73 protein-coding genes (1 of these 73 cut by a window edge) are annotated in these 85076 nt (G+C 62.8%); 52 read left to right on the top strand and 21 right to left on the bottom strand.

Going from position 1 to position 85076, the window contains the following annotated elements; genetic code table 11:
- From PPN31114_RS09155 to PPN31114_RS09145, 3 genes are all read left to right on the top strand, one after another.
- The coding region (locus PPN31114_RS09155) for an electron transfer flavoprotein subunit beta/FixA family protein (RefSeq protein ID WP_425325282.1) at positions 1 to 231 on the top strand (231 nt) is incomplete at its 5' end.
- Positions 232 to 243: 12 nt separating this feature from the next.
- Positions 244 to 1176, top strand: a complete 933-nt coding sequence (locus PPN31114_RS09150) for an electron transfer flavoprotein subunit alpha/FixB family protein (RefSeq protein WP_150679064.1) — start codon at positions 244 to 246, stop codon at positions 1174 to 1176.
- Positions 1177 to 1315: 139 nt separating this feature from the next.
- Entirely contained in the window at positions 1316 to 2419 is a 1104-nt protein-coding gene (locus tag PPN31114_RS09145; protein ID WP_150679063.1) for an NAD(P)/FAD-dependent oxidoreductase, read from the top strand.
- A gap of 190 nt (positions 2420 to 2609) precedes the next feature.
- On the opposite strand, the gene PPN31114_RS09140 is transcribed toward PPN31114_RS09145, so the two are convergent.
- Entirely contained in the window at positions 2610 to 3005 is a 396-nt protein-coding gene (locus PPN31114_RS09140; protein ID WP_039399697.1) for a transposase, read from the bottom strand.
- Between the two features lie 725 nt (positions 3006 to 3730).
- Between PPN31114_RS09140 and PPN31114_RS09135 the strand changes: the two genes are divergently transcribed.
- The 3 genes from PPN31114_RS09135 to PPN31114_RS09125 all read left to right on the top strand — a co-directional run bounded on the left by PPN31114_RS09135 (position 3731) and on the right by PPN31114_RS09125 (position 7368).
- Complete coding sequence (locus PPN31114_RS09135) at positions 3731 to 4534, top strand: IclR family transcriptional regulator (RefSeq protein ID WP_150679062.1); 804 nt, start codon at positions 3731 to 3733, stop codon at positions 4532 to 4534.
- A 374-nt stretch (positions 4535 to 4908) separates the two neighbouring features.
- Entirely contained in the window at positions 4909 to 5991 is a 1083-nt protein-coding gene (locus tag PPN31114_RS09130) for a porin (RefSeq protein WP_150679061.1), read from the top strand.
- A 15-nt stretch (positions 5992 to 6006) separates the two neighbouring features.
- Positions 6007 to 7368, top strand: a complete 1362-nt coding sequence (locus PPN31114_RS09125) for an MFS transporter (RefSeq protein ID WP_150679060.1) — start codon at positions 6007 to 6009, stop codon at positions 7366 to 7368.
- 127 nt (positions 7369 to 7495) lie between these two features.
- On the opposite strand, the gene PPN31114_RS09120 is transcribed toward PPN31114_RS09125, so the two are convergent.
- The 3 genes from PPN31114_RS09120 to PPN31114_RS09110 form a co-directional block, all read right to left on the bottom strand.
- The gene (locus PPN31114_RS09120) at positions 7496 to 8506 is read right to left on the bottom strand and encodes an AraC family transcriptional regulator (protein WP_150679059.1); all 1011 of its coding nucleotides are present in this window, start codon (positions 8504 to 8506) and stop codon (positions 7496 to 7498) included.
- A gap of 121 nt (positions 8507 to 8627) precedes the next feature.
- The gene (locus PPN31114_RS09115) at positions 8628 to 9395 is read right to left on the bottom strand and encodes an SDR family NAD(P)-dependent oxidoreductase (RefSeq protein WP_150679058.1); all 768 of its coding nucleotides are present in this window, start codon (positions 9393 to 9395) and stop codon (positions 8628 to 8630) included.
- Between the two features lie 29 nt (positions 9396 to 9424).
- Complete coding sequence (locus PPN31114_RS09110) at positions 9425 to 11086, bottom strand: acyl-CoA synthetase (protein WP_150679057.1); 1662 nt, start codon at positions 11084 to 11086, stop codon at positions 9425 to 9427.
- Between the two features lie 461 nt (positions 11087 to 11547).
- On the opposite strand from PPN31114_RS09110, the gene PPN31114_RS09105 reads away from it, so the two are divergent.
- The 3 genes from PPN31114_RS09105 (at position 11548) to PPN31114_RS09095 (ending at position 14520) form a co-directional block, all read left to right on the top strand.
- Complete coding sequence (locus PPN31114_RS09105) at positions 11548 to 12681, top strand: acyl-CoA dehydrogenase family protein (RefSeq protein WP_150679056.1); 1134 nt, start codon at positions 11548 to 11550, stop codon at positions 12679 to 12681.
- A gap of 41 nt (positions 12682 to 12722) precedes the next feature.
- The gene (locus tag PPN31114_RS09100) at positions 12723 to 13898 is read left to right on the top strand and encodes an enoyl-CoA hydratase/isomerase family protein (protein ID WP_150679055.1); all 1176 of its coding nucleotides are present in this window, start codon (positions 12723 to 12725) and stop codon (positions 13896 to 13898) included.
- A gap of 64 nt (positions 13899 to 13962) precedes the next feature.
- Positions 13963 to 14520 (top strand): YggT family protein, encoded by a 558-nt coding sequence (locus PPN31114_RS09095; protein WP_150679054.1) that lies wholly within the window; start codon positions 13963 to 13965, stop codon positions 14518 to 14520.
- A gap of 36 nt (positions 14521 to 14556) precedes the next feature.
- Here the strand turns inward: PPN31114_RS09095 and PPN31114_RS09090 are convergent, their stop codons facing one another.
- Complete coding sequence (locus tag PPN31114_RS09090; protein WP_174987817.1) at positions 14557 to 14847, bottom strand: hypothetical protein; 291 nt, start codon at positions 14845 to 14847, stop codon at positions 14557 to 14559.
- A gap of 682 nt (positions 14848 to 15529) precedes the next feature.
- On the opposite strand from PPN31114_RS09090, the gene PPN31114_RS09085 reads away from it, so the two are divergent.
- The 14 genes from PPN31114_RS09085 to PPN31114_RS09020 all read left to right on the top strand — a co-directional run bounded on the left by PPN31114_RS09085 (position 15530) and on the right by PPN31114_RS09020 (position 31933).
- Positions 15530 to 16750, top strand: a complete 1221-nt coding sequence (locus PPN31114_RS09085; RefSeq protein WP_150679053.1) for a MurR/RpiR family transcriptional regulator — start codon at positions 15530 to 15532, stop codon at positions 16748 to 16750.
- Entirely contained in the window at positions 16747 to 17727 is a 981-nt protein-coding gene (locus PPN31114_RS09080) for an isoaspartyl peptidase/L-asparaginase family protein (RefSeq protein ID WP_150679052.1), read from the top strand. Before PPN31114_RS09085 ends, PPN31114_RS09080 begins: the two co-directional genes overlap by 4 nt.
- Before the next feature lie 65 nt (positions 17728 to 17792).
- A complete protein-coding gene (locus tag PPN31114_RS09075; RefSeq protein WP_150679051.1) occupies positions 17793 to 19679 on the top strand; it encodes a dipeptide ABC transporter ATP-binding protein in 1887 nt (628 codons plus the stop codon).
- Between the two features lie 22 nt (positions 19680 to 19701).
- On the top strand, positions 19702 to 21261 hold the full coding sequence (gene gsiB, locus PPN31114_RS09070; RefSeq protein WP_150679050.1) for a glutathione ABC transporter substrate-binding protein GsiB: 1560 nt from the start codon (positions 19702 to 19704) through the stop codon (positions 21259 to 21261).
- Positions 21262 to 21399: 138 nt separating this feature from the next.
- Positions 21400 to 22320 (top strand): glutathione ABC transporter permease GsiC, encoded by a 921-nt coding sequence (gene gsiC / locus PPN31114_RS09065; protein ID WP_150679049.1) that lies wholly within the window; start codon positions 21400 to 21402, stop codon positions 22318 to 22320.
- A gap of 10 nt (positions 22321 to 22330) precedes the next feature.
- A complete protein-coding gene (gene gsiD / locus PPN31114_RS09060) occupies positions 22331 to 23236 on the top strand; it encodes a glutathione ABC transporter permease GsiD (RefSeq protein WP_150679048.1) in 906 nt (301 codons plus the stop codon).
- A 19-nt stretch (positions 23237 to 23255) separates the two neighbouring features.
- Positions 23256 to 24377 carry a DmpA family aminopeptidase gene (locus PPN31114_RS09055; RefSeq protein WP_150679047.1) on the top strand — a complete coding sequence of 374 codons (1122 nt, stop codon included), beginning with the start codon at positions 23256 to 23258 and terminating at the stop codon, positions 24375 to 24377.
- A gap of 72 nt (positions 24378 to 24449) precedes the next feature.
- On the top strand, positions 24450 to 25268 hold the full coding sequence (locus PPN31114_RS09050; RefSeq protein ID WP_150679046.1) for a M55 family metallopeptidase: 819 nt from the start codon (positions 24450 to 24452) through the stop codon (positions 25266 to 25268).
- Positions 25269 to 25439: 171 nt separating this feature from the next.
- Positions 25440 to 26321 (top strand): DUF4118 domain-containing protein, encoded by an 882-nt coding sequence (locus tag PPN31114_RS09045; protein WP_150679045.1) that lies wholly within the window; start codon positions 25440 to 25442, stop codon positions 26319 to 26321.
- 2 nt (positions 26322 to 26323) lie between these two features.
- Entirely contained in the window at positions 26324 to 27193 is an 870-nt protein-coding gene (locus PPN31114_RS09040; RefSeq protein ID WP_150679044.1) for an alpha/beta hydrolase, read from the top strand.
- Between the two features lie 187 nt (positions 27194 to 27380).
- A complete protein-coding gene (locus PPN31114_RS09035) occupies positions 27381 to 28589 on the top strand; it encodes an ABC transporter ATP-binding protein (RefSeq protein ID WP_150679043.1) in 1209 nt (402 codons plus the stop codon).
- Positions 28590 to 28706: 117 nt separating this feature from the next.
- On the top strand, positions 28707 to 30020 hold the full coding sequence (locus tag PPN31114_RS09030) for an ABC transporter substrate-binding protein (protein ID WP_150679042.1): 1314 nt from the start codon (positions 28707 to 28709) through the stop codon (positions 30018 to 30020).
- A gap of 147 nt (positions 30021 to 30167) precedes the next feature.
- On the top strand, positions 30168 to 31043 hold the full coding sequence (locus PPN31114_RS09025) for a carbohydrate ABC transporter permease (protein WP_150679041.1): 876 nt from the start codon (positions 30168 to 30170) through the stop codon (positions 31041 to 31043).
- Entirely contained in the window at positions 31040 to 31933 is an 894-nt protein-coding gene (locus PPN31114_RS09020) for a carbohydrate ABC transporter permease (protein WP_246182445.1), read from the top strand. Before PPN31114_RS09025 ends, PPN31114_RS09020 begins: the two co-directional genes overlap by 4 nt.
- A 72-nt stretch (positions 31934 to 32005) precedes the next feature.
- On the opposite strand, the gene PPN31114_RS09015 is transcribed toward PPN31114_RS09020, so the two are convergent.
- From PPN31114_RS09015 to rarD, 3 genes are all read right to left on the bottom strand, one after another.
- Positions 32006 to 32467: a universal stress protein gene (locus tag PPN31114_RS09015; RefSeq protein WP_150679040.1), complete on the bottom strand. Its 462-nt coding sequence runs from the start codon at positions 32465 to 32467 to the stop codon at positions 32006 to 32008.
- Between the two features lie 213 nt (positions 32468 to 32680).
- On the bottom strand, positions 32681 to 32935 hold the full coding sequence (locus tag PPN31114_RS09010; RefSeq protein ID WP_246182444.1) for a lipoprotein: 255 nt from the start codon (positions 32933 to 32935) through the stop codon (positions 32681 to 32683).
- Between the two features lie 46 nt (positions 32936 to 32981).
- On the bottom strand, positions 32982 to 33902 hold the full coding sequence (rarD, locus tag PPN31114_RS09005; protein WP_150679039.1) for an EamA family transporter RarD: 921 nt from the start codon (positions 33900 to 33902) through the stop codon (positions 32982 to 32984).
- Between the two features lie 232 nt (positions 33903 to 34134).
- Between rarD and hisN the strand changes: the two genes are divergently transcribed.
- The gene (gene hisN, locus PPN31114_RS09000) at positions 34135 to 34950 is read left to right on the top strand and encodes a histidinol-phosphatase (RefSeq protein WP_150679038.1); all 816 of its coding nucleotides are present in this window, start codon (positions 34135 to 34137) and stop codon (positions 34948 to 34950) included.
- On the opposite strand, the gene PPN31114_RS08995 is transcribed toward hisN, so the two are convergent.
- Positions 34938 to 36278: an MATE family efflux transporter gene (locus PPN31114_RS08995; RefSeq protein ID WP_150679037.1), complete on the bottom strand. Its 1341-nt coding sequence runs from the start codon at positions 36276 to 36278 to the stop codon at positions 34938 to 34940. The two genes, hisN and PPN31114_RS08995, sit on opposite strands and share 13 nt — an antisense overlap.
- Positions 36279 to 36424: 146 nt before the next feature.
- Between PPN31114_RS08995 and PPN31114_RS08990 the strand changes: the two genes are divergently transcribed.
- The 5 genes from PPN31114_RS08990 (at position 36425) to PPN31114_RS08970 (ending at position 44575) form a co-directional block, all read left to right on the top strand.
- Complete coding sequence (locus PPN31114_RS08990) at positions 36425 to 36793, top strand: YXWGXW repeat-containing protein (protein ID WP_174987814.1); 369 nt, start codon at positions 36425 to 36427, stop codon at positions 36791 to 36793.
- 792 nt (positions 36794 to 37585) lie between these two features.
- The gene (gene aspT / locus PPN31114_RS08985) at positions 37586 to 39274 is read left to right on the top strand and encodes an aspartate-alanine antiporter (RefSeq protein WP_150679035.1); all 1689 of its coding nucleotides are present in this window, start codon (positions 37586 to 37588) and stop codon (positions 39272 to 39274) included.
- 63 nt (positions 39275 to 39337) lie between these two features.
- Complete coding sequence (aspT, locus tag PPN31114_RS08980; RefSeq protein WP_150679034.1) at positions 39338 to 41023, top strand: aspartate-alanine antiporter; 1686 nt, start codon at positions 39338 to 39340, stop codon at positions 41021 to 41023.
- A 104-nt stretch (positions 41024 to 41127) separates the two neighbouring features.
- A complete protein-coding gene (locus tag PPN31114_RS08975) occupies positions 41128 to 42750 on the top strand; it encodes a bifunctional aspartate transaminase/aspartate 4-decarboxylase (protein WP_150679033.1) in 1623 nt (540 codons plus the stop codon).
- Positions 42751 to 43354: 604 nt separating this feature from the next.
- Complete coding sequence (locus PPN31114_RS08970; protein WP_150679032.1) at positions 43355 to 44575, top strand: ShlB/FhaC/HecB family hemolysin secretion/activation protein; 1221 nt, start codon at positions 43355 to 43357, stop codon at positions 44573 to 44575.
- On the opposite strand, the gene PPN31114_RS08965 is transcribed toward PPN31114_RS08970, so the two are convergent.
- Positions 44559 to 45152, bottom strand: coding sequence for an SLOG cluster 4 domain-containing protein (locus tag PPN31114_RS08965; RefSeq protein ID WP_370865846.1), 594 nt, complete (start codon positions 45150 to 45152; stop codon positions 44559 to 44561). The two genes, PPN31114_RS08970 and PPN31114_RS08965, sit on opposite strands and share 17 nt — an antisense overlap.
- 315 nt (positions 45153 to 45467) lie before the next feature.
- Between PPN31114_RS08965 and PPN31114_RS08960 the strand changes: the two genes are divergently transcribed.
- Both PPN31114_RS08960 and PPN31114_RS08955 read left to right on the top strand, forming a co-directional pair.
- Positions 45468 to 45953, top strand: a complete 486-nt coding sequence (locus tag PPN31114_RS08960; RefSeq protein ID WP_150679030.1) for a hypothetical protein — start codon at positions 45468 to 45470, stop codon at positions 45951 to 45953.
- Between the two features lie 399 nt (positions 45954 to 46352).
- Positions 46353 to 47201: an EamA family transporter gene (locus PPN31114_RS08955; RefSeq protein ID WP_150679029.1), complete on the top strand. Its 849-nt coding sequence runs from the start codon at positions 46353 to 46355 to the stop codon at positions 47199 to 47201.
- 30 nt (positions 47202 to 47231) lie between these two features.
- Here the strand turns inward: PPN31114_RS08955 and PPN31114_RS08950 are convergent, their stop codons facing one another.
- From PPN31114_RS08950 to PPN31114_RS08920, 7 genes are all read right to left on the bottom strand, one after another.
- A complete protein-coding gene (locus tag PPN31114_RS08950) occupies positions 47232 to 47465 on the bottom strand; it encodes a formate dehydrogenase subunit delta (protein WP_150679028.1) in 234 nt (77 codons plus the stop codon).
- Between the two features lie 201 nt (positions 47466 to 47666).
- On the bottom strand, positions 47667 to 50531 hold the full coding sequence (gene fdhF / locus PPN31114_RS08945; protein WP_150679027.1) for a formate dehydrogenase subunit alpha: 2865 nt from the start codon (positions 50529 to 50531) through the stop codon (positions 47667 to 47669).
- 13 nt (positions 50532 to 50544) lie between these two features.
- The gene (locus tag PPN31114_RS08940; protein ID WP_150679026.1) at positions 50545 to 52146 is read right to left on the bottom strand and encodes a formate dehydrogenase beta subunit; all 1602 of its coding nucleotides are present in this window, start codon (positions 52144 to 52146) and stop codon (positions 50545 to 50547) included.
- Positions 52143 to 52610 carry a formate dehydrogenase subunit gamma gene (locus PPN31114_RS08935; protein WP_150679025.1) on the bottom strand — a complete coding sequence of 156 codons (468 nt, stop codon included), beginning with the start codon at positions 52608 to 52610 and terminating at the stop codon, positions 52143 to 52145. The genes PPN31114_RS08940 and PPN31114_RS08935 overlap by 4 nt, the downstream gene beginning before the upstream one ends.
- Before the next feature lie 642 nt (positions 52611 to 53252).
- Positions 53253 to 53966, bottom strand: coding sequence for a GntR family transcriptional regulator (locus PPN31114_RS08930; protein WP_150679024.1), 714 nt, complete (start codon positions 53964 to 53966; stop codon positions 53253 to 53255).
- A gap of 29 nt (positions 53967 to 53995) precedes the next feature.
- A complete protein-coding gene (locus PPN31114_RS08925) occupies positions 53996 to 54214 on the bottom strand; it encodes a hypothetical protein (protein ID WP_150679023.1) in 219 nt (72 codons plus the stop codon).
- A gap of 536 nt (positions 54215 to 54750) precedes the next feature.
- Positions 54751 to 55764: a 2-dehydropantoate 2-reductase gene (locus PPN31114_RS08920; protein ID WP_150679022.1), complete on the bottom strand. Its 1014-nt coding sequence runs from the start codon at positions 55762 to 55764 to the stop codon at positions 54751 to 54753.
- 730 nt (positions 55765 to 56494) lie between these two features.
- Here PPN31114_RS08920 and oxlT point away from each other — a divergent pair.
- The 6 genes from oxlT to PPN31114_RS08890 all read left to right on the top strand — a co-directional run bounded on the left by oxlT (position 56495) and on the right by PPN31114_RS08890 (position 64217).
- Complete coding sequence (gene oxlT, locus PPN31114_RS08915) at positions 56495 to 57841, top strand: oxalate/formate MFS antiporter (protein ID WP_174987811.1); 1347 nt, start codon at positions 56495 to 56497, stop codon at positions 57839 to 57841.
- Positions 57842 to 57989: 148 nt separating this feature from the next.
- Entirely contained in the window at positions 57990 to 59780 is a 1791-nt protein-coding gene (oxc, locus tag PPN31114_RS08910) for an oxalyl-CoA decarboxylase (RefSeq protein WP_217426925.1), read from the top strand.
- A gap of 25 nt (positions 59781 to 59805) precedes the next feature.
- Positions 59806 to 61056 carry a formyl-CoA transferase gene (frc, locus tag PPN31114_RS08905; protein ID WP_150679020.1) on the top strand — a complete coding sequence of 417 codons (1251 nt, stop codon included), beginning with the start codon at positions 59806 to 59808 and terminating at the stop codon, positions 61054 to 61056.
- 156 nt (positions 61057 to 61212) lie between these two features.
- The gene (locus PPN31114_RS08900) at positions 61213 to 61662 is read left to right on the top strand and encodes a PAS domain-containing protein (RefSeq protein WP_150679019.1); all 450 of its coding nucleotides are present in this window, start codon (positions 61213 to 61215) and stop codon (positions 61660 to 61662) included.
- 457 nt (positions 61663 to 62119) lie between these two features.
- The gene (gene frc, locus PPN31114_RS08895; protein WP_150679018.1) at positions 62120 to 63367 is read left to right on the top strand and encodes a formyl-CoA transferase; all 1248 of its coding nucleotides are present in this window, start codon (positions 62120 to 62122) and stop codon (positions 63365 to 63367) included.
- A 79-nt stretch (positions 63368 to 63446) separates the two neighbouring features.
- A complete protein-coding gene (locus PPN31114_RS08890) occupies positions 63447 to 64217 on the top strand; it encodes a fumarylacetoacetate hydrolase family protein (RefSeq protein WP_150679017.1) in 771 nt (256 codons plus the stop codon).
- Between the two features lie 163 nt (positions 64218 to 64380).
- On the opposite strand, the gene PPN31114_RS08885 is transcribed toward PPN31114_RS08890, so the two are convergent.
- The gene (locus tag PPN31114_RS08885; RefSeq protein ID WP_150679016.1) at positions 64381 to 65358 is read right to left on the bottom strand and encodes a LysR family transcriptional regulator; all 978 of its coding nucleotides are present in this window, start codon (positions 65356 to 65358) and stop codon (positions 64381 to 64383) included.
- Between the two features lie 195 nt (positions 65359 to 65553).
- On the opposite strand from PPN31114_RS08885, the gene PPN31114_RS08880 reads away from it, so the two are divergent.
- The 5 genes from PPN31114_RS08880 (at position 65554) to PPN31114_RS08860 (ending at position 69975) form a co-directional block, all read left to right on the top strand.
- Positions 65554 to 65928, top strand: coding sequence for an HAD family hydrolase (locus PPN31114_RS08880; RefSeq protein ID WP_150679015.1), 375 nt, complete (start codon positions 65554 to 65556; stop codon positions 65926 to 65928).
- A gap of 42 nt (positions 65929 to 65970) precedes the next feature.
- Complete coding sequence (locus PPN31114_RS08875) at positions 65971 to 67101, top strand: NAD(P) transhydrogenase subunit alpha (RefSeq protein WP_150679014.1); 1131 nt, start codon at positions 65971 to 65973, stop codon at positions 67099 to 67101.
- 17 nt (positions 67102 to 67118) lie between these two features.
- The gene (locus tag PPN31114_RS08870) at positions 67119 to 67457 is read left to right on the top strand and encodes an NAD(P) transhydrogenase subunit alpha part 2 (RefSeq protein WP_150679013.1); all 339 of its coding nucleotides are present in this window, start codon (positions 67119 to 67121) and stop codon (positions 67455 to 67457) included.
- Position 67458: 1 nt separating this feature from the next.
- The gene (locus PPN31114_RS08865) at positions 67459 to 68898 is read left to right on the top strand and encodes an NAD(P)(+) transhydrogenase (Re/Si-specific) subunit beta (RefSeq protein ID WP_150679012.1); all 1440 of its coding nucleotides are present in this window, start codon (positions 67459 to 67461) and stop codon (positions 68896 to 68898) included.
- Positions 68899 to 68988: 90 nt separating this feature from the next.
- On the top strand, positions 68989 to 69975 hold the full coding sequence (locus PPN31114_RS08860; protein ID WP_246182443.1) for a LysR family transcriptional regulator: 987 nt from the start codon (positions 68989 to 68991) through the stop codon (positions 69973 to 69975).
- A gap of 146 nt (positions 69976 to 70121) precedes the next feature.
- Here the strand turns inward: PPN31114_RS08860 and PPN31114_RS08855 are convergent, their stop codons facing one another.
- Positions 70122 to 71057 (bottom strand): LysR substrate-binding domain-containing protein, encoded by a 936-nt coding sequence (locus tag PPN31114_RS08855; protein ID WP_150679011.1) that lies wholly within the window; start codon positions 71055 to 71057, stop codon positions 70122 to 70124.
- Positions 71058 to 71249: 192 nt separating this feature from the next.
- Between PPN31114_RS08855 and PPN31114_RS08850 the strand changes: the two genes are divergently transcribed.
- From PPN31114_RS08850 to PPN31114_RS08835, 4 genes are all read left to right on the top strand, one after another.
- Entirely contained in the window at positions 71250 to 72353 is a 1104-nt protein-coding gene (locus PPN31114_RS08850) for an NAD(P)/FAD-dependent oxidoreductase (protein WP_150679010.1), read from the top strand.
- The gene (locus tag PPN31114_RS08845; protein WP_150679009.1) at positions 72331 to 72639 is read left to right on the top strand and encodes a (2Fe-2S)-binding protein; all 309 of its coding nucleotides are present in this window, start codon (positions 72331 to 72333) and stop codon (positions 72637 to 72639) included. The genes PPN31114_RS08850 and PPN31114_RS08845 overlap by 23 nt, the downstream gene beginning before the upstream one ends.
- Complete coding sequence (locus PPN31114_RS08840; RefSeq protein WP_150679008.1) at positions 72636 to 74072, top strand: FAD/NAD(P)-dependent oxidoreductase; 1437 nt, start codon at positions 72636 to 72638, stop codon at positions 74070 to 74072. The genes PPN31114_RS08845 and PPN31114_RS08840 overlap by 4 nt, the downstream gene beginning before the upstream one ends.
- 371 nt (positions 74073 to 74443) lie before the next feature.
- A complete protein-coding gene (locus PPN31114_RS08835; RefSeq protein ID WP_174987808.1) occupies positions 74444 to 75628 on the top strand; it encodes an MFS transporter in 1185 nt (394 codons plus the stop codon).
- 20 nt (positions 75629 to 75648) lie between these two features.
- On the opposite strand, the gene PPN31114_RS08830 is transcribed toward PPN31114_RS08835, so the two are convergent.
- Positions 75649 to 76407, bottom strand: coding sequence for a 2-keto-4-pentenoate hydratase (locus PPN31114_RS08830; RefSeq protein ID WP_150679006.1), 759 nt, complete (start codon positions 76405 to 76407; stop codon positions 75649 to 75651).
- Between the two features lie 413 nt (positions 76408 to 76820).
- Here PPN31114_RS08830 and PPN31114_RS08825 point away from each other — a divergent pair, with 413 nt between their 5' ends.
- On the top strand, positions 76821 to 77480 hold the full coding sequence (locus PPN31114_RS08825; protein WP_281350959.1) for a GntR family transcriptional regulator: 660 nt from the start codon (positions 76821 to 76823) through the stop codon (positions 77478 to 77480).
- Between the two features lie 38 nt (positions 77481 to 77518).
- On the opposite strand, the gene PPN31114_RS08820 is transcribed toward PPN31114_RS08825, so the two are convergent.
- Positions 77519 to 78193, bottom strand: coding sequence for a GntR family transcriptional regulator (locus PPN31114_RS08820; RefSeq protein ID WP_150679004.1), 675 nt, complete (start codon positions 78191 to 78193; stop codon positions 77519 to 77521).
- Between the two features lie 206 nt (positions 78194 to 78399).
- Between PPN31114_RS08820 and PPN31114_RS08815 the strand changes: the two genes are divergently transcribed.
- From PPN31114_RS08815 to mdtD, 5 genes are all read left to right on the top strand, one after another.
- The gene (locus PPN31114_RS08815; RefSeq protein WP_370865845.1) at positions 78400 to 79179 is read left to right on the top strand and encodes an enoyl-CoA hydratase-related protein; all 780 of its coding nucleotides are present in this window, start codon (positions 78400 to 78402) and stop codon (positions 79177 to 79179) included.
- A gap of 1 nt (position 79180) precedes the next feature.
- Complete coding sequence (locus tag PPN31114_RS08810; protein WP_150679003.1) at positions 79181 to 80419, top strand: CaiB/BaiF CoA transferase family protein; 1239 nt, start codon at positions 79181 to 79183, stop codon at positions 80417 to 80419.
- Positions 80420 to 80915: 496 nt separating this feature from the next.
- On the top strand, positions 80916 to 82778 hold the full coding sequence (locus PPN31114_RS08805) for a glycoside hydrolase family 15 protein (RefSeq protein WP_150679002.1): 1863 nt from the start codon (positions 80916 to 80918) through the stop codon (positions 82776 to 82778).
- A 202-nt stretch (positions 82779 to 82980) separates the two neighbouring features.
- Positions 82981 to 83577: a FlxA-like family protein gene (locus PPN31114_RS08800; protein WP_150679001.1), complete on the top strand. Its 597-nt coding sequence runs from the start codon at positions 82981 to 82983 to the stop codon at positions 83575 to 83577.
- 126 nt (positions 83578 to 83703) lie between these two features.
- On the top strand, positions 83704 to 85076 hold the 5' portion of the coding sequence (gene mdtD, locus PPN31114_RS08795; RefSeq protein ID WP_150679000.1) for a multidrug transporter subunit MdtD. The gene runs 40 nt beyond the window's last position; only the first 1373 of its 1413 coding nucleotides appear in the window; its start codon is at positions 83704 to 83706; its stop codon lies off the right edge, out of view.

The raw sequence follows: 85076 nt of genomic DNA, 5'->3' as shown, positions 1-85076 counted from the left end.
ATCACGACGGACTTGCGCCTGAATGAGCCGCGTTACGTGACGCTGCCCAACATCATGAAGGCGAAGAAGAAGCCTCTGGAGACGGTGAAGCCTGCCGATCTGGGCGTGGATGTCACGCCGCGTCTGAAGACGCTGAAGGTGGCCGAGCCGCCTAAGCGCAGCGCAGGGGTGAAGGTGGCGGACGTGGCAACGCTCGTCGACAAACTGAAGACCGAAGCCAAGGTCCTGTAAGGAGACGACGAGATGAGCATTCTGGTAATCGCTGAACACGATAATCAATCGATCAAAGCCGCGACCCTCAACACCGTGACGGCAGCACTGCAATGCGGTGACGACGTGCATGTGCTGGTCGCTGGCAGCAATGCCAAGGCCGCTGCTGACGCCGCTGCACAAATCGCTGGCGTGAAGAAGGTGCTGCTTGCTGACGCGCCGTACTTCGCCGATGGTCTTGCCGAGAACATCGCTGACGAAGTGGTGTCGATCGCTGGCAACTATTCGCACATCCTGGCAACGGCAACCGCGTACGGCAAGAATATCGCCCCGCGCGTGGCTGCACTGCTCGACGTCGCGCAAATCTCCGATATCACGAAGGTCGACAGCGCCGACACGTTCGAGCGCCCGATCTACGCCGGTAACGCGATTGCGACGGTGCAAAGCGCCGACAAGGTGAAGGTGATCACGGTGCGCTCGACGGGCTTCGACCCGGCAGCGGCCACGGGTGGCAGCGCCGCAGTGGAAAGCGTCGCCGCGACGCCGGACGCAGGCCTGTCGCAGTTCGTGGGCCGTGAGGTGACGAAGCTGGACCGTCCGGAACTGACCTCCGCGAAGATCATCGTCTCGGGTGGTCGCGGTCTGGGCTCGGGCGAGAACTACACGAAGGTGCTGGAGCCGCTGGCCGACAAGCTGGGTGCCGCTCTCGGTGCTTCGCGCGCAGCAGTGGACGCCGGTTACGTGCCCAACGACTATCAAGTCGGTCAGACGGGCAAGATCGTGGCGCCGCAGCTGTACGTGGCGGTCGGTATCTCGGGCGCGATTCAGCACTTGGCGGGGATGAAGGATTCGAAGGTGATCGTGGCGATCAACAAGGATCCGGAAGCGCCGATCTTCTCGGTGGCGGATTACGGTCTGGTGGGCGATCTGTTCACCGTCGTGCCGGAACTGGTGAGCGCGCTGTAATCGCACGCAAGCCTGCAAGACAGTAAGAAACATCGTGCTGCGGGGCGGGTCGCGAGACTGGCCCCGCAGCCGATTCGCATGAGGAGGTGGGCAGTGCGCTGCGTCCTCATCCGAATCGGAAGGCAACCAAGGAAGATCAATGGACAAAGTCGATTGCGTCGTGATCGGCGCGGGTGTCGTGGGACTTGCCGTCGCACGCGCCATGGCCCTGGCTGGCCGCGAGGTGGTGATCCTCGAATCCGAGCGCGCGATCGGCACCGGTACGAGTTCGCGCAATAGTGAAGTCATCCACGGCGGTATCTATTACCCGCCCGGTTCGCTCAAAGCCAAACTCTGCGTCGAGGGCAAGCACAAGCTCTACGACTTCTGCGCCTCTCACGGTGTTGAACATCGCCGCTGCGGCAAGCTCATCGTGGCAACCACCGACCATCAAGTAGGCGAACTCGAAGCCATTGCCGCCAACGCGCGCGCGAGCGGCGTCGACGATCTGCAATGGCTCACCGCCGACGAAGTGGCCCAACGCGAGCCCGCATTGCACACCTTTGGTGCATTGCTGTCCCCGTCAACGGGCATCGTCGATAGTCACGGCCTGATGCTCGCCTTGCAGGGCGACGCCGAAAACGCGGGTGCGATGCTGGCCTTCGACGCGCGTGTCGTCGGTGGCCGAGTGGGTGGAGTGGACGGTATCGAACTCACCGTCGAGACCGATGGCGAGACGTCGACGCTGCTCGCCAATACTGTGATCAACAGCGCGGGGCTTTATGCGGTGGATATCGCGCGCACGTTCGAAGGGCTGGCGCCTGCGCACATCCCGCAGCGCTACTACGCGAAGGGCAGTTACTTCAGTTGCGCGCAGCGGGCACCGTTCACGCATCTGATCTATCCGGTGCCGGAGCCCGGCGGACTGGGCGTTCACCTGACACTCGATCTGGGCGGACAAGCGCGCTTCGGCCCGAACGTGCAGTGGGTCGACGACATCGATTACACGGTGAATCCGGCCGATGGCGACGGCTTCTACGCGGCGGTACGTCGCTATTGGCCAGCACTGGCCGACGGCGCATTACAGCCGGGCTATGCGGGCATTCGACCGAAGATTAGCGGGCCAGGGCAACCGGCGGCGGACTTCCGTATCGACGGTCCGGCGGTGCATGGCGTGGCGGGACTCGTGAACCTGTTCGGTATCGAGTCGCCGGGGCTGACGGCATCGCTGGCCATTGCCGACGCGGTGCACGCACTGCTCTGACGCGAGATCGCGGCCAGACGGTCGCAATCTCGCGCGATCTCGCGTTTTTCTCGCGCATTCTCAGCGCAAGGCCCTCAGCCTGAACAAGCGCTTAGGCTAACCCCGTGATGCCTGCTAGACGGTGCCGCGAGCATGGCGCGGCATTCCTGTCGAATCGAATTCGTGGCTTACAGGGGCGTAATCCGTGGGATTAACGCACAGCCACCGGGGGCTTCCACGAGGCCGGGTTCGTCCAGAACACGCCACGCAGACGATCGGTGTCGCCGCACGGCGTGCTGCGTGCCGGCTTGCTGATCTGACCTGCACAGGCGCTGATATCGCGTCCCGATTGTTGCAGGCGTTTCAAAATCGTATCGAGCATCCCCGATTCGCGCCATTCGTTGAGCTTGCGGCGGCAAGTCGGCACGGAGGGATACTGCATCGGCAGCTTGGACCAGCTCTCGCCAGTGAACAGCACCCACAAGACAGCATTGGTCAGCGTGCGCTGCTCGACTTGAGGGCGACCACGTCGTTCCGTACGGACCGGCCGGTCGCAAATCAGATCACGCAGGGCGTGCCATTCAACGTCGCTCAGTTCATTAAACATAACACCTCGACCCAAAACAAACGGAGGCGCCGCAGGGGGCGAGTCCGGACTTCGCGATCTGGCACTACCGGATGCAATCTGGTGCGTGCTTATCGTCGAAACCTCGGCCAAGGCGGCGTCGATCCCCGATGCTGGAAATACAAGCAACAAGCATGCCAGATCATCGGGTTCTCTCGTGAAGAACGCCGCGGGCGGGTCGGACCACACTGCGAAGGGAGCGTTTGACCAGCAAAAAAACGCCCACTTGGCAGGTGGGCGCAGCTCCTGGTGGCTATTGGGATAGGCAATCGCAAAAGCGTCAGGAGAAAAGGGATACGTGCGTTTGGTCGGCCCGGATCGTTTGTTGTTCTCGGTGCCGCCCAGATTGTCTCGCTCCACATGCGCCAGCTTGTCAAGCTTGCAGGCGCAATGATGACAAAAACTGAGCGTCGACGCGCTTCGGAATTACCCCCATTGCGGTGCATGGACCCGAGACGAGGCGAATCGCCCAAGAAGGGTGCCCGCCTGCGCCGTCAAAGGGCAACTTGCTGCGAGAACGGGCGCAACCCGGGGTGTGCAGGCGCAACCGGTCGTCTCGCCGTGTGAGAACTGGCCTGGCGCTCGCTCGGCACACCGTCATGGCCGGTGCTGCAAACCGTGGCCTATAATGTGCGCCTTCCCTGAATATCGTCTATCGGCTGCGCGAGAAGTTTGCATGCCGGTCGGCGCCAGTGTGCGCAAACGGCATGAGCAACGACAGCGATAACAAATACTCCGTCCCTGGCCTCGAGCGTGGCCTGCGCATCCTCATGACCTTCTCCGCGCGAGAGCCGGTGTTGGGCGGGGCTGATCTGGCGCGACGTCTCGACATTCCGCGCTCGACCGTCTTCCGTCTGCTCCAGACGCTGGAGGCCGAAGGCTTCATCGAGAAAGCGGGCGACGACAGGCACTACCGGCTTGGCGTCGCCGTGCTGCGGCTCGGCTTCGAATATCTCAACTCGCTGGAACTGACCGATCTGGGCACGCCCGTGATCGAGAAGCTGCGCGATGCCACGGGCTTCTCGAGCCACATCCTGATCCTCGATCAACGCGATGCGGTGTTTGTTGCGAAGGCCGCCAGCCGCGAACTGGTGTTCGGCACCGTGCGCGTGGGCACGCGGCTGCCTGCGCATGCGACGGCGGTGGGGCATATTCTGCTCGGCGACTATTCACTGCCATCGCTCAAGCAGTTGTATCCCGAGCGCAAGCTCGAGGCTTACACGGCGCACACGCCGACGACCGTCGATGCGCTGTACCGAGTGGTTCAGGAGGACATCACACGCGGCTACAGCATGAGTCAGGCATTTTTCGAGCAGAACATTTCGACGATTGCCGCGCCGGTGCGCAACCATCGTGGGCAGATTGCCGCCGTCATCAGCGTGACGATTCCGCAGGCCCGCGTCGAAGCCGACTTGCTGGAAAACGGCATTGTCGAAAAGGTGGTGTCGGCCGCCGACGAACTTTCGCACAAGCTCAATTACCGAGGCGAATCGGTCGCGGCCGTTCGATAAGCGCGGCGCCGCACGCTAGCGGCGATCGTTTCGGCAAAACAGCAGGGGCCCTTCGGGGCCCCTTTGTTTTGGTCGCGCCTGCGCGTGCCGCAGCGCCCGCACGCAATTTTTTCCCCGCTGACGCGCGAGCGCTTAGTCATTAGCATTTGCGCAACATCAATAAGTGCTTACCTATTTTCTGCTTGTCTCACTTTATCCTCTTCGCCATAATTGTCTCACCTATTAACCATTGTTTCATAGGTAAGACAATATAACGATGCCAGCCGTGACGTCCCGCAGCGTCCTTGTTGACGGTGATGAGATCGGCGCGGGGCCAAAGGTCTAGCCAGCCCCGACAGCTTGGACAGCATCAGGAAGCAGAACAGGAGTAGAAGGTGAAGAGACGCAGTATCGGCGCAGCGTGCCTGTTGGCATGCGTCGGAGCGGCCCATGCCGCCGGCAATTCGTTGCAGATTTACGGGACCGTCGACGATGGCCTCACGTACGTGAGCAATTCGGGTGGCGGTCGTTTGTTCAAGATGGATGCGGGTATCGGCCAGCCCGATCGCTTCGGCATCAAGGGTCGCGAGGATCTCGGCGGCGGCCTCGCCGCCGTGTTCCAGTTGGAGCAAGGCTTCAACACCAGCACCGGCGCGCTGATCAACAGCGGCGTGGAGTGGAACCGTCAAGCGTGGGTCGGTCTGGCGAGCGATCGTTACGGCACGGTCTCGATCGGCCATCAAACCGATTTCATGCAGGACGTGTCGATCCGTTATTCGAACGGCTTCTGGCAACACAACCTGTACGCCTACCACCCGGGCAACCTCGATAACCTGGCCAATTCGTCGCAGATCGATAATGCCGTGAAGTGGAACAGCGCGAGCTATCTCGGCGTGACCGGCGGCCTGATGTACGGCTTTGCGGGCGGCAATGCGTTGGGCCGCACGATGGGCGGTTACCTGAAGTACGACAACGGTCCGCTGTCCGTCGCGGCCACGTACGTGAGCATCAACAAGCGCACGTTCGACTTCTCGTCGCGACTGGGCATCACATCACTGTTCGGCCAATCGGGACTCTCGGCAACCAACTTGTTCAAGTCCGACGCCGTGAACAACACCGGTATCGGCGCCTCGTATCGCATCTCGTCGCGCTGGAACGTCCACGCGCTCTACACGCGCAGCGAAGTGCGCGCGCCGGGTGGCTCGGGGAACATGTTCAATTACGACGTGGGCACCGAGTACCGCGCGACCGATGCCAACACGCTCACCCTTGGCTATTCGTATTCGTCGTTCAACCACACGCACTACAACCAAGTGGAAGCCGGCGATATGTACTCGTTCTCGAAGCGCACGCAGTTGCAAGCGCAGGTGACGTACATCGGTGCCAACGGCAACGATCGCGCCGCCTCGTACCCGATCGGGGCGTCGAGCAACCACGATCAGGTGCTGGTGCGCCTGGGCATGTATCACAGCTTCTGATTGCCGGAAATTCACATGTCAGTTTCCCCCTCCCCGTCATCCGCGCAGCGCCCGTCGCGCGTGCGCTACTGGATGCTATTTCTGGTGTTTGTCGGCACGGTCATCAACTATGTCGACCGCGCCAACTTGTCGGTGGCGGCACCGATGCTCAAGCAGGAGTTCGGCTTGGGCCCGGTCGAGTTGGGCTTCATCTTCTCGGCGTATGCCTGGACGTATGTGATCGCCAACATTCCGGGCGGCTGGGTCATCGACCGCTTCGGCACGCGTGCCATTTATGGCGTGGCCATTCTGAGCTGGTCGGTACTCACGTTTATGCAGGGCTTCGCGACGCGTTTTGTCACGCTGTTCGGCATGCGCTTGGGCGTGGGCATTGCCGAAGCGCCGACGTTCCCCGTCAACAACCGGGTGGTGTCGATTTGGTTTGCCCAGCGTGAGCGGGGTGTGGCCACCAGCGTCTATTTGGTGGGCCAATACATCGGCATGGCGGCACTCACGCCGTTGCTGTTCTGGATTGCGCACACCTGGGGCTGGCGCGAGATCTTCTACGCGACCGGGTTGCTCGGCATTGTCTGGGCCGGTGTCTGGTTCGTGGGCTATCGCGATCCGGACAAGTGCTCGTGGGTCAACGCGGCCGAATTGCAGCACATTCGCAGCGGCGGCGCATTGGTCGAGGTGAAGTCTGAGAATCGCGCAGCGTCGCAGAAATTCCCGTGGAAGAAGCTGCTGGTGTTGTTCCGCAATCGTCAGATCATCGCGATTTGCGTGGGCAAGTTTGCCTCGCTCTCGTCGCTGTACTTCTTCTTGACGTGGTTTCCGACGTACCTGATCACCGAGCGCAAGATGACGGTGCTCAAGGCGGGGGGCATGACATCGGTGCCGTTCGTCGCCGCGTCGATTGGCGTGGTGTGCGGGGGCTTGCTCTCCGATTGGCTGCTGCGTCGCGGTGTGGCCGTCGGCACGGCGCGCAAGACACCGATCGTGACCGGGTTGCTGCTCGTGCCGACGATGTCGCTCACGGTGCTGACCGATGCCAACTGGCTCGTTATCGCCATCATGTCGTTCGCGTTCTTCGCACAGGGCGTGGCATCGGCATCGTGGTCGCTGGTGGCGGACATCGCCCCGAAGGGCATGGTCGGTATCACCGGCGGCGCGGTCAACTTCGCAGGCAACTTGTCGGGCATCGTCACCCCGATCGCCATCGGCTTTATCGTGAAGGCGACCGGCTCGTTCGGCTGGGCGCTGGGCCTGATCAGCCTTTTCGCCATCGCCGGCGTGCTGTGCTACCTGCTGTTGCTGGGCGAGGTGAAGCGCATCGAGTTGGATGACGATGACGACGGCGCACAGACTCACGTTGATGCGAAGGCGAAGGCGGCCTGAATGAAGTCGCGATGAGCGGTCTTCATCGCGAAGTCTCGAACATCAGCGGTACGGAAGCGGTACGACAAGCAGCGGTATGAAAGGCGGCGGTACGAAAGGCAGCCATCCTGCCGGTCGTACCTTTTTTTTATGCCTCGACGGCTTGACGCCGGTAGTCGCCCGGACGCACGCCAGTCCACTTGCGGAATGCGCGGAAGAAGGCGCTCGGGTCGGCAAAACCCAACGACAGCGCAATATCGAGCATCGGCTTCGACGTATTGCATAGCGCATGGATCGCAAGGTCGCGTCGCAACTGATCTTTGATCGATTGATACGACTGGCCCTCGTCTTCGAGACGTCGGCGCAGCGTTGACGGCGTGGTGTGAAACTCGCCTGCGAGGGTTTCGAATGCTGGCCAGCTATCGGTCGGCATGGTCTTGAGTTTGCGCCGGACTCGCGCAACCATGCCCTTCGTGTTCTTGTACTTGAGAATGATGTTGCCCGGCGCCGCACGAAGGAAATCCTTAACGGTGACTTCGTCCTGCACCACGGGCAGATCGAGACACGCCGCATCGAATTCGATACCGGTGTGATCGGCATTGAAGACAAGCCGCGGGGAATACATCGTGCGGTATTCGTCGCTATAGACGGGCTCGTCGAATGCGAAGTACGCAGTGCTCAGCGAGACCCGGCGCGCAATCAGCCAGCAGGTGAGGGCGTAAAACAGGATGAGCAGCGTCTCATGTCCGAAGATGCGCGGTGCCTGCTTATCGTCGCGCTCGTGGACTTCCAGCCGGGCGAGCGTGCCATCGCGCACCAGATGCATTTCGAGGTCATCGAGCAACAACCCCATGAAGCGCGCAGCCCGCAGCAGGGCTTGCTCCAGCGTGCGGCAAGCAATCACGCTATGGCACAGCATGGCAAAACTGCCGACCTTCATGCGGCGTGAATCTTGGCCGAAAAATTCGTCGTCGAGCGCAATGCTGATGAGTCGCCAAAGCCGGGCGTAACGGTCGGCGGGCACGCGTGCCTGTGGATACGCGAGCAACGAAGGGGCAATATCGGCGGAGAGCAACAGCGCGTGGGAATTGCCGCCGAGACGCTCGACGTGAGCCAGCGCGTTGATGACGAAGTGAATCGAGATGCTGCCTTTTTCCATGCGTGGCGAACCGGGATGTCGGAGCAGGGGGACGCAAGGATTCTAGCAGTGCGGCCCCCGCCATCGCTTCGACAGCCGTCCGAAAGTCGGATCGGCGTAGTCCTAATTCGCCAAACGGCGCTTACTTCGGTGCCATGCGCAGCGCACCGTCAAGACGAATCACTTCGCCGTTGAGCATGGTGTTCTCAACGATATGACGCACGAGCCCGGCGTATTCCGACGGGCGGCCCAGTCGCGGCGGGAACGGCACCGACGCGCCGAGCGCGGCCTGCACCTCCGGTGTCATCCCGGCCATCATCGGCGTTTCGAAGATGCCCGGCGCAACGGTGACCACACGCACGCCCACGCGTGCCAGTTCGCGTGCGGCGGGCAGCGTGAGCGCCGCGACGCCGCCTTTGGACGCGGCATACGCCGCTTGGCCGATCTGGCCGTCGAACGCAGCGACCGAGGCGGTGTTCACGATCACACCACGCTCACCTTCGGCGTCCGCCTTGCCTTCGGCCATTGCCGATGCCGCGATACGCAGCACATTGAAGGTGCCGATCAGATTGACGTTGACGATGCGGGCGAAGGTGTCGAGCCGGTGCGGCCCTTGTTTGCCGAGAATGCGCTCGCCGATCACCAAGCCGGCGCAGTTGACGACACCGTTCAAACCGCCGAAGGCGGACGTTGCCGTATCGACCAGTCGTTGCACGTCGTCTTCGCGCGTGATGTCGGTGGCCACAAAGCGGGCGGCGTCTCCGAGTGCTTCAGCCTGTTTGGCACCAGCCTCGGCATTGATGTCGCCCAGCACGACTTTGGCACCGGCATCGACGAACATGCGTGCGGTGGCGGCGCCCAGGCCCGACGATGCGCCGGTGACGAGAAAAACGTGATCCTTGATTTGCATTGACGGCGATTCCTAGAGAGTAATGAGTGTCAGGCTGCGCCGGCCGCTGCCTGCTGCGCCTTGGCGACTTCCTGATTGCGCAAGATGAAGCGTTGCAACTTGCCGCTTGGCGTCTTGGGCAACTCGCTGACGAATTCGACTTCGCGCGGGTACGCGTGGGTGGACAGGCGATGGCGCACGTGTTCCTGCAACTCGCAGGCGAGCGCCTCGCTCGGCGCGAACTGCGGGTGCAGTACGACGAACGCCTTCACCAGCTCCGTACGTTCCGGATCGGGCTTGCCGACCACGGCGGTTTCGACTACGGCCGGGTGTTCGATGAGGGCGCTCTCCACGTCAAACGGGCCGATGCGATAACCGGCGGAGGTAATCACGTCGTCGTTGCGGCCGACGAAGCTGATGCTGCCGTCGTCGTTGCGCTCGACCGTGTCGCCGGAGAGGTAATAGTCGCCGACGAACGAGGGCGTTTCGCGTTCCCAGTAGCCACCGAACCACATGAGCGGCGAGCGCTTGCGATCGAGGGCAAGCACGCCGGGCTGACCGACCGGGCATTCATGGCCGTCGTCATCGAGCACCACGACTCGATGCCCCGGCGAGGCAAAACCTGCCGCGCCCGCTTGCACCGGATGATTCAGCGCGTGATGGTTGCAAACGACCATGCCCAGTTCCGTCTGGCCGTAGTGATCGTGGATCGTCACACCGAGATGCTCGCCAAACCAGCGAATGACTTCCGGATTCAGCGGTTCTCCGGCACTGGACACTGCCCGCAACTGGCCTTTGACGGGGGCGGCGGCTTTGTCGCCGCCCGCGATGAGCAGACGGAATGCCGTGGGCGACCCAGCGAGGTTGGTGATGCCGAGCTTGCGGATCACTCGATAAGTGCTCTCGACGTTGAAGGGGCCGTCGTAGAACGTTGTCGGAATGCCCATCGCCAACGGGCCCGTCACCGCGTAGTAAAGGCCATAAGCCCAGCCCGGGTCGGCGATATTCCAGAAGGTGTCGGTCGGGCGCAGGTCGACAGCGTCTCGCATATAACCGACGAACGCCATGATGGCGCGCAGTGGCACCATGACAGGCTTGGCGGCGCCGGTCGTGCCCGACGTGAACATCATCAGGAATGGATCGTCGCCGCGTCGCATGACGGGCGCGAACGTCTCTGGCTGCTGTTCGACCTCGTGCCAGAAACTGAAGTCGCCGCGCCGCACGCCTTGCCCGCGCGGCCCGCTCACGGTGGCCACCGCCGGGCACTGGGCGACCTCGTCGAGCTTGGCTCGATTGGCCGCGTCGGTAACGACGAGCTTGCTTTGTGCACTTTGCAGACGATGCTCGATGGCCTTCGGTCCGAATGCGGTGAAAAGCGGCTGATAAACCGCCCCGGCGCGCCACGTGCCGAGAATCGTCACGAGCAGTTCGGGCGTGCGCGGCAGCAGCCCGCTCACGCGGTCGCCGGGTTGCACGCCTTGTTCACGTAGAAAGTTGGCGAAACGCGCCGAGAGCGTCTGAAGCTGGCGGAACGTCCACGTCTGGCTCGTGCCGTCGCGACCCTCCCAGAACAACGCAATGCGCCCGGGCAAGGCATGCCGGTCGCAGCATTCGATGCACGCGTTCATCGCATCGAGATTGCCGTCGAGCGTGGCCTTTACGGTCGCGTCGAGATCGAATGCCGCGTAGGCATTGGCGTAATCCGCAGTCATGGCTTGTCTCCTGTAGTCGGATGCTGGCCGGTCGCAACGCGCCTATGATGAGGTCGCTGGTGCCCCTAAAACGGGCCCAGCGCACGGCGGCGTGGCGTATCGGCCTCCCTCGGCACCGTCTGGATAGGCGTATCGGGATGGGGGTGCGGTGCTCGCGGGGCAATGGCGGAATTCATCGTAATGCGCGCTGTCGGCAACAGGCAATGTCCAATCGGTTCAGATTCGGTGAGGGATTTATCCACTGCATGAGCAGGGCAGCGGCGTGGCGCCTGAGGTTTGCAATGCCGCGCGGGGCAAGGCCTAGGGGTTTATCCGAGGTCCGGGCCGGACGCCTCCGATGGCAATTCCGCTCAGCCAATTTGCCGTTTTTGGCTATGGTGCCGCGACACCGTCATCCCTAAACTTAGTTCATCGACATTGCAAAAAGCGCCAGTTACCAAACCGGGTGCGGGAGACAGAGCATGGATTTCTATACTGAAGACCAACGCATGATTCGCGATATGGCGCGCAGTTTTTCGAGCGAGCAACTCGCGCCGAATGCCGCGCAGTGGGATCGCGACTGCGCACTGCCCGACGCTATGGTGGCGCAGATGGGCGAGCTGGGTCTGCTCGGCATGATGGTGCCTGAGGAGTTCGGCGGCTCGTACACCGACTACACAGCCTATGCGCTGGCGATGGAAGAGATCGCGGCGGGATGCGCGTCGACTGCCACGATGATGTCCGTCCACAACTCGGTGGGCTGCGCACCGATTCTGAAATTTGGTAACGAGGCGCAACGCCAGCGTTGGCTGCCGGAACTGGCGGCGGGGCGCAAGATCGGTGCCTTCTGCCTGACTGAGCCGCAGGCGGGGTCCGAAGCGAACAACCTGCGCACACGCGCCGAGCGCCGCGATGGCAAATGGGTGCTCAACGGCAACAAGCAGTTCGTGACGAACGGCAAGCGTGCGGCGATGGCGATTGTCTTTGCCGTGACGGACCCTGCGGCTGGCAAACGGGGCATTTCCGCGTTTATCGTGCCGACGAATACGCCCGGTTTCGAAGTGGGGCCACCCGAACACAAACTCGGCATCCGGGCATCGGACACCTGCCCGATCACGCTGGTCGACTGCGCTGTCGACGACGATGCGTTGCTCGGTGAGCCGGGGCAGGGCTTGAAGATTGCACTGTCGAATCTCGAGGGCGGCCGTATCGGTATTGCGGCACTGGCATTGGGGGTTGCCCGTGCGGCGTTCGAAGCGGCGCTGCGCTATTCCGGCGAGCGGCAGCAATTCGGCAAGCCGATTCGGGAGCATCAGAGCATCGCCAACATGCTGGCGGATATGACAACGCGCATCAATGCCGCGCGATTCCTGATTCTTCACGCTGCCGCCCTTCGTACGCAAGGGTTGCCGTGTCTGTCGGAAGCGTCTCAGGCAAAGCTCTTTGCCTCGGAACTGGCGGAGTGGGTGTGCACCCATGCCATTCAGATTCACGGCGGCTATGGCTACCTTCAGGACTATCCGGTCGAGCGCCTGTATCGAGACGCCCGCATCACCCAGATTTACGAAGGGACGAGCGAGATTCAGCGGCAAGTGATCGCCCGCAATCTGGATTGAGTGGGCTGAGTGGACTGAGTGCACGACAGCGAGGAGGGCACGTGAATCTGCATGACGGCGCCATTGAGGCGCAAGACGAAGTCTTGTTCGAGGTGATCAACGGATTTGGCGTGATTACGCTGAATCGGCCGCGCGCACTGAATGCCATCACGCACGGCATGGTGCGTTCGATGTGGACGCAGCTGACGGCGTGGGCCGACGATCCAGCGGTTCGCGCTGTGCTGATCGAAGGGGCGGGGGAGAAGGCCTTCTGCGCAGGCGGCGACGTGCGGGCCTTATACGACAGCCGACTGAGCAATGCGACGCATCATCGCGACTTCTTTGTCGACGAATACCGGCTCGACTATCTGATCCATCGGTACCCGAAGCCATACCTCGCGCTGCTCGACGGCATTGTGATGGGCGGTGGCATGGGCGTGGCGCAAGGGGCTGCGCTGCGGATCGTGACCGACAAGACACGCCTTGCCATGCCGGAGACCGGCATCGGTCTCTTCCCTGATGTTGGGGCCAGTTGGTTCCTTGGGCATCTCGCGCCAACGCTTGCCCGGTATCTGGGACTGGTCGGTGCGACGATCGGGGCGGCGGACGCGCTTTATTGCGGGCTGGCGGATGTCTGGCTTGAAGGGGACGCACCGTTACGACTGCGCGAGACGCTTTGGCAACTCGACTGGTCGCAGGGCGATACGGCCGACCCGCTTGGCCAGTTGCGCGCTGCAATTCTTCCGCTGGGTCGAACTTGGACCGATGCCGCGCGGTTGATGCCGGTGCGCGCTACGCTCGACCGGCATTTCAGCGCTATCGACGTCCCGGCAATCGTCGCGTCGTTACAGGCTGACGCCGATCGTGCCAACGGCGCCAACGATGCAGACAGCACCGACAGTGCCGACAACGTCAGCACGTCGTGGGCCGTCGAGACACTTGCGCTGCTCAAGCAACGCTCCCCGCTGAGCCTGTGTGTGACCGACCGGCAGTTGCAGAAGGGGCGTCGGTTGGATCTGGCTGACGCCTTTCGTATGGAGTTGGTACTCGGCTATCACGCTTTCGAATCGGGCGACTTCGTGGAAGGGGTGCGCGCCTTGCTGATCGACAAGGACAAAAATCCGCGCTGGCGTTATGCGTCGATTGCCGACGTGCCGGTGGCGCAGGTCGATGCGTTCTTCACGTCGCCGTGGGCGGCGGATGCGCATCCGTTGAGGACGTTGGGCGAAGACGCTTGAACTCGGGCAAACGCGTGCGACAATGCCGGTTTTGCGGGGCACCGCTCAACCCGTTGGAGTCCAGATGCTCGTCGAAATCGCCCGTCTGCTGCTAGATCTCGTTTTCTCGCTGTTCGGCGCCTTGTTGTTGCTTCGCGTGTGGATGCAAGCCACACGTCTGCCCCCGGGTAATCCGCTGTCTCAGGGCATTTTCCAATTCACGAACTGGCTCGTGTTGCCGTTGCGGCGCATCGTGCCGGGGGTGGGCGGTATCGATTGGGCATGCGTGATCGGCGCGTGGCTGAGCGCCATCGTCTATCTCGTGCTGATCACTGCTGTGGTGGGAGTGTCGCCGCTCGCGGTGTTTCCGCGTGGCTTGTTGGTGGCGCTGGTGCTCGTCGCCAAGTGGGGCGCCAACCTGGTGATGTGGATGACGCTGTTGATGGCCGTGCTGTCGTGGGTGAACCCGCGCGCGATGGCCATGCCCATCCTGCAACACCTGCTTGATCCGCTGCTGCGCCCGCTGCGTCGTGTGATTCCGCAACTGGGCGGTTTCGATCTGTCGCCGCTGGCGCTGTTCCTGCTGATGCAGATTCTGCTGATCGTGCTCGCGCGCCTGAGCCTGCTCTTCGCAACGCTCTGATATCCGTTCCGGCATCGGGCCGATATCAGATCGGCATCATGCCGGGCGGGGTTCACCCGCCACGTCGCCATCCTTCATCTCGCGCCGCGCTGCCATGCGCGGCGCATCAGAACGCTCGCCAACCGAGGGCTCGATGCCCAGGCGACGCAACACACGGTGACCATCTTCGGTCACAGTCACTTTGGTTTGTCCCTGATCGACGGCAACGTGGACGAGGCGCGCTTGCTCCAGCGCGGCGAGTTCGGGCGGTTCGAGCGCATCGGCATCGATAGGTCCCAGGGATGCGGCCGCCAATATCAACGTGGCGATTTCATGCGGGCTCAGCATGGTCGTACTCCTTGAGGCGATTTTTCACGTCAGCGTACGGGGCAGATGTAAGCCCACGGCTACGCCATGATTACTACGTGTTACGACGTTACGACTCGCCTCAACTTAGGATGAACAGACCCTAGCCTCCCCAGGCGGTCATGCGACTGTCCTGTGAATCTGCTGCCTGATACTCAATCGAGTTCAACTCAATCAAGTTCAATCAATAAGCGCCGCTTCGCGGCGCCTACCCCCTGATGCCTGTGCTCTCGTGCCGGATGCCGCGCGACATTGTCACGGTGCTAACACCGCCTTGGCGCAACTCCCACACATTGAGATGTCGGATCGCAAAGCGTCCGGCGAGTTCGTGTGTTCGGGTTTCCCCTAGTATGCCCGCTTTTTGCGTAGCTTGACGAGCTTCCCCCTTGTTTTGACAGGGTTTGCGGGCCATCGCCCTGCATTTGGCGAGCAACGACACCCCATTTGAGTAATTTTTTTTCTTTTGACGGGGGCGTGATGAAAATATACTTTCCTCCACTTCGTGAATGCTGTCCCTCGTCAACGCGTGGTCATCGGTAAGACCGATGTCCGGATCGATTCGTTGCCGGTGAGTGGGCTCGCAAAACTTTCACGTGCTTTTTGTTACACCCCTTACACCCGTAACACCCTTTACATCGATTACACGGACTCACCGCTGCTTGTCATGATCGACGCCGATTCGTTGCCTGCCGATTTGCCGCTCACCGAGCGCATCGTGCGTGCCATGCCTGAACTGACGCCTGCGCAACAACGCATGGCGGCGTTCGTGCTGGACAACACGTTCCGGGCGGCGACCATGCGTATCGACGAATTCGCCGATGCCGTTGGGGTGTCGCTGGCCACCGTGAACCGTTTCGCCCGCGCGTTGGGTTTCGACGGATACCCGCAATGTCGCGCGGCGATGGTGCGTGGCTTCGAGGCGACGCTGGCTCCCATCGAAAGCCTGCGCACGAGCAAAGCGCAGATGACCGCCAGCGCCGATGTGATGGCCGCCTCGCTCGCGCAAGCGATGGAAAACCTCGACTGGACCCGCCGCACGCTCGATGCTGGCACCTGCGAGCGCGCCGTCGAGACGATCTTGCAGGCGCGCCGCATTCACGTGCTGGGCCTGGGCGCCAGCGGTTACCTCGCGGGTCTGTTGCACCACGGTCTCGACCCTTACTGCGAGAACGTGCAGGCTGTGGTCGGTGTGGGTGGCTCCACGCATGCTGCGCGTCAACTCTTCAAGCTGCGCGAAGGCGATCTCGTGATCGCGCTGGGCTTTCCCCGGTATGTGACGGACACGATTACGCTGTGCCGCCGCCTGCGTGGCCGGGGTGCGCAGATACTCGTGCTGACCGATAGCCCGACGTCGCCGCTTGCGCCGCTGGGCGACATCGTCCTCTTCGTACGTAGCAAGCCGCGTCTGTCGAGCAACTCCGAAGCGAGCGTGCTCGCCATGATCGACGCCCTGTGCGACGCCGTTGCGCAGCGTGCCAAACATGCCGTCGACCGCGCGACGGAACTGACCGATTTCTTGTTGCCGTGGCTCGACTCGGCCTCGGTGGCGTCCGCTGCGGCGTCGGCCAATGCCCCGGCGAACGCGCCAGCCAACGCCCCGTTGGTGCGCCGTGTCGCGACGACTCAGGGCGCGACGCTGGCCGCCAATGCGACAACCTCGGCAACCGCCCCGGCGACGAGCCCGGTGACCCCCTCGACGGCGAACCCGGCCCCAGTGCCAACGTCAACGCCGAAGTCATCGCCGAGTTCATCGCCGAGTTCATCGCTGAGTTCATCGCCATTAGCGAGCGCCGCAACCACTGCCGCGCACGCCAACACGACCCCATCGGCTGCGCTGGCCAAAACGACGCCGAGCGCCCAGGACAGAAAGGACAAAGCCTCATGAGCACCCCACAACGCGCAGTCATCGCCATTCACGGCGGTGCAGGCACCATTAGCCGCGACACGTCGCCCGAAGAACTCAAGGCCTATCACGAAGCGCTTGCCGACGTGCTGCGCGCCGGGCAGGCCGTACTCGCGGCTGGCGGCTCGGCACTCGACGCCGTGACGGAAGCGGTGCGCAAACTGGAAGATTGCCCGCGCTTCAATGCTGGACGCGGGGCTGTATTCACGCATGAAGGCACCCACGAACTCGATGCCGCGATCATGGACGGCACAACGCTCGACGCGGGCGCCATCGCCTGCGTGCACCGTGTGCGCAACCCGATCCTCGCGGCCCGTTCGGTGCTGGAACATAGCCCGCACGTGTTGCTGGTGGGCGAGGGTGCTGAAGCGTTTGTCGCTGAACATGGCGCAGAGTTGGTCGAACCGGCGTACTTCCATACCGACGCGCGTTACGCCCAATGGCAACGCGCACTTGCCGACGCCGCCGTGGCACTCGATCACGACATGCCGCTCAAGCGCAACGATGCCTCGGGCGGTTCAAATGAACCCATCGACCCCGATACCAAATTCGGCACGGTCGGCGCTGTCGCTTGCGACATCCACGGCCACGTGGCCGCCGCGACATCGACCGGTGGCATGACCAACAAGGCCGTGGGCCGCGTCGGCGATTCGCCGCTCATCGGCGCGGGCTGCTATGCCAACGACGCCACCGCGGCCGTGTCGGCAACGGGTACGGGCGAAGCGTTTATCCGCGCCGTGGCTTGCTATGAAGTGGGCGCATTGATGGCCTACGCCGGGCTGTCGCTTGCCGACGCCGCCGAGCGCGTCATTCACGAGCGCTTGCCGCGCGTGCAAGGGCGCGGCGGTCTGATCGCCGTCGATGCACAGGGCAACGTGGCGTTGCCGTTCAACACCGAAGGCATGTATCGCGGCGTCGCTCGCGTGGGCGAGACGCCCGTGACGGCGATCCACGAGTAATCCCCGATTCCCTATCGATTCACCTTCAGTACCGTATTAGCAAGCGTAGATTAGCGAGGACAGGCGTGGCAGAGCGTAAGACAACCCCTACGATTTCGTTGCCCGACGAGCGCGTGCTCGCCGTGGACAACCTCACCGTGCAGTTCGCCACGTCGGAACGTGTGGTGACGGCGGTGCGCGACCTGTCCTTCCACGTCGATCGCGGCGAGACCCTCGCCATCGTCGGCGAGTCCGGTTCCGGCAAATCGGTGACCTCGCTCGCAGCCATGCGATTGGTGGAAAACGGCGGCGGCAAGATTACCCAAGGCTCGATGATCATGCGCCGCCGCAACGGCAAGCTGGTCGATCTGACGAAAGCCAGCGGCCACACCATGCGCACCATTCGCGGTGCCGACATGGCGATGATCTTCCAAGAGCCGATGACCTCGCTCAACCCGGTGTTCCCGGTGGGCGAGCAAATTGCCGAGTCGATTCGACTGCACCAGCGCAAAGACCATGCCGCCGCGCGTGCCGAGGCGCTGCGCATGCTCGAACTCGTGCGCATTCCCGAAGCCCGCCGCGTGCTGGCCCGCTTCCCGCACCAACTCTCGGGCGGCATGCGCCAGCGGGTGATGATCGCCATGGCGCTGTCGTGCAAGCCGGGCATTCTGATCGCCGACGAGCCGACGACGGCCCTCGACGTGACGATTCAGGCGCAGATTCTGCAACTGATTCGCGCGTTGCAAGACGAGATGCATATGGGCGTGGTGTTCATCACGCACGACATGGGGGTGGTGGCCGAAGTGGCCGACCGTGTGCTCGTGATGCACCGTGGCGACAAGGTGGAAGCCGGTCCGTCGCAAGAAATCTTCTCTGCACCGCGCGAGCGTTACACGCAAGCGCTGCTCTCGGCGGTGCCGCGGCTGGGCTCGATGCAAGGCACCGATTTGCCCGCACGCTTTCCGCTGCTGCGCTACGACGCCCCTGCCGATGCCAAACCGGCCGCAGAGACCCCGCAGCCGACGGTCAAGACCGAAGACGGCCCGATTCTGCGCGTGAAAGATCTGGTCGCGCGCTTCGACGTGCCGTCGGGTTTCTTTGGCCGCGTGACGCAGCGCGTGCATGCCGTCGAGCGCGTGAGCTTCGATCTGTATCCCGGCGAAACGCTGGGTCTCGTGGGCGAGTCGGGCTGCGGCAAATCCACCACCGGCCGTGCGTTGCTGCGTCTGGTGGCGAGCCAGGGCGGCTCGATCGAATTTGGCGGTAAGCCGATTCACGATCTCGCAGGACGCGCCTTGCAGACGCTGCGCCGCGACATCCAGTTCATTTTTCAAGACCCGTTCGCGTCGCTCGATCCGCGCTTGACCGTCGGCTTCTCGATCATGGAGCCGCTGCTCGTGCACGGCGTCGCCAGCGGCGCAGAAGCCGAAAAGCGCGTGGCCGAATTGCTCGAACGCGTGGGGCTGCCGGCCGACTATGCGCAGCGTTATCCGCATGAATTCTCGGGCGGTCAGCGTCAGCGTATCGCGATCGCTCGCGCACTCGCGCTCAAACCGAAGGTCGTGATCGCCGACGAATCCGTCTCGGCGCTCGACGTCTCGGTTCAGGCGCAGATCATCAACTTGATGCTCGATCTGCAAAAAGAGTTCGGCATCGCATTCCTTTTCATCTCGCACGATATGGCCGTGGTCGAGCGCATCAGCCACCGGGTGGCGGTGATGTTCCTCGGTCAGATCGTTGAGATCGGCCCGCGTCGGGCGATCTTCGAGAATCCGCAACACCCGTACACGAAGAAGCTCATGTCGGCGGTGCCGATTGCCGATCCGGCGCGGCGTCACGCCAAGCGCGAATTGCTCACGGAAGAAATTCCGAGCCCGATTCGCGCCGTGGGCGACGAGCCGCAAGTGCAGCCGCTCGTGGAAGTGGGCGCAGGGCATTACGTGGCGCGTCATCGCGTCGCGGGGGCGTATTAATTAACCAGAAGGAGAAAGCCAGATGTCGAAAACCGCTTTGCTGGGCGCTCGTTGGAAAACCGCGCTCGCGTCCGTCGCCGTGGCGTCCGCCGTACTCGGCGCAGCTCCGGCGTTTGCCGCCAAGGATGTCGTGATGGCCGTGCAATCGACCTTCACGACGATGGATCCTTACGACGCCAACGACACGCTGTCGCAGGCCGTCGCCAAGTCGTTCTACGAAGGCATGTTCGGCTTCGATAAGGACATGAAGCTCATCAACGTGCTGGCCGATAGCTACACGGTCTCGCCCGATGGCCTCGTCTACACGATCAAGCTCAAGTCGGGCGTGAAGTTCCAAGACGGCACGACCTTCGATGCCGCCGCTGTGAAGGCGAACTTCGACCGCGTGACGAACCCGGACAACAAGCTCAAGCGCTACAACCTGTACAAGGAAATCGCCAAGACGGAAGCGGTCGATGCCCATACGGTGAAGTTCACGCTCAAAGAGCCGTTCTCGCCGTTCATCAACACGCTGGCTCACCCGTCGGCCGTGATCATCTCGCCCGAAGCGCTCAAGAAGTACGGCAAGGACATCGCCTCGCACCCGGTCGGCACCGGCCCGTTCGAGTTCGTCGAATGGAACCGCACCGATTACGTGAAGGTGAAGAAGTTCGACGGCTACTGGAAGAAGGGCTATCCGAAGGTCGACACGATCACCTTCAAGCCGGTGGTCGACAACAACACGCGCGCTGCCGTGATGCAGACCGGCGAAGCTGGCTTTGCTTTCCCGGTGCCCTACGAACAGGCTGACGGCCTGAAGGCAAGCGGCAAGGTCGACGTGATCGCCGGCCCGTCGATCATTCAGCGCTACGTGAGCTTCAACACGAAGCAAAAGCCGTTCGACGACGTGCGTGTGCGTCAGGCCATCAACTACGCCATCAACAAAGAAGCACTGGTGAAGGTGGCCTTCTCGGGCTACGCCACGCCGGCAGAAGGTGTGGTGCCGCAAGGCGTGGACTACGCGACGAAGACCGGCCCGTGGCCGTACAACCCGGCCAAGGCGAAGGAACTGCTCAAGGAAGCCGGTTACCCGAACGGTTTCGAGACCACCCTGTGGTCGGCGTACACGTTCACCACCGCGCAGAAGGTGATCCAGTTCGTGCAGCAGCAATTGGCGCAGGTCGGCATCAAGGCGCAAGTGCGCGCGCTCGAAGCCGGTCAGCGTGTCGAGCTGGTCGAGTCGGCCCCGGACGCCGACAAGGCCCCGGTGCGTATGTACTACGTGGGCTGGTCGTCGTCGACGGGTGAAGCCGACTGGGCGCTGCGTCCGCTGCTGTCCTCGGAATCGTTCCCGCCGAAGCTGTTCAACACGGCGTACTACAAGAACGATGCGGTGGATGCCGACTTCAACAAGGCGCTGCTCACGACGGACCGCGCCGAGAAGGCCAAGCTGTACACCGATGCACAACAGAAGATCTGGAACGATGCGCCGTGGGCGTTCCTCGTGACGGAAAAGCTGCTGTACTCACGTAACAAGAACCTGAGCGGTGTGTACACCATGCCCGACGGCTCGTTCAACTTCACCGATATCTCGATGAAGTAAGCCTGCCTTGCAGGTTTGAAGTACCCCGCGCCGCCGCGCATGTCGCGGCGGCGCGGCATAACCGGCGAACCGGTGCGCGCAAGCCCACCGAGAGCCGCGAGACAGACATGGTTTGGTAAGACGTTCGGCAAGACTGCGATGCTCAATTACTTTTTCAAACGCCTGCTCGGCCTGATCCCCACGCTACTGATCGTGGCGGTGCTGGTGTTCGGCTTCGTGCATATGTTGCCGGGCGATCCGGCGCGTCTGGCGGCCGGTCCACAGGCAGACGAGGCGACCGTGGCGCTGGTGCGTCAGGATCTCGGCCTCGACAAGCCGCTGCTGTATCAATTCACTCACTTCATCTCGCACGCCGTGCGGGGCGATTTCGGCGTGTCGATGCGCAGCAAGCAACCGGTATCGGAAGAGATCGGCAGTCGCTTCATGCCCACGCTGTGGCTCACGCTGATCAGCATGATCTGGTCGGTGGTGATCGGCATGGGCATTGGCGTGGCGTCGGCGGTATGGCGCAATCGCTGGCCCGACCGGCTGGGCATGACGCTGGCGGTCTCGGGCATCTCGTTCCCGGCGTTCGCCATGGGCATGCTGCTCATGCAAGTGTTCTCGGTGCAACTCGGCTGGCTGCCCACCATGGGCGCCGATTCGTGGAAGAGCTACATCCTGCCCTCGATCACGCTGGGCGCGGCCGTGGCCGCCGTGATGGCGCGCTTTACCCGTTCGGCATTCGTCGAAGTGCTGCATGAAGACTTCGTGCGCACGGCGCGCGCGAAGGGCCTGAACGAAATGCGCGTGGTGTTCAAGCATGCGCTGCGTAACGCCATGATTCCCGTCGTCACGATGATGGGGCTGCAATTCGGTTTTCTGCTCGGCGGCTCGATCGTCGTCGAGGTGGTATTCAACTGGCCGGGCCTTGGGCGCCTGCTGGTCGATTCGGTCGAGATGCGGGACTACCCCGTGATTCAGGCGCTGGTGCTGCTGTTCTCGCTCGAGTTCATTCTGATCAACCTCGTGGTCGACGTGCTGTACGCCGTCATCAACCCGACCATTCGCTACAAGTGAGGCACGCACAATGAACGCGGGTCAACCTACGACTGCAACCCCGGCCGCTGCGGCCAACGCCAATCGCGTGCGCACTCCGTGGCGCGAGTTCTGGCGCAAGTTCAAGAAGCAGCACATCGCGCTCGTCGCCGGTGGTTTCGTGCTGCTGCTCGTCATCATCGCGATTCTCGCGCCGCACCTGGTGCCGTTCGATCCGGAGAACTTCTTCGATTACGACGCGCTGAACGCCGGCCCGTCGTCGAAACACTGGTTCGGCGTCGATTCGCTGGGCCGCGACATCTTCAGCCGCGTACTGGTCGGCACACGCATCTCGCTGGCGGCGGGCTTCGGCTCGGTGGCCATCGGGGCGATCATCGGCACGGTGCTTGGGCTGCTTGCCGGGTATTACGAAGGCTGGTGGGACCGCATCGTGATGCGTATCTCCGACGTGCTGTTCGCATTCCCGGGCATCTTGCTGGCCATCGGCGTGGTGGCGGTGCTGGGTAACGGCATGGTCAACGTGATTGTCGCCGTGGCCATCTTCTCGATTCCGGCATTCGCGCGGCTCGTGCGCGGCAACACGCTCGTGCTCAAGCACATGACGTACATCGAAGCGGCACGCTCGATCGGCGCGTCGGACTGGACGATCATCATGCGGCACATTCTGCCGGGCACGGTGTCGTCGATTGTGGTGTACTTCTCGATGCGTATCGGCACGTCGATCATCACCGCTGCGAGTCTGTCGTTCCTCGGTTTGGGCGCACAGCCGCCTACGCCGGAGTGGGGCGCCATGCTCAACGAGGCGCGTGCCGACATGGTCAACGCACCGCACATCGCAATCTTCCCGAGCTTGGCCATCTTCTTGACCGTGCTCGCGTTCAACCTGCTCGGCGACGGCCTGCGCGACGCGCTCGACCCGAAACTCGACCGACACTGAGCATTCGACAGGGCTTGTCATGACGCAGACGCCAGACTCGCGCGAAACCTCGTTCGGCGCGCCGTACGTCGGGCTTCTGCCGGCCGGCCCGCGCGATGCGATTACCGATGTGCCCGGCGTGTTCGTCGGGCATGCCACGCTCGCCGAGGGCGCGATTCAGACCGGTGTGACGGTGGTCTGCCCGACGCCCGCCGAGGGGATCGCAGGCGTCGCCCCCGGTGCTGCGCCCGACATCGCGTGGGACCCGTTCCGCGCCAAGATTCCCGCCGCGGCGGCCGTCATCAACGGCTTCGGCAAGAGCGTCGGTCTGATGCAGATCGACGAACTGGGGGTGATCGAAGCCCCCATTGCCCTGACCAACACCTTTTCCGTGAGCCACGTCGTCCTCGGGCAGTTACGTGCTGCCATCGAGGCGAACCCGACGATCGGGCGCGGCGCGCCGTCGCTCAATCCGGCGGTGTTCGAGTGCAACGACGGCTATCTGAACGATATGCAGGCGTTCGCGGTGACCGAAGACCACTATGCGCAGGCGCTGGCCAGTGCCTCGGCCGAGTTCGCACAAGGGGCGGTCGGCGCCGGGCGCGGCATGTCGAGCTTCGGCCTGAAGGGCGGGATCGGCTCGGCGTCGCGCGTTGTCGAGACGGCCGGTGCCACCTTTACCGTCGGCGTGATGGTGCTGTCCAACTTCGGCCGCCCGTCGCAGTTGACCATTGCCGGGCGCCACGTCGGCGCGGTACTAGACGAACGTCTGGCGCAGCCGGAGCAGAGCGTGGCTCCCGAGCGCGGCTCGATCATCATGCTGGTCGCCACCGATGCGCCGCTCGACGCGCGCCAGTTGCGCCGCGTCGCGACGCGCACGGGCGCCGGACTGGCGCGTACCGGGTCCGTCTACGGGCACGGCAGCGGCGATGTCGCACTGGCCTTTACCACCGGGTACACCGTGGCGCACGACGCGCTTGGGCGGGTCGCGCCCGCAGCGTTGGTGCCCGACCATTTACTCGATCCCATTTTTCAAGCGACAGCCGACGCCACCGAGCAGGCCATCCTGCATGCGCTCTTTGCTGCGGAATCGGTGCTTGGGCGCAACGGCCACGTGCGTCGCGCCCTCGCTGACGTGCTGCCCGACTGGGCGGCGCTCTGAGGCGCGGCTTCTGTCTACCGCTGCCCGAAGCCTCAATTAGCCACGGCTCGCGAAATCAACCTTTCTGACATCATGCGAATCCTCATTTCCACCGATATCGAGGGCGTCGCCGGCGTCTTCCATCCCGAACAGACCCGCGCCGGGAATGGCGAGTACGAGCGTGCGCGCCGTTGGATGACCCAAGAGGCGAATGCCGCCGTCCTGGGGGCGTTCGAAGGCGGCGCGACCGAAGTGATGGTCAACGACTCGCATGGCGGGTTTCGAAATCTGCTGCCAGACGAACTCGACCCGCGCGCCCGTCTGGTGCTCGGTAAGCCGCGTTATCTGGGCATGGTGGCGGGGGTGGAAGCGGGCTGCGACGCCATTTTCATGGTCGGCTATCACGGCAAAGCCCAGAGCGCGGGCATTCTCGCGCACACGATCAACAGCTTTGCGTTCGCCCGCGTCTGGCTGGCAGGCGAGGAAGCGAGCGAGGCCCGGCTGTACGGGGCACTGGCGGGCGAGCGCGGCGTGCCGGTGGTGATGGCCAGCGGCGACGATGTGTTCTGCGACGAGACGCAACTGATCTTCCCGCACGTGCGCTTCGTGCAGACCAAGGCCGCATGGGGGCAGGGCAGCGGTATGACCCTCAACCCGCGCGAGTCGTGCGACCTGATCCGGCAGGCGGCCAAAGAGGCGCTGGCCGACCCGCGCAAATGGCATCCGTACCAGGTCGAAGTGCCGGTGGAAGTGCGCGTGCAAGCGCAAACCACGGCGCTGGCCGACCTGTTCTGCCAATGGCCTACGCTGGAGCGGGTTGACGGGGTGACGCTGCAATTTACGGCCCCCACCGTCGAAGCCGCCGTGCGCATGCTCAATTGCCTGTCCGCGATGTCGTCGATGCTGCGGTAGCGCACCTGCCATCGGGGGCGCCCCACTGTTGTTAAGAAGCGACTGACTTAGGGTTTGGGACAGCCGACGCGTTTTGGGTGACGTGCGATAATCCGTAATATTTTGTAACAGGTGAGCCCGCCGCGTTACACCTGTGGATTGTTGAGCGTCGGCCATGACCGACGGGGAATCATGGATATCAGAAACGCCCGACGTTGGGCGGAGCCCGGCGCCAAGCGCTATGTCGGGGCATTGATGGTGGTATTTGCTGCGTTTCTCTTTCGCAGCCTGCTGCACCCGGTGCTCGATCACTCGATGCCGGGTATCTTCTTCGCTTGTGCGGTCATCATCGTCGAATTCGTGTGGGGCCTGGGCCCGGCGCTCATGGCGATGGTCATCAGCATCCCGATCTTCGATTTCTTCTTCGTGCCGCCGTTTCGCGATATCGCGATGGTCGATCGCCGTGACGTGATGATCGTCACCGGCTTTCTCACGGTCACGCCGCTGGCCGTCGTGCTCATCGAGCGTCTGCGCCGCGCGCAATACCGCGCCGAACTCATTGCCGAAGTCGCCCAGACGCGCTACGAAATGCTGCTGCGTGCCGAGAACGAGCGCATGGTGCTGTCCGACTCGGTGCAGTTGGGCAACGCGCTGATGACGTATCTGACCAAGCATCTCGATACGATCTTTTATCTGGCGAACCCGACCACGCATTACGAATTCATCGACGAGCATTTCCGCCGGGCAACGGGCGTCACGCCCGAAATCGTGAAGCGCGACGGTCTGCGCGCCTTGCTGCATCCGGAAGACGCGCAGCGTTTGGCGGGGCTCTTCAATCCCGAAGCGCCACGCCCGCAACACGGCGCACACAATCTGCGCATGCTGAGCCGCGATGGCGGCTACGAAATGTTCGCCTGCGAGTTGCAGTATTTCCAGGCGCACCTCGGCACCTACGTCATCCTGCGTCTGCATTCGGGGCCGGCCGTGCGTCCGGTCACCCCGTTGCATACGCTCACACCCGCCGCTAACGCACGCGAAGTCATCGAGACGCCGGTCGTCTCGGGCGGAGTCTGACCATGTTTCAAGAAAATATCTTCTACAAAGGCGGCGAACACGCAGTGTTGCTGTTGCCGGGCTTGTCGAGCACGCCGCTCGAAATGCGACCCGTCGCGCGGGCGTTGCACCGCGAGGGCTATACCGTCTCGGTGCCGCATATCGAGGGATACGGACTCGGCGCGCCGTGCAGCGACTGGCGCTCGTGGGTGGCCGCTGCACGGGCCAAGTATCGCGAATTGCGCGAGACGCACGAGACCGTGTCGCTGTGCGGGCTGTGCATCGGTGCCACGCTGAGCCTCGCTGTGGCGCAGGAAGAACCGGATGTGACGGCGTTGTCGTTGCTGGCCGTGACGCTGGTGTACGACGGCTGGACGATTCCTTGGTACTACCCGCTCATCGATCTGGTCTTCCATACGCCGTTTCGCAATCGCTATCGCTATCACGAGAAGGCCCCGTACGGGCTGAAGAACGAAGCGCTGCGGGCGCGCGTGGCCAAGTCGATGTCGCAGCACGACGCGTCGGAAATTGGCGCGGCCTCGTTGCCGCTCGCGCACCTGTATCACGCGCGTCGTCTCGCGGCGCATGTGCGTGAGCGGCTCGATCGCGTGACAGCCGACTGCCTGATCATTCACGCCGTCGACGACGATACGTCGAGCCCGCACAACGCGCGCATCGTCTACAACGGTGTGTCGTCCGAAGTGAAACAGAAGTGCCTGCTCGGCGAGAGCTATCACATCCTCACGATGGACAACGAGCGCGAGACCGTCGCCGACGAGACGCGCCGCTTCTTCCGCGAAGCCGTCGCACGTCGCACCGGTGCGGCGTCGTCCGAGACGCGCATCATCTCCAAGGCGCTGCTGCGCGCAAAGCGCCGTCAAGCGGCCGCTTAGCACGCCCCTTTCTTCCCATTGTTTATGACAGGGTATCCGGTCACCTGACCGGTTCCCTGATATCTCGGCGCGTCTAATCCTTCGCAATACTAGGGTTGTGACATGTCATCAAACTGCCATCGATGGCCGGTTATGGTCGGGGTTTTACGATTCCCCGGCGCCCGTTTGGGCTGCGGCATATCTGGCCATGTCTTCGCTCGTCATCGAATCCGTTAGTAAGCAGTGGGGCGATGCATATGCCCTGCGCGATGTGAGTTTTTCGGCCGAGGCCGGCTCGCTGGTGGTGCTGCTCGGCCCGTCCGGATGCGGTAAATCGACGCTGCTGCGTATGATCGCCGGACTCGAGACACCGAGCACCGGGCGCATCTTGCTCGGCGGCACCGATGTGACGGGCTTGCCGCCCGCACGCCGCAAGCTCTCGATGGTGTTCCAGTCGTATGCGCTGTTCCCGCATCTGTCGGTGCGCGAGAACCTGCTCTTCGGCCTGCGCGTACGTGGCGAACCTGCCCGCGACTATCCGCAACGCCTTGCACGTGTGGCCGATCTGCTCGGGCTCGCGCCTTATCTCGATCGCAAGCCGTCGCAACTCTCGGGTGGTCAGCAACAACGTGTGGCGCTGGGCCGCGCGGTGATTGCCGAGACGTCGGTGTGTCTGATGGACGAGCCGCTCTCGAATCTCGACGCGCAACTGCGTCAGGAAATGCGCCGCGAGATTCGCGCGCTGCAACAGAAACTCGGCATGACGTTGGTCTACGTCACGCACGATCAAACAGAAGCAATGAGCATGGCCGATCAGGTCGTGCTGCTGCGCGACGGCCGCATCGAGCAAGCGGGTGCGCCGCAAACCCTCTATACCGCGCCTGCCACTCGCTTTGCCGCGAGCTTTATCGGCACGCCGCCGATGCAACTGCTGCAACTGGTACGTCATGGCGAGGCGTTGGTCCCCGCCGGACAAACCGGCCCGGCGCTCGCCTCGGCCGGTATGCGCGACAGCGCACTGCTGGGTCTGCGCCCGGAACATGTTTGCGCCGTGCCGCCGACGGCGGTGGGCGCGGTACTCGCCACGGTGAGCGCGGTCGAATATCTCGGGGCCGATACGCTGGTCGCCTGCACGTTGGGCGCGGCCGGTGAGATCGCGACGCGCGTGCCCGGACACCGTCCGTTCGCGCCGGGTGACGCCATCGGCCTGCAATGGGACGCTGCCGAGCAACATCTGTTCGATGCCGAGACGGGCTTGCGCGCAGACGTGTCGACAGGGCAGGGGCTTGAACTGGGCCATGCGGCCAACGCAGCCCATGCGGTGAATGGAGCGGACGCCGCGACGTCGCTGGATACGAGCGTGCCGCCGCCGATGCCGCAGGCCGCTGTGACCGCCAACGCCGTACAGCACGCCTGAGTGCGCCCCGCGAGGCCATAACGGGTAGCGGTCACAGCGGCCCGACAAGCACTCGATTTCACGATCACCACAAAACAACGAGTCTTACCACCACGCTTTCATGGGGAACCAAGCGACATGCGACGCACGATTCTGAAAACGTTTGCGGCAAGTCTGGCCGCGATGGCAATGGGCACAATGGGCACCATGGCCAACCCGGCCATGGCGCAACAAAAGCCGGTCGAACTGACGTTCTACTACCCGGTGGCCGTCGGCGGCCCGGTGACCAAGATCATTAACGATCTGGTCGCCGACTTCGAGAAAGATCATCCGAACATCAAGGTCAAGCCGGTCTACGCCGGGACCTATCAAGATTCCGTGGTGAAGGCCCTGACCGCCGCCAAGGCAGGCACGCCGCCGCAACTGGCCGTGCTCGCCGCTGCCGACGTCTTCACGCTGATCGACGAAGACGCCGTCGTGCCGATCGACAGCGTCGCCAACACGGCGGCCGACAAGCAGTGGCTCGACGGTTTCTACCCGGCGCTGATGATGAACTCGCGCATCAACGGCCACACGTGGGGCGTGCCGTTCCAGCGTTCGACCATCGTGATGTACTGGAACAAGGACCTGTTCCGCGAAGCCGGTCTCGATCCGGACCGTGCCCCCGCCAACTGGGAAGAGCTCGCCGCCTATGCGCAGAAGCTCACCAAGCGCGATGCGTCGGGCAACGTGACGCAATGGGGTATCAAGGTGCCGTCGACGGGCTTCGGCTACTGGCTGTTCCAGGCGTTCACGACACCGGCGGGTATCGAGCTGATGAACGCGTCGGGCAACAAGACATTCCTGAACGCGCCGCAAGCGGTCGAATCGCTCCAGTTCTGGGTTGATCTCGCCACAAAGTACAAGGCCATGCCGACCGGCTCGATCGAGTGGGGCACCACGCCGAAGGACTTCCTCGAGAAGAAGGCCGCGATCATTTACACGACCACCGGCAACCTGACCAACATTCGCACCAACGCCACGTTCCCGTTCGGCGTGGGCAAGATGCCCGCGAAGGTGCGCGGCGGCAGCCCGACCGGCGGCGGCAACTTCTATGTGTTCAAGAAGAGCACGCCGGAAGAGAAGCAGGCGGCGATGACCTTCATCAAGTGGGCCACCACGCCTGAGCGTGCTGCGCAGTTCGGTATCGACACCGGCTACGTGGCAGTGACGCCGGCTGCGTGGGAAACCCCGGCGATGAAGCAATACGTGCAGAAGGTGCCCGCCGCCGCCGTGGCGCGCGATCAGCTTGGCAGCAGCGTGGCCGAGTTCTCGACGCACGACAATCAACGCGTGACCAAGGCACTCAACGACGCGCTGCAAGCGGCGCTCACGGGCACGAAGTCGCCGAAGCAGGCGCTCGACGACGCACAGCGTGAATCGGACCGCATCTTGCGTGCTTACTCGCGCTAATGCCAGCTAATGCCCGCTAATGCACGGCTGATGCACTGAGCGTCAATTTGTTTTGTTGAAAATGCGGGACCGCGACACGCTGGCAGCACATCGCAATTGCAACGTGCAGGGGTGTCCGGTCCCGAGTGCTGAATCGATGGATCGTCGATGAACCGTACTTCCTCCTCTTGGGTGCCCTGGCTGCTGCTGTTACCGGCGCTGGTGCTGCTCGTCGCCTTCACGCATTACCCGGCGGTGGCCACCTTGTGGCATAGCTTTTTTTCGACCGCGCGTGCAGGGGCGCCGTCGGTGTACGTGGGGGCGGAGAACTATCAACTGTTGCTCGACGACCCGGTGTTCTGGCAGGCGTTGCGCAACAACGTGCTGTTTGCGCTGGTGACGGTGCCGGTGGCGATTGCGATCTCGATTGCCATGGCGCTTTGGGTGCATCGCCAAGTGCCGGGCCGCGCGCTGTTGCGGCTTGCGTACTTCACCCCGGCGATCTTGCCGATGATCGCCGTGGCGAACATCTGGCTCTTCTTCTACACGCCGCAATACGGGCTGATCGCACAGATTTCGCAAGCGTTCGGCGGCAGCGATTACAACTGGCTCGGCCAACCGGGCACGGCACTTCCCGCGCTGATGATCGTGACGATCTGGAAGGAAGCCGGGTTCTTCATGATTTTTTATCTGGCGGCGCTGCAACAAATCTCGCCGACGTTGGCGGAAGCCGCCGCGCTCGAAGGCGCATCGCGCTGGCAGTTCTTCCGCCGCGTGCAATGGCCGCTGTTGATGCCGACAACGGTGTTTGTCGTGATCAATGCTGTGATCAACGCGTTCCGGCTGGTCGATCACATTGTGGTGATGACGCGCGGCGGGCCCGATAACGCGACGCAACTGCTGCTGTATTACATCTATCAGGTGGCGTTCAGCTTCTGGGACACGTCGTACGCGGCGGCGCTCACAGTGGTGTTGCTCACACTGCTGGCCATTGTCGCCTTCGTGAAATTCCGTCTGCTCGACTCGCGCACGCACTACCAATGACGACTCCCGCCCAGCCTCTGCGTCCTCTCGATTCCACGGCCAACGGTCGGCCGCCGCGTGCGGTGTTGCCCGCGTTTTCTGCGACGGGCGACACCCGCCTCGTCGATATTGCTGGGGCTTGGCTGCTTGGCCTGCTCTGGCTGCTGCCGTTGCTTTATGCGCTGTGGAGCGCGTTCCACCCGTCGGCCTATGCCACGCGATTCTCGCTGTCGGCACCGCTCACGCTTGATAACTTCGTGCATGCGTGGCAGGCGGCGCCGTTTGGCCGATATCTGATCAATACGTTTGTGCTCGTCACGGTCATTCTGGCGGCGCAATTGGTGCTCGCCACGCTCGCGGCCTACGCGTTCGCCCGCTTCACGTTCCGTGGCAGCGAAGTCGCCTTCATGATCGTGCTGTTGCAACTGATGGTGATGCCCGACGTGCTGATCGTGGAGAACTACCGCACGATTGCATGGATGGGACTGCGCGATTCGATTCTCGGCATTGCGCTGCCGTATTTCGCGTCGGCGTTCGGCATCTTCTTGCTGCGTCAGGCATTCAAGACTGTGCCGAAGGAGCTTGACGACGCGGCGCGCGTGGAAGGCGCGAATGCGTGGCAAGTGCTGTGGCGTGTGTATGTGCCGTTGGCGCGTCCGGTGTACGTGGCCTATGCGCTGGTGTCGATTAGCCATCACTGGAACAACTTCTTGTGGCCGCTGATCGTGACCAACTCGGTCGAGACGCGTCCGCTTACCGTGGGGCTGCAAGTGTTCTCGTCGACCGATCAGGGCATCGACTGGTCGCTGATTACTGCCGCCACCCTGATGACGGCGGCGCCGCTGTTCATCGCCTTCCTGCTGTTTCAGCGGCAGTTTGTGCAGTCGTTTATGCGCGCTGGCATTCGCTGAGCGCACAAAGCAAAACGGCACGCCGCAATGGCGTGCCGTCTTTGATGACTGCTCGGTGGCTACCGTGCCGACTTATTTATCGGCGGCTTTGACGAGCAGCACCGGCAGCGTGGTGATGCGCAGCAGCGTTTCGGCCACGCTGCCCAGCAGCAGGCGGTTGATACCGCGGCGGCCATGGGTGCCCAGCACGATCACGTCGGCATTCCATTCCTGCGCTTCACGCAGCACGGCATCGGCAATTTCGTCGGTGCCAGCGTCAAGCGAGATCATTTTCGTCTCGACATCTACGCCGCGCTTCTTCAGATCGGCTTGTGCCGTGGCGAGAATCTCGCTCGTTTCCTTCTCGAACGATTCCTGGCTCTCGAGCGGCACGAAACCGCTGTAGGCACCGGCAGCGTAGGCGTTGGCGAGGGAGGGGACCACAGAGATCAGACGAATCTTGCCTTGGCTCAGGGCGACGAGTTTGACGGCTTCGTCGATGGCGCGATTGGAGGGAGTACTACCGTCGATCGATACCAGAATACGGTCATACATGATGGCGTCCTCTTAAGGGCTGGTGATTCGGATGGTTTTATTCTCGCATCGCGTGCACTGAAAGTCATCCAGTCGGATGCGGGGGAATTGACCGCACGCAATAACGCATCGTAATGCCAACCGCCGGCGCGCGCACGTCAAGGTGCGGGGCCGGCGGGGGCGCGTTAGCGCGATCGAGCGTTTGGCAGCGCGCCGAGGGCCAAATCCGTTGAATCAGTTGGCCCGGCAGGCGATGACGAGATTGGCGACGCCGCCGTTCGTGTCGCGCGTGAGCACGTCGTACGGCTTGCCTGCGCATTGGGTGAGGGCGCGCTGTTCGCAGTCGCCGCTGGAACTGGCGGAGCACTGAATCTGCTGGGTCGGACGTCCGTCCGGTGTGAACAGCGGCGCGGACGATCCGCAGGCGGAGAGGGTGAGTGTGAGCGTCCCCGAGGACAACAGCATGGCGATCTTGGCGAGTTTTTTCATCGTGTTTATCTGACCTAACTGGCTCTCGGGAGTATAGCCTGCCGCCTCAGGCGCCGGACACCGGCGCCCCATCGGGGGCGCTCAATCGCTGCCGCCGCAAGGTGCGCAAGCTGTCGAAAACGACGAGCGCGACCCCGATCCAGATCGGTACATAAGTCCACAAACCCTGCGCCGTGAACGGCTCGCCCAGCACGAAGAGCGACACCGCGAAGAGCAGCACCGGTTCCACATAGCCCAGAATGCCGTACAGCCCGATCGGCAGCAGGCGCGCCGCGCCGAAGGTCGTCGCCAGTGCGCTGGCACTGAGCAGCCCGAGCGCGGGCAGCCACAGCCAGAACCGGGGCTCGCTGAGAACCATGGCGTTTTGCGGCCATGCCTGCCAGAGCAAGACGGCGGCCACTGGCGCCATGATCAGCATTTCGAGCACGAAGCCGCACAGGGCGTCGAGCCGCAGTTGCCGACGCAGCATGAAGTACGGCGGATAGCCGAACATGATGACCGCAGTAACCCACGACAGCGCGCGGGTGGACCAGAGTTCGTGGCCAACGCCCAAGATGGCGAAAACGACCGCGAGCGTTTGCAAGGGCGTCAGGCGCTCCTTGTACACGGTGCGCCCGGCCAGCACCATCGTCAGCGGCAGCAAAAAGTACCCGAGCGAGGCGTCGAGCATGCGCTGTTGCAGCGGTGCCCAAACGAACAACCAGAGCTGCACGCCCAGCAGTAACGCGCACACCAGCAGCGCGCCGAGGGCGGCGGGGCGGTGCAAAACGTGCGCGAGCGTGTGCTTGAGCACCGGCCAGCGCCTGAGCGCGCTCACGATGACCAGCGCACCGGGCAGCGTGAGTAAGATGCGCCATGCGAACACGTCCAGCCCCGAGAGCGGGGTGAGTTGCGACACAAGCGCAGGCAACATGGCAAACATGACGGATGCCGAAACCGAGAGCATCACGCCGCGACCGGAGAGCATGAGAATCCTGAGGGAGCGGGGGAGGGGGCGCCGGGGCAACCCCGGAAGTCAGGCCGCGAGCATAGCAAATTTGTGTCGATTTGCGCTGGGTAGGGGCCGAATTCGGAGAGATGTCATCAACAGATTGTATGATCGCGAGGCGCTTGTTTTGCCCGCTCGTGCCGTCGGCATGGGACCGGTGCCTGTCATTTTTTGCAGCCTTCGCGGGCTGCGTTCTCAAGGAGATCCGTGCATGTCGTCCGCACCTGCTACCCCGGCTACCCCGGTTACCGAATACGCCGCATTTGCCGCCACGCTGGCCGATGCCGTGCGGCCGCTTTCGCTCGGCTGGTTCCGCCGTCGCCTCGCCGTGGATGACAAGGCCGACGAAAGCCCGGTGACGATTGCCGACCGCGAAGTGGAAACGGCCCTCCGCGCGCAGATTGCCGCCCGCTATCCGGCGCACGGCATCTGGGGCGAGGAGTTCGGCAAGCTCAATCCTGACGCGGAGTACGTCTGGTCGGTCGATCCGATCGATGGCACACGCAGCTTTATTACCGGCCATCCGCTTTGGGGCACCTTGCTGGCGTTGCTGCACAACGGCCGCCCCGTGGTCGGGGTGATCGACATTCCCGCGACGGGTGAGCGCTGGGTCGGCGTGAACGATGCCGTGGCCGGTCTGCGCGAGGCGCGTTTCGACGGTCAACCCTGCGCCACGAGCCCGGTGACGTCGCTGGCCGAGGCGACCGTGTACGCCACGTCGCCCGACATCTTCGACGCTGCCGAATACGCCCAATTCGAGCGGCTGACGAAGGCGGTGAGCCGCCGCCGCTTCGGTGGAGATTGCTACGCGTACGGGCTGCTCGCGAGCGGCCACATCGAGTTGGTCATGGAAGCGGGTTTGCAGACGTACGACTATCTGGCCGTTGCGCCGGTGATCGAGGCCGCGGGTGGCATCATCACCGACTGGGACGGCCAGCCGCTGACGCTGGCATCGCAAGGCCGCGTGCTAGCGGCTGCCAACGCCGAGTTGCACGCTGCGGCGCTCGCCTGCATTCAGGGCCGCTGAAGATTGGCGTGGGGCATGCCGCGCCAGATGCGCGGCAGCAGCACACCAAGCACGACACCGCGCGTGGCGAGAAACGCCATCAGCGCAAGCCAAAGACCGTGATTGCCCCACGCCCCCAGCGTGAGCGGCATCACGGCGCCAAAGACGACGAGTCCGATCAGCGACGAACTCAGCAGCTCGCGCGTGCGAGTGGCGCCGATGAATACCCCGTCGAGCTGAAAACACCACACGGCGACAATCGGCGAGATGACCGCCCACGGCAGAAATTCACGCGCCGTGAGCCGCAATGCGGGCTGGTCCGTCAGCGTGTCGATGATTGCGCCGCCCGCCACCGCATAGACGAGTGCGAACGCCACCGCACAGCCGAGCGCCCAGCCGAGCGACAAGCGAATCGCATGCAGCAGCGCTTCGCGTTGCCGCGCACCGACATACGCGCCGACCAGCGCTTCGGCCGCATGCGCGAAGCCGTCGAGGCCATACGCCATGAACGTCTGAAAGTTGAGCAGCAGCGCATTGGCCGCCAGCGTCGTATCGCCAAGCCGTGCCCCCACGCGGGCAAACCATGCGAACGCCAGTTGCAGGAATAACGTGCGCAGGAAGATGTCGAGATTGAGCCGCAGCAGCCGCCAAAGGGCGCTGCGTTCGACCAGTGCCGCCAAACGCAGCGGGGGCAGCCCCGGCGTGCGCGCCAGCCACAACAGCCATGCGCCGAGGGCGAAGCCCAGCACATCGGCAAGCGCGGTGGCGATGGCGATGCCTGCCACGCCCCAGTGCAGCCCGCGCACGAACACGAGTACGGCGACGATGTTCACCACATTGATGAACACCTGCACCATCAAGCCCTGCCGCACGCGCTGGCAAGCCAGCAAATAGCCGAGCACCACGTAATTGCCGAGGGCGAGCGGTGCCGCAAGGATGCGAATACCGGCGTACTCGCGCCCGAGCGCCTGCACTTGTTCGCTGCCGCCAAGCCACGACACACCGAGCGACACCAGCGGCGCGCGAAACAACAGCAGCACGACACCGATCGAGAACGCCAACGCCAGCGCACGGCAGAGGGTGTCGCGCAATGCGACGGCGTCGCGCGACCCGAAGGCCTGTGCGGCGAGGCCGGTCGTGCCCATGCGCAGAAACGAGAAGCCCCAGAAGATCAGATTGAGTAGCAGTGCGCCGAGGGCGACGCCGCCCAAATAGGCCGGGCCCGGCAGATGGCCCGCGACCGCCGTATCCACGGCCGACAGCAGGGGCTGAGTGAGGTTGGCGAGCACAATGGGCACCGCCAAACGAAGGAGTTGCCGGTGACCGACGCTCGCAGGGGCAGGGTTCATGTAAGAGAAGTGCGGTCACCGTTCATGGCGGTGCCGTCGGAATCCGCACGAGGCGGCGAATTTAGGATGGCGCTGATTATACGTTGGACACGGACGGTACAATGGCCCCACTTTTCCACGCCATTCCAAGACTTCCAAGACTGCGCATGTCGTTCTCGTCACCGTCCTCTTCGTCTTCCGCACGCATGCTCATGCGTGCCCTCGCTGCCGCGCTGTGTTTGGCCAGCCTACCCGTGCTGGCCGATGTGACGGTCGATCGCGGACCGCCGCCGCCGCGCCATGAGAACCCGCCCGCGGCCACCGGCACGCAGTTCTGGGTGCCCGGTTATTGGCAGTGGACGGCCGGTCGTTATGACTGGATCGACGGGCATATGGAAACCAAGCGGCCGGGCATGCGTTACACGCCACCGCATTGGGAAGAGACCGCCTCGCACGAGTGGACGCTGCGCGATGGCAAATGGGCACCCACGAGCTGGGGCCCGGGCACGATTCACGAAATTCGCGCGCCAAAATAAGCGGATTCCGAAGCGGAATCCGCTCAGCACTTAAAACTATTAGCTATCAATATCGGCAGGCTAACGTGCTGCGGCATCGTGCCGCAGCACTTGAAAGTTTTTCATCTTTTCCTTCGATTATTTGCGATTGCAAATGTCACATTGATGCGGATGCGCGCTTTGCGCATTCCCGCCAAATCACCTCAACGCAATACAGGCAACGGGCTGGCAAGATTTTCTAGAAATTTGTCAGGAATGCTATGTATTTAATTCGATGCAGACTTGACGCGCATAAGCTCATGCCGCTACGGAAAACATATTGACACGCCCGGAACGTTGAACAACACTATGCCGACACCGCGTCACCACGAAATGCGGAACAGTCGCAGATAGCGTAATTTAAATAACTCGCAGTACGAGTTTTTCTGATGGAAGACATCGTATACGAGCGTTTAAGGCACGTTTCATGCGGCTTATGGTGTAGCGCCTGGGGCTTCTGAGGGAGGAGGCGGGCGTCATCGATTATCGGGTTGTCTCAACGTTTTGGGATCCGCTATGAACACCGTACGCTTCGGCCCGAGTGCCGCTCTGGTCACTTTGCTTTTCCCTGTCCCCACATCCACGCCGGGCGCAAGTACGCCCAGGCGCATAACGTAAAACCGATCATTCCGATCGGGCTGCCCGTTGTCTTTGGCCGCCCGTTGCTGCCGCTTGCGCATTTTCAATTCGGTTTAATTCGCTGCTGATGTCATTTTCGTGCCATGTTTCACGGCACGCCCCGTCACCACTGTGTGACACGAGGCTGGAGCATTTATGCAGTGTTCAGTTCCGCTGTTTGATGCAGTGCCGTTGATCACGGTATTCGTGTGCGTTGTATTGGGCCAATTGCTTGGCCGCATCAAACTCGGTCCGATTCAGCTCGGCGGAGTGTGCGGCGCGTTGTTAGTGGCGTTGCTCGTTGGGCAGACCGGCTGCATGGTCGAGGGCTCGCTCAAAGACTTTGCGTTCGCATTGTTCATCTTCGCGATGGGCTTCTCCGCTGGGCCGCAGTTCGTCGAAAACCTGAATCTGCGTGGCCTGCGCTTCGGCGTGCTGTCGATCATCGAAGTGGTGTTCGTCTTCGGCATCGTGATGATCGCCGTTAAAGTGCTCGGCCTCGATCCCGGCACGGCGGGCGGTCTGGCCGCAGGTGCCGCGACCGAGTCGGCCATGGTCGGTACGGCCATCGAAGCCCTCAACCGGCTGGGCCTCGACCCCGCCGATTTCAAGGCGCTGCAAGCCAACGTGGTCACGGCCTACACGCTGACCTACGTGTTCGGCCTCATCACCATCGTGCTGTTCACCAACTTGCTCGCTCCGCGTCTGCTTGGCATCGATCTCAAGCAGGACAGCGCTCGTCTGGAGCGCGAGATGGAGGAGGAAAACGGCGCGGAATCGGGTGCCCCCGCCGCGCCGGACATCGTCGGTCGCAGCTATCGCGTGGCCCATCCGGGGCTGACCGTTGCGGCACTGGAAGCGGCCCTCGAAGGGCGCGTCGCCGTTGAGCGCGTGCGTCGCGCGACGGCCGCTGTTCCAGTGGCGCAGGCGCTCGCGTTCGAGGTCGGCGACGAACTGCTGTTGGTCGGGCGGCGCGACGCCATGCTCGAAGCGCATGCGCTGGTCGGCCCCGAAGTGGCGGGCACCGAGACGAACGAAATCGTGCTTGTCGAGCGCGACTTCGTCATGACGAACAAGGAAGCCGAAGGCCGCACGGTCACCGACCTGCGTCGCGAGGCACCGGTCGAGTTGCGCCACGGTGTGTTCGTGAAATCGGTCAAGCGCATGGGCATGCAATTGCCGTCGCTGGGCAAGATCGCGCTGCAACGCGGCGACGTGATTACGTTGCAAGGCTTGGAGCAGGACATCGAACGCGCCGGAGCGGTGCTGGGTAAAGAAGTGCCGCGCGGCAACAAGACGAGTCTGGTGTTCGTCGGTCTCGCGCTGATTCTCGGCCTTTGCATCGGTCACTTGTCGGTACGCATGGGCGGTGTGCCGATGACGCTGGGCAGCGGCGGTGGGGCATTGCTCACCGGCCTTGCTAGCGGTTGGCTGCTCTCGCGCCGGCCCACGTGGGGCACGTTCCCCCCGGCCGCGTACGAGTTGCTCAAGGATCTGGGACTGGCGGTGTTCGTCGTGTGCGTGGGGCTTTCCGCAGGGCCGCAGGCGGCCGTGCTGCTTCGCGAACACGGGGTGGCACTGCCGGTCGTGGGTATTTGTGTGTCGCTCATTCCGGCCCTCGTTTCACTCTGGGTCGGCCATAAGTTGCTGCGCATCGACGGCCCGGTCTTGATCGGCGCCATCGCCGGTCAGCAGGCCAGCACGCCTGCGATCAGCGCAGTGGTTCAAACGGCGGACAGCGCGTTGCCGGTCGTGGGGTACACGGTGACCTACGCCCTGTCGAACGTGTTGTTGCCACTGATGGGACCGGCGGTGGTGTTCGTCGCTCATCAGTTTTCGCACTAGGACTTGTTCACGCGCACCCCGTACGCGCGTGACCTACCCCCATTTCCTGACGGAGGTTTTGCCGTGGATCTTGTGCATAGCATTCTCAACCATGTGCCGGAGGTGGCGATCTTTCTATCGCTCGCCCTCGGCTACGCGTTAGGGGCGATTAAGTTCGGCTCCTTCCAGCTAGGCGGTGTGGGCGGCTCGCTGCTCGTTGCTGTGGTCGTCTCGCAGATCGGTATCTCGGTCGACGCGGGCGTCAAGAGCATCATGTTCGCGCTGTTCATCTACGCCGTGGGTTACGAAAGCGGCCCGCAGTTCTTCAACTCGCTATCGCGCAAAACGCTGCGCGAAATTGCAATGGCCATCTTCCTCGCCGCATCGGGGCTGGTCACGGTGCTGATTTGCGCCAAGATCTTCGGCTTCGACAAAGGCCTGGCGGCTGGCGTGGCCGGTGGCGGTCTCACGCAGTCGGCCATCATCGGCACGGCCGGTGACGCTATCTCGCGCATGGGGCTGGCGGCCGACGAGGTCAAGCGCCTGCAATCGGAAGTGGCTATCGGCTACGCGGTGACGTACATCTTCGGTAGTCTCGGCGCGATCATCGTGTGCGCCTCGCTGGTGCCCAAGCTCATGGGACGCACGCTCAAGGAAGACGCGAAGAAGGCCGAACTCGCGATGACCGGCGGTCAGCAGGTGCTCAACGCCGATCAGGTCGACTCGCTGCCCGCGCTGGTGGGCCGTGTCTATCGGGTGACGACGGGCGCAGGCAAACGCGTGGTCGACGTCGAGAAAGAACTCTCGGACGGCGTGACCATCGAGCGCTTGCGCCGTAACGGCAAGATCATCATCGCGACCGACGATCTGGTGTTCGAGACGGGCGACGACGTGATGCTCATCGGCCGCCGCGAAGCCGCGACCGAAGCCTGGCGTCTGCTCGGCGACGAACAGCCGCCGTCACGCGATCTCGATATTCCGCTGCGCTTGCAAGAAGTGGTGTTCGCGCGCAAGGGCGGGAACGGCAAGACGCTGGGCGAGCTCAAGGCCGGTGTCGAGCGCGACACCAAGCACGGTGTGTATATCGCCAAGATCACGCGGATGGGGCAACCCGTGCCGGTGCTCGACGACACCATTGCGTACCACGGCGACGTGGTCACGCTGTACGGTGCCGACAGCGACGTGCAGCGCGCCGCGAAGGAAGCCGGTTACCCGGTGGCGTATTCGGTCAAGACCGACTACGTGTATATGGGGATCGGCATCGTGGTGGGCTTGCTGATCGGCTACATCGTGGTGAAGGTCGGCGGCATTCCGCTCACGCTGGGCAGCGGTGGCGGTGCACTGCTCGCCGGGCTGGTCTTCGGCTGGCTGCGCGGCAAGCACCCGACGTTCGGCGCCATGCCGCTCGCGGCGAGTTCGCTGCTCAAAGAGTTGGGGCTGGCGACATTCGTCACCTGTGTGGGGCTCTCGGCTGGCGCACAGGCGTGGCAGACGCTGCAACAAAGCGGGGTCTCGATCTTTATCGCGGGGGTGATCGTCACCATCGTGCCGCTGCTACTCACGTACCTCTTCGGGCGCTATGTGCTGCGTTACGACAACGTGGCCATTCTGGCCGGGGCGTTGTCGGGCTCGCGTAGTGCCAACCCGGCCTTCGGCGAGATTCTCGACAAGGCCGAGAGCAACGTGCCGACGGTGCCGTTCGCCATCACCTACGCCATCGCCAACGTCTTGCTCACGCTGCTCGGACCGCTTGTGGTGTCGCTGGCTTAAACCTGAACCGGGCCATGTGGCCCGGCCAGCGAATGGATTCGCCCGATCGTTTGTCATTGCCAGTCAATGTCTGATCGCAATTGGTTGTTCATGGAGATAACGCTATGAAATCGAAGGAACTCGACGCACTCGCCAAACTCAGCCCGTTCGAATTCAAGGACACGCTGATCGAACTCGCGCAAGAGAATGGCGCACAGCGCTCGATGCTCAATGCCGGGCGCGGCAACCCGAACTTTCTCGCGCTCGAACCGCGTCACGGCTTCTTCCAGTTGGGACTGTTCTCGCTCTCGGAAGCGGCGCGCCAGTTCACGTACATGCCCGAAGGCGTCGGCGGTATTCCCCCGGGCAAGGGTATCGAAGCGCGCTGGCAAGACTTTGCGCGCGAAAACCAGCACACCGACGGGGTGAAATTCCTCGAGAAGGCCATCTCGTATGTCCGCGATCAGATGGGCCTGAACGTGGAGGACTTCCTCACGGAAATGGTGCACGGCATTCTGGGCTGTAATTACCCGGTGCCGGATCGCATGCTGAAGAACACCGAGAAGATTGCGGCCAAGTACCTGCGCCGCGAGATGGTCGGCCGTCATCCGTTCACCGGCACGTTCGACCTGTTCGCGGTCGAGGGCGGCACGGCTGCGATGACGTATCTGTTCAACACGCTCAAGACCAACCATCTGCTGCAAGCGGGCGACACCATCGCGCTCGGCATGCCGATCTTCACGCCGTATATCGAAATTCCGGAACTGGCCGACTATCAGCTTCACGAAGTGAACCTGAACGCCGATCCGGAACTGGGCTGGCAGTATTCGAAGAAGGAACTCGACAAGCTGCTCGATCCGAAGATCAAGGCGTTCTTCCTCGTGAACCCGAGCAACCCGCCGTCGGTCAAGCTCGACGACGCATCGCTCGAGCATCTGGCCGCCATCGTCAAGAAGCGCCCGGACCTGATCATTCTCACCGACGACGTGTACGGCACGTTTGCCGACGACTTCCGCTCGCTGTTCGCCATCGCACCGTACAACACGATTCTCGTGTACTCGTACTCGAAGTATTTCGGGGCGACGGGCTGGCGTCTGGGGGCGATCGCCACGCACGAGAAGAACGTGTTCGACGACAAGATCGCCAAGCTGCCCAAGGCACAGCGTGAAGGGTTGAACGCACGTTACTCGTCGATCACGACGGAACCCGAGAAGCTCAAGTTCATCGACCGCCTCGTGGCCGACAGCCGCGCCGTGGCACTGAACCATACGGCCGGGTTGTCGACGCCGCAGCAGGTGCAGATGGCGCTCTTCTCGCTGTTCTGCCTGATGGACGAGCCGGATGCCTATAAGCACGCTGTGAAGCGCATTATCCGCCGCCGTAAGGCCGTGATGTACCGCGCCGCCGGCATTACCGAAGAGACCGGCCCGAACACCGTCGATTACTACAACATTCTCGATCTGGAAGTTCTGGGCACGAAGATCTACGGCAAGGGCTTCGTCGACTGGTTCATGAAGAACATCGACCCGTCGGAAGTGCTGTTCCGTCTGGCCAAGGAAAGCGGCGTGGTGCTGCTGCCGGGCCGTGGCTTCGGCACGTTGCACCCGTCGGGCCGTGTGTCGCTCGCCAACCTGAACGAGCCGGACTACATCCAGATCGGCGATACGGTGCGCAAGCTCATGGACGAGTACAACGAACGGTATCTCGCGGGTGGCTCGGGTGCGGGTAAGGGTGGCAAGAAGAAGTAAGCTGCTCGGCCTCCGAACCTTCCCACCATGCTAACGGTGTTGTGTCGTGGCGTTTGACCACGGCGCGGCACCGACAGTCCCCCCCTCGATCGTCCCTCCATGGCGATCGACCATTGCCCGGGAACCACCTTCCCGGGCTTTTTTTATGATGTGAAATCTTTGTGGCGTTTTTGCCCAATTCACGCTGACGTCACAGGGGCAAGCGGGCCAATAAAAATGCCCGCACGAGGCGGGCAGAAGTCACTACAGGGGAAGTCACGCGATATGAGCGTCAAACCCGTGTAAGAGTTCCCAAGGAATGTGACTGGCAGCGCGTCATACGATCGACGTAAAATGGTCGCTTGTCGCTAAACACCCCCCGATGTCGTTTGCGGCGCACGAGGCTCGCGAATCGACGCGCGCGTGGGGGTGGGTCTTCGGGTGTCGAATGTCGGTAAAGTCGGTCGTGCGCAGTGGCTTGACGATGGTCGCGTGTCTCAACGCCGTCACATCGCCGGGCGCTCACGCACAGTCATTGTTCTCGGATCCTAATCCACCGTGTTTCACTGAGCAGAATGCGCTGTCCTACGGTTTGTGGGATCGCGGGCTCGCGCCTCAGTATTTCGTGCCGCCTCCCGAACCCGCGCCACAACCGCAGGCGCAAGACCCGGGCATCTCTGCCGATCCCATTGCGTTGTTTGCCGGTGACGACCCGAACGCCGTCGCCGCGGCCGTCGATCGCGAGGCCGCCGCGCGCGCAGCGTCTGCGGCGCAGGCGGCTGAAGCGGCCGGGCCTGCCGGGGTGGCCAGTGCGGCTGTCGCTGCCGCTGCTGAAGGGGCAGCGAGTGCTGCCGTGGCAGCGGGCACGGACGGCGTGGCAAGCGCAGCCGTCGCGTCATCTGAGGCGCCCGACGGGCAAGCGCAAGCCGATGCAACACCTCCACCGCCGCCTTCCCCCCCGTTACCCGCTGCCGATTTCGCCGTCGCACCGGAATTGAGCGCCGACGGCACGGCCATTTTGGCGAAGGCATTGCTCGCGCCGGGCGAAGTGCCGCCGGAGCCGCCTGCACCGCCGCCCGCACCTGACGTCGAGCCGCCCAATGCTTTCCTTGCGAAAGCGTCGTGCCTGCGCGGACAGCCGCGTCGCGAGAGCTACGCCGATCGCAATATCCGCATGCTGATGCGTCGCGGACTGGTCGTGCGCAACGAGAATCTGCCGCTCATCGCCTCGCGCAGTAAGACGCCGGGCGAAGGCGCCGTGGGCTTGCAGGTGCTCAACGAGCAGCCGTATCAGTTCAATCTGGGCATGAACAACAGCGGCATGACGACCACGGGCAAGATGCAAGGCACGGCCAATCTGTTGATGAACAACCCGCTCGGCATGTACGGCAAGTTCAACACGACCGTGAGTCAAGACTTGCAGAACGCTCGCCGCGATGCGACCAATCGCGACGTCACGGCCAATTACTCGGTGCCGCTCGATGCCGACTGGACGGTGGGCCTGACGGGCAAGACCAACGCGGCCACCGATCAGATTGCTACCGGCACGACGCAGACACAGACGCTCCAATGGCGTGTGCGCCGTGCGTTCGATGTGACGTCGAACGGATCGACAGGGATCGAACTGCGCTACAACCGCAGCCGTACGGAAGACCCGAATGCGATCCATACCTACGACAGCTATGCGGAAGTGGGGCTCAACCACACGCACTATCTCGGCACGTCGAAGCTGGATCTGTCGGTCATGCAGCGCTTGAATGCGCCGTGGATGCCGTCGTCGAGCGGCCCGCCGGGCTGGTCTTATCGCTTCCAGTCGATCGACGCGAAGCTCACTGTGCCGTTCTGATAAACGCCATCACCGCGTCGAGCGACGTGGTGCGCGTGAGCGTCGCAGGCAGGTCCGCGAAGTGCTCGCTTTCCCCGAAGAGAATCACAGGCTTGCCGTATTGCACGGCAAGCCTGACTTCGTCGCGCGTGCCGTGACTGCCGGGCAGCGCGACGATGACGTCGCTCGAGAGCACGTTGATGGAATTGCGTGAGAGCGTGCCCGGCGGCGCATCGGGAAGATGGCGCGGCAACGGACTCACGATGGCAATTTCCACGAACGGGTTCGGATACCCGGGCAGGGGACGGTAGCCTTTTCCTACAACGGCATGGCCGTTTTCCGCGATGGGCGCTTCGTTGTCATTGCCTTCGATGGCTTGCGTCGGCACCACGCCGATGCTGCGTCCCACGCGCTGCGGCACCGCACAGAACGCTTCGCTCACGCTCCACATCACACCTTGTCCGCCGCCGGTCAGCAAGTGGTAACCGGCCACGGCGAGCGCATGACCCAGCGGGACGGCGAGTTCGGTCCACGGCTGTTTGCCGGAACCCATGACGCCGATGGTCTTGGAACGTTGAGGGAGTGGAGTAGCCGTCATAAGAGAGGCGCGCACGATGCGTAGACTTGAGCGCTGCCGATCATAAACGAATTCGCATCGCGGCGACGTTCAGACGTGCGCTGAAAGTTGGGGCGGAAAGGCACGCGCAAATCGCGGGCAAAAAAAACCCGCCGGATGGGCGGGTGAGGAAGCAGGCCTCCCACGGGGAAGTGAAAGCCTGATCTCGCGAGGTGTGTGCGAGATGCGTGTAGTATCGTGATCTACTGGATCGTTGGCTATGGGCTAAGTCCTAAAGTGCATGTCAGACGCTTTCCATTTCCATTTCGTACACTTTCTGACGCCGCGAGTTTTTCTATGAGCGAACCGACGCAATCCCTTCCCGCAGACACTCCCGCCGATGCCGCGCAAATCACTGCCATGCAGAACTTGCGTACTGCGCTGCTAGCCCAGCACAAGGAGCTGATCGCGAACGACCGCCAACAATACGAGGCCGTTTTCGGTGCGGTGCCGACGGGCCGCTTCGTTCAGTTGCTCACGGAAGACCCTTGGTTTCGATGGCTCGATCCGCTCTCGCGCCTGATCGTCGCGATCGACGAGTGGCAGGAACAGACACCGCCGCTCGCCGCCAATGGCATCGCGCTCGCCGATATGGCGGCCAAATTATTTAGGGATGCCGACGAAGAGTTTGGCGAGCGCTATCGGCTGGCGTTGCAACAAGCGCCGGAAGCGGTGATGGGGCAGGGGCGCGTCGTGGCTGCGCTGCGCACGGTGCCGCAGAGCCCGGCAGCGGAGCCGAAGGGTCAGCAGGACGCCGATGCATCGCCGGACGCCGCCAACTAGGCCGCAAGCAAGGGCGACGGCGCTTGAGCAGGGTGCTGCCAGACCGTCAAGCCGAATATTTGTTCCTTCGCTGATCGTTTTTTGAGCAAGGCTCTTGACAGCCCCTAGGCACGGGCAATTTGAGCGGGGCGGGTGAGGTTATCCAGTGGGTTATCCACAAAGGGTGTGGACAACTTTTCCCGCGTCACGCGAAACGACGCCCCCGTTTGCCCGTTTGTCCGCTCGCCCAGCCCGCTGCCGTTTCGCCAAGCACACCGAAATCGTCTGGCCTTGCGGGAATGTTGGCCGCTGGCTCTATGGCGAAACGGGCGCTGCTGCCACAATAGCGGCTTGCCCGGCTGGCGACCCAAAACAAATCCGTGAAACGCCACCGGTTGCCGTCGCCCCGACCGACCGTCAATGACCACTACGCCTATCGTGTTGTTGGTGCTGCTCTCAGCGCTGATGCACGCCACCTGGAACGCCTTTCTCCACGCAAGTCCCGACCGCGTCTGGCAAATCGGCCTGATGGCGGTGCCGCAACTCCTCGCGGCTGTCGTCGGCATCGTGCTGCTGCCACTGCCGCCCATGCAGGTGTGGCCGCTCATCTTGCTCTCGGCCTGTGCGCAGGTCGGCTACACCGTGGCGCTGATTCGCGCGTATCGCGTGGGCGAGTTCGGGCAGATCTATCCCATTGCGCGCGGCATCTCCCCCTTGTTGATTTCCGGCGCGGCGCTGTTGCTGGCGGGCGAATGGCCCACAGGCAGCGCGGCGCTCGGCATCGCGTGTATCTGCGGGGGTATCTTGACGCTCGCGTTGCGCGGGCGGCGCTTGTCGGGCGACAGCGTACCCGCCGCGTTGCTCACCGGCGTATTTATCGCGGCGTACACCGTTGTGGACGGGTTTGGCGTGCGGATGTCGAACGGCAACGGTTTCGGCTATATCGCCTGGGCGTACTTGTTTGCCAGCGTGCCGCTCGTCGGGGGTGTATGGAAATTGCGAGGAGGTTGGCGCGGCATGTTCCTTGCGCCGCGCCGACGCGTGATCGAAGCGCTCGGTGCCGGTGTGGTCGCGCAGTGCGCTTACGGCATGGTGGTCTTCGCGCTGCAATTTCTACCGATGGGTGTGGTGTCGGCGCTGCGCGAATCGAGCGCGATCTTTGCGGTGCTGCTCGGCTGGCTGTTCTTGCGCGAAAAGCTCAATGCGCGCCGCCTCGTGGCATGTAGCCTCGTCGTGGGCGGCGCGGTACTGATCAAGCTCGGTGCCTGAAATAGCGCTGAATGCGTGCTGCGGTCGTGCCTACGCGCGCGGCCACAACTCCGCGCGATGCGCGGTAATGGCGGCGACCACGATCTCGCGCATGCCGTGACCGTCGGTCGACTCCAGATGCTCGAGAATCGTCATGCGCATGCGCGGTGCCCAAAAGCGCCGCAAGTGCCCGGCAATGCTCTCGAGCGCTTCGTCGCGGTCGGGCATCGTTTCGAAGAAGTCGCCGATCTGATTGGCCATCTTGACCAGATTGTCGGTGTCCATGATCTGTTCTGTCCCCTCTCGTAAGCCGCTATCTATCCGTGGTGCCCGTGGTGCCTGCCTGAAGCTGGACAATCCTGCGTCCGCCGCATCGTCTCATGGCGTCGGACGATGAAGCTCGCCGACTGCGCGGCGATGGACGCGGATTGTCCTGATGGCGCTTGTTCCTGCGCAACCTTTTCAGCCTTTCTAACCCTTCGAACCTTACCCTGCGTTTGCCTCAGCCGCTCCGCGGGAGTGGTCGAGGAACGCCTCCTGCTGACGGTTGAAGTCCGAGTACTGGCGCTGCCATTCCGACGGCTGTGCCACCGGCGTGACCTGCACTGCTGTCACCTTGTACTCGGGGCAATTCGTCGCCCAGTCGGAGTTGTCGGTGGTGATGACGTTCGCGCCCGATTCCGGGAAGTGGAACGTCGTGTACACCACACCCGGCTGCATGCGATCGCTCACGATCGCGCGCAGCACCGTCTCGCCCGCCCGGCTCTGAATCCCGACCCAATCGCCATCCTTCACGCCGCGCTCTTCTGCGTCGTGCGGGTGAAGCTCCAGTCGGTCTTCGCTATGCCAGTGATTGTTGTCGGTACGGCGCGTTTGTGCGCCGACGTTGTACTGCGACAGAATCCGGCCCGTCGTCAGAATGAGCGGGAAGCGGCGCGTCACCTTCTCGTCGGTCGGCACGTATTGCGTAATCAGGAACTTGCCCTTGCCGCGCACGAACTCGTCGATGTGCATGACCGGGGTGCCTTCCGGCGCGTTCTCGTTACACGGCCATTGCACGCTGCCCAGTTCGTCGAGCTTCGCGTAGCTCACGCCCGTGAACGTCGGCGTGAGGCGTGCAATTTCGTCCATGATTTCCGACGGATGCGAGTAGTTCATCTCGTAGCCCAGACGCTTGGCGAGCTGAATTGTCACTTCCCAGTCGGCGTAGCCGCCGCGCGGAGGCATCACCTGACGCACGCGCGAGATACGACGCTCGGCGTTGGTGAACGTGCCGTCCTTCTCCAGGAACGACGAACCCGGCAGCAGCACGTGGGCGTACTTCGCGGTCTCGTTCAGGAAGATGTCCTGGACGACGATGCACTCCATCTGCTCCAGCGCGTGCGTCACGTGCTGCGTGTTCGGGTCGGATTGAACGATGTCTTCGCCTTGGCAATACAGGCCCATGAAGGTGCCCGAGAGTGCGGCATCGAACATGTTCGGAATGCGCAGGCCCGGCTCGGCTTGCAGCTCGACACCCCATTCGGCTTCGAACAAGGCGCGTGCGCTGGCGTCGGACACATGGCGATAGCCCGGCAGTTCATGCGGGAACGCACCCATGTCGCACGAGCCCTGCACGTTGTTCTGACCGCGCAGCGGGTTCACGCCGACACCTTCGCGGCCGATGTTGCCGGTGAGCATCGAGAGGTTGGCGATACCGATCACGGTCGTCGAACCTTGCGCATGCTCGGTGACGCCCAGGCCGTAGTAGATGGCCGCGTTACCGCCCGTGGCGTACAGACGCGCCGCACCGCGCACCAGATGCGCAGGCACGCCGGTGTGCACTTCGGTGGCTTCGGGCGAATTCTCGGCGCGCGAGATGAAGTCGCGCCACTGCGCAAACGCGCGGTCTTCGCAGCGCTCGGCGATGAATTTTTCGTCCATCAGCCCTTCGGTCACGATCACGTGGGCGAGGGCGTTGACCATCGCCACGTTCGTGCCCGGACGCAGTTGCAGGTGATAGTCGGCGTTGATGTGCGGGCTCTTGACCAGATCGATCCGGCGCGGGTCGATCACGATCAGCTTCGCGCCTTCGCGCAGACGCTTCTTCATGCGCGAGCCGAACACCGGGTGGCCGTCGGTCGGGTTCGCACCCATCACCAGAATCACGTCGGAATGTTCCACCGACTTGAACGTCTGCGTGCCCGCCGATTCGCCCAGCGTGGCCTTCAGGCCGTAGCCGGTCGGCGAATGGCAAACGCGGGCGCAGGTGTCGACGTTGTTGTTGCCGAAGGCGGCACGTACCAGCTTCTGCACGAGGTAATCTTCTTCGTTCGTGCAGCGCGACGACACCAGGCCGCCGATCGAGTCGCGGCCATACTTGGCCTGAATGCGCTTGAATTCCGATGCCGCGTAGTCGAGGGCTTCGTCCCACGACACTTCTTGCCACGGATCGGTAATTTTCTTGCGGATCTTCGGCGTGAGAATGCGGTCCTTGTGCGTGGCGTAGCCCCAAGCGAAGCGGCCCTTCACGCAGGCATGGCCTTCGTTGGCCTGACCATCCTTGTGCGGCACCATGCGCACGACTTCATTGCCCTTCATCTCCGCCTTGAACGAGCAGCCCACGCCGCAATAGGCACAGGTGGTGATCTTGGCGTGCTCGGCTTGGCCGAGGTGAATGACGGACTTTTCTTGCAGCGTAGCGGTCGGGCAGGCGGCCACACAGGCGCCGCACGACACGCATTCCGAATCCATGAACGGCTGGTCTTGACCCGGCGAGACACGCGCTTCGAAGCCGCGGCCCGAGATCGTCAGCGCGAACGTGCCTTGCGTTTCTTCACAGGCGCGCACGCAGCGGTTACAGACGATGCACTTCGAGGCGTCGTAAGTGAAGTACGGGTTGGTTTCGTCTTTCTCGGTGTCGAAGTGGTTGGCGCCGTCGAAGCCGTAACGCACTTCGCGCAGTCCCGTGACACCCGCCATGTCTTGCAATTCGCAATCGCCGTTAGCGGCGCAGGTCAGGCAATCGAGCGGGTGATCGGAGATGTAGAGCTCCATCACGCCCTTGCGCAGTTCCTGCAATTTCGGCGTTTGCGTACGAACCTTCATGCCCGGTTCGACGGGCGTCGTGCACGATGCGGGGAAGCCGCGCCGTCCTTCGATTTCCACCAGACACAGGCGGCACGAGCCGAACGGCTCCAGCGAATCGGTAGCGCACAGCTTCGGTACGTTCACGCCGCCTTCGGCCGCGGCACGCATGATCGACGTGCCCGCAGGCACGGTGATTTGCTCGCCGTCGATCTCAAGCGTGACTTCCTTTTCCGACTCGCGACGCGGCGTGCCGTAATCCTTTTCGAACATCGGGTCCATCATGGTGAGGGCTCTCCTAGGCGGCCTTAGTCGGCTGGTTCGATGCTTCAGCCGCGCCGAAGTCTTCGGGGAAATGGTTCAGTGCTGAGAGCACGGGGTAGGGCGTCATGCCGCCCATCGCGCACAGCGAGCCGGCGAGCATGGTGTCGCACAGATCGCGCAGCAACTTGATTTGTTTGGGACGGTCGCGTCCGTCGATGATGCGGTCCATGACTTCCACGCCGCGCGTCGAGCCGATGCGGCACGGCGTGCACTTGCCGCACGATTCGATGGTGCAGAACTCCATCGCGTAGCGCGCAAGCTTGGCGAGATCGACCGTGTCGTCGTGGGCCACGATGCCGCCGTGGCCGAGCACCGCCCACAGCGCGGCAAACGCTTCGTAGTCGAGCGGCGTATCCCACTGCGATTCGGGCAGATAGGAGCCGAGCGGGCCGCCGACCTGCACGGCGCGAAGTGGTCGGCCGGTGATGGCACCGCCGCCGAAGTCGTACAGAATTTCGCGCAGCGTGACACCGAACGCTTTCTCGATCAGGCCGCCGTACTTGATGTTGCCCGCGAGCTGAATCGGCAACGTGCCGCGCGAGCGGCCCATACCGAAGTTCTTATAGAAGTCGGCACCACGGTCCATGATGATCGGCACCGAGGCGAGCGAGATCACGTTGTTGATGACCGTCGGTTGGCCGAAGAGGCCTTCGATGGCGGGCAGCGGCGGCTTGGCGCGCACGACGCCGCGTTTGCCTTCGAGGCTTTCGAGCAGTGCGGTTTCTTCGCCGCAGACGTAAGCGCCGGCCGCCTTGCGCACTTCCAGATGGAAGGTCTTGTCCGAGCCAAGAATGTTCTCGCCCAGATAGCCCGCGGCTTTCGCATTGACGATGGCTTCGTTGAGTACATCAATCGAATGCGGATACTCGCTGCGCACATAGATATAGCCGCGCGTGGCACCGACGGCGATGCCCGCGATCGTCATACCTTCCACGAGCACGAGCGGGTCGCCTTCCATCAACATGCGGTCGGCGAACGTGCCGGAGTCGCCCTCGTCGGCGTTGCAAACGATGTACTTCTGCGCGGAGGGCGTGTTGAGTACCGTCTTCCACTTGATGCCAGTCGGGAACGCCGCACCGCCACGTCCGCGCAGGCCGGAATCGGTCACTTGCGTGACGATGGCCGCGCCGTCCATGGCGAGGGCGTTGCGCAGGCCGCGATAGCCGTCGTGTGCGACGTAATCGTCGACAGAGACGGGATCGGTGATGCCCACGCGCGCGAAGGTGAGTCGTTCCTGCTGTTTGAAGTACGGAATCTCTTCGGTCAGGCCGAGGGCCAGCGGATGATCGCCGCCTGCGGTGACGTTGGCATCGAACAGACCCGGCACGTCGTCGACCTCGACCGGACCGTAGGCGACGCGTCCTGCGGGTGTGGTGACTTCTAGCAGCGGCTCCAGCCAGAGCATGCCGCGCGTGCCGTTGCGCACGAGCTCGATCGCGATGCCGCGTGCGGCCGCTTGCGCGACGATGGCTTCAGCCACTTCATCGGCACCGAGGGCGAGCGCGGCGGAGTCGCGCGGCAGATAGAGCCGCACGGTGGTCGGGTTAGCTTGGGCAGGGGAGGTGACTTGGCTCATACGGCATCCTTCGCGCGGGCGAGCAGGCGGTCGAATTTCTCGGGGGTGACGCGCGCGTGCAGCTTGTCGTCGATGGTGATGGCCGGCGACGTGGCGCACTGGCCAAGGCAATACACGGGCTCGAGCGCGACGTCGCCGCTATGCGCGTGCATCGCACAACCCAGCACGCGCTCGGCGTGCGCCACGAGCGCGTCGGCGCCCATGCTCTGACACGCTTCCGCGCGGCAAATCTGCACAACGTGGCGCGGCGGCGCACTGGTGCGGAAGTGGTGATAGAACGTGATCACGCCGTGAACTTCGGCGCGCGAGAGGTTGAGGGCGTTGGCGATGACGGGCACGGCGTCCGGGGGCACGTAGCCGAAGGCTTCCTGAACGTCGTGGAGGATGGGCAACAATGGCCCTTCCTGCGCTGCATGAGCGTCCAGAATCGCTTGCACCGTCGCGACGGAATAAGCCTCGCGCATGGCAGTTGTCTCCTATTTGGCACGCCGTGGGGAGCGGCACACCTGCGGGTATGGGTATGTGTTGTCGTTCCGCTTTCAAACTTTGGCAAAGCTTTTCGGCTTGCCCCGGGGCGAGAGGCCCGATGAAAACGCATCCGAAGACGCGGCTCGGGTCTAGCGATCAGCGTGACGCCGGATGCGTGTGCGACACATAGCCCCCACCATATGCCGCACGAGCTGGCCTCTCGCCCGTTGCTTACATCATGAACCGGTACCGCAGGCGTCGCGAATTCGCGCTTCACCCGATACCCGCTTCCACGGGCAGTGCGTTGTCACGTCAGAGACGGTTTGGGGAGTGGCCGTCTTCACCGTGGCAAGGCATCAGTATGTGAAACACGATATATCATATACGGTATACGTGCAATAGCCTGAGACCGGGTTTGGCAGGCTCGTTTACCCGGATTTGAAGCGCCGGATTTGAGGCGCCGGATCTGATGCGCCGGAGGAGAGGCGCTGAAGGGGAGGGGAGAAGAAGGAACAGTATGCCGGGCTAGGCGGCAACTGGCGGGGAAAAACAAAAAAGCCAGCGGCACGAATGTGCGGCTGGCTTTCTTATTGGCGTGCGTGAGCGTGTGGCAGCCACGCGCGCCGCCGGTCATGACGTTAATCGAGGAAGTCGCAATGCTCTTCGACGAAAGCGGCCAAACCGAGGGTGTGATCGCGAGCGAGCTTCTCGGCCAGTTCCGTATCGCGTTTTTCGAGTGCCGTGATGATCTTCAGGTGATCGACAATCGAGCGCGCGGCCCGGTCGTTCTGAGCGATCGTCACTTTACGAATGGCGCGCACGTGAATGAACAGGTTCTTGATGGTGTTCGCAATCGCTTGCGAGCCGCCAAGATTGATGAGCGCCTGATGGAAGTCGATGTTCGCGTCGGAATACTCTTCGATGTGATCGGTCGGCGGTGCGTTGACGAACTCATCGAACAGATGGCGCAGTTTCGCGATCTCTTCATCCGAGGCGTGCAGCGTGGCCAGTCGTGCGGACATGCCTTCGAGGGCCGCCCACATCTGAATCATCTCGACGATTTCACGCTTGGTCTTGCGGATGATGAAAATGCCTCGGCGTGGCACCGTGCGCAGAAAACCTTCCTGCTCCAGGAGAGTCATCGCCTCGCGAATCGGGGTGCGCGAAACGCCGAGTTCCTGGATGAGCTGACGCTCATCCAGGCGGATCTCTTCTTTCCGGTTATAGATATCTGCGTCTGCGATGGCTTTTTTCAGCCGCGCATACGCCTGATTACGAAAACTCGTGGTGGTGTCGATCGGCCCCAGCGCGAGTGGCGTCACTCGCTCCGGAGTTGGGGTGATCAGGGACATGCAATAGTCTCCTAGGTATTACGGCCTCCTCAGAGGCGCAATGCTTGCTGCCCCACGACGGATGCCGGTTTCGTGACGAGTTTACCCGATTCGTTTGCCTGCGTGGTTTCCGCCAGGTAGGCGAAGCGGCCATTCTTCTCGGCCTTCTCAAGCATCGATGCCGGCAGCGATGCAAACAAATGAACCATGGCGGCACCGGCGGAAAGGGCGGCGGCGAGGGCAAGCAGAGTCAGCGCAACGACGAACATGATGACACTCCTGAAAGACGTTAGATGATCGATATGTGGGGGAGAACTTGCTTTGCATTGTATGTCGCGCCGCAACAAGTCTCAAGATATACCACATACGGAATATCAAAATTTATCGTTTTTCGGGACGTTCTTTAAGTGTCACTGCCCATTGACTGCCTGATTTTGTCTCTTTTTCCGATACTGCCGAGCGGGTCGATGCGCGGCGCTGGTCTCCTCAAAGGTCCGGTTGGCGTGCAAGAGTACAGATTTCGGGACGCGCGGGTAATGCGTAGTCAGTCGCGTGTTCGAAGGTGTCCTCGGTGAGGGGGAAAACGGTGATATTGCGTTGCCGCGAAACCACAGCCGTTATTGCGTGCTGAGCCACCGTGCCGGGTCTCGATCCGCTGATCCGCCAGTCGGCAGATCCATCCGCCAACGCATTGCAGGGGGAACAATGCGTGGCGGCGGCGTGCGGCAGAAATTGCCCTTCTATATAGATAGGCGCATGGCAAGCGGCGCGACGCGCCAACTTGCCAGGTCTTCTTCTCAGGCGATCAAGCTGCCTTGGCCAGTCGTGCCTGTGCAGCAGCGACGGCATCGGGCTGCGTCATGAACTCGCGTTGCTGAATAAGGGCGAGCACAACGTCGAGGGTTGGCGTGGGCACTGCCGCAAGGCGCCCCATCTCTTGCACCACCGAGACGAGCGGGTCGATTTCCATGGCCCGGCCGCGCTCGAGATCCTGAAGCATCGACGTCTTGTGCGAGCCCACCGCGCCGGCGCCATTGATCCGGCGTTCGACATCCACGCGGAAATGCACGCCGAGCTTGTCGCCGATCGCTTTCGCTTCGAGCATCATGGCGCGCGCGACGGCACGCGTGCCCGGGTCGCTGGCGATGATATCGAGCGTCGCGTGTGTGAGTGCCGAAATAGGGTTGAAGCAGAGGTTGCCCCAAAGCTTGAGCCAGATCTCGTCGCGAATGTTCTCGCGAATGGGGGCATCGAGCCCACCTTTGGTCATGATCTGCGAGAGCGCTTCCACGCGGGCGGTGCGCTCGCCGCTGGCTTCGCCGAGCGGGAACTTGTTGCCGTACACGTGTTGAATCACGCCGGGCGCAACGACTTCGGTGGCCGGATACACGACGCAGCCGATGGCCCGTTCGGGGCCAAGCTGACGCCACTGACGCCCGCCCGGATCGATGCTCTCGAGCGTGCTGCCCTCGAGCGTGCCGCCGTGCTTATAGAAGTACCAGTAGGGAATGCCGTTCACCGCAGTGACCACGGCCGTGTCGGGACCGATGAGCGGTTGCATGGCGTCGAGTACCGACGGCACGGAGTGCGCTTTGAGCGCGATGATGACGTAGTCCTGCGGACCGAGCTCACGCGGGTCGTCCGTGCAACGCAGTTGGGCGACGCGTTCTTCGCCGTCGATCAACAACTTGAGTCCGTGCTCACGCATGGCCGCGAGATGCGGGCCGCGCGCCACCAGACTGACATCGGCTCCAGCGTGCGCGAGCTGCACACCGAGATAACCGCCGATGGCACCGGCGCCATAGATGCAAATCTTCATGAAGTCTCCCTCCACAAATGGTCAATCGGAACTTGGCCTTTATTTTTCTAATATCAAATGTTGTATATCGTATATCACAAGCCGGGAAGCGCCAAGCTTTCCGGCGGCCGAGGGCGTCATGGTTTCCCCGCGGTCGGCCGGAAAGGGGTGTCGGGATGTGTGAGCGCGACCGTCATTGCCTGACGTCGAACGCGGTACGAAAGCGGCGGGCGAGCGAATTATTACGGTGTGTTACAGCGGAGGAGGGCATTTCGCAATCAGCCCTCGTTGTGAGAAAAATTATCAAAAATATCGTCTTGTGCTCGTTTTAAAAATCGTCAAGGACGCCGATATAAAAGGCTGTAGCGCCTTATCTGACGCGCCTCTCGGATCAGGTTAACTCCTTAGTATTTTCGCATTGCGTTGTTGCGGCGCTCCGGCCTACAGTTGCCTTACTGTATCTAGCCGCCACCTAGCACAGTGCCTCGCGTGCCGTGGACGTTTTCGAAGCAATGGACCGAAAACGCCTGCGGCACGCGAGGGGGAAAGCGAGAAAAGTCATAAATTAGTGTTGACTTAAATCTGATATATCGTATATTTCGTTCGGTATATTTGCGGTGGAGCGAGAGCGGATCCGCAAGCATCAGAGACAAAGTCGACGAGGCGAAGACCTCGTAAAAGCATACCCAGGGGGCATAGACCCCATCCGGAAGGTGTTGTTGTTGTGAAGCTGTCAAACAACTGAAAACCGATGGAGGAGGTACAAGTGGAGACGACAAATCAACACGGTAAGACATCCGTGTTCGCGAGCCCTTGGGTTCAGCTCGTGTTCGGCGTGATTTGTATGGCGATGATCGCCAACTTGCAATACGGGTGGACGCTGTTCGTCAACCCGATCGACGAGAAGTATCACTGGGGCCGCACGGCCATTCAGGTGGCATTCACGATCTTCGTGGTCACGGAAACGTGGCTCGTGCCGATCGAGGGCTATCTGGTCGACCGCTTCGGTCCGCGCCCCGTGGTGGTGGGTGGCGGTCTGCTTTGCGGTATTGCGTGGGCGCTCAACGCCTACGCCGATTCGCTCGCGATGCTGTATTTCGCAGCGGCGGTAGGCGGTGTCGGTGCCGGTGCGGTGTATGGCACCTGCGTGGGCAACGCGCTCAAGTGGTTCCCGGCTAACCGGGGGCTGGCAGCAGGGCTGACGGCAGCAGGCTTCGGTGCAGGTTCCGCCCTGACCGTGGTGCCGATTGCCAACATGATCAAGAGCAGCGGCTATGAGAACACCTTCCTGGTGTTCGGTCTTGGCCAAGGCATCATCGTGTTGCTTCTCGGTCTTGCGCTGGCTTCGCCGCCCGCCGCTTTCGAGGCACTCAAGAAGCTTGCCCCGGGCGCACGCCGCTACAACGCCAAGCCGACCGAAGTCATGCGCAGTCCCGTGTTTTGGCTGATGTATCTGATGTTCGTGCTGATGGCCGCAGGCGGTCTGATGGCAACGGCACAGCTCGGCCCGATCGCTAAGGACTACGGCCTGGACGGCACCCCGGTTTCGCTCATGGGGCTGACCTTGCCGGCACTGACCTTCGCACTGGCCATCGACCGTGTGCTCAACGGCGTCACGCGTCCGATCTTCGGCTGGATCTCCGACAAGATCGGTCGTGAAAACACGATGTTCATCGCCTTCGCGATGGAAGCCGCGGGTATCTACGCGCTGTCGGTCTGGGGCCAGCACCCGGTCGCCTTCGTGATTCTCACGGGTCTCGTGTTCTTCGCCTGGGGTGAAATCTACAGCTTGTTCCCGGCCACTTGCGCCGACACCTTCGGTTCGAAGTACGCCGCGACCAACGCCGGCATGCTCTACACCGCCAAGGGAACGGCTGCGTTGCTGGTGCCTTTTACCAGCGTCATCACCGCAACAACCGGTAGTTGGCACGCTGTGTTCATGATCGCAGTCGTCATGAATGCAACGGCCGCCGTACTCGCGCTCTTCGTGCTCAAGCCGATGCGCGCTCGACTCGCCCAACGCTATGCGGACAGCAGTGCCCGCGACGCCGAGGAGGTCATTACCAAACCAGCAGACTTGTCCCGCAGTACGACCTGAGGAACAGGCGCCGGCAGGAGTGCCGCGCGCGACGCGACCGGATTTACGGCGCAGCGCGCGCGGCATGCAAGACAGTTTTGAAGTCCTAAAGTAATCGTCAGCGAAAGACGACGCAACACTGAAACCGGAAAAATTGGAGGAGAGAATTATGTCCATTGCGATGACCGTGCCAGTCGGCAAGGCGGAAAACAACACCGCGGGCGACACGCTCAAAGACAGCAGCCGACACGCGAACATCGTGTCCGAGGCAGAAACGACTGATGGTTTCCATCTGGTCATCGATGCCCTGAAAGCGAACGACATTGACACTATCTTTGGTCTGGTGGGGATTCCCATTACCGATCTGGCCCGCCTCGCACAAGCCGAAGGCATGCGCTTCATCGGTTTCCGTCATGAACAGCACGCCGGCAATGCTGCGGCGATCGCTGGCTTCATGACCCAGAAGCCCGGCATTTGCCTGACCGTGTCCGCACCGGGCTTCCTGAACGGCCTGACGGCACTGGCGAACGCCACCACCAACTGCTTCCCGATGATTTTGATCAGCGGCTCGAGCGAGCGCGAAATCGTCGATTTGCAGCAGGGTGACTACGAAGAGATGGATCAGCTCAACGCTGCCAAGCCGTACTGCAAGGCCGCTTACCGCGTGCTGCATGCAGAAGACATTGGCGTGGGCGTGGCGCGTGCGATTCGTGCTGCCGTCTCGGGCCGCCCGGGCGGCGTGTATCTGGATCTGCCGGCCAAGCTGTTGGCCCAGACGCTCGATGCACAGAAGGCGAAGGATTCGCTGATTCGTGTGATCGACGCCGCACCGCGTCAGATCCCGGCACCGGACGCCGTCAAGCGCGCCCTCGACGTGATCAAGAACGCCAAGCGCCCGCTGATTCTGCTGGGCAAGGGCGCCGCTTACGCGCAGGCCGATGCCGACATTCGTGCACTGGTCGAGAAGTCGGGTATTCCGTACCTGCCGATGTCGATGGCCAAGGGCCTGCTGCCCGACACGCACGAGCAATCGGCGGCTGCCGCACGTTCGTTCGTGCTGCAAGAAGCCGACGTCGTGGTGCTGATCGGTGCTCGCCTGAACTGGCTACTCGCGCACGGCAAGGGCAAGACCTGGGGTTCGGCCCCGAAGAAGTTCGTGCAGATCGACATCTCGCCGACGGAAATCGACAGCAACGTGGCGATTGCCGCGCCAGTGATCGGCGACATCGGTTCGTGCGTGTCGGCACTGGTGGCCGGTATCGACGCGAACTTCGGCAAGCCGAGTGCTGAATGGACCGGCGCGATTGCGGAACGCAAGAACAAGAACCTGGCCAAGATGGCGGCAACGCTCGACCAGAACCCGTCGCCGATGAATTTCCACAGCGCACTGCGCTCGATTCGCGACGTGCTCAAGGCGTATCCGGATATCAATCTGGTCAACGAAGGCGCAAACACGCTCGACTACGCCCGCAGCATCATCGACCAGTACCAGCCGCGCAAGCGCTTCGACTCGGGTACGTGGGGCGTGATGGGCATCGGCATGGGCTTCGCCATCGGTGCAGCCGTGACGAGCGGCAAGCCGGTCGTGGCGATCGAAGGCGATAGCGCGTTCGGTTTCAGCGGCATGGAACTCGAAACGATCTGCCGTTACGAGCTGCCGGTGACCACCATCATCTTCAACAACAACGGCGTGTATCGCGGCACCGACGTCAACCCGACGGGCGGTAAGGACGTGGCACCGACGGTGTTCGTCAAGGGCGCGCGCTACGACAAGATGATCGAAGCCTTCGGTGGCATCGGTTACCACGTCACCACGCCGGAAGAACTGACCAAGGCGCTGCAAGAGGGCATCAAGTCGGGCAAACCGACGCTCATCAATGCAGTGATCGACGAATCGGCGGGCACGGAAAGCGGCCGTCTGACCAATCTGAATCCGCAAAGCGCGGCGATGAAAAAGTAACTCGAGTCAATTAAGGAGACATGACATGAGCAAACCCCTCGAAGGCATCAAGATCATCGACTTCACGCACGTGCAAGCCGGCCCGGCCTGCACCCAGTTGCTGGCTTGGTTCGGTGCGGACGTGATCAAAGTGGAGCGCCCCGGTTCGGGCGACGTCACGCGTACCCAACTGCGCGACATTCCCGATGCCGACGCGCTGTACTTCACCATGCTCAACAGCAACAAGCGCTCGCTGACGCTGGATACGAAGACGCAAGAAGGTAAGGAAGTGCTCGAGAAGCTGGTGCGTGAATCGGACGTGCTGGTCGAGAACTTCGCCCCGGGCGCGCTGGATCGCATGGGCTTCACGTGGGAGCGTCTGAACGAACTGAATCCGAAGCTGATCGTGGCCTCGGTCAAGGGCTTCTCGGACGGTCACCATTACGAAGACCTGAAGGTCTACGAAAACGTGGCGCAGTGCGCCGGCGGTGCCGCTTCGACGACGGGCTTCTGGGACGGTCCTCCCACGGTGTCGGCCGCAGCACTCGGCGACAGCAACACGGGTATGCACCTGGCTATCGGCATCTTGACGGCACTGATCGGTCGCGGCCAAACGGGCCGTGGTCAGAAGGTGGCCGTGTCGATGCAAGACTCGGTCATCAACCTGTGCCGCGTGAAGCTGCGCGACCAACAGCGTCTGGATCGCGTGGGCTATCTGGAAGAGTATCCGCAGTACCCGCACGGTGAGTTCAGCGACGTGGTGCCGCGTGGCGGTAACGCCGGCGGCGGCGGTCAGCCGGGCTGGGTGCTCAAGTGCAAGGGCTGGGAAAACGACCCGAACGCTTACATCTACTTCACGATTCAAGGCCACGCTTGGGAGCCGATCTGCCGCGCACTGGGCAAGCCGGAGTGGATCAGCGATCCGAACTACGCCACGGCACAAGCGCGTCAGCCGCACATCTTCGACATCTTCAAGACGATCGAAGAGTGGCTCGCCGACAAGACCAAGTACGAAGCGGTGGATATCCTGCGCAAGTTCGATATTCCGTGCGCGCCGGTGTTGTCGATGAAGGAAATCGCGGACGATCCGTCGCTGCGCGCTTCGGGCACGATCGTGGAAGTGCCGCACAAGGAACGCGGTTCGTACCTGACCGTCGGCAGCCCGATCAAGTTCTCGGGTCTGAAGCCGGAAATCACCGGTTCGCCGCTGCTGGGCGAGCACACGGAAGAGATCCTGGCAGAGTTGGGCTACAGCAAGGACCAGATTGGCAAGCTGCATTCGGCCAAAGCCATCTGAGCCTGAAGTGAGCATGTAGTCGCGCAGGTGCCGCATCTTCATCAGGTGCGGCACCTGTTGTCGTTTTTCGGGACCGCATTGTCTTTTGATTCATGTATTTTTGTTGCATGTTTAAATCGTAGTTATTGATCCCCCACAGAAAAAGCAGGAGACACCATGAGCGCACCGGTGGACGCAGCACAATTGGTTCAGGTCGTGGGCGACGCCATCGTCGTGGCCGACCCGAAGAACATCATCACCTTGTGGAATGCCGGCGCGGAAAAGATGTTCGGCTTCTCGGTCAGTGAAGCGGTCGGGCAACCGCTGGACATCATCATTCCCGAGCGCCTGCGCCATCGTCACAACGAAGGCTATGAGAAGACCATGGCCACCGGGCAAACGAAATACGGCAGCGATTTGCTGAAGGTGCCCGCGACGCATAAGGATGGGCGCGCCATGTCGATCGCGTTCACCGTGGCGCTGCTGCGCGACGCGCAAGGGCAGGTGAGCGGTATCGTGGCCGTCATTCGCGACGAGACCTCACGCTTCCAAGAAGACCGCCAACTGCGCAAACGCGTCGCTGAACTCGAAGCCAAAGTCGGTGAGCTCACCGGCGCGCGCGCCTGATCCTGCCCGTCATGTCTTGAATTACGCCTGCCGCGCTCGCGGCAGGTTCTGCTTTTCCTCGCCCTCTAAAACCTCCCCCCAGACAGACCGGGGCCCTTTCTCGCTGCTCAGACAGTGTTCAACTCGCCTCGAGAAAGGGCCCCGATCTGTCTCTCCCAGCCTTGGTGGCATGCCTGTAAACCCGTAGCCAGCACTGAAGGTGTTTTAAATGCTGCGGCGCAAACCCCTTTAAACATGCGCATTTGGCGGGAATTCTTCGATTTATTCCGCAAAGCAATAACTGCCATTGGCAAAAAATAGCCGTTGATAAAATATCGTGTATGAAATACTGTATATCACAGTCAAATACCAACATAACGGCCCTTGCAGCCGAGCCCGAGGAGGAGACAACCATGGCATTCACCGCCATCGCATGTCCGCATACCGCCAGCGTTATCGCTAACGATGGGGGTCGATCATGAGCAAAGCACTCGAAGGCGTGCGCATTCTCGACTTCACCCACGTGCAGTCGGGTCCGACCTGCACGCAGCTGCTCGCTTGGTTTGGCGCCGACGTCATCAAGATCGAGCGCGCTGGCCACGGAGACGTCACGCGCGATCAGTTGCGCGACATCCCGGATGCGGACAGCCTGTACTTCACGATGCTCAACAGCAATAAGCGTTCGATCACGCTCGACACGAAGCACCCGGAAGGCAAGGCGGTGCTCGAGCGCATGATTCGCGATTGCGACGTGCTGGTGGAAAACTTCGCGCCCGGCGCGCTCGATCGCATGGGCTTCACGTGGGAACACATCCACGCGCTGAACCCGCGCATGATCGTCGCCTCGGTCAAAGGCTTCGGCCCCGGCCCGTATCAAGACTGCAAGGTCTACGAGAACGTGGCGCAGTGCGTGGGCGGTGCCGCCTCGACGACCGGTTTCGACGACGGCCCGCCGATGGTGACGGGCGCCCAAATCGGCGACTCGGGCACGGGCCTGCATCTCGCGCTGGGCATCGTCACGGCGCTGTATCAGCGCACGATGACCGGCCAAGGCCAGCGCGTGCTGGCGGCGATGCAAGACGGCGTGCTGAACCTCTGTCGCGTGAAGCTGCGCGATCAGCAACGCCTCGAGCGCACGAACGTGATGGAGGAGTACCCGCAATACCCGAACGGTCAGTTCGGTGACGCGGTGCCGCGCGCAGGCAATGCGTCGGGCGGCGGTCAGCCGGGCTGGATCGTCAAGTGCCGCGGCTGGGAGACGGACCCGAACGCTTATATCTACTTCATCACGCAAGCCCCGGTGTGGGGATCGATCTGCAAGGTGATCGGCAAGCCGGAGTGGGTGGAACACCCGGACTACGCCACGCCGCGTGCTCGTCTGCCGCGCCTGCGCGAGATCTTCGACACCATCGAGCAATGGACGATGACCAAGACGAAGTTCGAGGTCATGAACATTCTCAACGAGTACGACATTCCCTGCGGCCCGATTCTCTCGATGAAGGAAATCGCCGAAGACATGTCGCTGCGCGAGACCGGCACGATCGTGGAAGTGGATCACCCGAAGCGCGGCAAGTACCTCACGGTGGGCAACCCGATCAAGCTGTCCGACAGTCCGACGCACGTGGAACGCTCGCCGCTGCTTGGCGAACACACCGACGACGTGCTCTCGGAATTCGGCTACAGCGCCCAGCAGATCGCGGCACTGCGCGAAGTCGGCGCAGTGTGAATGACCTCAAGAAGTCGCGTCCGGCGCGCGCACGCTCCGTCGTGCCGCGTCGCCGGACCGTTACCGGAATGGCAAACGCATGAAGCTCTGGACTCGTTTCAAAACTGCCCACGGCCGCATCGGCTTTGGCCTGCTCAAGGGCGACCTCATCCACGAACATCGCGGCAGTCTGTACGACGAGCCGATCGCCACGGGCGCCACGATTGCGCGCGACACGGTCGATCTGCTGTGCCCGTGCGAGCCGAGCAAGATCGTCGCGCTGTGGAACAACTATCACGCGCTCGGCGCGAAGCTCGGCAAAGCCGCGCCCTCGCACCCGCTCTTTCTCATCAAGCCTGCCACCACGCTCGTCGGCCCGAACGCGGTCATTCGCCGCCCCGCCGCCTATGCGGGGAAGATCGTCTTCGAGGGCGAGTTGGGCATCGTGATCGGCAAGCGCACGAGCAACGTCAGCGTGGAAGCGGCGCGCGATCACATCCTCGGCTACACGCTGGTCAACGACGTCACGGCCGCTGAAATCATCGGCGAAGACGAAAACTTCGCGCAGTGGACCCGCGCCAAGGGCTACGACACGTTCGGCTGCGTCGGCCCGGTGATTGCGCAGGACTTCGACTGGCGCGAGGCGGAACTGATTACCCGGCTCGATGGCGCAGAACGCCAGCGCTATCCGCTCGCGGACATGATTTTCAACCCGTGGGAGCAAGTCTCGCGCATCTCGCAAGACATGACGTTGTTGCCCGGCGATGTGATCGCCGTGGGGACGTCGGTCGGCGTGGGCTCGATGAAGGAAGGCCAGTTGGTCGAAGTGAGCATCGACGGTCTGGGCACGCTCGCCAACCGCATGGGTTGATGCGCTGATTTCACGGTGGTCGGCCGGGGTGGCAATGGCCTGAGTCGATCGCCCTTTTTCATTCGGCAGTCCGGTGGTTCACAAGGGGTTATTTGCGAACTGCCGGGCTGCCGCTTGCATCAGCGAAGGATCAGCCAAGCATCAGCCAAGCATCAGCCAAGCATCAGCGAGAGGTGTCGCGCGCCGCGGGAATTTCGGACACGGCGGGCGGCGGCAGCGGGCTCTTGTAAGCCATCATGCCGTCGATCAGCGCCGCGCCTTCGGTCAGCAGGAACTGGCGGAACGCATGGGCGACAGGCGGCAGACGCTTGCTGCGCCGGTGCACGACGTACCAGCTTTGCCACGCGGGAAAGCCCTGCACGTCGAGCACCACGAGATGCCCGGTCTGAAGTTCCATACCGACCGTATGCGCCGACAGGAACGAGACACCCATGCCAGCAATGACGGCCTGTTTGATGGTCTCGGTGCTCGATATCTCCATCGCAATCTGCAACTGCGACGTGCGATGGCCGAAAGCATCCTGCATCGAGTTCCACGTGTCAGAGCCGCGCTCGCGACAGATGAACGGTTCGGCGGCTAAGCGCGCAAACGGAATTTGACGCAAACCGGCGAGCGCATGGTCGGGCGGCGCAACGATGACGTAAGGGTGGGGCGCGAAGACCTCGTTCACCGTATCGATCTCGTGGGGCGGACGCACCATCACCGCCAGATCGGTCAGGTTTTCGGTGAGCTGGTGCAGCAGTTCCTCGCGGTTATGCACCGTGAGGTTCAGGGTGATGCCGGGGTGCTGTGCCGTGAAGGCGGCGAGCACGCGAGGAAAGAAGTAGTCGCCCGCGCTGATCACGGCCACGTTGAGCTTGCCGCCCGTGATGCCCTTGAGGTGATCCATCGCCTCTTCGGTCTCGCGAAACAGCGCAATGATCGCGCGGCTGTAGTGAAGCATTTCGCTGCCCGCCGGCGTGAGAAAGATCTTTTTGCCGAGTTGTTCGAACAGCGGCAAACCGGCGTGCGTCTCGAGCTGCTTGACCTGCGTCGAGACGGCCGGTTGCGTGAGATGAAGTTCTTCGGCGGCGCGCGAGAAGCTCAAATGGCGCGCCACGGCTTCGAAGACCTTGAGCTGGCGGAGCGTGGCGTTTTTCATGCGCCGAAGTATAAGCAATCGTAGATGGTTTGCATAATTAACTTTAACTGTCTTTTATAGGTGGGGCTGCGTAATCTGCAATGGCAGCCCGCATGACAGCCACGTGACGGCAGGGACGACATAAACCCCCATCACGTCAGGCACCGGCGGGTCCGCGTGTTCTGGAGACGATCACTGATTTGGGAGAGCGCCAACATGTCTGTCATCGAAACGCATATCAAGCCCGCCGCCCTGGCCCCGGTTGCCAACGCCCATCTGCATGCGTTCAACAACGCGTTTGTCGAGCTGGGTCTCGATTGGCATTGGGATCACCCGACGTACCACAAGTTGCTGCGCATGACGGGCAACGACGATTTGCCGCTGGCGTATCTCGAAGGGACGTCGGCCCAAGCGCTGCGTCACGCCGAGTTGCTGCTGATCGGCGCGTATCTCGATGGGCATCAGCCGCACTTGCTGCGTGCCTACGAGCCGGAATTCCTGTGCGACCTGATTCATTGCACGAAGGTGCGCTGCTTCGAAGCGGCCAATGAAGGACGTTCGATGCAACCGCCGCGTACCGCGCTGGCCTGAGTTTTACAACACGACAGGGGCCCAGACCCCGAGACAATAACCATGCATATTGGCATTCCGAAGGAGACGGTCGGCGGCGAAACCCGCGTCGCGGCCACACCGGAAACGGTGAAGAAGCTGGTAGGCGCAGGGCATCGCGTCACCGTGGAGCGAGGTGCAGGCGATGCGGCAAGCGTGCCCGACGCGGCGTATGTCGCAGCGGGTGCCGCAACCGGCAGCGCAGCGGAAGCATTCGGGGCGGAACTCGTCCTGAAGGTACGCGCGCCGTCGATTGCCGAAGTCGGCCAGATCGCGCGCGGCGCGGCGGTGGTCGGCATGCTTAACCCGTTCGACGCCGAGAACAACGCCCGTATGGCGTCCGCCGGCATCATCGGCTTCGCACTGGAAGCTGCGCCGCGTACCACGCGTGCGCAAAGCATGGACGTGCTTTCCTCGCAGGCGAACATCGCTGGCTATAAAGCCGTGATGCTTGCCGCGAACCTGTATCAGCGCTTTATGCCAATGCTGATGACGGCAGCCGGTACGGTGAAGGCCGCGCGCCTTGTCGTGCTGGGCGCTGGCGTCGCAGGCTTGCAGGCCATCGCTACGGCCAAGCGCTTGGGCGCGGTCATTGAAGCGTCTGACGTGCGTCCGGCCGTGCGCGAGCAGATCGAATCGCTCGGCGCAAAATTCATCGACGTGCCGTTCGAAACCGACGAAGAACGCGAGATCGCCAAGGGCGTAGGCGGCTATGCCCGGCCGATGCCTGCTGCATGGCTCGCGCGCCAGTCGCAACTGGTGCACACGCGTTTGACGCAAGCGGACATCGTCATTTCCACCGCCCTGATCCCGGGCCGCGCGGCACCGACGCTGATCGCAGAAGACACCGTCAAGGCCATGAAGCCGGGCTCGGTGATCATCGACCTCGCCGCAGGGCGCGGCGCGAACGGTGGCGGCAATTGCCCGCTGTCGGTGGCCGACGAGATCGTGAAGGTGCACGGCGTGACGATCGCGGGTTACACGAACTTGGCAGGCATGGTCGCGGCTGACGCCTCGGCGCTTTATGCCCGCAACGTGCTCGACTTCCTCAAGCTGGTGATCGACAAGGAAAACAAGCTCGTCATCGATACCAACGACGACATCGTCGCCGCGTGCCTGATGTGCCGCGACGGTCAGGTGCTGCGCGCCGCATAAGAGGGGGAGACATAAGAATGGAAATGATCAATCACACGGTGATCAATCTGATCATCTTCGTGCTGGCGGTGTACGTCGGCTATCACGTGGTGTGGAACGTCACACCGGCGCTGCACACGCCGCTCATGGCGGTGACTAATGCGATTTCCGCCATCGTCATCGTGGGCGCGATGCTCGCGGCTGGCCTGACCGAAGGCGGTCTGGGCAAGACGATGGGCGTTGTTGCTGTGGCACTGGCCGCCGTGAATGTGTTTGGGGGCTTCCTCGTCACGCAACGCATGCTCGAGATGTTCAAGAAGAAAGATAAGGCGCCCGCTAAGGCCGCTAACGATTCGGCCGCTAAGGGAGCCCACTGACATGAGCATGAATCTTGTGACGCTGTTGTATCTGGTCGCGTCGATCTGTTTCATTCAGGCGCTCAAGGGCCTGTCGAATCCGCGCATGGCGCGACGCGGTAACGCGTTCGGCATGATCGGTATGGCGATTGCTGCGCTCACTACGCTCGCGCTGATCTTCGAACTGCGCAAGCTGTCTGGCGGCAACTATTCGGGCCTCGGCTTGATCCTCGCGGGGCTGGTCGTTGGTGGCGGTATCGGTGCCTACGTCGCTCGTAAGGTCGAGATGACGAAGATGCCGGAACTGGTCGCAGCAATGCACTCGCTGATCGGTCTGGCCGCCGTGTGTATCGCCGTCGCGGCAGTGGCAGAACCGGCAGCCTTCGGCATCGTGGCCGCGGGCCAGCCGTTGCCGCCGGGCAACCGCATCGAGTTGTTCATCGGTACGTTTGTCGGTGCGATCACGTTCTCGGGTTCGGTCATCGCGTTCGGCAAGCTTTCGGGCAAGTACAAGTTCCGCCTGTTCCAAGGCGCACCGGTGGTCTTCAAAGGCCAGCACATGGTGAATCTGGCGCTGGCCATTGCAATGCTCGCCTTTGGCGGCGCGTTCTTCGTCACGCAAAGCTGGACGCCGTTCGTCGCCATGACGGCCATCGCCTTCGTGCTTGGCGTGCTGATCATCATCCCGATTGGCGGTGCCGACATGCCGGTGGTGGTGTCGATGCTGAACTCGTATTCGGGCTGGGCAGCGGCAGGCATCGGCTTCTCGCTGAACAATCCGATGCTCATCATCGCCGGTTCGCTGGTGGGTTCGTCGGGCGCGATTCTGTCGTACATCATGTGCAAGGCCATGAATCGCTCGTTCTTCAACGTGATTCTCGGTGGCTTCGGTGCACAGGCAGGTGCTGCCGCCGCCGGTGGCGAGCAGCAGCAACGTCCGGTGAAGTCGGGCTCGCCTGACGACGCGGCGTTCCTCATGAGCAACGCGGAATCGATCGTGATCGTGCCGGGCTATGGCTTGGCTGTCGCTCGTGCCCAACACGCGTTGAAGGAACTGACCGACAAGCTGGTGGAAAAGGGTGTGAGCGTGCGCTACGCCATTCACCCGGTCGCAGGCCGCATGCCGGGTCACATGAACGTGCTGCTCGCAGAAGCCGAAGTTCCATACGATCAAGTGCTGGAAATGGACGAGATCAACGGCGAATTCGGTCAGACCGACGTGGTGCTGGTGCTGGGCGCCAACGACGTGGTGAACCCGTCGGCCAAGAACGATCCGCAATCGCCGATCGCAGGTATGCCGATTCTCGAAGCCTACAAGGCCAAGACGATCATCGTGAACAAGCGCTCGATGGCCGCCGGTTACGCCGGGCTGGATAACGAGTTGTTCTATCTCGACAAGACGATGATGGTCTTCGGCGACGCGAAGAAGGTCGTGGAGGAGATGGTCAAGGCAGCGGCCTGACGGCAGGTGTCTCGGGGCGCGCCGGTTTCTCCGGCGCGCCAGCGCCACCGCGGTGGCTCGTTGGCTCACTTATTGGCAGGGCACTAGCACATGAACGTATCGCTGAGACAACTCAAGGTCTTCATGGTCGTGGCGCGCAGCAAGAACTTCAGCCGCGCGGGCGCCGAAATCGGCCTGACACAACCGGCCATCAGCCGCTGCATCAACGAACTCGAAGCGCAACTCGGTTTGCGCCTCGTGGACCGCACCACGCGCGAGGTGTCGCTCACCGACGCCGGGGTGACGCTCGCAGGCAACCTCGACCGCGTACTCGACGAATTGGAAATTGCACTGCTGCAAACGCACGGTGCCGAAGCGCGCACGACCGGCAGGGTCCGTGTCGGCGCAGCGCCCACGATCTCGGCGACGCTCATGCCGCGCGTGTTACTCGCATCGCAGGCGACGTATCCGGACATCGCACTCGCCCTGGTCGATCAAATGCAACGCGCGGTCCTCGACAGCGTGCGTGCCGGTGACGTCGACTTCGGCATCGTCGTCGCGCCGCAAGGGGCCGACGATCTCTACACCGAATTGCTCATGAGCGAGCCGTTCTGTCTGGTGTGCCGCACCGACCACCCGCTCGCTACGCAAGCGGCCGTGCACTGGTCGGAATTGTCGGGCGAGAATCTGGTGCTGCTCAATCAGGGCTCGGGCAGCCGTCCGCTGATCGATCGCGCACTGACCACGCAGAAAGTGCAGGGCACGATCACGCAAGAACTCGGGCACGTGAGCACGATCTTCCGCATGGTGCAGGAAGGGCTGGGTGTCAGTATCTTGCCGCCGTTCGCGCTGCCGTTGCCGGAGAACTCGACGCTTGCCGTGCGCCCGCTCTTGCCCGCCTTCGAGCGCGCGATCGTGCTCGCCCGTCGCAAGAACCGCTCGCTCTCGCCCGTCGCGCAGACCATGTGGGAGTTGATCCATCGTGTCGTGCGCGAGCGCAACGGACAACTGCGCGGCGACGCACAGGCGTTCGTCACGGCAGCCACTGCGGCCACGGCCACCGCCGCTGTCACCGACGCCGCAGGCGGCAAGGCCTGATTGCCTCACATGGCGTGGCGCGTGCCTACGGTGTCACAGGCATGCGCCACGTTCATCGAAAGTTGGCGAACACTTCGCTGGCTATGGGTGCACGCGTCACTGCATTCCACCCGCATTCCTAATGAAATCAACGATTTGCTAGCCATTTAGGCCGGGTTGTCCACAGGCTTGTGAACAAAATCTGTGGATAAGCCTTGCGCGTCGAGCATGGCACGCACGTGCTCGACGAACGCTTGCGCGAGTTGCGACGGCGGGTGATGAAGTGACGTCACGACCGAGTACGTGGACAGGATCTGTGGTGAAAACGGCCTGACTTCTACCCGCTGCCTCGCGAACGATGCCGTGATGCCGTCGATGATCGCGACCCCCGCACCATGCTCGACGAGCGTGCAGACGGCGGCAGAGAGCTGTGACTCGACACTCATGACGCGATCCACCCCATGCGCGGCAAACACGCGATCGATATCGTGCCGCGCGTCCGATTCTGTCGGGAACGAGACGAAAGCTTCCCCACGCAAATCTTCCGGCGTAATGGCCTCGCGGACCTGACGTGACGCGAGCGCATGCCCCTTTGGCAGCACGCACTGCATCGGCACTTGCAGCAACGGTTGCACGTGCAGACCGGCATGCGTGATCGGATGCGCGATGAAGCCGACGTCACAGCGGCGGCCTAACACCATGTCGACGACGATGTTCGACGCATGCACCAACAGCGTGGTGTTGATCCCGGCGTGCTCGCCCAAGAAGCGTGTCAGCGCAATGGGCAGGAAGTCGAGCGCGATGGCGGGGGCACCCGCGATATGCAACGAGCCGCGCCGCAACGACTTGATCTGCTCGGCCGTCTGCGCAATGCGCTCCATCCCTGCGAACGAGCGCTGGACTTCATCGAACAGCACGAGCGCTTCAGGCGTGGGTTGCAAGCGCCCGTTGCTCCGGTCGAACAAAGCAAACCCGACGTCGGCTTCGAGATCGTTGAGCAAGCGCGTGACGGCGGGCTGCGAGACGTGCAGCATCTGCGCCGCGCGCGTGACGGTCTGGCGCAGGATCACGGCGCGGAAAGCTTCGAGTTGGCGGATCTTCATGGCGGGGCGGCAAGGCCGGAGAGGGCGGCGACGTCGCCATAATATCGATGAATACTGCTCTCACAAAATGTGATTTGACGTATCGCGTGCGCGTGGAGGATGCTTCATTACTCTTATGAATCAAGACTCGGGCGCATAAGCGGCAAGCCATAACATCCGGTATTGCCTCGCGCCGTCGAGACTTCCCCATCGATGCAAAAGACAAGCGAGATTGCCGTGATTGGCGGCGGGCTGGTCGGCATGGCCATTGCCTATGGACTGGCCCGGCGCGGCGAGTCTGTCGTCGTGCTCGACGGTGCCGACGATGCACTGCGCGCCGCGCGAGGCAATTTCGGCCTCGTCTGGGTGCAGGGCAAAGGGGCGAGTTGCCCGAACTATGCGCGCTGGTCGCTGCATTCTGCCAACCGTTGGCAGGCGTTCGCCGACGAACTGGAAGCCCGCACGGGTGTCTCTGTCGGCTTCGAGCGTCCGGGCGGTTTCAACATCGCAGAGACCGCCGAAGAACTGGCCGCCAAAGTGGCCGTCATGCAGCAGCTTGCCGCGAGCGAGCCTGCGCTGACTTACGAAGTGCTCGATCACGAAGCCCTCGCCGAGCGCGTGCCCGCCATTGGCGATCATGTCGCGGGCGCGATCTACTCGCCGCACGACGGTCACGTCAGCCCGCTTTATACGCTGCGCGCGCTGTTCACTGCGTTCACGCAGACGGGCGGCACGTATGTGCCGAATGCCCGCGTGACGAACATCACGCCGCGTGCCGGGGCGTTCCATCTCGACATCGAAGGCGGCCGTACGCTTGACGCCGGTCGCGTGGTACTGGCCGCAGGGCTTGCCAATCGGGATCTCGCGCCGATGGTCGGGTTGTCTGCGCCAGTGCGCCCGATGCGCGGGCAGATTCTCGTGACCGAGCGCGTCGCGCCGTTCCTCTCGAATCCCACGATTTACGTCCGTCAAACCGTCGAAGGCTCGGTCATGCTGGGCGACTCGGCCGAAGACGTGGGCTTCGACGACGGCGTTACGCCCGATGTCATTGCCGATATCGCCCGTCGTGCCATCTCGCCGTTTCCGCTCTTGCGCAACGTGCGTGTCGTGCGTGCATGGGGTGCGTTGCGAGTGATGACCTCGGATGGCCTGCCGATTTACGAAGCTTCGCGTGCCTGTCCCGGCGCGTTCCTCACGACTTGCCATAGCGGCGTGACGCTGGCCGCTGCCCACTGCGACACGATCGTGCCGTGGATCATGGGCGGCGAGCGTCCCTCCCTTCTGAACCCATTCAATGCCCAACGATTCGCTGTTTAAACCGCTCGCGCGCCGCGATGGCACGACGGTGCGCATCGTGATCGATGGCACGCCGTTCGATGTGCCCGCAGGCGTGAACGTCGCGGCGGCCATGCTGGCCGCTGGCGTCACCGTCTGCCGCACGACGCCGGTGACTGGTGCATCGCGTGCGCCTTATTGTCTGATGGGCGTTTGCTTCGACTGTCTTGTCGCCATCGATGGCGTGCCGAATCGGCAAGGTTGCATGACGCCCGTGCGCGACGGCATGCAAGTGCAGCGCATGCACGGCGCGAGGGATGCCGTATGAGTATTAAACAAATTGATTTGCTCGTTGTCGGCGCGGGCCCGGCTGGGCTCGCGGCGGCGCTCGAAGCGAAGCGTCGCGGTCTCACGCCGCTGGTCATCGATGAAAACCCGCTGCCGGGCGGCCAGATTTATCGCAATGTGAGCGCATCGCCGTTGGCAGACCCCGCATTGCTCGGCGACGACTATTTGTACGGCCGCACGCTGGTGCAGGCGTTCGAAGACGCCGATATCGATTACTGGCCGCGCACGATGGTGTGGCAGATCACGCAGGACCGACGCGTGTTTGCCACCCGCGAAGGCGCGGGGACATGGCAGATCGACGCGCAGGCCATTGTGCTGGCGGGCGGCGCGATGGAGCGTCCGTTCCCGATTCCCGGCTGGACGCTCCCGGGCGTGATGGGCGTGGGGGCGGCGCAAACGTTGCTCAAGTCGGCGGCGCTCGCACCGCGCGACGGTGCCGTGCTCGCGGGTTGCGGGCCGCTGCTCTACCTGTTCGCATGGCAGATGCTGCGCGCCGGTGTGCCGGTTCGCGCCATTCTCGATACCACGCAACGCCGGGCCAAACGCGATGCTCTGCGTCATCTCGGTGGTGCCTTGCGCGCGCCGGGGTATCTCGCCAAAGGGCTTGGTTTGCTGCGCGCGATTCGCGCGGCAGGCGTCGAGCATGTGAAGGATGTGGAAGCGCTACGCGTGTTCGGCAACGCGGCGGGTGATCAGGCGGAAGCCATCGAATATCGCGTGGCTGGACAGACTAAGCGCATCGAAACACCGCTCGTGTTGCTGCATCAAGGTTTGGTGCCGAACACGCAGATCACGCGCTCGATTGGCTGCGAACACGTTTGGAGCGACGCGCAACTGTGCTGGCTGCCGCGTACCGATGCGTGGGGCGAGACCAGTGTGCTGGGCATCTTCGTCGCGGGCGATGGGGGCGGCATTGCGGGGGCACGTGCTGCCGAGCCGTCGGGGCGGCTGGCGGCGTTACAGGCGGCGCATGCGCTCGGGCATATCGATACGTCGCGCCGCGACTCAACGGCCCTCGCGTTGCGCCGCGACCTCGCGCGTCACACGGCGATCCGGCCGTTTCTCGATGCGTTTTATCGTCCTGCGGATGCCTTGCGACGGCCCGTCGACGACGACACCGTGGTGTGCCGTTGCGAAGAAGTGACGGCGGGCGATGTGCGGAACATGGCCGCGCTGGGATGCGTCGGGCCGAACCAAACGAAGTCGTTCTCACGGTGCGGGATGGGGCCTTGTCAGGGGCGCCTGTGCGGCCTGACAGTGGCAGAGTTGCTCGCGCAGGCCCATGGCCGCGACGTGGCAGACGTGGGCTACTACCGCATTCGTGCACCGCTCAAGCCGGTCATGCTCGCTGACCTTGCCATGGCCGTGCCTGCACCGACACAACCCGGCGAGCGGAAGGAATTTCCGCGTTGATCCGGCATCGAATGGGCGCTGCATAGGCGTTGACTTTGCGTCGCGTTTGGATTTTCCGAGCGCTGAACCGTTTCCCCTGCCTGGCTGCCGCCCGCGTACTTGACCGGCGCGGCGCGGTGGCCAGCTTTTTTCAGCGTGGCGTTGATGTGTCGGACACCGTCGCATTGCCGGGCCTTCACGGCAATGTCATCGCGCTTGCGCTAGAATTGCCTTTATTCGCCGGTCGCGCCTAGTGCCGACGGCCAGCGAGACTCTCTTCTCGTTACGTCGCAGCACGCTCCGCCGCTGCGTTACTCCCAAGTTTCAAGACTCCCATGACTTCTGAATCTGCGAAGCCACGCACGGGCTTTTGGCCTGCACGCGCGGCGACGATGGCATTACTTTTTTGCAGCGGTTTTCTCTATGCGACGTGGGGCGTGCATGTGCCGACCGTCAAGGCGATGTTCGACCTGAACGATGCGAGCCTCTCGGTGGCGATGTTCGCGGTGGCGGGCGGCGCTATCGTCACGATGTCGCGCATGGCCCGCTGGATCGGCCGGGCGGGCAGCCAGCGCGCGAGCCTCGTCTCCGGCATGGCGCTCGCCGTCACCAGTGCATTCATCTTGTCGATGCCGAGTTACTGGGGCCTCGTCGGATGGCTCGCGCTCTACGGCGCCGCGAACGCCACGTATGACGTTGCCGTGAACGCGCAGGCCGCGACGTTGGAAGCGCGTTACCGCCAACCGATCATGGCCTCGCTGCATGGCTGCTTCAGTCTGGGCGGGATGTCGGGGGCGCTCGTGGGCGGTGTGTGGCTCGCGCATCACGGCTCGCCGCAATGGCATATCGGTCTGGCGGCCATGGGGTGCGCCATCGTGATGCTCGTCGGTGCGCGCTTCATGCAAGCCGATATGGCGCCGGGGGAAGCCCCGGTGGCGCAGGACGATTCACCGCGCAAGACCATGCCGCCGCCCGCACTCGACGACGCGTCGCGCCGCAAGTTGCATCGACGCCTGACCGGCTTCGGCATTCTCGCGTTTCTCGGGCTGGTGGTGGAGGGCGCTATGTACGACTGGACGGCGGTCTACATGCGCGAAGTGGTGGCAGCGCAGGGCGCATGGATTGGCGCGGGTTACGCGGCTTTCTCGCTCGGCATGGCGGGCGGACGCTTCGGCGGCGACCCGATACGTGCCCGTATGGGCGGCGCACGCCTGCTGCGTGTGAGTAGTTTGCTATGTGTGGGCGGGGTGCTGCTTGCGCTGATCTGGCGTGAACCGGCAACTGCTGTGCTGGGTTTTGCGCTAGCCGGGCTGGGCTTGTCGAACGTGATGCCGGTGATGTTTGCCGCATCGGGCGAAGTCGCGCGCGGGGCAGGCATGGCGAGTGCCGAAGCGATTGCGGTGATGGCGCGGCTCGCCTATCTCGGCCTGCTCGTGGGGCCTGTGTTGATCGGTGCCATTGCACACGGTGTCAGCTTGCCGGTCGCGCTGGCTGCAGGCCTGTTATGCATCGTGCCGATTGCGTTGCTTGCGCCGAAGATGCTGGCGGGCGCCGATGGGCGCACCGCGCAGCATTGACGTGCGCAACGCAAAGCAAGTTAAGCCAACGTCACCGACACTTCACCCACCCCGTCGATGGTGCCGCGCAACACGCCGGCGCTGTTGGCGGGAATCATGCCCACGTACGAGCCGCACGTAATCACGGCACCGGCGCGCATCGTAATGCCGCGCTTGCCGTTGTAATTGACGAGCCACGTGAGCAGCGAGCGCGGGTCGCCTGCCGGGTTGCGCGTGCGTGCCGGGGCGATGTTCTTGCCGTCGAGCGTGAACGTCACTTTCGGCGAATCGAGATTGAGCGACTTGGCGTAATCGCGGCCGCTGCCGATCACGAGTGCGCCGTTGTTCTGCAAATCGGCGAGCACAAAGCGCGAATCGAGACCGGTTGCGGCGTAGCGGCTGTCGGTGATTTCAATCGTGACGAGCGTCTCGCCCACGTGCAGAAAGATGTCGCGCTCGTCGTGGCGGCCCGGCTTGATATCGCGCGCGAGCCGGAACGCCACTTCCAATTCCAGACCTGGCCGGAAGAAGTCGCTCAGCGCGAGCGTGCCACCGGCCTCGTTCACCACCGATGCGGGAATCGGCGCGCAGTTCGGCAGATCCATCGGTGCTTTCGCGCCGACTTTCCATGCGGCAATCGTCTCACCGAGCAAATCGAGCGTGCGCAGTTGCACGGCATACGCCGCGTTGGCATCGACGGGCTGCAATTGCGCGGCGGGCGAATCGATGGGCGTGTCGCCACGGCGCGTGTCGGCCAGCAACTGGGCTAAGGCTTCGACGTTGGCTTGGGTATCGGGCATGAAGCGAGTCTCCTGGATGTAGGGCGGGCAATGCCCGTTTGCCGTGCGAACGGCAGCGATTCAGACAGACGAATCGTATACATAATTCAACGCGAATTGCGCAGTGCAGCGAACATGATGTCTACCGCGTGAAAACAACAGTCAACGTAGTCAAAGTGACATCGATCTGCGAGAATCGGTCGTCGTGTAATGATTCGTAATATTTCGTGGCGCTCGTGGTGCGATCCACACCGGCGCAGTTTGTCGCCCGTCGCGAAAGTGCAGTGCCTGGTGTCCCTGGTGTCCCCGCTGTCGAAATCACTCTTCCAGAAGCGAACGACCTTGCCGAGCCTATGCACTCTGTCCCGTTGAATGCTTTCCCCGATCACTCGCCGCATGTTCCGCTGCGCACCGCAGATGTTGCGGACGCGGCCGTGCACTCGCCGATCAGCCGTCAAGCGCTGCATCTCGCGGTGGGCGATCGTCTGCGTCGGATGATTACCGAAGGCGTGCTGCCGCCGGGTGCGCATTTGAACGAGCGCGCACTGTGCGAACAGCTTGGCGTATCGCGCACGCCGCTGCGCGAAGCGCTCAAGTCGCTCGCCGTCGAGCGGTTGATCGAGTTGCTGCCCAATCGCGGTGCGCGCGTCGTGACGCTCTCGTCCGCTGATATTGCCGACGCGTTCGAACTGCTGAGCGGTCTCGAAGCATTGGCGGGGGAGTTGGCCTGCGAACGAATCACGCAGGCGGAAATCGACGAGATTCAGGCGCTGCACGCGACCATGCACGTCTGCCATGCGCATGGCGATTTACCCGGCTATTTCGAATGCAACCGCCGCATTCACGAACGTATCAATGCCGCTGCACGCAACCCGTCGCTGGTTCATATGTATCAGTCGGTGAACCGCCGCTTGCAGGCGCTGCGTTTCCGCTCGAACCTGCATGCAGGCAAGTGGGAGCGCGCGATGGCCGAGCACGACGCCATGCTGCAAGCCCTGCAAACGCGCGACGGCGTAACCCTTGGCCGCTTGCTGCGCTCGCATCTGATGGCCAAATGCGACGTGGTGCTGGCGCATCTTCGTGCGGCGGCGTAAGTGTCGGGATCAGCTTCAGGATTAGCTGCCGCGGCCACCTAGGCGGCGCGCGTCGTACTCACCAATCCTTCATTGAGCATCGCCGCGACGTAGGCGTCCGTCTTGCTGCGCAGGTGCGTCTCCATGAGCGTGCGCAATCGCTTGCTGTCGCGGCGACGCATGAGAGCGAGCATTTCCGCATGCTCGTCTACGGCCTGTCGCCAGCGCTCCGGCGTCGGCGTCAACCGCTCGCGGACATATCGCAGCCGCGCGTTCAGATTATGGAAATACTCGGCAAGCGGCCCGTTATCGGCAATGCGCAAGATGCTCAGGTGAATTTGCTGGTTGAGCGAGAAGTACGCGGCGTGATCGGTACGTGCGTAAGCCGCTTCCATCTCCGCTTGCAGGCGGGCAAGTTCGTCGAAATCGGCGTCGGTCGCTTTCTCGCAGGCTTGTTCGCCTGACAACCCTTCGAGCACTGCCATCACGGCGAGCAGGTTCACCACCTCGTCCACGCTCACGCGCGCCACACGGGCACGGCGCGTCTCAGAAATTTCCACTAACCCTTCGTTCGCCAGCCGCTTGAGCGCTTCGCGCAGCGGCGTGCGCGATACCGCCAAGGCGTCGCACAGCGTGCGCTCGACGAGCGGGGTGCCCGGGCGCAGGTCGCCGCGAACGATGCGCGCTTTGAGCGCTTCGTAAGCGGTGGCGTTGAGCGAAGCGGAGGTGTCCATGAGCCGGGTGTTCTAAAAATGGAATGCCAATTTTGATGTTGACGATACCTTTCGTCAATCGCCATCCGCCGAATATCCCACGTTAACCCTGATTTTTACGGTTATCACTTGCCAATTTTGCCGCATCACTTCTATCGTTAACGAAAATTGGTATACCAAAAATGGCTCGGCGCATGGGGTGCCAGCCGACGAACGAAGGAGGCAATGTGACATCGACCGTTCTGACCGAGCAACGTGGCGCAGTGGCGCTGGTGACGCTCAATCGTCCCGAGAAACTCAATGCGCTGACCAAGCCGATGTGGCAGGCGCTGGGTGACACGATTCTCGCGCTGTCCGAGACCCCGGACGTGCGTTGCATCGTGCTGCGCGGTGCAGGCGAAAAGTCGTTTGCCCCGGGCAACGACATTGCTGAGTTCGAAACCGATCGTGCCAACGTCGAGCAGGCACGCGCGTATGGCGCGCTCATGCATCGCACACTCGACGCGCTGGCCAACTGCCCGGTGCCGCTCGTCGCGATGATTCATGGCATTTGCGTGGGCGGCGGTATGGAGATTGCCGCGTCGTGCGATGTGCGTATTTGCGGCGAATCGAGCCGCTTCGGTGCGCCGATTAACAAGCTGGGCCTCGTGATGGCGCATGCGGAGTTGTCGGGGCTGGTGCGGTTGGTGGGGCCCACGCGTGCGCTCGAAATCTTGCTCGAAGGCCGGATCTTCGATGCACAGGAAGCCCATCGCATTGGGCTCGTCACGCGTGTTGTGCCCGATGCGAACGTTGCCGAGGAAGCGCTGGCGAGCGCTGCGCGTATTGCGGCCGGTGCGCCGTTGGTGGCGCGTTGGCACAAGCGGTTCGTGCGGGAGTTGGTCAGCGGGCAGCCGCTCACGCCTGCGCAACTCGACGAGGGGTTTGCGTGCTTCGGCACAGCCGATTTTCAGGCGGGCTATCGCGCGTTTCTCGCGAAGACGGCCCCTGTGTTCGAGGGGCGCTGAGATGACCGATACCGTTCAAAAGCAAGGCGGTCCGCTGCAAGGCGTCAAAGTGATCGAGTTGTCGCACATCATGTCGGGCCCGGTGTGCGGCATGATGCTGGCCGACATGGGCGCCGATGTCATCAAAGTCGAGAAGATGGAAGGCGACGACGCGCGCCGTTTCGCGCCGATCCTCCCGCATGGCGAATCGGCGTCGTTCATGATGCTCAATCGGCACAAGCGCGGTATTGCGCTCAATCTCAAGACAGAAGGCGGCAAAGCTGTGCTGCGCAAGATGCTAGCCAGCGCCGATGTGGTGACCGAGAACTATCGCAAAGGCACGATGGAAAAGCTCGGACTCGGCTACGAGACGCTGCGCGAGGCGAACCCGGCACTGATTTATTGCGCAATCTCCGGGTACGGCCGCACGGGGCCGTATGCCGATAAGGGCGGCTTCGACCTGATCGCGCAGGGGCTGTCGGGTCTCATGAGCGTGACCGGTGAGCCGGGGCAGGCACCCATTAAGGCGGGTTCGCCCATTGCCGACATCAACGCGGGCATTCTGGCGGCGCTGGGCATTTCGGCGGCTTACGCGCACCGTCTGCGCACGGGGCAGGGGCAGATTGTCGATACGTCGCTGCTCGAAGCGGGGTTTCAGCAGATGTATTGGGCAGCGGCCAACTTCTTCGCGAGTGGCGAGAATCCGCCGAAGCTAGGCTCGGCCAATCCGACGAGTACGCCGTATCAGGCGTTTCGCACGCAAGACGGCTGGATCAATATCGGCGCGGCGAATCAGGCCAATTACGAGCGCTTGCTGCAAGTGCTCGATGCGCCGGAAATTGCGGGCGATCCGCGCTTCGCGACAAACGCCGGGCGCACGGCGCACCGTGCAGAACTCGTGGAGCTGATCACCGGCTATTTGCTGCGCGACACGACGCAGGCGTGGGTCGAGCGGCTCGACGCCGTGGGGCTGCCCGTCGGCCCGGTGCTGCCGATCTCGGAAGCCGCCGTGCATCCGCAAATCGTGGCACGTGAGATGGTCGTGGAAACGGTGCACCCGCTTGACGGCCCTACGCGCAGCATCGGATTGCCGATTCGGTTCTCGGAGACGCCGAAGCAAACCGGCGGCCCCGCCCCGAGGCTTGGCGAACACACGCTCGACGTGCTGTCGGAATATGGGTACGACGACGCGCAGATTCGCGATTTGCTGGCACAAGGCGCGATTCATGCGCTGACGACGGAGCGTGCTAGCGCAGCCTGACGCGATGGGAAGGGGGCTGCCGCGACATGAGCCGCGACATCCGCCAAAGCGCCGTGCACCGCTCAGGTGCCCGGCGCTTTTTTCATGAAGTGGAATCGCCGCACGAATTTGCCCCGGATCGGAAATCAGTCCGAACTTCCCTCGGAAGGGCCGGTCGGTCCTTAACGGGCCTAAACAGCGGGCCTAAACAGCGGGCCTAAACAGCGGGCCTAAACAGCGGGCCTAAACAGCGGGCCTAAACAGCGGGCCTGCACTGCCGCAACACGGGCCACCGACGAACCTGACCACACGGCAACGCCGTAAGGAGGGAAGGGATGACCGAACGCAAGCACGACTCCGAGACTTTATGCAGGACACACCCCCGGCATCATGACCGGGGCTACCGGACGCCGATACGACCCGGCTCGCAGCTTCAATGTCATACGACGGGAGGGTGGTCGCGCGAGAATGACGCGCGTACCATTGGGCTTCACGCATCGACGTTCGCGAGGTGAGCATGCCGGCACGCATCGAAGACTACGCCATGATTGGCGACTGCCGAAGCGCTGCGCTGGTGGCGCGCGACGGTTCGATCGACTGGCTCTGCTGGCCATATTTCGATTCCCCCGCCTGTTTTGCGGCGCTGCTCGGCGGCCCCGAGCACGGTCACTGGAAACTCGCCCCCGACGATCCCAAGGCCACCGTCACACGCCGTTACCACGACGACACCCTGATTCTTGAGACACGTTACGAAACGTGCGAAGGCTGCGTGTCGATCATCGACTTCATGCCATTGCGCGATGGCGCGGCCGATCTGGTGCGCCTGGTCAAGGGCATCCACGGCACGATCACGATGTCGATGGAACTGATTCTGCGCTTCGACTATGGGGCGTCGGTGCCATGGGCGCGCCCGCTCGATGACGACGACGCCACCGGCCCGGGCATGCGCCTGATCGCAGGGCCCGACAAGGTTGTATTGCGCACACCGGTGCCCATTCAGGATGTGCCGGGCAGTTTGCGTGCGAGCTTTCAGGTGAAGGCCGGGGAGACGGTGCCGTTTGTGCTTTCGCGCGTGGCGTCGCATCACGCCGACCCACGCGAAATCGATCCGCTTGCCGCACTCACCGACACCGAGCGTTACTGGCGCACATGGGCTGGACGCTGCCAACTCGATGGCCGCTGGACCGATGCGATTCGTCGCTCGCTCATCACGCTCAAGGCGCTGACGTTTGTCCCAACGGGCGGCGTGGTGGCGGCGCCCACGACGTCGCTGCCCGAACAACTGGGCGGCGAGCGCAACTGGGACTATCGCTATTGCTGGCTCAGGGACGCCACGCTCACGTTGCAGGCGCTCATGCTGGGCGGCTATTACACCGAGGCGAACGACTGGAGCGACTGGCTGGTGCGTGCGGTGGCGGGCGCCCCGTCTCAGGTGCAAATCATGTACGGGCTATCGGGCGAGCGGCGTTTGCCCGAGTGGGAAGTCGACTGGCTGCCCGGCTACGAAGGGGCGAAGCCCGTGCGCGTGGGCAATGGCGCGGTCGGCCAGCTTCAACTCGACGTGTACGGTGAGGTGATGGACGCGCTGCATCAGGCGCGGCTCGGCGGCCTGCAACTGGATGACGCGACATGGGAAGTGCAGACCAAACTCGTCGCGCATCTCGAAACGGTTTGGCGTCAGCCGGACGAGGGCATTTGGGAAGTGCGTGGCGGGCGTCAGCATTTCACCTATTCCAAGGTGATGGCATGGGTCGCGTTCGATCGAGCCATCAAGTCGGCCGAGCGATTCCATCTGCCGGGGCCGGTCGATCACTGGCGTAAGTTGTGCCGGGAGATTCATGACGACGTTTGCAAGCATGGCTTCGACAAGTCGCGCAATGCGTTCATGCAGGCCTACGGGTCGGACGAAATGGACGCCAGCGCCTTGATGATTCCGCTGGTGGGCTTTTTGCCACCGGACGATCCGCGCGTCATCGGCACGGTCGAAGCGGTCGAACGTGAACTGATGCGCGACGGTCTGGTGCAGCGCTATCGCACCAGCCGTGTCGACGATGGGCTACCGGCGGGCGAGGGCGCGTTCCTGGCTTGCAGCTTCTGGATGGTCGATTGTCTGGTCATGCTCGGCCGCCAGCGCGATGCGCGTAAGTTGTTCGAGCGGCTGCTGTCCTTGCGCAACGACGTGGGGCTGCTTGCTGAGGAGTACGACACGCATCACAAGCGTCAGGTCGGCAATTTCCCGCAGGCGTTCTCGCATATCGCGCTGGTGCACGCCGCGATTCGTCTCGAAGCGCTCGCCGACGACGACCGCACGGATGACGACGCCGACGCTGCCGACGAAGCGCACTACGAGCATGTAGGGTATCGAGCGGTTCGCGCCTGATTCTCTTCCCTCTATCGCCTGATAACCCCGACGGGCCCGTGTTCACACGGGCCCGAATCATGTATGGGGAATGCATGGCCAGACGCGGGGCGAGCTAGCAAATCTTGCAGGGGAATAACGAATCGCTAAAGGTATTCGTGAAGGATGCCGTAATAACTTTCGAAACCTTACAAACCCTACTCTCGCGGAGCACCCCCCCTCCATGACCATCATCGCGGTCAAGAACAGTTCGACTTCCAGCCTGCTCGACGTGTGGCAGGCGCACATTCAGCAACAGCAGGCCGACAAGGCGAAGGCAGCCGGTGCGGGCGCCGCGGGCGCGGGTAGCGCGGGGCAGAAGACTGCCACGACGTCCGACAAGACGACGGCAAACACGGCTGACGGCAACAAGACGGCCACCCCGTCGACGACTGCCGCGACACCGGATGCCAACAACAACGGCACCAGTTCGCGCAAGATCGACGCCGATATGGTGAAGTCCGTGCGCGAAGCGAGCGATGCCGCGAAGGCGCTGGGTGGTGCGGCTGGTGGTGGCGGTGCCGATGCGGCGAGCAGCGCGGGCGGTAGCGGCCCGCAGGCCAACGGCATCGTCGAGCAGACCATTCAGAAGCTCAAAGACATGCTCGCCAAGGTGATGGCGCAGCTCGAAGCCGTGCGCAACAACGATTCGATTCCGCCGGAAGAGAAGATGGCGGAAGTGCAGACGCTTTCGGCACAAGCGATGACGATCCGCGCACAGATCCAGACACTGATGGATCCGACCAAAACCACCGGCACGCGGGTGAATACGACCGCGTGAGCGGTTGTGCATCGCGTCACCTCCTCTGTGCGCGGGGAGATTTGGCGCGATAGAATTCGGCTTTCGCTTAATTCTTGATGCGGCACCCCGATGGCGGGTGCCGCATCACTCCTCCCCACGCGCAGCATGAAGCAAGACAAGTCACTCACCGCCCTGTTGTGGATCGTTGCGGCGGGCTTTTTCATGCAGGCGCTCGACGGCACCATCGTCAACACCGCGCTGCCCGCCATGGCCGCGAGCCTTGGCGAGAACCCGCTGCGCATGCAGCCCGTGGTCGTCGCCTATTCGCTCACGATGGCCATGCTCACCCCCGCGTCGGGCTGGCTGGCCGACCGCTTCGGCACACGCCGCGTGTACTTTGTGGCGATTCTTCTTTTTGTCTTGGGCTCGATTTGCTGCGCGATGGCACACACGCTGCCGCAACTGGTGGTCGCGCGCGTGTTGCAAGGCGCGGGTGGCTCGATGCTGTTGCCGATCGGGCGTCTGGCCGTGCTTCGTACGTTTCCCGCCGAGCAATATCTGGCCGCGCTGGCCTTCGTCTCGATTGCCGGGCAAGTCGGCCCGATGATGGGGCCGGTGCTGGGCGGCTGGCTGGTGGAAGTGTCGTCGTGGCATTGGATCTTCCTGATCAACGTGCCCATCGGCGTGCTCGGCAGTTTGGCCGTGCGGCGTTATCTGCCGCGGCCCGCCAAGGAAGAGGTCATCCAGACCGGCTTCGACTGGATCGGTTTTGCCATGCTGTCGGTGGCGATGGTGTCGTTCACGTTGGCGCTCGATCATCCGTTCCCGCAAGCGGGGTGGGCGCCGTCGGTGGCGTTGGCGCTGCTGTGCGTGGCGACGACGGTGGGTTACTGGCCTTACGCGCGCCGTCGCGAAGCGCCGCTCTTTCCGTTAGAACTCTTCGAGACGCGCAGCTTTAGTCTGGGGCTACTGGGCAATCTGGTGGCGCGTATCGGCAGCAGTGCCGTGCCGTTTCTCATGCCGCTGTTGTTGCAGGTGGGGATGGGGTACAGCCCGCTGATTTCCGGGCTGACCATGCTGCCGATGGCGCTCGCGGGCATCGTGGTCAAGCGCATGGTCACGCCGCTCGTGAAGCGGTACGGCTACACGCGCTTCCTGATGGTCAACACGGCCGTGGTCGGCGGCTCGATTGCGAGCTTCGCGCTATTCGGGCCGGGCTGGCCGATGTGGCTGGGCATCATCCAACTGGCCGTGTTCGGCGGCGCAGGGTCGATGCAGTTCGCGGCGATGAACAGCGTCACGCTCAAAGACCTCGGCACGCGCCGTGCCAGTGCGGGCAACGGCTTGTTCTCGATGGCGCAGATGCTGGCGCTTGGGCTTGGCGTGACGATCGGCGGTCAGTTGCTGGCGCTCTTCGGTCATCTGGCCGGTGAAGCGGGCGAGCTGGGCGTTGGCGGCACGGTCGCGGGCTTCCGGATGACCTTCGTCTGCGTGGGGCTCATCACGCTGGCGTCGGCGCTGGTGTTCCGGCGCGTGGA

It is taken from the genome of Pandoraea pneumonica (assembly GCF_902459645.1).
GTDB lineage: Bacteria > Pseudomonadota > Gammaproteobacteria > Burkholderiales > Burkholderiaceae > Pandoraea > Pandoraea pneumonica.
Note: the sequence above shows the minus strand (reverse complement) of the source record. Positions and strands in the feature narration are given on the sequence as shown.

What these genes read in the sequence shown, in the direction of transcription:
- PPN31114_RS09150 (WP_150679064.1), top strand. Translation starts at nt 244, where the DNA reads ATGAGCATTCTGGTAATCGCTGAACACGATAATCAATCGATCAAAGCC.
- PPN31114_RS09145 (WP_150679063.1), top strand. Translation starts at nt 1,316, where the DNA reads ATGGACAAAGTCGATTGCGTCGTGATCGGCGCGGGTGTCGTGGGACTT.
- PPN31114_RS09140 (WP_039399697.1), bottom strand. Translation starts at nt 3,005, where the DNA reads ATGTTTAATGAACTGAGCGACGTTGAATGGCACGCCCTGCGTGATCTG.
- PPN31114_RS09135 (WP_150679062.1), top strand. Translation starts at nt 3,731, where the DNA reads ATGAGCAACGACAGCGATAACAAATACTCCGTCCCTGGCCTCGAGCGT.
- PPN31114_RS09125 (WP_150679060.1), top strand. Translation starts at nt 6,007, where the DNA reads ATGTCAGTTTCCCCCTCCCCGTCATCCGCGCAGCGCCCGTCGCGCGTG.
- PPN31114_RS09120 (WP_150679059.1), bottom strand. Translation starts at nt 8,506, where the DNA reads ATGGAAAAAGGCAGCATCTCGATTCACTTCGTCATCAACGCGCTGGCT.
- PPN31114_RS09115 (WP_150679058.1), bottom strand. Translation starts at nt 9,395, where the DNA reads ATGCAAATCAAGGATCACGTTTTTCTCGTCACCGGCGCATCGTCGGGC.
- PPN31114_RS09110 (WP_150679057.1), bottom strand. Translation starts at nt 11,086, where the DNA reads ATGACTGCGGATTACGCCAATGCCTACGCGGCATTCGATCTCGACGCG.
- PPN31114_RS09105 (WP_150679056.1), top strand. Translation starts at nt 11,548, where the DNA reads ATGGATTTCTATACTGAAGACCAACGCATGATTCGCGATATGGCGCGC.
- PPN31114_RS09095 (WP_150679054.1), top strand. Translation starts at nt 13,963, where the DNA reads ATGCTCGTCGAAATCGCCCGTCTGCTGCTAGATCTCGTTTTCTCGCTG.
- PPN31114_RS09090 (WP_174987817.1), bottom strand. Translation starts at nt 14,847, where the DNA reads ATGCTGAGCCCGCATGAAATCGCCACGTTGATATTGGCGGCCGCATCC.
- PPN31114_RS09085 (WP_150679053.1), top strand. Translation starts at nt 15,530, where the DNA reads ATGATCGACGCCGATTCGTTGCCTGCCGATTTGCCGCTCACCGAGCGC.
- PPN31114_RS09080 (WP_150679052.1), top strand. Translation starts at nt 16,747, where the DNA reads ATGAGCACCCCACAACGCGCAGTCATCGCCATTCACGGCGGTGCAGGC.
- gsiB (WP_150679050.1), top strand. Translation starts at nt 19,702, where the DNA reads ATGTCGAAAACCGCTTTGCTGGGCGCTCGTTGGAAAACCGCGCTCGCG.
- gsiC (WP_150679049.1), top strand. Translation starts at nt 21,400, where the DNA reads ATGCTCAATTACTTTTTCAAACGCCTGCTCGGCCTGATCCCCACGCTA.
- gsiD (WP_150679048.1), top strand. Translation starts at nt 22,331, where the DNA reads ATGAACGCGGGTCAACCTACGACTGCAACCCCGGCCGCTGCGGCCAAC.
- PPN31114_RS09055 (WP_150679047.1), top strand. Translation starts at nt 23,256, where the DNA reads ATGACGCAGACGCCAGACTCGCGCGAAACCTCGTTCGGCGCGCCGTAC.
- PPN31114_RS09050 (WP_150679046.1), top strand. Translation starts at nt 24,450, where the DNA reads ATGCGAATCCTCATTTCCACCGATATCGAGGGCGTCGCCGGCGTCTTC.
- PPN31114_RS09045 (WP_150679045.1), top strand. Translation starts at nt 25,440, where the DNA reads ATGGATATCAGAAACGCCCGACGTTGGGCGGAGCCCGGCGCCAAGCGC.
- PPN31114_RS09040 (WP_150679044.1), top strand. Translation starts at nt 26,324, where the DNA reads ATGTTTCAAGAAAATATCTTCTACAAAGGCGGCGAACACGCAGTGTTG.
- PPN31114_RS09035 (WP_150679043.1), top strand. Translation starts at nt 27,381, where the DNA reads ATGTCTTCGCTCGTCATCGAATCCGTTAGTAAGCAGTGGGGCGATGCA.
- PPN31114_RS09030 (WP_150679042.1), top strand. Translation starts at nt 28,707, where the DNA reads ATGCGACGCACGATTCTGAAAACGTTTGCGGCAAGTCTGGCCGCGATG.
- PPN31114_RS09025 (WP_150679041.1), top strand. Translation starts at nt 30,168, where the DNA reads ATGAACCGTACTTCCTCCTCTTGGGTGCCCTGGCTGCTGCTGTTACCG.
- PPN31114_RS09020 (WP_246182445.1), top strand. Translation starts at nt 31,040, where the DNA reads ATGACGACTCCCGCCCAGCCTCTGCGTCCTCTCGATTCCACGGCCAAC.
- PPN31114_RS09015 (WP_150679040.1), bottom strand. Translation starts at nt 32,467, where the DNA reads ATGTATGACCGTATTCTGGTATCGATCGACGGTAGTACTCCCTCCAAT.
- PPN31114_RS09010 (WP_246182444.1), bottom strand. Translation starts at nt 32,935, where the DNA reads ATGAAAAAACTCGCCAAGATCGCCATGCTGTTGTCCTCGGGGACGCTC.
- rarD (WP_150679039.1), bottom strand. Translation starts at nt 33,902, where the DNA reads ATGCTCTCCGGTCGCGGCGTGATGCTCTCGGTTTCGGCATCCGTCATG.
- hisN (WP_150679038.1), top strand. Translation starts at nt 34,135, where the DNA reads ATGTCGTCCGCACCTGCTACCCCGGCTACCCCGGTTACCGAATACGCC.
- PPN31114_RS08995 (WP_150679037.1), bottom strand. Translation starts at nt 36,278, where the DNA reads ATGAACCCTGCCCCTGCGAGCGTCGGTCACCGGCAACTCCTTCGTTTG.
- PPN31114_RS08990 (WP_174987814.1), top strand. Translation starts at nt 36,425, where the DNA reads ATGTCGTTCTCGTCACCGTCCTCTTCGTCTTCCGCACGCATGCTCATG.
- aspT (WP_150679035.1), top strand. Translation starts at nt 37,586, where the DNA reads ATGCAGTGTTCAGTTCCGCTGTTTGATGCAGTGCCGTTGATCACGGTA.
- PPN31114_RS08975 (WP_150679033.1), top strand. Translation starts at nt 41,128, where the DNA reads ATGAAATCGAAGGAACTCGACGCACTCGCCAAACTCAGCCCGTTCGAA.
- PPN31114_RS08965 (WP_370865846.1), bottom strand. Translation starts at nt 45,152, where the DNA reads ATGACGGCTACTCCACTCCCTCAACGTTCCAAGACCATCGGCGTCATG.
- PPN31114_RS08960 (WP_150679030.1), top strand. Translation starts at nt 45,468, where the DNA reads ATGAGCGAACCGACGCAATCCCTTCCCGCAGACACTCCCGCCGATGCC.
- PPN31114_RS08955 (WP_150679029.1), top strand. Translation starts at nt 46,353, where the DNA reads ATGACCACTACGCCTATCGTGTTGTTGGTGCTGCTCTCAGCGCTGATG.
- PPN31114_RS08950 (WP_150679028.1), bottom strand. Translation starts at nt 47,465, where the DNA reads ATGGACACCGACAATCTGGTCAAGATGGCCAATCAGATCGGCGACTTC.
- fdhF (WP_150679027.1), bottom strand. Translation starts at nt 50,531, where the DNA reads ATGATGGACCCGATGTTCGAAAAGGATTACGGCACGCCGCGTCGCGAG.
- PPN31114_RS08940 (WP_150679026.1), bottom strand. Translation starts at nt 52,146, where the DNA reads ATGAGCCAAGTCACCTCCCCTGCCCAAGCTAACCCGACCACCGTGCGG.
- PPN31114_RS08935 (WP_150679025.1), bottom strand. Translation starts at nt 52,610, where the DNA reads ATGCGCGAGGCTTATTCCGTCGCGACGGTGCAAGCGATTCTGGACGCT.
- PPN31114_RS08930 (WP_150679024.1), bottom strand. Translation starts at nt 53,966, where the DNA reads ATGTCCCTGATCACCCCAACTCCGGAGCGAGTGACGCCACTCGCGCTG.
- PPN31114_RS08925 (WP_150679023.1), bottom strand. Translation starts at nt 54,214, where the DNA reads ATGTTCGTCGTTGCGCTGACTCTGCTTGCCCTCGCCGCCGCCCTTTCC.
- PPN31114_RS08920 (WP_150679022.1), bottom strand. Translation starts at nt 55,764, where the DNA reads ATGAAGATTTGCATCTATGGCGCCGGTGCCATCGGCGGTTATCTCGGT.
- oxlT (WP_174987811.1), top strand. Translation starts at nt 56,495, where the DNA reads ATGGAGGAGGTACAAGTGGAGACGACAAATCAACACGGTAAGACATCC.
- oxc (WP_217426925.1), top strand. Translation starts at nt 57,990, where the DNA reads ATGTCCATTGCGATGACCGTGCCAGTCGGCAAGGCGGAAAACAACACC.
- frc (WP_150679020.1), top strand. Translation starts at nt 59,806, where the DNA reads ATGAGCAAACCCCTCGAAGGCATCAAGATCATCGACTTCACGCACGTG.
- PPN31114_RS08900 (WP_150679019.1), top strand. Translation starts at nt 61,213, where the DNA reads ATGAGCGCACCGGTGGACGCAGCACAATTGGTTCAGGTCGTGGGCGAC.
- frc (WP_150679018.1), top strand. Translation starts at nt 62,120, where the DNA reads ATGAGCAAAGCACTCGAAGGCGTGCGCATTCTCGACTTCACCCACGTG.
- PPN31114_RS08890 (WP_150679017.1), top strand. Translation starts at nt 63,447, where the DNA reads ATGAAGCTCTGGACTCGTTTCAAAACTGCCCACGGCCGCATCGGCTTT.
- PPN31114_RS08885 (WP_150679016.1), bottom strand. Translation starts at nt 65,358, where the DNA reads ATGAAAAACGCCACGCTCCGCCAGCTCAAGGTCTTCGAAGCCGTGGCG.
- PPN31114_RS08880 (WP_150679015.1), top strand. Translation starts at nt 65,554, where the DNA reads ATGTCTGTCATCGAAACGCATATCAAGCCCGCCGCCCTGGCCCCGGTT.
- PPN31114_RS08875 (WP_150679014.1), top strand. Translation starts at nt 65,971, where the DNA reads ATGCATATTGGCATTCCGAAGGAGACGGTCGGCGGCGAAACCCGCGTC.
- PPN31114_RS08870 (WP_150679013.1), top strand. Translation starts at nt 67,119, where the DNA reads ATGGAAATGATCAATCACACGGTGATCAATCTGATCATCTTCGTGCTG.
- PPN31114_RS08865 (WP_150679012.1), top strand. Translation starts at nt 67,459, where the DNA reads ATGAGCATGAATCTTGTGACGCTGTTGTATCTGGTCGCGTCGATCTGT.
- PPN31114_RS08860 (WP_246182443.1), top strand. Translation starts at nt 68,989, where the DNA reads ATGAACGTATCGCTGAGACAACTCAAGGTCTTCATGGTCGTGGCGCGC.
- PPN31114_RS08855 (WP_150679011.1), bottom strand. Translation starts at nt 71,057, where the DNA reads ATGAAGATCCGCCAACTCGAAGCTTTCCGCGCCGTGATCCTGCGCCAG.
- PPN31114_RS08850 (WP_150679010.1), top strand. Translation starts at nt 71,250, where the DNA reads ATGCAAAAGACAAGCGAGATTGCCGTGATTGGCGGCGGGCTGGTCGGC.
- PPN31114_RS08845 (WP_150679009.1), top strand. Translation starts at nt 72,331, where the DNA reads ATGCCCAACGATTCGCTGTTTAAACCGCTCGCGCGCCGCGATGGCACG.
- PPN31114_RS08840 (WP_150679008.1), top strand. Translation starts at nt 72,636, where the DNA reads ATGAGTATTAAACAAATTGATTTGCTCGTTGTCGGCGCGGGCCCGGCT.
- PPN31114_RS08835 (WP_174987808.1), top strand. Translation starts at nt 74,444, where the DNA reads ATGGCATTACTTTTTTGCAGCGGTTTTCTCTATGCGACGTGGGGCGTG.
- PPN31114_RS08830 (WP_150679006.1), bottom strand. Translation starts at nt 76,407, where the DNA reads ATGCCCGATACCCAAGCCAACGTCGAAGCCTTAGCCCAGTTGCTGGCC.
- PPN31114_RS08820 (WP_150679004.1), bottom strand. Translation starts at nt 78,193, where the DNA reads ATGGACACCTCCGCTTCGCTCAACGCCACCGCTTACGAAGCGCTCAAA.
- PPN31114_RS08810 (WP_150679003.1), top strand. Translation starts at nt 79,181, where the DNA reads ATGACCGATACCGTTCAAAAGCAAGGCGGTCCGCTGCAAGGCGTCAAA.
- PPN31114_RS08805 (WP_150679002.1), top strand. Translation starts at nt 80,916, where the DNA reads ATGCCGGCACGCATCGAAGACTACGCCATGATTGGCGACTGCCGAAGC.
- PPN31114_RS08800 (WP_150679001.1), top strand. Translation starts at nt 82,981, where the DNA reads ATGACCATCATCGCGGTCAAGAACAGTTCGACTTCCAGCCTGCTCGAC.